Origin of the sequence: Curtobacterium oceanosedimentum (genome assembly GCF_040545555.1) — a bacterium.
In the GTDB taxonomy this organism is placed as follows: Bacteria; Actinomycetota; Actinomycetes; order Actinomycetales; family Microbacteriaceae; genus Curtobacterium.
In genome coordinates, this window is record NZ_JBEPMD010000005.1 from 172,053 (window position 1) to 268,828 (window position 96,776).

Genomic DNA, 96,776 nt, shown 5'->3' on the forward strand with positions numbered 1-96,776 from the left:
GTGCCGCGTCGTACGCGAGCACGATCCCGCCGAACCCGCACCCCGCCACCCCGGCCGTGACGACCCCGACGGCGGTCACCCGCGCACCCGAGGTGTCCCGCACCGCCGCGACCAGCACGACCGCGACCACCGCGACCACGAGCGCGATCGACGCAGCGAGCGACAGCACCGTCCCACCCACGAGCGCGACCGCGACCGGGGTGACCGCGGCGAACACCGCCGTCAGCGGGGACAGCACGCTCATCGGGCCGACGGCCAGTGCCCGGTAGAGCAGCAGCACCGCCACCGACCCCGAGACCCCCGCTCCGATCCCGGCCGCGACCGCGGGACCGGAGAAGGTCGCCCCGACGGCCGCCGCCCCGAGCGCCAGCGGGACCAGGCCCACCGCCGCGGCGACGGCTGCGACGGTCACCGCACGCTCGCGCCGCGCGGCGAGGCCGCCGAGGAAGTCGGCAGCCCCGTAGACGACCGCGCCGGTCAGGCCGAGCAGGACGGAGAGCACGGCTCCCATCCTGCCCGTGCCGGTAGCCTGCGCGGGTGAGCGTTCCGTACCACCGCCTGCCCCGTGTCGATGCCCGTTGGCGCTGGTGGCGCCCGCTCGTCGCGCTCGCGTTCCTGGTCGGGTACTACATCGCCACCCAGATCGTCCTGGCGGTGGCCTACTTCGTCCCGATCGGTGCGACGCAGGGCGCCGAGGGGCTGATGAGCTTCCAGGACGACCTGACGAGCGGTGCCCTCGACCCCACGGACCCGCTCATCCTGTCGCTGACCCTGCTGTCGCTCGTGGTGCTGCTGCCCGGTGTCCTGCTCGCGGTGAAGATCGCCCGGATCGGCCCGGCGGGCATCCTGTCGTCGACGCGCTTCCGGGTGCGCTGGCGCTGGACGCTGTGGTGCCTGCTGCCGACGATCGTCATCGCGATCCCGATGTTCCTGCTGCAGACGTGGGGGATGTTCTCGTTCGACGGCGGCTTCGGCTGGGACCACGACGCCATCGGGCAGTCGACCGTCTCGCCCGCCACGCTGACCTTCACGATCGTGATGGTCCTGGTGCTCGTGCCCTTCCAGGGCGCAGCGGAGGAGTACGTCTTCCGCGGCTTCCTGATCCAGACGATCGCGTCGTGGATCCCGGTCCGGATCGTCGGTGTCGTCATCGCCGTCGCGGTCTCGACCGTGGTGTTCGCCGCCGGGCACATCCCCAACGGCTACAACGTCTGGGGCATCCTCGACGTCGGCTCGTTCGGGCTGATCGCCGCGATCATCGTGCTGCGGACCGGGGGCATGGAGGCCACCGTCCTCCAGCACGCCTTCAACAACATCATGATCTTCGTGCTGCAGGCCCCGGGCTGGTCGAAGATCGACCTCGACGCCTCGGACGGCACCGCCGGTGGCTTCCTGGTCACGCTCGCGACCTCGCTCGCCTTCTGGGGCATGATCGAGCTCCTCGCGTGGTGGCGGGGGCTCGACCGTCGCTTCCCGGGACACGAGGCGCCCCGCTTCCGCGGTCCGGCGCCGGTCTGGGCGGGCGGTCGGCAGTGGACCCGGCCGGGAGGCACGGGCTGGGCAGTCGCACCGGCCCGCGGTCCCGAGACGGACCGGGACGCACCGGTGGCCGATCCGTCCGCCGCTGCGCCTGTGGACGAGACGGTGGGTGTCGCCCCGCGCTCGTAGGCTGGGGGCATGAGCACGACGACCACGACCTCACCGTCGCGGGCTGCCGCGCTCGACGTCCTGCACCGCGTGTGGGGGTACGACGCGTTCCGTGGCGAGCAGGCCGCGATCATCGACCAGGTCGTCTCCGGCGGCGACGCGCTCGTGCTCATGCCGACCGGTGGCGGCAAGTCGCTCTGCTACCAGGTACCCGCGCTCGTCCGCGACGGCGTCGGGGTGGTCGTCTCACCGCTGATCGCCCTCATGCAGGACCAGGTCGACGCCCTCGCCGCGAACGGTGTCAAGGCGGCGTTCCTCAACTCCACGCAGGGTCCCGACGAGCGCGCACGGGTCGAGCGGGCGGTCGTGTCCGGCGAGGTCGACATGCTCTACCTCGCCCCGGAGCGGCTCCGGCTCGAGAGCACCCGGTCGCTGCTCGACCGCGCCCGCATCGCCCTGTTCGCCATCGACGAGGCACACTGCGTCGCCCAGTGGGGGCACGACTTCCGGCCGGACTACCTCGAGCTGAGCGTGCTCCACGAGCGCTGGCCGACCGTGCCGCGCATCGCCCTCACGGCCACCGCGACGCCGCAGACCCACCGCGAGATCTCCGGCCGGCTCGGCCTCGACGACGCCGCGCACTTCGTGGCCGACTTCGACCGCCCGAACATCCAGTACCGCATCGAGCCGAAGACCGGCGCGATGCAGCAGCTCCTCACCTTCATCAAGACCGAGCACAGCGGCGACGCCGGCATCGTCTACTGCCTGTCCCGGAACTCGGTCGAGCGCACCGCAGCCGCGCTCGCCGACCAGGGGATCCCGGCGCTGCCGTACCACGCCGGCCTCGACGCGAAGGTCCGCGAGCGCAACCAGTCGAGGTTCCTGCGCGAGGACGGCATCGTCATGGTCGCGACGATCGCGTTCGGCATGGGCATCGACAAGCCCGACGTGCGGTTCGTGGCGCACCTCGACCTGCCGAAGTCGGTCGAGGGCTACTACCAGGAGACCGGGCGTGCCGGGCGCGACGGACTGCCCTCGACGGCGTGGCTCGCCTACGGGCTGAACGACGTCGTGCAGCAGCGCCGGATGATCGACCAGTCCGAGGGCGACGCGGCACACCGCCGGCAGCTCAGCGCGCACCTCGACGCCATGCTCGCGCTCTGCGAGACGATCGAGTGCCGCCGGGTCCGGTTGCTCGCCTACTTCGGGCAGGAGTCCACGGCCTGCGGCAACTGCGACACGTGCATCGCGCCGCCGGAGCCGTGGGACGGCACCGTGCCCGCGCAGAAGTTCCTGTCGACCGTGGTCCGGTTGGAGCGCGAGCGCGGGCAGCGGTACGGCGTCGCGCACCTCGTGGACATCCTCGTCGGCAAGCAGTCGCCGCGCGTGCAGGAGCTCCGGCACGACTCGCTCGCCACCTTCGGCATCGGCAACGACCTGGGCGAGGGGGAGTGGCGTGCGGTCGCTCGGCAGCTGCTGGCGCAGGGCTACGCGGCGGTGTCGGGCGACGGGTTCGGCACGGTCGTCCTCAGTCCGACGAGCGCCGAGGTCCTGAGCGGTCGCACGCGCGTGCTGATGCGCCGCGACCCGGTGAAGGCCCCGCGCACGTCGCGAGCCCGACGTCAGGCGGTGACCGACGTGCCGCAGGAGGCGCTCGGCCTGTTCGAGGCGCTGCGTGCGTGGCGAGCGGCCCAGGCCCGCGAGCAAGGGGTGCCCGCCTACGTGGTGTTCAACGACGCGACACTGCGCGGGATCGCCGCGGTGAAGCCCGCCGACGAGGACACCCTGAGCGAGATCTCCGGCATCGGTGGGGCAAAGCTCGAGCGCTACGGTCGCGCGGTCCTCGACGTCGTCGCCGCGCACGCCTGAACGCCTCTGCAGCAGCCGCGGCACTCGCATTCCGCAGACGGAATGTGGGGCTCGCGCCGCTCACTACACTCGGAACCTCCCACGACGAGGAGGCCCGGTGCCCGGTACGACGAAGTTCGCCACCACGATGAGCCGTGCGGTGGTGACCCCGCTCGCGCGTCTCCTCTGGCGCCCGCGCATCGTCGGACGGAAGAACGTGCCCAGGCAGGGACCGGTCATCCTCGCGAGCAACCACCGGTCGTTCATCGACTCGCCGGCCATCACGCTGATGGCACCGCGCAAGGTCTCGTTCCTCGCGAAGCAGGAGTACTTCACCGGGACCGGTCTCCGCGGTGCTGTGTCGCGGGCGTTCTTCGGCGGCATCGGCGCGATCGGTGTCGAACGCGGCGCCGGAGCAGCAGCGCAGCACGCGCTCGACCTGGGGCTCGAGCGGCTCGAGGCCGGTGAGGCGTTCGCCATCTACCCCGAAGGCACCCGTTCCCTCGACGGACGGCTGTACAAGGGGCGCACCGGCGTCGCGTGGTTGGCGCTGACGAGTGGTGCCCCCGTCGTCCCCGTGGCCCTCACCGGGACCGAGGACGTCCAGCCCGTCGGCTCCCGTGTGCCGAAGCTCGCGCGGGTCACGATCGAGTTCGGTGAGCCGATGGACCTCTCCCACTTCGGCGAGGCCTCGTCGGGCAGGGCTCGGCGACACGCGACGGACGCCGTGATGGAAGCCATCCAGGCGCTCAGCGGTCAGGAGCCGGCGAACGCGTACAACAACCCGCCGTCGACGATCGTCGAGCGGGTCAAGCAGGTGCTCCGGCGTGACGACCCGACGAACGCCGTCGAACCGGACTGAACTCGCACGCACTATTGCACATTCGGAATATCAGTGGTTGAATCGTCCTTGTGCCCGAGGCACGAGCCCACTCGGACCGACCAGGACGGCCCGATCCACCACTGACCGGAAGGCAAGCAGCATGTCCTCCACGCCCCTCTTCGACTCGATCGCACGTCGGGCCTCCCGTGCCGTCCCCACGGCGACGGAGCAGGCCACGACCCGGACCACTGCGCCCGCCCCGGCACCGACCCCTGCTCCGGCGGCAGCGGTGTCCGTCACCGCAGCACGCACCCGGGTCGTCGCCGCGCCCACGTCGCCGCTGACGGCCCCGGTCTCCCCGATGCGGTCCGCCCTCGTACCGGCCGCGCTCGTCGCCGCGATCGACGAGATCCCCCAGCGGGTCGGGACCGCCCTCCCGGGCGAGGTCGCCGTGACGCCCGACCAGCTCGCCCTGGTCGAAGCGGTGACCGATGCGATCACCCGCGCGGTCGTCGATGCCGTCGTCGCGGAGCTCGAGCGCATCACCCGCGACGGCGTGGTCCGCGGCTGAGCCGATCGTCGCTGCCTCCGACGACGGACGACGTCCGAGCACCCGAAGCCACGCGATCCGATCACATCCGACCTGACCTCCCGACACGATGACGAAGACCACTCCCGACAGCGCTGGCGTCTCGACGCCCACGGCGCCGATCCGTCCCCGCGGAGCGGCCCGCCGAGCGGCCAACGACGCTGCTGCCCGGTCCGTCCGTGTCGGCCACCAGACCGCCGGGGCGGCGGTCCCCCCTCCCGCCGCCCCGGTGTCCACCACCGCCGCAACCACCGACGGCACTCGGTCGGAAGCGTCCCTGCCGACTCGCCGTGATCTCCGCGATCGTCACCGGATGACCACCCGCCGCGACAGATCGCGCACGCCCGACCGGCGCGTCCCCGCCGTCCACCGGCTCACCGCCGTCGGCCGCTGTCGGCGTCCCGCATCGGGCCCGGCGGCTCGAGGGGGATCGTCCACACGACTCGTGGCCGTGACCGCGTCTGCCCTCGCCGCCTGCCTGGTCGTCTCCGTGTCCACCCCGGCCGCCGCGCTCGACGACCCCATGGGGCTCGGCCTCGGCGCTGCGAACACGCCGACGCCCGCGCACCAGGGAGCACCCGCGCCGGACCAGCACTACCGCGTCGCGTCGGGTGTCACCGTCACCGTGACCCGCGACGGCTTCGACGTGCAGGCCGCCCGCGCCGGCAGCGCTCGGCACGACGGTGTCCGGATCACGACCGGCTCGGGCACCGTCCGTCCGGTCGCGGGGACCATCCCGACCGCCGGAGGCTTCGGCGGGCGCCAGGTCGCCGGGTGCGGTGCATGCTCGACGAACCACCACGGCCTCGACTTCGCCGCGGCAGCCGGGACGCCCGTCGTCGCCGTGATGTCCGGACGGGTCGTGTCCGCCGGACCTCTCGGCGGGTACGGCAACCAGGTGCTCCTCGCGCACCCGGACGGGACGCAGACGCGCTACGGGCACCTGTCCCGCATCGACGTCCTGCCCGGACAGACGCTGTCGGCCGGCGAGCAGCTCGGCGCCGTGGGCAGCACCGGCATCTCCACCGGCCCACACCTGCACTTCGAGGTCCTCATCGGCGGGACCCCCGTCGACCCCGCCCCGTGGCTCGCGGCGCGCGGTCTGCTCTGACCCATCGCGCGATTGCCCCGCCCGTCCTCGGACCGGGCCGACACGGTCCGTCGTGATCGCTCGGGCGTAGCGTCGAGCACGACGTCGGCAGGATGCCGGACGCAGGACGGAGACAGTGGTGCATGTGACGGTGCTGGGCACGGGGACGATGGGTGCAGGGGTCGCGGGGTCACTGCTGCGCGAGGGCCACCAGGTGACCGTGTGGAATCGCAGCACCGACAAGGCCCGTCCGCTCGGCGATGCGGGCGCCACCGTGGGGACGGACGCCGCAGCGGCGGTCGGTGACGCCGAGGTCGTCCTGCTGACGCTCTTCGACACCGACGCGGTCGTCGACGTCCTCGACGCCGCGGCCGGTGACGCTCCCACGGACGCGATCTGGGTGCAGGCCTCGACCATCGGGGTCGCGGGCACCGAGATCGTGGTGCAGTTGGCCGAGAAGTACGGCATCACCCTCGTCGAGGCGATGATGCTCGGAACGAAGGCCCCGGCGGAGCAGGGGAAGCTCACGATGCTGGCCGCCGGGCCGTCCGACGTGCTCGACCACATCGATCCCGTTCTCGACGCCATCGGCGCGAAGACCGTCCGCGCGGGGGAGCGGGTCGGCGACGGCACGGCCCTGAAGCTCGCGGCCAACGCCTGGGTCGCGTCGATCACCGCGGCCACCGGGCAGTCCCTCGCGCTCGCCCGCGCCCTCGGGCTCGACCCGCAGCTGTTCCTCGACGCGATCGACGGCACCGCGAGTGACTCGCCCTACGCGCACACGAAGGGCGCGGCGATGATCGGTGGCGACCTCGCACCGCAGTTCGCCCTCGACGGTCTGCGGAAGGACATCGGCTTGATCGGTGACGCTGCGCGGTCCGCGGGTGTGTCCACGACCCTGCTCGACGCACTCGACCGGGTCTACGCCGATGCGAGTGCGGCCGGCCACGGGGCCGACGACATCGCGGCCGTCGGCACTGCCTTCACCGACGAGCGGTAGGGGACCGACCGACACGGGGCCGTGCCGGCGGGCACGGGGTCAGCCGCGGCGGAACCACCGCAGCACGGCGCCGCGGAGGCGCCCGACGGCTTCGTCGTTCATCGTGTTCGCCAGGTCGAAGGCCTCCCGCGCGGGGTCGGCCCCGTTCCGGATGCGCCGCAGTGCAGCGTCGGCCCGAGCACGCGCGTCGAGCTCCGCGAGCGGCATGTCGTCCTCCGGATCACGCGGAGGCACCCGGGCGGGGTCCTGCGGAGCGCTGTGCATGCGACGAGGCTACGCGGAGCGCTCCGTCGCGGTCTCGTCCTCGTCGCGGTCGACGACCCGGGCCATCTCCTCGAGGAACGCGACGACGACCGTCATGTCCGTCTGCGGGAGGTGCTCGGCCACCTCGATCGCGCGGGTGTCGAGCTGGTCGATCACCCGCAGCACCTGGCGCATCGACCCACCCGACGCGGTCAGGATGACACCGCGTCGGTCGTGGGGGTCGGCGTGACGCTCGACGTGGCCGCTGCGGACGAGTCGGTCGACGAGCGCCGAGGTCGACGCCGGGGTGATCTCGAGACGGTCGGCGAGCTCCTTCGCGTTCACGGAACGTCCTTCGGACTCGGCGTCGAGCAGGATCCGAAGCGCGAGCAGGGCGTTCTCGCCGATGCCCAGTGCCTCGCGCGCACGGCGCTGCGCGGCACTCTCTGCGCTCCGGTACTTGCGGAGCGCGTTCAGCACGTCCACCGCGTCGACCCTGGAACCGGTCCCGTACCAGAAGCCCGTGGTGGTGTTCGTCACCTCGGTCGTCATACGGACAATGCTAGACGCTCTAGTTAGGTTGTCTAGCGAGTGTTGTCCGAGAGCGCGCGCGGTGGATGGCTCGCAACACCGGTGACGCGGCTCCGAAACACTGTCGCAACGCCCGCTCGGTAGCTTCGCCGCATGCAGGAGCCGACGTGCTGAGCCGACTCGCGGGGAGCGTGTTCCACGTCGGGAGCGCGGTCGAACGGGCCGACGTCGTCGCGAGGATGCTCGACGTCTACGTCGTCCGGCCCGATGCGGGCGTGGTCGACGACGAGGACGTGGTCGGCCCCACGCTGCACCGCGTCGTTGGCGCGCGCTCGCCCGGGCGTCGTCGCCTTCGGGCGGCCGTCGTCGAGTCGCTCGCGCTCGACCGGCACGAACCCGCATCCGTCGCCCACGCGGTCGGCGTCGCCCGCGACCACGCCCGCCGAGCGCGCGAGGTCGTGTCCACCGAACTCTGGGACTGCCTCGACGTCACCCGGTCACGCATGCCCCGCAAGGTCGCCGTCGACCGGGCGCACGAGTTCCTCGCCTGGGTGCGGGAACGCAGTGCGCTGGCGGTCGGCGTCGTCGAGGGTGACGTCAGTCGTGACGAGGTGTGGGAGTTCTTCACCCTCGGCCGGTCCCTGCTGCGGTGCGGTCTGACCGCCCGGCTCCTCGCCTCCCCGCTCGTGGACACCGGGTCGGCGGCGTCGTGGACCACCGCCCTGCGGGCCTGCGGAGCCGGCGAGGCCTTCCGGCGCGGGCGTGACCACCACGGCGTCGCTCCGCGGGACGCCGCCGGGTTCCTGCTCCACGAATCGCACAGTCCGCGGTCGCTCGCGTTCCTCGCGGCACGTGCGGACGACTGCCTGGCCGACGTCGCCCCGGCATGCGTGGACGACCAGGTCGCCGCGTTCCGGGTGGCCCGCTCGGCGCTCCGACGGGTGGACGTCGGCGCGCCGGACGGGATCCGCGTCGCCGCCGAGGGGCTCGCCGTCGCCGTGGGTGCGGTCGTCGAGGCGCTCGAGGAACGCGTCTTCGCGGTCGCGGTCCCCGCGCGCTGACGCGGCGCCTCGGCGCGACGGCGCGACGGCGCGACGCGGCACTCGGCGCGGCGACGCGGCGGATCCGCCAAAGCGACAGTCCTCTCGGAACCGTCGGCGGCGCACTGTCGCGCTGCCGGAGCCCTCGCGCCGCTGCGGGCCGGCCGTGCGTCGGAGGGGAGGCGCGTGGCGGGGCGGCCCCGTGCCTCCCGTCCGGCGCATGCGGACCGAGTGCTGTGCGGAAGCGACAGCCTGCTGCGGACCGTCCGCGGCAGACTGTCGCTCCGCAGGACCCGTCGCGCTGCACGGCGCTCGCGACCCGTCAGACCGAGCTGGACCGGTCCGCGACCGCCTCGTCGCGCTCCAGGTCGCGCCGCAGCGCCGCGCGCGACGCCCGCGTGCCGACCACCGGCACCGCGTGCGTGACCGCGAGGTGGAGTCTGGCGTCGGCGTCGTACCGCAGCCGCAGGTGCTCCCAGCGGACGAGCCAGACCAGCGCGATCGCGAGGGCGACGAACCCCGACGCGGCACCGACGACGATCGCCCAGCGCGGCCCCCACGCGTCGGCGACGGCGCCGACGATCGGGGCGCCGATCGGTGTGCCGCCCGCGAAGATCGCCATGTAGAGCGCCATCACCCGACCCCGCATCGCGGGCTTCGTCGTGGTCTGCACGAGGGCGTTGGCCGTCGTCATGAAGGTCAGGGACGCCAGGCCGACGAAGACCAGCACGACCGCGAAGGTCCAGTAGGTCGGGGCGATCGCGGCTGCCGTGCACGCCAGCCCGAAGCCCGCCGAGGCGACGACGAGGGTGCGCATCCGCGGGCGGTCCCGTCGGGCGGAGAGGAGTGCACCCGCGACCGAGCCGATCGCCATGACGGAGTTCAGCAGGCCGAACTCGCCGGCACCCTTGCCGAACTCGACCCGCGCCATCGTGGAGGTGAAGATCGGGAAGTTCACGCCGAACGTCCCCACGACGAAGATCATGCAGAGCACCACGATGATGTCCGGTCGGGTCCGCACGTAGGTGAAGCCGGCGATGATCTGCCCCTTCCCGCGCTTCGGACGCACCCGTTCGGCGAGCTGTGTCGGGTCGACGAAGCGGAGCGCCACGAGGACGGCCAGGAACGAGCCGGCGTTGATGACGAACACCCATCCGGACCCGATCGCGGCGATGAGCACGCCCGCGACCGCCGGGCCGATGAGCCGAGCCGCGTTGAACGACGCGGAGTTCAGGGCGACGGCGTTCGACACGTGCTCGCCCTGCACGACGTCGGAGACGAAGGCCTGTCGGATCGGGGTGTCGAACGCGGCGACGATGCCGAGTGCCAGGGCGAAGCCGTACAGGGACCACAGGGTCGCCGTGTCGGTGAGGACCATGATCCCCAGCCCGAGTCCGAGCGCACCCATCAACGCCTGCGTCAGCATGAGCATGCGGCGCCGGTCGAAGCGGTCTGCCGCCAGGCCCGTCAGGGGGAGCAGGAGCAGCTGCGGGCCGAACTGCAGCGCCATGGTGATGCCGACCGCGATCCCGTCGTTGTCGGACAGCTTCGTCAGGACGATCCAGTCCTGGGCGGTGCGCTGCATCCAGGTGCCGACGTTGGAGACCAGGGCCCCGGCGAACCAGATGCGGTAGTTGCGGGCGGACAGGGAGCGGAACACGGCGGTCACTGCTGGGCCAGCCTCCTCATGATCTCGGTGGCCTCGGCCAGGGTGCGGCGCTCGGTGGCGGTCAGGGCTGTGAGGCGCGGCGAGAGCCAGTCGTCGCGGCGCCGTCGGGTCTCCTCGACGAAGGTGGAGCCGGCCGGGGTCGCGGCGAGCAGGACCTTGCGGCGGTCGTCGCCGTGGTCGACCTTCGACACGAGGCCCCGGTCGACGAGCACCGCGATCGACTTCGTCATGCTCGGCGGTGTCACACCGTCCTGACGACTGAGCTCGGCGAGGGTCATGGCGCCCTCGCGGTGCAGTCGTGCGAGGGCCGAGAACTGGCCGTCGGTCATGCTCGCGTCGACCTTCTGTGCGCGGAGCGTCCGCGACAGCCGGGCCACCGCGACGCGGAGGTCGGTGGCGAGGGAGGTGTCGGGCACGACCGTTAGCCTACCTCATTAGTTCAGCGAACGAACTGGATTCGACGAGGTGTACGCTGAGTGCGCAACACGTGTTGCTTTGTGTACATCGACGGAACGTCGAGGAAGAAGGAGAACATGTCCGAGTTCGAGGGCAGGGTCGCCGTCGTCATCGGTGGCGGCAGCGGCATCGGAGCAGCGATCGCGAAGGAGCTCGCCGCCGCGGGAGCACGGGTCGTCGTCACCGACATCAAGGGCGAGGCCGCGCAGCGCGTCGTCGCCGAGATCGAGGGTGCCGGTGGCGCGGCGAGCGCGTTCGAGGCGAACTCCGCCGTCGCGGGCGACAACGAGCGGATGGTCCAGCACGCGGTCGACACCTACGGCGCGCTCCACCTCGCCGTGAACAACGCCGGCATCGGCGCCGCTCCGCAGCCGATCGGCGAGTACGACGTCGAGGCGTGGGACCGGGTCCGCGCGGTCGACCTCGACGGCGTCTTCTACGGGCTCCGGTACGAGATCCCCGCGATCCTGGCGGCCGGAGGTGGCGCGATCGTGAACATGGCGTCGGTGCTCGGCTCGGTCGGCATCGCGCAGAACGCCGCCTACGTCGCGTCGAAGCACGCCCTGGTCGGGCTGACCAAGGTCGCCGCGCTCGAGTACACGGCGCAGGGCGTCCGCACGAACGCGGTCGGCCCCGGCTTCATCGACACCCCGCTCGTCCGGTCGTCGCTCTCCGCCGAGGAGCTCGCGGCGCTCGAGGGCGAGCACGCGGCGAAGCGGCTCGGCACCGACGCCGAGGTCGCGGCGCTCGTGCTGTTCCTGCTGAGCGACAAGGCGTCGTTCATCAGCGGCAGCTACCACCTGGTCGACGGCGGGTACTCCGCGCACTGACCGGGCCCACTCGGGCGTACCGGGTCTGACCGCGCGGACCGGGTCGGAACGGGCGTACTCGACGGAAGCGGGCGTACCTGGTCGGAACTTCCGGTCAGGTACGCCCGTTCTCGCGTCGTATCGCGGGTGTCATGGGAAGGAACGGGCGGACGGGAGGCGTGACTTGCGTCCCCGACGTCGGGAACGTGGGTCGCGCCTCCCGTCAGCGCCCGCGCCCGTCAGCGCGCGGCGGCGCCCGTCAGCGCGCGGCGGGTGCGAGGACCGCGTCGTGGGGGAGCAGCGCGTGCACACCCCAGGTGCGGTTCGCGACCTGGGTCACGCGCATGCTCACCGCGACGCTCGCCATCGCCAGCGCCTGCCCGCGGGTGATGCCGTACAGCCCGGCGAGCCAGTCGACCATCCGGTCGAGCGCCGTCGTCGTCGCCGTGTTGAGGTCTGCGTCGAACCCGAACGTGATGCGGCCCGCGGGGGTGTCCGCGTGGATGCCCGCGACCGGGGCGTCGTCGAGCAGGGAGAGGGTCATCGTCGTCGTCATGCCGCACTCGACCGCGGTGCCGGAGACCTCGCCGTCGCCCTGCGCCGCGTGGCCGTCACCGACGGAGACCAGCGCGTCCGGCACGGTGACGGGCAGGTACAGCGTCGACCCGGCGACCAGCTCGCGGCAGTCGATGTTGCCCCCACCGAGCGGCCGCGGCGGGATCGTCGAGTGCTCCCCGGTGGGCTCCGGCGGGAGCCCGACCACCCCGAGGAACGGCGCCGTCCGGACACCGAGCCCGAGCTGGTTGCGCGCCACGCCCCCCTGAGCGTCGACGTCCCAGAGCAGCGGTCCGCGGGACGCCGGGTCGGCGAGCCCGAGCGCCCGGTTGACCGGGGTGTCGACCCCGCCGGACCCGGTGTAGCCCCAGTCGTCCGGCACCAGGTCGTCGAAGCGCACGGCGAGCACCTGGCCCGGCCGAGCGCCGGTCACCGCGATCGGTCCGACCAGGCAGTGCCCGCGGCGCCCGTCGAGGAGCGTCGGTGCGTCGGCCCCGGGGGAGGCCAGCGGCTCGGTGTACCCGGCGGCGCTCAGCGTCCGGACCGTCACGGTGTCGCCGTCCTCGACGCGGAGCACGGGGTCGCGCTCCGCGGTGAGCACGTCGACGGCGGTGTGGAGCGACGGGTCGAGGTGGTGGGAGGTCACCGGTCGATCCTCCCAGCCGCCCCGCCTCAGTGGAACTGCGGGATCGTCAGCCAGATGCCGTACAGGACCGCCGCGGCACACACCGCGAAGCACACCACGGCACCGGCGAGGGCGGCCGGCGGCGTGTGCCCGGACCGCGGGGTCTCCTCCCGGTACTCGGTGCGCTCGCCGCCGGCGTCGACGGGCTGGCCGGTCCCGAGCAGCCGCAGGCCGAGCGTGTAGACGAGCACGATGCCGACCGCGGCGACGAAGCCGACGCCGGCGACGATGCCGATGCTGCTCAGGTCGATGTCCATCCGGGCCTCCTCAGGCCGACACCGGCTCGCCGGCCGGCTGCTCGTCGTTGACGGTGTCCTTCGTGATCGGCTTCCGCCGCGCGAGGAAGAAGAAGCAGAGGCCCCCGCCCAGGGCGAGCACCGCGACGACCACCAGGCCGATCGTGCTCGTCGAGGCGACCAGGGTGGCGAGCGCGCCGACGACCGCGGCCGCGGGCAACGTGATCACCCACGCGACGACGATCCGACCGACCACGGACCAGTGCACGTCGGCGAGCTTCTTGCCGAGTCCCGACCCGATCACCGACCCGCTCGTCACGTGGGTCGTGGAGAGCGCGAACCCGAGGTGCGAGGACACGAGGATGGTCGCCGCCGAGCTCGTCTCCGCCGCGAAGCCCTGCGGGGACTGCACGTCCGAGATCTTCTTGCCGACGGTGCGCATGATCCGCCAGCCGCCCGTGTAGGTACCGAGGCCGATCGCGAGGCCGCAGGCCAGGACCACCCAGAGCTGCGGTCCCGTCCCGGAGGGCTGGAGGTTCGCCGCGATGAGCGTCAGGGTGATGACGCCCATCGTCTTCTGCGCGTCGTTCGTGCCGTGGGCGAGCGAGACCAGCGACGCCGAGATCGTCTGCCCGTGCCGGAAGCCCGTCGCGGCACCGTGCGTCGTCGCGTTCCGCGTGAGCGTGTAGGCGAGGTAGGTCGCGACGAGCGCGATGACGCCGGCGATCACGGGCGAGAGCAGTGCCGGCAGGACGACCTTCGACACGACCGTGGCCCAGTCGACCGAGTCCAGGCCGGCACCGATGATCGACGCGCCGATGAGTCCGCCGAACAGCGCGTGCGTGGACGACGACGGCAGGCCGAAGTACCAGGTGGCGAGGTTCCACAGCACCGCGCCGACGAGTCCCGCGAAGATCATGGTCGGACTGATCTGGATTCCGTCCTGGCCCTCGCGGACGATGCCCTGCGAGACCGTCTTCGCGACCTCGGTGGACAGGAACGCGCCGACCACGTTGAGGACGGCGGAGATGAGCACGGCGGTCCGGGGCTTCAGGGCTCCGGTGGCGACCGAGGTGGCCATGGCGTTCGCGGTGTCGTGGAAGCCGTTCGTGAAGTCGAACACGAGGGCCACCACGATCACCAGCACGACGGTGACGAGGACGTCCATGGGCGTGACGCTAGGCCTGCTCCGAACCGCCTGCGTGAACGCCGGATGAACACGCCGCGGACCACCTGCACCGCCTGTGCGTCTGCGAGGATCGACCCGTGCCGACCTTCTCCGCCGCCCGAGGGGACTCCTCGTTCACCGACGCGCACGGCGTCGAGATCGTCTACTCGACCTGGCGCGCCGGCAGGCCGAAGGGCATCGTGCAGATCGCGCACGGCGTCGGGGAGCACGGGCTCCGGTACGAGCCGCTCGCGCAGGACCTCGTCCGCGCCGGGTACACCGTGCACGCGAACGACCACCGCGGGCACGGCCGAACCGGGCTCGCGCAGTGGCACGGCGACCACGCGCAGCTCGGGCGACTCGGCCCCGGCGGCCTGCGTGCGGCGATCGCGGCCGTCGAACAGATGAGCGTCGTCGCCCGCGAGCAGGACCCGGGGGTCCCACTCGTGCTCCTCGGACACTCCTGGGGGTCGCTGATGGCGCAGCGGATCGTGAACACCTCGTCGGAGCGGTACGACGGGGTCGCGCTCTCCGCGACGGCCTACCGGCTGCCCGGCTGGATGAACAGTGGCGACCTGAACGCCCGGCACGCGGGCTCCGGACCGACGAAGCACGAGTGGATCTCGCGCGACCGGGCGGTCATCGAGGCGATCACGGCCGACCCGCTCGCGGTCGAGGCCGACGTCCTGAAGCTGTTCGGCGTCGCGGACGCGCTCCGGCTGCTCGGGGTGCCGCGTCGGCGCATCCCGCACGACCTGCCGGTGCTGCTGCAGGTCGGGTCCGACGACACCCTCGGCGGTCCCCGCTCGGTGGAGCGGCTCGCCGAGGCGTACCGCCGTCGCGGCCGGCTGTCGGACGTGCAGGTGCACGTCTACGAGGGCGCGCGGCACGAGGTCTACAACGAGACGAACCGCGACGAGGTGATCGCCGACCTGGTCGCGTGGCTCGACCGGCACGTGGGTCGCTGACGCGACGTCAGGGCGGACGGGAGGCGCGGGGCGGCGCCGCCCCGCGCCTCCCGTCCGACAGGTGGCGGGCGTAGGCTCCTCCTGTGCACGGTGAGTACAAGGTCCCCGGAGGCAAGCTGGTCGTCGTCGACCTCGAGGTCGTCGACGGGAGCATCCAGGAGTTCCGGCTGGCAGGTGACTTCTTCCTCGAGCCGGACGACGCGCTGCCGCTGATCGACCAGGCCGTGGACGGCCTGCCCGCCACGACCGACGCGGCGGGCATCGCGGCCGCGGTCCGCTCGGCACTGCCCGAGGGGGCGGTGCTGCTCGGCTTCACGCCCGAGTCCGTCGGGGTCGCCGTCCGTCGCGCGCTCTCGCGGGCGTCGACGTGGCAGGAGTACGACTGGGAGATCGTCCACGAGGGGCCGATCAGCCCGAACGAGCACCTGGCGCTCGACCAGGTCCTGACCGAGGAGGTCGGCGCCGGTCGCCGCGGTCCGACCCTGCGCATCTGGGAGTGGGACCAGCCCGCCGTCGTGATCGGGTCGTTCCAGTCGCTGAAGAACGAGGTCGACCCGGCCGGTGCCGCCAAGTACGGCGTCGAGGTCGTCCGCCGCATCTCCGGCGGCGGCGCGATGTTCATGGACGCCGGTGCGATCATCTCGTACTCGCTGTACGTGCCGACCGACCTCGTGCAGGGCATGACGTTCGCCGACTCGTACGCCTACCTGGACGAGTGGGTGATCGAGGCACTGAAGTCCCTCGGCATCGAGGCCTACTACCAGCCGCTCAACGACATCTCGTCGACGAAGGGCAAGATCGGCGGCGCCGCGCAGAAGCGCCTCGGCACCGGCGCCCTGCTGCACCACGCGACGATGAGCTACGACATGGACGGCCAGAAGATGGTCGAGGTGCTCCGCATCGGGCGCGAGAAGATGAGCGACAAGGGGACGACCTCGGCCGCCAAGCGGGTCGACCCGCTGCGCTCGCAGACCGGTCTCACGCGCGCGGAGATCATCGACCGACTGATCGGGACGTTCACGAAGCTCTACGGGGCGCACGAGGGCCACGTGACCGAGGCCGAGCGGGCCCGGGCGCGAGAGCTCGTCGAGACGAAGTTCGCGACGCGGGAGTGGCTCGAGCGGGTCCCGTGATCCGCCCTCGGATCGACAGGATCATCCGCGCGGCGGAGGTCCTGGCCGGTCGACTGACGTAGCGTCGGGACCGTGAACTGGTTGATCCTCCTGGGGGCGGTGGCCGTGGCGGCCGTCGTGATGTGGGTCGCCGATCGCGTGGGGTGGATCGACCTGTCGAACAAGGCCACGCGCAGCGGCGGATCCGGCGGTGTCGGCGCGATGATGGACGAGGTGTTCGCCCCGACCCGTCACGAGACGCAGGCCGAGTACGAGCGGCAGTCGCGCCTCCCGAAGGAGGCCCCGACGCCCGCCGACGACGACCACGACCTGCTCAGCGGGAACGTGCTCATCAAGGTGCCGTCGGTGCGTGGCGGAGGCCGCCACGACGCCCGGCCGGGAACGCTCGACCGGACCTACTGAACGGGCAGGCCCGGCCGGCGCCCGCGTCAGCGGGAGGTGAGCTCCTGGTAGTCCGGGTGCCGCTCGATCCAGGCCTTGACGTAGGTGCAGAGCGGGACGACGCGCAGGGAGCCCTCGCGGACGTCGTCGAGCGCGTGCTGGACCAGGATCGATGCGTGTCCGCCACCGCGGTGTGCGGGGTCGACCTCGGTGTGGGTGAAGCGGATCTCGTCGCCGTCGACCTCGTACGCCGCGAAGCCGATGACCTCACCGTCCTCGACCAGGGAGTACTGCTGCGCGTCGGTGTCGTTGCGGACCTCGGGTGATGCCATGGCGCCGACGCTACGCCGCAGCCCTGACCGGCGTCCGTGGCCGCCCCGAAGGTGGGGGCGTGCGAGGTCGCGCCGGACACTACGCTCACTGGCGTGCCCGACGCGACGCCCTCCCTCCGCTTCCGTACTCCGCCGGGGTGGCCGACGCCGTCCGCTGCGTGGGTGGACCAGTACGAGGGTGCCGAGCCCGCCGCCGGGTGGACCCCGGCCGACGGGCTCCCGCCGGCGCCCGCTGGGTGGACGTTCTGGGCGCCGACGCGCGCGCTGCACCGCTCGGTGGCCCGTGGCGCGACCGTGGCGCTCGTCGTCGGCGCCGCCGTGACGCTCGCCTCCTTCCTCGTCGTCGGCGTCCTCTGGGCCGTCGACGGACCGGCGGTCCTGGCGCTGGCACCGCTGATCGCCGGTGTCGCCCTCTGGGTGGTCGGTGCCTCCCGGCATGCCGACGGTGTGGTGGCGGAGCTCGGTCGGATCCGCGACCGGTCCGCCGCCCGTCGCGCCTCCGGACCGCCCGCAGAGGCGGACGCGGCGGACGCGTGGTCCGTGCCGGCCGCCCGACCCTTCGTCGAGGGACCGCCCTCGCGGTTCGTGGCCCGGGTCCAGCGGGTCCTGGTGTCCGTCACCGCCGGGGTCGCGGCCGCCGTGCTCGTGGCGGGGACCTCGATGTCGCTCCTGCCTCTCGTCCCCGCCGTGGAGGACGTCGCTGCGGCGGCGTTCGGCTCCGCGGACCCGGGGTTCGGCGGGCCCGACGACGCGCAGGTGCCGGAGTGGTCCTCGGACGACGGTCACACGGACGTGACGTGGCTGGCCGGCGACGACGAGTGGGAGGGCACCTGCGACTCCACGCCGGGTGACGCGAACTGCGACGCGTACGAGATCGACACCGACGAGAGCTGCACCGCGGTCGTCACGGTCGGGTTCTTCGCGGGCGAGGACGACGAGGAACCGAGCCGGGTCGAGGAGCGCACGGTCGCGCTCACCGCGGACGTGCCGCTCGTCCTGGTCGAGAACTACGACGAAGCGTTCTCCGACGTCGGCGACGTGTCCTGTGTCACCGACGGTGGGGCGGACACCGACCGCGTGTCCGCGACGCAGCAAGCCGAGGACCACCTCGACGCCGACGCGCCGGCCGGGTGCGACGAGGAGGACTGCGTCGCCTTCGCCGTGACGGTACCCGCCGACTGTGCCGCTGCGGCCGTGCAGTTCCGGGTGTCGGCGTCGATCGGGACGGTGGACTCGCCGCACGACCTCGCGGTGGTCACCGCCCTGCGGGCCGGGAAGGCGTCCGACGTGTTCGTCGGCGGCACCCACCGTGCGTCGGACGTCGTCGCGAACGGGGTCACCTGCCGGTCGACGGACGACACCGGGTCGACGCAGGCGTCCTGAGCCCCGCGGTCCGACGACGCCCGGCACCGGGGGAGGATGGTGCGGTGCGCAGCCTCGACGCCCGGAGTCCCGACCTCGTCGTCCTCGGCGACAACCTCGACGTCCTGCCGACCCTGCCCGACGGCGCGTTCACGGTCGTCTACCTCGACCCGCCGTTCAACACCGGCCGGAAGCAGCGGCGCCACGCGGTGACCGCCAAACGCCGGACCGCCGGTGACGCCGGGACGATCACGGGCTTCCGGGGTCGGACCTACGAACGGATCCGCGGCGACCTGATGCGGTTCGACGACCGGTTCGAGGACTACTGGGCGTTCCTCGAGCCACGGCTGCTCGAGGCGTGGCGACTGCTGACCGACGACGGCACGCTCTACCTGCACCTCGACTACCGCGAGGCGCACTACGCGAAGGTGCTGCTCGACGCGCTCTTCGGCCGTGACGCGTTCCTCAACGAGATCATCTGGGCGTACGACTTCGGTGCCAAGTCACGATCGCGGTGGCCCACGAAGCACGACACGATCCTCGTCTACGTGAAGGACCCGGAGCGGTACTGGTTCGACTCCGAGTCGGTCGACCGCGAGCCGTACATGGCGCCGGGGCTCGTCACGCCGGAGAAGCGGGAGCGCGGGAAGCTGCCGACCGACGTCTGGTGGCACACGATCGTGTCGCCGACCGGCAGCGAGAAGACCGGCTACCCGACGCAGAAGCCCGAGGGGGTGCTCCGCCGCATGGTGCAGGCGTCGTCGCGCGAGGGGGACTGGGTGCTCGACTTCTTCGCGGGGAGCGGCACCCTCGGTGCGGTCGCGCGCGACCTGGGCCGGCGGTTCGTCCTCGTGGACGACAACCCGGTGGCGGTCGACGTGATGCGACGGCGGTTGCCGCACGCAGCGGTCGAGTCGGCGGTCGGTTCGGCGGTCGTGTCCCCGGTCGCGCAGGAGGACTGAGCGCCTGCCGCCCGGAGCGGCCAGGATGGATCGGGGCGGACGCGTTGCGCCCGGAGCTTCGCCGACGGGGATGGCAGCTACTCCGGTCTCGACGCCAGGGGCGCCGCGATCGCGAACGTCGCGTTCACCTCGTCGGACCTCGGTGGCGGGGACACGATCAGCGCGACCTCGGCGTGTGCGGCCGGTGACTCCGTGGAGCTCCGGGAGCAGGAGCGCGGACAGCACTGAGCGGCGCCGGGCTCGTCAGGGCCGGGACGACGGAGGCGACATCGTCGACGTCGTACGACGTCGACGATGTCGCCTCACAGCGACTTCGGTGGACTACTCCGCGGAGTGTCGCCCGTGGTGCGCGGCTGTCGTGTCCGGTTGCGCGGCCCCGTCCGACGCGGCGTGCGCCGGGTGCGTGCGGATGGTCGCGGTCGTCGCCGGAGGCTCGTCCACCGGTGCCGCCGCGGCGTGCGCGCCGTGCGTGGTCGCGTCGGCGAGCGGCGCCCGCGTGCCGTCCTCGGGGTCGTGACCGGCGCGGTCGGCGGCACCCGTGTCGGAGGCGTGGTGCGTGGCGGGGGAGGTGGAGCCTCCAGGCCGGTCCTGCGGCTGCTGCACCGTGACGTCCGGTGAGGTCGGGACCGCGCGCATCGACCCCGTGTCGGGGGCGACCAGCGAGCCGGTGTTCGCCGCCGCCTGCTGCGCGTCCGCCGCCAGGCGGTCGGAGTCACCCTTCGCCGCGTTCGCCTGCTCCTGCAGCGCCGACACCTTGCGGAGCGGCGGGACCCGGAAGAACCAGGTCAGGACGAACGCGAGCAGGATCACGGCGAGGCCGACGGAGTAGACGACGACGGCCGACTGGCTGAACCCGACCAGGAACGGACGGGTGAGTCGCTGGTCTGCACCGTTGAGGAACGACGTGTCGCTCGTGGCGGAGCCGGCGGACGAACTCGCCGCCGTGTTGCCGTTCTTCAGCTGGTCGACCAGCTTCGGCGCGACCTCGTCGACCACGGCCTTCCGCTGGTCGGCGTTGCTGTAGTCGATCTGCAGCGTGCCGTCGACGACCTCGGCGTTCGCCTTCGACGCGGCGGTCTCGAGGGCCTGCTGCTCGGCAGCGGACTTGTTCGCGGCGACCTGCTGGGCGATGACCGAGTCGACCGACGCGGCGGGGATCGCACCGGCAGCGACCTGCTGCTGCACCTGCGCGGTGACCTGCTGCGTCACGGCCTGGTCGGCGGCCTGCTTCGCGGCGGCGGCGCCCTTGTCGAGCCCCTGCTGCACGTTCTGCTGCACCGGGTCGACGATCTTCGACCAGATCTGGTCCATCACGCCCTTGTTCTCGGACGCGCTGGCGACCGAGGGGGTGAGTGCGGCGGTGAGGGCCGGCTTGAGCGTCGACTCGTTCTGCATCGCGCCGGTGATGTTCGTCGGCATGAGCGTGAACAGGACCGACAGGAGCACCGCGGTGCCCATGGTGCCGCCGATCTGGCGGAAGAACGTCGCCGCACTCGTGGCCACGCCGATGTCCCGCGGCGAGACCGAGTTCTGCGCCGCGAGGGTCAGCGTCTGCATGAGCTGCCCGAGCCCGAGCCCGATGCCGAACATGCCGAGCATGAGGAACCAGAGCGGGCTGTCCGCGGTGAGGAAGGTGAGGAGCGTGAAGCCGATCGCCGTGAACGCGGTGCCCGTGATCGGGAAGGCGCCGTAGCGGCCGGTGCGCGAGATGATCTGGCCGGACGCGATCGAGGAGATCATCAGGCCGAGCACCATCGGCAGCATGGCGAAGCCGGACTCGGTGGGCGTGACGCCCTTCACGATCTGCAGGTAGAGCGGGATGGTCAGCATCGCGCCGAACATGCCGAAGCCGACGAGCACGGACAGGACGGCCGCCATCGAGAAGACCCGCGAGCCGAAGAGCTTGAGCGGCAGGATCGCGTCGTCACCCATGGAGCGCTCGACGATCACGAAGGCCAGCAGGCCCAGAGCGCCGATCGCGTAGCAGGCGATGGCGCCGGGGGAGTCCCAGCCCCACTCGCGGCCCTGCTCGGCGATGAGGAGCAGCGGCACGAGGGTGACGATGACCAGCGAGGCGCCCCACCAGTCGATGCGGGGCTTGCCGCGGTCGCCGAACTTCGGCAGGTGCAGGAACGTCGTCACCATGATCAGCGCGACGATGCCGACCGGCACGTTGACCAGGAAGACCCAGCGCCATCCGCTGACGAACAGGATCTGGGACGCGCCGGCGAACAGGCCACCGACGAGCGGGCCGATCACCGAGGAGATGCCGAACACGGCCAGGAAGTAGCCCTGGTACTTGGCGCGCTCGCGCGGGGCGAGCATGTCGCCCATGATCGCGAGCGGCAGCGACATCAGACCGCCGGCGCCGAGGCCCTGCAGCGCGCGGAACCCGGCGAGCATGAGCATCGAGGTCGAGAACGACGCGGCGAGCGATCCGAGGATGAAGATGCCGATCGCGGTGAGGAACAGCGGGCGGCGGCCGAAGATGTCGGAGAGCTTGCCGTAGATCGGCGTCGTGATCGTGGACGCGATCAGGTAGGCCGTGGTCACCCAGGCCTGCTGGTCGAGCCCGTGCAGGTCGTCGCCGATCGTGCGGATGGCGGTGCCGACGATGGTCTGGTCGAGCGCGCCGAGGAACATGCCGGCCATCAGCCCGTAGATGACGAGCAGGATCTGCCGGTGGTTCATCACCGCGTTCGAGGACGTGGTGGGGGCCGCGGGTGCGGTAGCCGTCTGGGTCATTCGGTCTCCCGTGCGTACTGGTGCTCGCGCGTCGCTCACACCCGGGCGCGGGGGAGCGTTGTTGCGCGCACTGCAAAAATACAACCAGCGCAAACGGATTGTTCCCATCCGCCTCGTTCCTGTGGACATCGGCAGGGTGCTCGGGGCGTGTGCAGGAGTGGCCCGACCGGCAGGACGAGACGGTCGTGGAACGCCGAGGGCGTCACCGGACGGATCCGGTGACGCCCTCGGTCGGTCGTCGGGGACTACGCGCCGAGGGCGGCGTCCACGATCTCCTTCGCCTCACGCTGCACCTGCTCGAGGTGCTCCTGGCCCACGAAGCTCTCCGCGTAGATCTTGTAGACGTCCTCGGTGCCCGAGGGGCGGGCGGCGAACCAGGCCTTGTCCGTGACGACCTTGACGCCTCCGACGGCCGCGTCGTTGCCCGGGGCCTTCGAGAGCTTCGCCGTGATCGGGTCGCCGGCCAGGGTGTCGGCGGTGATCGCGTCGCCGTCGAGCTTCGACAGGCGGGCCTTCTGCTCCTTGCTCGCCGCGGCGTCCACGCGCTGGTAGACCGGGTCGCCGAAGCGCTCGGTGAGCTCGGTGTACAGCTGCGACGGGGTCTTGCCGGTGACGGCGGTGATCTCCGACGCCAGGAGCGCCAGGATGATGCCGTCCTTGTCGGTCGTCCACGCCGTGCCGTCCTTGCGGAGGAACGAGGCGCCCGCGGACTCCTCGCCACCGAAGGCCACGGAGCCGTCGATCAGGCCCGGGACGAACCACTTGAAGCCGACCGGGACCTCCCAGAGCCGGCGTCCGAGCGACTCCGCGACGCGGTCGATGATGCTCGACGACACGAGCGTCTTGCCGATCGCGGCGTCGTCGCGCCAGTCGGGGCGGTGCGCGTACAGGTACTCGATCGCGACCGCGAGGTAGTGGTTCGGGTTCATCAGGCCTCCGTCCGGCGTGACGATGCCGTGGCGGTCCGAGTCGGCGTCGTTCCCGGTCAGGACGTCGAAGTCGTCCTTGTGGGCGAGCACCGAGGCCATCGCCGAGGGGCTCGACGGGTCCATGCGGATCTTGCCGTCCCAGTCGAGGGTCATGAACGCCCACGTCGGGTCGACCTCGGGGTTCACGACGGTCAGGTCGAGACCGTAGTGGTCGCGGATGCGCTCCCAGTACGGCAGCGATGCGCCACCCAGCGGGTCGGCGCCGATCTTGACCCCGGCGCGCTTGATGACCTCGATGTCGATGATGTGCTCGAGGTCCGCGACGTACGAGCCGAGGAAGTCGTAGCCCTCGGCAGCGGTCTCGTCCTGGCGGCGGACGGCGGCGTTCCCGTCGGCGATGATCGCGTTCGCGCGGTCGGCGATCCACGACGTGGCGTCGCTGTCGGCCGGGCCGCCGTGCGGGGGGTTGTACTTGAAGCCGCCGTCACGCGGGGGGTTGTGGCTCGGCGTGATGACGATGCCGTCCGCGGTGTCGCCGTGCTCCTCGCGGTTGTACTTGATGATGGCGTGGCTGAGCGCCGGGGTCGGGACGAAGCCGTCCTCGGCGTCGGCGAGCACCCGGACGCCGTTCGCGGCGAGGACCTGCAGTGCGGTCTGCTCGGCGGGGGCGGAGAGCGCGTGGGTGTCGCGGCCGATGAACAGCGGACCCGTCGTGCCCTGCTCGGTGCGGTACTCGACGATCGCCTGCGTGATCGCGGCGATGTGCGTGTCGTTGAACGCGGTGTCGAGCGAGGAGCCGCGGTGGCCGGAGGTGCCGAAGACCACCTTCTGCTCGGGGATCGACACGTCGGGGACGCGCTCGTGGTACGCGGCCAGGAGGGCGTCGAGGTCGACGAGGTCGTCTGCGGTCGCGGGGGTGCCGGCGCGGTCGTTCATGGGCCCATCCTGGCATCGCGGGGCTCGGGGCGCTCACGGTCGCGTCGGGATGCGCACTCGTCGTTGCGGGGAGCAGTTGCGGGTCGTTCGGAGGACATGCGGCATGTCACCGGCCGGCGGTAGGGTCGAGCGCAGGGGGGACGCGATCCGCGCGGACGCAGCGCTGCTCGCCGAGGTGCAGGCCGGCGACGGCGCCACGCTGCACACGGCGAGCGGTGCGGTCGTGTCCTGGGCGGCGCTGCACGTGTTGGCCGCCCACGGGTTCCGTTGCACGGGATCGCGCGCACTCGGCGGGGTGCAGATCGTCCAGCGCGGTCCCCGGTCCGCCTTCGAGACGCTCAGATGCATGGTGGGTCGTCGGAGGCGATGGACGATCTCCACGTGGTCCGAAACGGTCTGGAGGCGCGCCTCCGGTCCGTCGTGCTCGGTCGCCATCCGCGGTCGGCGCGGTTCTCGACCAGCCGCGGGCGCGTCGACGGCGTCGTCGACTCGGGCATCTCGGGCCGCCGGCCCCACTCGGGGTGTTCTCTGGAGCACGCGCGATGCGCGGTCTGGAATTCCGAGATCCGCGCGCTCCGCGTGGTCATCGTTCGCATGCCAGGCGACTCGACTGGCTTCCGCATCGTCAGTGCCGATCCCGATGGGACGGTGAAGTAGTGGACAGGCAGACTCTGTCTCGCAGCGCTCCGCTGATGGTCAACGTCATCGGAGGCCTCTTCTACCAAGGTTGGTACGAGGACCGTTCGGCGGACGAGACGTTGGAACTCGCCGTCGCATACCGCCCGCTGGCCGAGCGAGAAGCGCTCGTGCACGAGATCGATGGACTCCTTGCGGCTCTTCCGACGACGGAGGATGTCGAAGACTTCTTCCTCTCCTTCAATGTCGACATCGACTTCCGACGCGACTTCGGTGGGGATGTCCGCGCCTGGCTCGAATCTGCCCGCGAAGTCGTGCGGGGGTTCGCCTCCTGAGTCCTGCTCCCACGCTCGATCGAACTCGACTGCAACTCCGGCCCAAGGGATCCACATGGAAGCGTCACCCCAGTACCCCGCCTTCGACGCACTCATGGGCGGCGCCTTCAACCAAGACTGGAAAGACGAGTGGTCGTCGGTTGACGAACTGTTGACCGAGGCTCTTGACGAGTTCCCGGCAACTCGACGCGCGCTCCTGACCGAGCTCCTGCAGATCCGGGACAGTTGTTCGGAAGCCGACGTGGTGGGCATGTTGGAATCGATGGGGAGTGGCTTCCGACCGGAGGTGGATGCGCAGGTGAGCGCTCTCGGTTGGGTTGACCGTCTCGTCCGACGCATCAACGCACACGACGCTGATGCATGAAGAGCAGACCCAGCGGCGAGACGCCGAGTTCCCGATGGACCCGGGGCGAGAGGCATGCATGAAGATGGAGAAGTTCGCGGCGAGAGTGCCGTCTTTCGCGGACTTGATGGGCGGGGCGTTCAACCAGGATTGGCGCGATGAGTGGGACTCAGCAGAGGAGATCGTTACATCGGTCCTCGGGGAACGCACCGATCAGCTACGGAGCATGCTGAAGGACCTTCGCCGGATCGACCAGGTCTGTTCGGATGACGACATCGATTTGCTGCTCTTCTCGCTCGGTTCTGGATTCTCGCCTGAGACGGACTGGGGCATGAGCCCGAAAGGTTGGGTGCAGGATTTCGAGGTCCGGCTGGAGCGAGAGCTGGTTGCGCGAGGCGACGCCTCCGGCTGAGCGACCTCCGCGACCGACACCGTCGGGCCGACCCCTTGAGGCGATGAAATCGAGCCGCAGGCTCGGGCGTCGCCGATGCGCGATGCATCCGTCGTGCGGGTCGAGTTGCAGTCCCTTTCGGACGGGCAGCCCCGTACTCGATCGTCACGATGTACACGCGAGAGGACCTGGATGGACAAGCACGAGTACTACCGGAGCGTCGCGGCGCGCGCTCCTGGCTTCAGATCGCTCTTGGCGGCTGAGTTCAACTACGACTGGGACCTCGACTGGCCGGATGTCGAGTCCGTGCTCGTCAACGACCTCGACGAGGTGTCGCGGGCCGAGAACGTCCAGTACCGCGACGAACTGGACTACCTGCTGCGGGAGTTGCCGACCGACAGCGACGTCGACGGTTTCTTCAGGTTCGTGGGTACGGGTCTCTTGCCGCGGGTCGACCTCGGGCAGTCAGCGCGGTCGTGGATGCTCGAACTCCGTGACCGCACAGCACGCAACGTCCAGTCGGAAGCGGAGTGATGAGGGAAACTGGGAAGCGCAGCCGCATCGCCGTCGGGGTGCGAGGGGAATTCGCCGGAGCCGGACCCCGCTGTGGCGAGCATCACGGCGCGGAAGTTCCAAGGCTTCGACACCTTCAGAGGGGGAGACCGTTGTCTGATCCCGCGACTGAGATCAGCTGGTCGGGGCGCTCGTGACCGCCGACTCCTGGCAGCGGCTTGCGGCATTGCGGAGGGAACTGTTCGCTCACCTCGACGAGGTTGCTCACGAGGACGCGCCAGCGGTTCCGACGTGCGAGGCGTTCGCGGACGCGCTCGACGACGCGGGGCTCGAGTGGGAGGACCACGATCGACAGGAGGACCCGTGCGGAGATCGGGTCATCCTCCGTCACGTCGACCTCGGCGAAGCGGTCACCCATCGGCTCCTCATGTGGGAGTTCCCGTACAACGACGAGCCGTCGGGATGGCTCTGGGGTCCCGCACCGTCCACCCAGGCTCGGTTCCTGCGCGCACTCGAGTGGGCGCAGCGTCATCCTGGCGAGTGGTCGCCGTAGCTCATCCAGTATCCGGTGACGGAGCGAGACGCACGGCAGCCACGACTCGACCGGTGAGCGCAGACCGGTGAGCACAGAGCGAGCGGCCGCCCACACCGGGAACGCGGGGGACGTCTCGGGGTGGGCGACCGCTCGCGGTCTGGAGGAGTGGCGGCTCAGGCGGTCCGGAACGACCCGGTCGCCGTCCGCAGCGACCCGGTCACGGTGCGCGTCGAGGACGTCGCGGTGCCGGGGCGGCGGAACTGGGTGTCCACGAACCGGCCGAGTGCACGGCCCGAACCGGTGCCGGTGTAGCTGCCGACCGGGCGCCATGCGGCCTCGACCGCGTAGGCGCCGATCTCGTCACGCTGCTCGAGGCCGGAGACGTACGCGCCGCCGAGGGGGTTCTGTCGGTTCTGCACGGGTGCTCCTCGTCGTCGTGCCGAGGGCCACAGCCGTCAGACCGACGACCAGGGCGCCGTCGGCTGTTGCCCACGACGCTACCTCGTTGTCTTGCATCATGCAAGACAACGAGGTGTGTTCAGGCGACGAGCTCGCAGAACGTCCGTCCGTCGGTCGTCCAGCTCTGCCGAGCGCTGAGCCCCGCGGTGGCCGCGTGCCGGAGCAGCGCGTCGACGCCGACCTCGGCCCACGGGAAGCCCTCGCTCCGGTTGCCGTCCACGTCGACCACGTGCGCGGTGAACGCACGGTCGGCCGAGCGGTCGGCGTGCGTCTCGACGACCACGCGACCACCGTCGCGGACGATCTCGCCGCAGCGGGCCAGGAGTGCGACCGGGTCGCCTCCGATGCCGATGTTGCCGTCGATCACGAGCGCGGTGTCCCAGCGGCCCTCGTCGGGGATGGTGTCGAAGACGGAGCCCTGCACCGCGGTGCCGCCGGAGCGTCGGGCGATCGCGACGGCCTCGGCGGAGACGTCCACACCGAGCGACGGGATACCCAGCGCCCGGGCTGCGACGAGCATGCGTCCGGGACCGCACCCGACGTCGATCACCGGGCCGTCGGCGCCCTCGAGCAGCGAACGGTCGACTCGGTCGGCGGCGGCGCTCCACCGGCCGACGTCCATCGTGACCTCGACGTCGGGTCGGTCCGGGTCGGTCAGGCGCAGGTGGCCGTCGGTCTGCAGGGCGCGGGCGTACGGCTCGCCGCCGCCGGCGCCGAACGTGACGGTGTCGTGCATCGTCATCGGGCACCTCCGGTCGTCGTGGTCATGGTGGTGTCGCGCTCGGCGGCGAAGGCCGTGGCGAAGCGCGAGGTCGGCGCGAGGGCGGCGACCTGCTCGGCGTCCGCCACGGTGTCGACGTCGAGCAGTGCAGGCAGCGTGCCGACCGACAGGCCGGCGTCGGTCAGGCGTGCGAGCTGCACGGCCCCGGTGTCGTCCTGGGACATCGGGACGCCACGGAGCAGCGCACCGTCGGGCTCGCGGAGGTACAGCGACCAGAAGCCGCCGTCGTCCGCTGGGCCGAACCACGCGTCGCGCTCCGGGTCCTCGAAGACCGGCACGAGGTGCTCCGGCGAGGCCTGCGGCGTGTCCATGCCGACGAGCAGCGTCGGACCGGTCATCGCGTCGAACATCGCCCCGAGGCGCTCGTCGAGTCCGCCGCCGACCTGGTGCAGGACCTCGAAGTCGTCGGTGCCCTCGGGCAGGACGACGCCGTCGTAGAGCAGCACGCGACGCGACGCGGGCAGGGCGCGCACCGTCTCGATCGTGTCGGCCAGCGCGGCCGAGGCGACGCGGGCAGCACCCTCCGGGGTCAGGGCCGGCGTCAGCCGGGTCTTGACCTTGCCGGGCAGGCACTCCTTGGCCACGACGACCACCGTGACGTCCGTCATGAGCGTGCTCCTTCCGTGGTGGACCCGGCCACGTCGCGGGCCGGACCGGGCGCGACCACGCGGGGTCGTGCCTCCCGTCCGTACTCGCGCAGCAGGCGGGACATGTCGCGGACGGCGTTGACCGTGCCGCGGAGCGTGCCGGTGACCTTGCTGTCACCGACGCGCTGGGCGTAGCCGATGTCGGACTCGTCGACCCGCCAGCCGGCCGCGTGTGCGGCCAGGACCATCTCGAGCGGGTAGCCGCTGCGGCGGTCCTGCAGGTCGAGGGCGACCAGGTCGGCACGGCGCATGACGCGCATCGGGCCGAGGTCGCGGAGGCGGTAGCCGGTGGCGCGACGCATCAGGACGGCGAGCACGCGGTTGGCGAAGCGTGCGTGCGGCGCCCAGGCGCCGCGGGTGGTCGGGACGCGGCGTCCGAGGGCGAGGTCGGTCCGCCCGTCGGCGACGCGTGCGACGAGGTCGGGCAGCTCGCCGGGGTCCATCGAGGCGTCGGCGTCGCAGAAGGCGACGTACTCGGCGGTCGCGGCGGCGACGCCGGCGGCACAGGCCGAGCCGAAGCCCTTGACCGGTTCGGTGACGACGGTCGCGCCGTGGGCGCGAGCGACGTCGGCGGATCCGTCGGTCGAGCCGTTGTCGACGACGATGGCGCGGTACCCCTCGGGCAGGCGGCCGATGACGCGCGGGAGCGCGTCGGCCTCGTCCAGGCAGGGCAGGATCACGTCGACGGTCATGTGGTCCATTCGGTGCGGGTCGCTCCCGCGACTGGGCCGATCTCCGGTCGCGCGCGTCGCGTCCTCGTCGGGCTGGTCGCCGGCGGATGGGGTTCGGTCCATGCTCACGACGTAACACGATGACACGCCGCGGGGTACAGGATCCTGTCCCCCGGGGCGTGTCGGATGCGGTCTCCGGACGGCGTGTCCCGCGATCGGGGGACGGCCGGGAGGCGTGGGTACGGTCGATGGTCCGCTCGCGCAGGTAGGCGGTGCGGTGTTCGCCCGCGCTTCCCCGTCCTCGCCCTGGTCCGGCGGGCGAGTCTCGGCCGGACCGACACGGCTCGCGCCCAGAGGCGCGAGCCGTGTCGGCTGAGACGAGTCTCAGGCAGCGTCGTCCGTCGCGCGCTGCGTCACCGCTGCACGGCGGCACGGAGCGGGGCGGTCGCGAAGTCGCGCATGCCCTGCTCGAAGTCGACCTGCGCCTGCCAACCGAGCTCCGACCGGATCCGGTCGGACGACGCCGTGACGTGTCGGACGTCGCCCAGCCGGTACTCACCGGTCACGACCGGCTGCGGGCCGTCGGGGCCGGCGATGGCCGCGGCCATGTCGCCGATGGTGTGCACGACGCCCGAACCGACGTTGTACGCCCGGAAGGTCTCGGCGGGCAGCTCGGCGGTCGCGGCGATCGACGCGGCGTTCGCGCCGGCGACGTCGTCCACGTGCACGAAGTCGCGACGCTGTCGGCCGTCCTCGAACACGCGCGGTGCCTCGCCGCGGGCGAGTGCCGAGCGGAAGAGCGACGCGACGCCGGCGTACGGGGTGTTCGACGGCATGCCCGGTCCGTAGACGTTGTGGTAGCGCAGGGCGATCGCGGTGCCGCCCGTCGCGCGGGCCCACGACGAGGCCAGGTGCTCCTGCGCGACCTTCGTCTGCGCGTACACGTTGCGGGGGTCCAGGGCGGCGGACTCGTCGATCAGCCCGGGCACGAGGGGACGGCCGTCGGGACCGATCGGGTCGAAGCGTCCGGCGTCGAGGTCCTCGCGTCGGCGCGCGGGCGGTCGCATCGGTTCGCCGTCGGCGGTCTCGTACGCGCCCTCGCCGTAGACCACCATCGAGCTCGCGACGACCAGGCGGCCGATGCCGTGCCGGTCCATGCCCGCGAGCACGTGCGCGGTGCCGGCGTCGTTCGACGAGACGTAGTCGGGGGCGTCCTGGAAGTCGACGCCGAGGCCGACCTTCGCCGCCTGGTGGCAGACGACGTCGACGCCCTCGAGTGCCGCTTCGAGGGCGGCGCGGTCGCGGACGTCACCGTGCACGAACGACAGGCCCTGCTGCTCGTGGGCGCGGACGACCTCGGCGGGGTCGCCGTGCACGTCGTCGCGCAGCGAGTCGAGGATGCGGACCTCGTAGCCCTCGGCGAGGGCGCGGCGGACGATCGCGGAGCCGATGAAGCCGGCGCCGCCGGTGACGAGCAGGCGGCTCATGCGTCCACCGTCTTCCGCAGCACGCTCTCGCTGGCCGTGGCGGGGACCAGCTCGCGCGGGGTGTAGTCGTCGGGCAGCGCGGCGACGACGTCACCGATGGCGCGGACGATGACCTCGTTCGCGCGGGCCAGGCGCTCCATCACGGCACCGTGGGTGACGGGGGCCTCGGTGGACCGAGCTGCCTCGTCCTCGGTGGGCGCCAGGCCGGCGTCCGCGTCCGTGACGTACGACAGGTTGACCGTGCCGATGCCGAGCTCGGCCGCGAGCGGCACCTCGGGGGTCATCGTCATGTTGATCGTGTGGCCGCCGGCCTCGCGCATCCAGATCGACTCCGCCCGGGTCGAGAAGCGCGGGCCCTGGATGACGACGCACGTGCCCGTGGGCCGGAACGGCACCTCGAGCGCGGCGACGGCGTCGACGGCAGCGCGACGGAGCACCGGGTCGAACGGGTCGGCGAAGGACAGGTGCTGCACCTGGTCCTCGAAGAAGGTGTCCTTCCGGCCCCAGGTGCGGTCGATGAGCTGGTCGGTCACGACGAACGTGCCGGGGGCGTAGTCCGGGTGCAGGCCGCCGACCGCGCTGGACGACACGATCGCCCGGACGCCGATGGACCGGAGCGCCCAGACGTTCGCGCGGTGGTTGATCAGGTGCGGCGCGACCGAGTGCTCGCGGCCGTGGCGGGTGAGGAACGCGACGCGCTTGCCGGCCATCGTGCCGACCGTGATCGGGCTCGACGTCGGGCCGTAGGGCGTGTCCACGGTGATCTCGTCGGCGGTGCCCTCCTCGAACAGGCGGTAGAGGCCGGAGCCCCCGATCACCCCGATGCGAGCCGTCGTTCCGTCCACAGGTTCGGTCGTGGTCACGTGGTCCTCCACAGGTCCTCCGGATGTCCTCGGCGCATGGTGCGCCCTGGATACGCTACTGACGCCCCTCCGGCGTCGACCGGGAACGGGGCGTCCCACGATGTTCGGAGGCCTGCGTGCGCACGATCGGTCAGCACCGCGACGAGGTCGCCGCGCTCCTCGCACCCGTGCTCGCTCCGCGCGCTCCGGAGGTGCTCACGCTCGACGCCCTGGCGGACGGTGCCGGCGCCGGTCGCGGGTACCGGACGCTCGCGCGTGCGGTGACCGCACCCGTCCCGCTGCCCGTGTTCGACAACAGTCAGATGGACGGGTTCGCCGTGCGCTCGGCCGAGGCCGGCCAGGGCGTCCGGGTGGTCGACCCGATCCCCGCCGGAGCCGTCCCGGCGCCGCTCGCGCCCGGGACCGCAGCGCCGATCATGACCGGGGCGCGGATCCCGGACGGCGCAGACGCCGTCGTGCCGGTCGAGGCGTCACCGCCGGGCGCGTTCCCCGCGGCGCTGGGACTCGACGTGCTCACCGTGCCGGACGGCACGACCGCCGGCACGTTCGTCCGTCGTGTCGGCAGCGACGTCGCGCTCGGTGCCGAGCTCGCGCCGGTCGGAGCCCCGGTGACCCCGGCGCTCCTCGGCGCCCTGGCGTCGGCGGGGGTCGGTGCGGTGTCCGTGCTGCGCCCGGTCCGGGTGCTCGTCGTGTCGACGGGCAGCGAGCTCGCCGACGGCGGCCCACAGGACGACGACGGCTCGGACGCTGCGGGCGCGGTCATCCGTGACGCGAACGGTGTCTCGCTGCGTGCGGCCCTGGCCGAGGTCGGCGCCGTGGTGCGCCGCGTGCAGCTGAGCGATGCTGCCGAGGCGTTCCTCCCGGGGCTCGAGTCGGCCGTCGGCGACTGGGCAGACCTCGTCCTGACGACCGGTGGGATCAGTGCCGGAGCGTACGAGGTCGTGCGCCAGGTCCTCGAGCCGCGCGGCCTCGCCGTCACCCCGGTCGCGATGCAGCCCGGCGGACCCCAGGCCCTCGGACTCGTCGAGCTCGCCGGTCGACGGGTCCCGGTCGTGGCGTTCCCCGGGAACCCCGTGTCCGCCCTCGTGTCCTTCGAGGTGTTCCTGCGCCCGGTGCTCGCCGCAGCCGTGGGCGCTCCGGACCGCCCGACCGCCGAGCTACCGGCCGCCGAGTCGGCGACCTCGCCAGTCGGCAAGCACCAGGTCCGACGCGGCCGCGTCGCCGACGGGCGGGTGCACTTCGTGGGCGGGCCGAGCTCGCACCTGCTCGGGCACCTCGCCGCAGCCACCCACCTCGTCCACGTCCCCCTCGGCACCGACTCCGTCGAACCGGGGGACCCGCTGACCGTCTGGAGCCTCCGATGACCGACGACCCCTCGACCGCCGGCGCGCGTGACGCCGAGCTCTCGCACGTCCGCTCCGACGGCACCGCGCACATGGTCGACGTCTCCGACAAGGACGTCACCGCCCGGTCCGCCACGGCCACCGCGACGCTCGTCACCCGCACCGACGTGGTCGAGCGCATCCTCGACGGCTCGCTGCCCAAGGGCGAGGCGATCGGCACCGCACGCATCGCGGCGATCATGGCCGTCAAGAAGACGTCGGACCTGGTGCCGCTCTGCCACCCGCTGCCGATCGCGGGCGTCGAGGTCGACATCGAGGGCGACGGCGACCGCGTGCGCATCGAGGTCTCGGTCCGCACCACCTCGCGCACGGGCGTCGAGATGGAGGCCCTGACCGGGGCGAGCGTGGCGGCACTGACCGTGTACGACATGGTGAAGGCCGTCGACCGCACGGCCGTGATCACCGACGTCCGGGTGCTCGAGAAGCACGGCGGGCGTTCGGGGGACTGGAGCAACCGATGACGTCCGAACCCACCAGGGGCCGAGCCGGTGTGGTGGTCGTCTCCACGCAGGCATCGACCGACCCGACGCTCGACCGCACCGGGCCCGTGATCGCCGCGTGGCTGCGCGAGCGGGGCTTCACCGTCGCCGAGCCGACGATCGTGCCCGACGGCGGCCCGATCGCCGAGACCGTCTCCGTCGAGCTGCTCGCCGACGCGAAGGTCGTCGTCACCACGGGCGGCACCGGCGTCACGCCGACCGACCGCACCCCCGAGGCCGTCGCTCCGCTGATCGACCTGGAGCTGCCCGGCATCACCGAGGAGATCCGTCGTCGCGGCCTCGCCGGTGCGGGGCCGACCGCGCTGCTGACCCGCGGGGTCGCGGGCATCGCCGGTGGTCGGACGGTCGTCGTGACCCTGCCGGGGTCCCGTGGTGGTGTCGCCGACGGCCTCGCGGTGCTGGACGGCGTGCTCGACCACGTGCTCGCCCAGCTGCACGGCGAGGGCCACGCGCCCCGGAGCGCCTCGTGAGCGGCGACCGCGGAACCGGCGTCCACGGGCCCGACGATCACGGGACAGCCGAGCGGGTCGTCGTCGCGGACGTCGTCGACCGTGTGGTCACCGTCGACGAGGTCTCCGCAGCCGTCACCACCGACCGCGACGGCGCCGTCGTCACGTTCGCCGGGGTCGTCCGCGACCACGACGAGGGCAAGGGCGTCACCGCACTCGACTACGAACGGCACCCGAGCGCGGGTGACGTCATCGCCGAGGTCGCCCGCTCGATCGCGGCCGCGCACCCCGAGGTCCGGGTCGCCGTGCTGCACCGTGTCGGCGCGCTCCGCATCGGGGACGTGGCGCTCGCCGCGGCCGTGTCCTCGCCGCACCGGGCCGAGGCCTTCGCCGCGTGCGCCGCGCTGATCGACCTCGTGAAGGAGCGGACGCCGGTCTGGAAGCGCCAGGAGTTCACCGACGGCACCGACGAGTGGGTCGCCGCCCTCTGACTCCGTGAGCGTGCGCGCCCACTCTGCGACACCGGCACTCCCGCAGTGAACTAAATAAAGTAAACAACGATCGGGCGCTGATGGGCGAGTCCGACCAGTACGTCCAGGTGTACAAGCGACGGCTGATCGACACGGGCTACGTCCAGCGGGCGGGGCACGGCTTCGTCTCCTTCACGCTCCCGTACCTCGACCAGTACATCCGGAGCCTCGTGTACGACGACCCGCGGGACGACCGCCGGCCCGCCGACAGCTGGGCGGACTTCCCGGCGCCGCAACTCTGACACCCATCGGTCCCCACGGTCAGCGCTGCGGTGATCGAACCGGCGAAGCGACCTCGGTCACGCATCGGTGAGCCCGCCGCGCTGCTGCCCGCTGCACAACCGGCAGCACGTCGCGCCGCGGAATCCCGTGGCGCGACGTGCTCCCGGTTGCGCCGGAGCACGTCGAGCCCCGCCGCGTCCCGCAACCGACGCCACCGAAGCGCCACCCCGCCCGCACCCCGCGGCGCCCGCACCCGCCCGCGCCGCCTACCCTTGACAGGTGGCTCATCTCCTCGGCGCCGAGAACCTGCATCTCGAGTTCCCCACCAAGGTCGTCTTCGACAGCGTCACCCTCGGCCTCGACGAGGGTGACCGCATCGGCGTCGTCGGCCGCAACGGCGACGGCAAGTCGACCCTGCTCGCCCTGCTCGCGCAGCGCCTCGAGCCGGACGCGGGGCGGGTCACCCACCGACGCGGCCTGACCGTCGGGTACCTCGACCAGCGTGACGTCCTGCCCGCGGGTGCGACCGTCGGCAGCATCGTCGTCGGCGACCTCGCCGAGCACGAGTGGGCCGGCGACCCGAAGATCCGCGACATCATCGGCGGGCTCGTGTCGGACATCCCGTGGGACGCCACGGTCGACGACCTCTCCGGCGGTCAGCGACGGCGCATCGCACTCGCGAAGCTGCTCGTGGGCGACTGGGACGTCCTGTTCCTCGACGAGCCGACCAACCACCTCGACGTCGAGGGCATCCAGTGGCTCGCCGACCACATCAACCGCCGCTGGTCGTCGAACCAGGGCGGCATGGTCGTCGTGACGCACGACCGGTGGTTCCTCGACGCCGTGTCGACCGCCACGTGGGAGGTCCACGACGGTGTCGTCGACCCCTTCGAGGGCGGCTACGCGGCGTACATCCTGCAGCGCGTCGAGCGTGACCGGCAGGCGGCCGCGAGCGAGCAGCGCCGCCAGAACCTGGCCCGCAAGGAGCTCGCCTGGCTCCGCCGTGGTGCCCCCGCGCGCACGAGCAAGCCGAAGTTCCGCATCGACGCGGCGAACGCCCTGATCGACGACGTGCCGCCGATCCGCGACACCGTCGCCCTGTCGCAGATGGCGACCGCCCGGCTCGGCAAGGACGTCGTCGACCTGCTCGACGTCGGTGTCTCGTTCGGCGACGACGTGATCCTGCGCGACGTCGAGTGGCGCATCGCACCGGGGGAGCGGACCGGCATCCTCGGGCCGAACGGTGCCGGCAAGTCGACCCTCCTCAACCTGGTGTCCGGCAAGCTGCAGCCCACCGAGGGCCGCGTGAAGACCGGCAAGACGGTGCAGGTCGCGGTGCTCGACCAGCAGCTCGCCGACCTGCAGCAGTTCGCCGACGACCGCGTCCGCGAGGTCGTCGCCCGCAAGAAGACGAGCTACGTCGCCGACGGCAAGGAGATGACGCCCTCGCAGCTGCTCGAACGGCTCGGCTTCACCTCGGAGCAGCTCTCGACGCCGGTCAAGGACCTGTCCGGTGGGCAGAAGCGCCGGCTGCAACTCATGCTGATCCTGCTCGACGAGCCCAACGTGCTGATCCTCGACGAGCCGACGAACGACCTCGACACCGACATGCTCGCCGCGATGGAGGACCTGCTCGACACCTGGCCGGGCACCCTGCTCGTCGTCTCCCACGACCGGTACCTGCTCGAGCGCGTCACCGACCAGCAGTACGCGGTCCTCAGTGGGCACCTGCGGCACCTGCCCGGCGGCGTCGACGAGTACATGCGACTGCGGGCGTCCGGGACCGTCCCACAGACGGCGGCTGCGGCTGCCGCCGCCTCGGCCGGGAGGCCCGACACGGCTCCGGCAGGCGCCTCCGGTGGCACTGCGGTCGGGTCCAGCGCCCCTGCCGCTCCCGGTCTGTCGGGCGCGGACCGTCGCGCCGCCGAGAAGGAGATGTCGGCCCTCGACCGGAAGATCGCGAAGGCAGGGCAGGACCGGCAGAAGCTGCTCGACGCGTTCGCCGCGCACGACCAGTCGGACTACGCGGGGCTCGGGGCGCTGCAGACGAAGCTCGGGGCGCTCGACGCCGAGGTCGAGCAGCTCGAGGAGCGGTGGCTCGAGGTGGCGGAGACCCTCGGGGTGTAGCCGGCGGCCCGCTGGTCCGGTACCCGCTACTCGACCGACTCCGGGGCACCGCCACCGGGGTTCGCCACGACCTCCCAGAGGTGGCCGTCCGGGTCCTGGAAGAAGCCGGACCACATGCCCCACGGCCGCGTGTACGGCGCCGCGAGCATCGTCGCTCCGGCCGCTGCGGCGCGGTCGAGGAACGCCTGCGCGGCCTCCCGTGACGGCTCGAAGTGCCCGATGGTCGTGCTCGGCGCGTCGGCGAGTGCGACACCGGAGTCCTTCCGCATGTCCTCGCGCCCGTACACGCTGACTATCAGTCCGTCGTCGAGCGTGAACATCGCGGTGGTGCCGCCGGCCTCGGTCTCGCTCGACGGATACTCGGTACCGATGACGCCGCTGCCGTCGCTGCCGAGGAGCGCGCGGTAGAACGATGCCGAGCGTCCGACGTCGGCCACGGCGAGGGTGATGGCGTGCATGCCCGGCAGGCTACGCCGCGGGCGGTTCCGCCGACCCGATCGACCCGGTCGGTCGCGTCGACCCGGTCGCTCGCTCGGTCGTCAGTCGCCGAGCCCGAGGATGAGCCGCCGGAGCAGCCCGGACAGCAGCGCCTGCTCGTCGTCGGACAGCTCGGACAGGATCGCCCGCTCGGCCCCCAGCAGGTCCGCGATCGCGGCGTCCACGGCTGCGCGGCCGCTCGCCGTGAGGGACACGAGGATGCCACGGCCGTCGCGCGGGTCGGTGCGACGGCTGACCAGCCCCCGTGCCGCGAGCCGGTCGACCCGGTTCGTCATCGTGCCGCTCGACACCAGTGTCTGCTGCAGCAGCGACTTCGGGCTGAGCTCGTAGGGTTTGCCCGCACGCCGCAGCGCCGACAGCACGTCGAACTCCCACGGCTCGACGTCGCTCGCGTCGAACGCAGCCCGTCGTGCGCGGTCGAGGTGCCGGGCGAGCCGGTCGACCCGGGACAGGACCTCGAGCGGTCCGAAGTCCAGGTCGCCCCGCTCCCGACCCCACGCCGCGACGATCCGGTCGACCTCGTCCTGCTGCGGCATCCCTCCATCTTGGCCGAAGCCGTCCGTCCCGTCACGCCCTCACGAGCGCGCGACGAAGAACGAACACGGCGTCGATGAGGAGGAGCTCAGCGTCTCGCTTCGTCAGGGTCGGCATCGCGCCGACCTTTCCACGCTCGTACTGGTCCGCGCTGAGGAGATCGAACGAGGCGATCGTTCCGAGGACGTGGGTCAATGGGGTCCGTATTGAATCTCCGACGACAGCTTGTCGAAACCAGTGTGGCTCGCTGATCCTTCTATGCAGTTCGAGACTTTTGCCGGCAGTCTCGTGCGACCCCCCGCGGAGCGACTCGAGCAACTCGTCGAGCGAGGTCACGAGACCATCGATGCGTGCTCGCCGCTGATCAGCGGCGGCGCGCAGCGATCGCCAGGTCGCTCCGACGACGAACACGCCTGCCGTCACCATCACGCCGAGCACCGGCGGTTCGACCTGACTCGACGCGCTCAACGTCGTCGCGATGGCGATCCCACTGAGGCCCGTTGCACTCACGAAGGGAAGGGCGGCGCCAGTTCCTCGCCGGGGTGAGGCAGCCGGACTGAGAAGGGACGGGCGGACGAGCAAGGCTAGGAGAAGGAGCAAGCCCGTCGACACGATGACGACGACCGCGTTGCTGACTCGTGTTTCGACCGAGGCAGAGCCGTTGTCGAAGAAGTCGGCGGTCGACTGATGATGCACAGCGATGATCAGAGCATCGGCTACGGCCGCCATCAGTGCGGCGAGGCACACGGCGCACCAGAAGACTGCGAGACGGATGCCGTCCAGGAGTCGCAGGAGACGGCCGCGCGTCCGATGCGTCATCAGCGCGAGACCGATAGCCACGGTGAACCCGCCGAGGACCTCAGCCACGAGAGGGGCTACGGCGCGGTCCGGGCCAGCTGGTCGACCGAGATCGACCAGCTGGACGCCGAGGAGCGCGAGCCAGATCATCGCGAGAACGATGTTGAGGATGACCATGATGGCTCTGCTTCCGGGAACCACCACCAGCGTGGGCGACCATTGAACGTAGTGTCGCAACAGATTCGGGAAGCTCCGGAGTGACTCTGCCCGTTCTCGCTGGACACGGTCAACGACAGATTCCCCCAACTGCAACACGCAGGACATCGTACTGAGGGCGGACCAGGACGCACACGCGTCATGGGAGGATGGTGCTGCACCTGATCTGGTGTGTTCCGCCTTGGTGTAACGGCAGCACGACGGCCTTTGGTGCCGTTAGGTCCGGGTTCGAATCCTGGAGGCGGAGCGGCCGGTGTCCGTGTGGGCTGCACGGGCCTCGATGCTCAGCGGCCCGGCAGCGATGCGAGTGCCCGCGACCGCTGCGCGAGCATCTCGTCGTACGTGCCGTCCCGCTCGGACCATCGGAGGGGGCGGGCTCGCTCGACGATGACCTCGTGCGGCGTCGGGTCCTGCGACAGCAGGCCGATCACCTCGTCGAGGAACGCGTCGAGGGGCAGCGCGTTCGGGTTGAGCTGCTCCTGACCCGCGGTCGCCACGGCCGGCGGGACGAGTTCGCTGACACCGACACCGGTGCCCGCGAGGTGCGCGCGGAGCGACTCGGTGTACGAGTGCACCGCCGCCTTCGTCGCGCCGTACGTCGGCATGAGCGGGAACGGGGTGAAGCCGATCCCGGACGTCACGGTCAGGACGTCGCCCTGCCCCCGTGCGAGCAGGTGCGGCGTGAAGGCGTCGACCACGCGGATGGTGCCGAGCAGGTTCACGGCGACGGACTGCTCGGCCTCCGCAACGTGCGCAGGGTCCCGCAGGTCCTCGGTGAGCATGACGCCGGACATCGTGACGACGAGGTCGAGGTCGGGGTGTGCGGCCAGGACCGCGTCGCGTGCCGCGAGCACGGACGCAGGGTCCGTCACGTCGATGGTGACCGCTTCGATCTCGTCGGCGTCGGCGTCGGCATCGGCGTCGGTGACACGACGCCCGCCGACGACGACGGTCGAACCGGCGGCGCGGAAGCGGCTCGCCAGACCGGCGCCGATCCCCGAGGTGCCTCCGGCGATGAAGACAGTGCGGTTGCTGACGTCCATGTGGATCGTCCTCCCTGTTCGGTGGTGGTGCACCGATGGTCGCTCCATGCCCGGCACGTCCGACAGGCCGCGGTCTTCCGGGGGAGTGACAGGGCCCCCGCTCCGCGGGCTGTGCCCGGATACCGTGTGCTCCGTGGAGGACAGCGCAGACGAGAACCGGCTCGGTTGGTACCTGGCGGCCAGACGCGCGGTCGTGACACCGGAACAGGTCGGGCTGCCGCCCGGTCCACGCCGCAGGGTCGCCGGGCTCCGGCGCGAGGAGGTCGCACTGCTGGCCGGCATCAGCGCCGACTACTACCTCCGTCTCGAGCGCGGCCGGGACCGCAACCCGTCGGACCAGGTCATCGACGCACTCGCCCGGGTGTTCGACCTCGACGACGTGGAGCGGGAGTACCTCGCCGACCTTGTGGCACCACGACCGCGGCGGCGGCGGACCCGTCGGACCGATCGTGTCCCGGACCGGCTGCACCACCTGCTCGCGGCGGTCGACGTACCCGCCTTCGTCGAGAGCCGCACCCTCGACATCCTCGCGGCCAACGCCCTGGCGACGGCGCTGTCGCCACGGATGGCCCCCGGCCACAACCGCCTGCGGTCGCTCCTGCTCGACCCCGAGGAGCGTGCGTTCCAGCAGGACTGGGAACGCGCCGTCGTCGACATGGTCGCGGCGTTCCGGCACACCCTGGGTACCGACGTCGACGACGTCCGGGCGATCGAGCTCGTCGGCGAACTGTCGCTGGCGAGTGCCCGGTTCCGCGAGGTCTGGGCGCGTCAGGACGTCCGACCGCTCGCCGGCAACACGACCGTGGTCCGGCACCCCGAGGTCGGGACCCTGCGCCTGCACCGCGACAAGCTCCCCACGGACGACGTCGTCCTGGTGCTCTACTACGCGGACGAGGGGTCGGCCGACGCCGAGAAGCTCCGCCTGCTCGGCGCCCTCGCGCAGCCGATCCGTGATCAGTCGGACCGGAGCGCCTCGACATGACCGGACGGTCCTGCCTGTCCCGACGGCAGCGTCCAACGGCTCAGTGAGCTGTTGCCACTGCACCGATCCCGCCCGCAGCCGCCCGCAACGCGGTCGCTTCCTCCCGTACGAGTTCCCCGAGCGCCTCGACCGGCGACCCCGCCGGTCCGGCCGCCCACCGCTCGAAGCCGTCCCAGTACGCCCGGACGCCGAGTTCCGCGAGCACCACGGCCCGGTGCCGGTCGACGCCTCGATCACGCAGCGCCGATGCGAGCACCTCGGTGACCACCGAGCGCTTGTAGACGTACCGCTCCCGCAGCGCCTCGTGCTCGAGCGTCAGCGCGGTGATCGCGGCGCCGATGGCTCGTTGCTCCGGCACGTGCGCAGCAACGAGCGCGTCGAGCGCATCGTCGACGACATCCTCGTCCGCGCTGTCGACGGGTGCATCGCGCACCACACGCCGGACGGTCTCGACGATCGCGCCCTGCCCCTGGAACAGGATCTCGCGTTTGTCGGGGAACTGCCGGAAGAGCGTGGCCTTGGTGAGCCCGGCACGCTCGGCGATCTGTGCCGCAGTCGTCGCGTCGTAGCCCTGCTCCGCGAAGAGCTCGAGCGCCGCTCGGAGGAGTCGACCCCGCGGGTCCGGTTGCCAGCGTGCCACGGACCGAGTCTAACCAATGCGACTCAGTCCCGTCAGGTGTACCTTGACGATACTCAGTCTCATCATTCAAGCGGTGTCCCAGCGGCACCGGACAGGAGTCACCATGCGCGTCTTCATCACCGGAGCCTCGGGCTGGATCGGCAGCGCCCTCACCCACGACCTCGTCGCACACGGACACGACGTCGTCGGGCTTGCCCGCTCCGCCTCCTCCGCCCAGCGCATCCGTTCCGCCGGGGGCGAGGCAGTGCTCGGCGACATGGCCGACCACGCGCTCATCGTCGAGCAGGCGACCCTGGCCGATGCGACGGCGCACCTCGCGTTCGCGCTCGACTTCGACGCGTTCGACGAGACGATCGACAACGAGGTCGCGCTGCTCGACATGCTCGGCAAGGCGCTCGCCGGCAGCGGGAAGGCCCTGTTCGCGGCCTCGGGCACCCCGACGACCCCGCGTGGCACCGCGACCGAGGACGACGCGCTCGCTCCAGGCGGTCCCGCCGGCGCCCGCGCGCGCACGGCTGCTGCGGTCCTCGCGCTCGCCGACCGGGGCATCCGCGCTGGGCTGGTGCGGATGCCCCGGACGGTGCACGGCGTGGGGGACCGGAACGGGCTCGTCGCCGCACTCGTGCAGTTCGACCGACAGCTCGGCGCGGCCGTGTACGTCGGCGACGGATCGAACCGGTGGCCGGCGGTGCACGTCGGCGACGCAGCTCGTCTGTTCCGGCGCGCGCTCGAGAGCGCTCCGGCGGGGTCGGTCCTGCACGCCGTCGCCGAGGAGGGGGTCCCGATGCGCGCGGTCGCCGAGTCGATCAGCAGGCAGACCGGCATGCCGGCACAGCCGGTCGACGCGACGACACTCGGCGTGTTCGGTGCGCTGCTCGGCGGCGACCAGCCCGCGTCGAGCGCTCGGACGCGCGCACTCCTCGGCTGGGAACCGACGGGCCCGACCCTGCTCGAGGACCTCGACGCCGGGCACTACACGCAGACCGGATGACGTCGGACCTCTGCCGTCCAGGCTGCCGCGCTGATCGGGTCCTTTCCCGTCGCCGTCCTCGCGCTCTGCATCGCGGCGAGCTCGCTCCGCGTCTGGCGCGAACAGCTGTCGGCGGTCATCGCGACCAGTCTCGCCAGCCTCGCCGCGCTGGCCGCCATCGGCCTCGCCTGGATCGGCGTCGGCACCGTCATCTTCTTCACCGAGCCGGTGCAGGAGTCGGCACCGACGTCGGGGGAGACAGCACCGACGTCGCGTCCCGAGCGGTCGACCTGGCACGGCGATCGTGCCGGTCGTCCGGTAGCCGGCTGACGGACCGGCACCGCGACGACGGTCTGGAGGCGCGGATCACCGCCGCCGGTCCGCGTCCGGTGGTCCGCGCCTCCCGTCCGCCCCGTCAGGACGGCAGGTGCACCGCCGCACCCACCGGCCGCGGCGCGTGGTCGGAGGGGGCCGTCCGCCGTCCGGTGGCCATCTCCTGCAGGACCCGGTGCACCTGGCGGCTGTAGCCGGACTCGTTGTCGTACCAGACGTACAGCACCACGTGCTCGGACCCGTCCGCGATGGTCGCGAGCCCGTCCACGATGCCCGCCCGCCGGCTGCCGAGCAGGTCCGTCGAGACGATCTCGGGCGACTCGACGTAGTCGATCTGCCGACGGAGCGGCGACGTGAGCGAGGCGTCCCGGAGCACCCCGTTCAGCTCGTCGCGACCGACGGGTCGACCGAGCGTCAGGTGCAGGACCGCGAGCGAGACGTTCGGCGTCGGGACGCGGACGGCGTTCCCGGTGAGCCGGCCCCGGAGTTCGGGCAGGGCCTTCTCGGCGGCCTTCGCAGCACCGGTCGCGGTGATCACCATGTTCAGGCCTGCCGCACGGCCGCGCCGGTCGGCGGGGTGGTAGTTGTCGACCAGGTTCTGGTCGTTCGTGGCGGAGTGCACGGTCTCGACGTGTCCGTGCACGATGCCGTACGCGTCGGACACGACCTTGAGCACGGGGACGATCGCGTTGGTGGTGCACGACGCCGCACTGACGACCGGGTCGTCGCCGATCGTGTCGTGGTTGATGCCGTGCACGACGTTGGGGACGTCGCCCCCGCCCGGTGCGGTGAGCAGGACGCGTGCAGCACCCGGTGCCCGCAGGTGCTGCGCGAGCCCCTCGGCGTCGCGCCAGCGACCGGTGGTGTCGACGACGATCGCGTCCTCGATGCCGTCTGCGCGGTAGTCGACGGCGTCCGGGGAGTCGGCCGAGACGAACTGCACGAGGGTGCCGTTCGCGGTGATCGTGTCCCGCTCGGTGTCGACGGTGACGGTGCCGGCGAAGGGACCGTGGATCGAGTCCCGCCGGAGCAGGCTCGCGCGCTTGACCAGGTCGTCGGGACCACGACGTCGGACGACGACGGCGCGCAGGGCGAGCGGGGCGTGCTCCCCGGCGCGCTCGAGCAGGATCCGGGCGAGCATCCGCCCGATGCGACCGAAGCCGTACAGGACGACGTCGCGTGGAGCGTCGTGGGTCGAGCTGTCCGCCGCGCCGCGCCGCAGGAAGAACTCGTCGGCGAGGAACTCGCGCAGGGTGCTGCCCAGCCGGTCGCGTCGGTGTCGGGACGCGAGGTCGCCGAGGTCGACGGACACCGACGACAGCGCCATCGTCTCGAGTTCGGTCAGGATCGCCAGGCTCGTCGCGACCGGCAGCTCGGTCTCGTCGACGCGACGGCTCGACCGGTGGGCCTTGACGATCGCGATCGGGGACTGCCCCACGAGGGGTCGGCCGTGGACCGAGGGCACGACGTCGTCCCGGCGGTACAGGCGACCGATGAGCGGCACCATCGCTTCGGCAGCGGCGAGCTTCTCGTCCCACTCGTGCTGCAACCGGGCACGCTCGGCGGCGGTGGACACCCCGGCTGCGGTCGGAGCGGCGGCCGCCATCAGGCGACCTGCCGGACGGGGACGACGGCGTGCAGGGCGGCGCGGCGTTCGTCGAGGATCGTCGTGAAGACCGGGGGCGTGCGGTCAGCGAACCCGGCGAGGAACTCCTCGGTCAGGTCGCACTCCTCGAGCCACGGCTCCGGGTCGACGGCGAAGAGCGCGTCGAGCTGCGCCTCGGGCAGGTCCAGGCCGCGCACGTCCAGGTCGTCCAGGTCGGGGAGCAGGCCGACCGGGCTCTCGACCGCCGGCACGCTGCCCTCGACCCGGCGCGCGATCCACTCGAGCACGCGGGCGTTCTCGCGGAAGCCCGGCCACAGGAAGCCGCCCTCCGCGTCCCTGCGGAACCAGTTCACCTGGAACACCGCCGGAGCGCCGGCGCCCAGCTGTCCGCCCAGGGTCAACCAGTGCGACCAGTGGTCGGCCATGTCGTAGCCGCAGAACGGCAGCATCGCGAAGGGGTCGCGGCGGAGCTCGCCGACGGTGCCCTCGGCCGCGGCGGTCCGCTCGGACGACACGGTGGCGCCCATGAACACGCCCTCGGCCCAGGTCGGTGCCTGTGCCACGAGCGGCACGTTCGTCGAGCGGCGGCCACCGAACACGACGGCGTCGACCGGGACGCTGTGCTCCCACCCGTCGGCGAGCGTCGGGACACGGTCGAGCGAGACGGTGAAGCGGGCGTTCGGGTGCGCTGCTGGCGTCGGGCTGTCGGGCGTCCAGTCGGCGCCGGTCCAGTCGACAAGGTGTGCGGGCGGTTCGGGGGTGAGCCCCTCCCACCAGACGTCGCCGTCGTCGGTCAGCGCGACGTTCGTGAAGATCGTGTCCGCGGCGATCGTCGCGACCGCGACGGGGTTCGTGTCGGGGCCGGTGCCGGGTGCGACGCCGAACAGCCCCGCCTCGGGGTTGATCGCGTGCAGCCGTCCGTCGGCACCCGGACGGAGCCAGGCGATGTCGTCGCCGATGGTCTCGACGGACCACCCGGGCAGGGCCGGCTGCAGCATCGCGAGGTTGGTCTTGCCGCAGGCGGACGGGAACGCGGCGGCGACGTGGAAGGCCCGACCCTCGGGTGAGGTGAGCCGGACGAGCAGCATGTGCTCGGCGAGCCACCCCTCGTCGCGACCCATGACCGAGGCGATCCGGAGCGCGAAGCACTTCTTCGCGAGCAGGGCGTTGCCGCCGTACCCGGAGCCGTACGACCAGACCTCGCGGGTCTCCGGGAACTGCACGATGTACTTCGTGTCGTTGCACGGCCAGGCGACGTCCGGCTGTGGGACGCCCCGGTCGTCGCGGAGCGGGTGCCCGACGCTGTGCACCGTCGCGACCCACGGCACGCCGGTGTCGATCGCGCGGAGCACCTCCGGGCCCAGTCGCGTCGTCATGCCCATGCTGAGGACGACGTACGCCGAGTCGGTGACCTCGACGCCGAGCTGCGAGATCGGGCCGCCCACCGGTCCCATCGAGAACGGGACGACGTACATGGTGCGTCCGCGCATGCTCCCGGCGAAGCGCTCGTCGAGCTCGGCGCGCATCGCGGTCGGTTCCCGCCAGTGGTTCGTGGGACCGGCGTCCTCGGGTGTGCGGGAGCAGGTGAAGGTGCGGCCCTCGACCCGGGCGACGTCGTCGGGTGCCGACCGGGCGAGGTAGCTGTTCGGCCGGAGCTCCGGGTCGAGGGCGATCAGCTTGCCCTCGTCGACGAGCTGCTGGGTCAGGCGGGCGGTCTCGTCGGCCGAGCCGTCGCACCAGACGACCGCATCGGGGCAGGTGAGGGACGCGATCCGGGCGACCCACGCCTCCAGGGCGACACGGGGTGAGCCGGGGACGGTGTGCGGGGCGGGACGCGTGTGGTTGGGGTTGGTGATCATCGTCGATCTCCTCGTGGAAGGGGGAGGGGGCTACCGGCGGCCGGTGGTCGAGCGCTCCGGCTCGACGATGGTGCGGACGGCCTCGGTCGAGATCCGCTCGGGCTGCTGGGCCGCGGGACCGCCGTGGTCGTCGGCGGACATCGTCCGCTCGTCGAACGGCGCCGCACCGGACAGCACCCGCTCCACCTGCTGCTTGTCGATCTGCTTCGTCCAGGTCCCCACCAGCACGGTGGCGACCGCGTTGCCCGTGAAGTTCGTCAGGGCGCGGGCCTCGGACATGAACCGGTCGATGCCGACGATCAGCCCGACGCCGTTCACGAGGTCCGGGCGGTGCGCCTGCAGACCGCCGGCCAGGGTGGCGAGTCCGGCACCGGTGACCCCGGCGGCGCCCTTCGAGGCGATGATCATGAAGACCAGGAGCGAGATCTGCTCGGGGATGTTCAGCGGCGTGCCGAGGGCGTTCGCGATGAAGAGCGAGGACATCGTCAGGTAGATCGCGGTGCCGTCGAGGTTGAACGAGTAGCCGGTCGGCACCGTGACGCCGACGACGGGCTTCGAGACGCCGAGGTGCTCCATCTTCGCGATGAGGCGGGGCAGGCTGACCTCGCTGGAGGACGTCGACACGATGAGCAGGTACTCGCGGCCGAGGTACTTCATGAGCCGGAAGATGTTGACGCCGGTCACGATGCGGAGCAGCAGACCGAGGACACCGACGACGAACACGATGCAGGTGGTGTAGAAGGCGATCATGAGCGTCCCGAGGGCGACGAGCGCCGCGACGCCGGTGGCACCGACGACCGCGGCGATGGCACCGAACGCGCCGATCGGGGCGGCCCACATGACCATCGCGAGGATGCGGAACACCAGGGCCTGCAGGTGCCGGATGCCGGTGAGGATCGGCGCGCCCTTCTCGCCCATCGCCTGCAGCGCGAAGCCGACGAGCAGCGCCACGAACAGGGTCTGCAGGATGCTGCCGCTGGTCAGGGACGACACGAGCGTCGCGGGGATGATCCCGAGCAGGAACCCGGACGTCGACGACGCGTTCTCCTCGGTGCCGGCCGGCAGTTCGTACGTGGCCTTCGACATGTCGAGGTGGTCGCCCGGGTGGATGAGGTTGCCGACCACGAGTCCGATCGCCAGGGCGAACGTGGACATCGCGATGAAGTAGCCGAGCGCCAGGCCGCCGACCTTGCCGACCGTCGCCGCCTTCGCGATGGAGCCGACACCGAGCACGATCGTGCAGAAGATGACCGGCGCGATCATCATCTTGATCAGCGCGATGAAGCCGTCGCCGACGGGCTTGAGCCCGACGGCGAAGTCGGGGGCCGTCAGGCCGACCACGATGCCGGCGATCACGGCCACGATGACCGCGATGTAGAGCCAGTGCGAGCGATCCAGACCGCGACGCCGGGGGCGGGCGGTGGTCGAGTGCGTCGATGCCATGAGACTTCCTTGTCGTCAGGACCGGGGCGGCGTCGCTCCGGTCGGCTCGTCCTCGGGGGAACGCCACACACCCTCGCGCGCACCGGCCCACCGGATCGACTTGTGTTCACAACGTTCACGGCGGGCTGCGCGGACGGGCACTCGTGCGCGAGGATGGTCGTCCCGCAACGGAGCGAGGAGGCAGCCCAGTGGTACCCCGTCGGTGGAGCATCGCCGCGCGACTCTTCGCGCTCCAGCTGCTGTTCGTCGTCGTCGGGGTCGCCGTCGGTGGCGCCTGGAGCTGGGCGTCGGCGCGCGGTGACCTCGAGGCGGACGCGGCGGAGAAGTCGACCGCGGTCGCGGTGTCCATCGCCCGCAACCCGTTCGTGCTCGAGCAGGTCGACACCGCCGACCCGTCCCGGCGGCTCGAGCCGTACGCCCTCGACCTGATGCGGCGCACCCACACGGACTTCATCACGATCATGGCGCCGGACCGCACCCGGTGGACCCACCCCGACCGGTCGGAGATCGGCAAGCCGTTCCGCGGCACGGTCCAGCCGGCGCTCGAGGGGCGGACCTTCACCGAGACGTTCGCGGGGACGCTCGGTCCCTCGGTGCGGGCCGTGACGCCGATCACCGACGCCGACGGGCGTGTGGTCGGACTCGTCGCCGCGGGGGTCACCGTGGCGAACATCTCGACCGCCCTCGTGCCCCGGCTCACGTCGGTCGTCCTGCTCGCGCTGGCGGTCGTCGCGGTGGCCGCGCTCTTCTCGTGGCTGCTGAGCCGCTACCTCGGCAGGGTCACCGCCGGGCGGGGGCCGGAGGAGCTCGCTCGCGTCTTCGCGTCCTACGAGGGCGTGCTCCACTCGGTGCACGAGGGACTCGTGGTGGTGGACCGGTCCGGCGCGGTGGTGCTCCACAACGACCGCGCCGCGGAGCTGCTGCACCTGCCCGCGCCGGGGGAGCGCCAGGAGTCGATCCCGCTCGCCGCGCTCGACGTGCCCGACGAGTTGCGCACCCTGCTCGCGTCGGGCGACCGGGCCGTGGACGAGACGTACGCGACGCGTGACCGGGTGCTCGTGGTGAACCAGGAGATGGCGTTCCCGCGCGGGTCGACCCGGCCGCTCGGCACCGTCGCGACGATCCGTGACCAGACCGACCTGCTGCACCTGTCCGGCGAACTCGCTGCCACCAGGACCCTCACCGACGCACTGCGGTCGCAGACGCACGAGTTCGCCAACCGGCTGCACGCGGTGGTCGCCCTGATGGAGCTCGGCCGGGTCGACGAGGCGATCCGGTTCGCATCCGACGAGATCGAGCGGCACAGCGAGATCGAACGGCACAGCGAGGTCGAGCGGCACAGCGAGGTCGAGCGGCTCGGAGCGGTCGCCGGCCCCGGCGACCCCGCCCGGACCGCACCCGAGGTGCTCGACGCCCTCCTCGCCGCCAAGCGGGCACAGGCAGCCGAACGCGGTGTCGACCTCGTCGCCGACACGAGCGGCCTGCTCGACCCCGTCCCGGCGGCCCCCGGCGACGTCATCACGGTGCTCGGCAACCTCGTGGACAACGCCGTCGACGCGGTCGCCGGCCGCTGGCCCGGAGCAGACCGGGGCCGTGTCGAGGTCACCGTCTCCGGGGTTGCAGGACCCGGGGTCGATGGTCACGTCCGGCTCGTCGTCCGCGACGACGGACCCGGCATCGCCGACGTCGACGCCGTGTACGAGCGCGGGTGGTCGACGAAGCAGGCGGGTCCGGAGGGGCGGGGCATCGGCCTCGACCTCGTCCGCTCGACCCTCGCCCGCATCGGCGGGGCCGTCGACGTCACGACCGGGCCGGACGGCAGCACGTTCACGGTCGACCTCGCCGCCGGGCGCGTGCCCTCGTGACCGCGCCGATCCGGGTCCTCGTCGTGGAGGACGAGCCCCTGACCGCCGAGGCGCACGCCGCCTACGTCGCCCGGCTCGACGGCTTCGCGGTGGTCGGCACCGTCGGGACCGGCCGGGAGATGCTCGCCGCGGTCGCCGCGGAGCGGCCGGACCTCGTGCTGCTCGACCTCAACCTGCCGGACGCCCACGGCCTGCAGCTGGTCCGCGCCCTGCGCAGTGCCGGGTCCGCCGTCGACGTCATCGCCGTCACCGCCGCGCACGACGTCCGTGCGGTGCGGAACGCGATCGCCCTCGGGGTCGTGCAGTACCTGGTCAAGCCGTTCAGCTTCCGGTCGTTCGCCGACCGGATGACGTCGTACCGCGAGTTCCGACGCGGGTTCGAGGACCGTCGCGCGCTGACGCAGGCCGACATCGACCAGCGGCTCGGGACCCTGCGCCCGGCGGCACCGGTCGACCACGAGAAGGGCATCGCACCCGAGACGCTCGGGGTCGTCCGCGACGCACTGCTCGAGCGGCCGGACGGCGGGTCGGCCTCGGAGGTCGCCGAGGCGACCGGGCTGTCGCGCGTGACCGTCCGTCGGTACCTCGAGCACCTGGCCGCCGCCGGGCAGGTCGGCAAGGACGTCCGCCACCGCGGGCAGGGCCGGCCGGAGTACGAGTACCGCTGGTTGCGCTGAGCGCTGAGCGCTCTGCCGCGGACGTCCGCCGCGGCCGACGGGAGGCACGTGCGGGCTGCCGGGGCACGCTGCGGACCGGCGTGGTGCCGGACGGGAGGCGCGGTGCGGGCCGGCACCGTGCCTCCCGTCCGGACCGGGTCGCTCAGGACCGCGTCAGCGCGCGCGTGCCGTGCCGGCGTCCGGACCGCCGCCGGTGCGGTCCTGCCGGAACCACTGCAGGAGCTCCCGCACCGCGGCCAGGTCCGGCGCCCCGCCGTGGTCGTCCGGCAGGAAGTCGAGGTCGTCGAAGGTGGTGCGGTGACCGGGTACGGCAGCGCGCTGCAGCGTGGCCTCGGCCGCGTACCCCATCGACCAGTCGGGGAACTGGCGCGACCGTACCTGCTCCTCGAGCAGCACGGTGACCTGGTCGTGACGCGGGTCCTCGGCGATGTACGCCATCTTCTCGCGGACCGCGGTGGCGGGACCCTCGAGCAGCTGCAGGAACCGGTGGTCACGGAACAGCAGCAGGCCGGTCACCCCGACGCTGGCGTTCGCGCTGCGGGCGTGGGTCAGCAGGTCGTCGAGGTCGTCGAGTCCGAAGCCGACGACGGCGCGGCTGGCGTAGACGAGGGACAGCAGGGTGCCGTCCGCCGGGGTCTGCGTCGGTTCCGATGATGGCTGCACCGGTCCACTCAACCCGGGCGAGCCGGGAGCCCACCCGGGGACCGGGCAGCGACGTCCCCCGGTTCCCTGGGACCGTCGCCGCGTCGCTCTCTACGGTGGACGGATGCGAGACGAGCTCGAGGCCGCCCTGCGCGCGCACCACACGGCCACGCTGCCCGACGGCGTCGACCGTGCGAGCGTCTGCGACCCCGACCTGCCGACCGCGGAGATCGTCGGGTGGGCGACCCTCGTCGTGGCCGGGGTGCCGCTCTCCCCGGCGGAGCAGGGGCGCATCGCGGCGGCCGCGGCCGACGCGTTCGCCCTCATCAGCGTGCTGCCGGTCGAGTCGCGACCGTACTTCGCCCGCCTCGGTCTGATCGCGACCCTGGCGTCGGCGCTCGCCGTGGGCGCGCCCGCTCCGCGGTAGTTCCTCGCCGCGCCCGCTCCGCGGTGGTCCGTCGCCGCGTCGGCGTCCGCCGACTGCGTGACTAGGCTCAGCACGTGCGGTCGGCGGGTGGTTCCCGCCAGGGCCGTCGAGCCGGACGGGCAGAGGCAGGAGACCACGTGGCGCGATCGACGAGCATCCGCGACGTGGCGGCCGAGGCCGGGGTGTCGATCACGACGGTCTCGCACGCCCTGAGCGGCAAGGGCACCGTGAGTGCCCGGACACGCCTGCGGGTCGAGGAGGCGGTCGAGCGTCTCGGGTACGCCCCGAACCCGATCGCCCGCGCCATGCGGACGGACCGACGAGCCGTGCTGGGCTTCGTCTCCGAGGAGATCGCGTCGACCCCCTACGCGGGGAAGATCATCGTCGGGGCGCAGGCCGAGGCCGCCGCGCACGACCACGTCCTGATGATCGTCGACATCGCGGCCGGGGAGTTCGACGACCCGCGCATCGACGCCCTGATCCAGCGCCAGGTCGACGCGGTGGTGTTCGCGTCGGCGTCGAACCGGGTCATCCGGCTGCCCAGGTCGCTCGACCCGGCGCGGACGGTGCTGCTCGACGCCTTCGACCCGGCGGCCCCGGTGCCGTCCGTGGTGCCCGACGAGCAGGACATCGCCGCGACGGCGGTCCGTGCCCTGCTCGACGCCGGCCACCGGCGCATCGCGCACCTGACGGTCGAGGGCGCCGGTCCCGCCGTGACGGGCCGGGTCGAGGGGTACGAGCGGACCATGCTCGAGGCCGGCCGTACCCCCGTGGTGGTGCGTGCGGCCGGCGAGGTCGCGGACGCTGCGGCCGGGCACCGGGCGGCGACGGAACTGTTCGGGCTCGCACCGTCGCAGGCGGCCGACGGGCATGCCGGTGAGCGCCCGACCGCGGTCTTCGCCTTCAACGACCAGATGGCGATGGGCGTGTACCAGGTCGCGGAGGAGCGCGGCATGCGGATCGGACGTGACCTGTCCGTCGTCGGCATCGACGACCTGCAGATCGTCGCCGCAGCCCTGCGACCGGGCCTGACCACCGTGGCGCTCCCGCACGAGCAGATGGGGCGCGCCGCCGTCCGCCGAGCGCTCGAGCAGACGGGGGCGCTGACCGCGCCCAAGGCGCCGCGTGCCGGGGTCGAGCGACTCCGCGGCGAGCTGGTCGTCCGGGGCTCGATCGGACCGGTAACCGTTACTCGTTCGTGACCTGCGCCCGTGGCGAGCGGTTGCGCCCTGTGTGATGCTCTTCCTCGACACAAAACGATTTGGATTTGTGCGAGTGAAAGGTCGAAGTAATGAGGCTTCGTAAGGGCATCGCCGTCGCCGCCGCGCTCGCGGTCGGGACCGGCTTGACGCTGACCGGCTGCAGCGCCGGCGGATCCGGGTCGTCGGACGGCACGGTCACGATCTCCGGTGGGTTCACCGGTGCACAGGCCACGGCGTTCCAGAAGGACCTGGACACGTGGGCCAAGAGCCAGGGCATCACGGTCAAGTACTCGGGCAGCGACAGCTTCCAGACGTCGATCGTCACGCAGGTGAAGGGCGGCCAGGCCCCCGACGTCGCGATCTTCCCGCAGCCCGGCGTGCTCAAGTCGCTCATCAGCCAGGGCATCCAGCCGCTCGACGACCTCGTCGACGTGAAGAGCGTCACCGCGGACGAGGCGAACGGTCTCGCCGACATCGCGAAGGTCAACGGCAAGACGTACGGCCTGCCCTACAACATCAACGTGAAGTCGCTCGTCTGGTACGACCCGGCGGCCTTCGCGGCGAAGGGCTACGAGGTCCCGAAGACGGACGCCGAGCTCACCGCGCTGCAGGACAAGATCATCCAGGACGGCTCCGGCTACCCGTGGTGCGTCGGCATCGCGTCGCAGGGCTCGAACGGGTGGCCGATGACGGACTGGCTCGAGGAGTACGTGCTCCGCTACGGCGGCCTCGACAAGTACGACGACTGGATCACCCACAAGGTGAAGTTCGACTCGCCGCTGGTCAAGCAGGCCGCCGGCAAGGTCGAGTCGATGATCTTCGCCGACGGCGCGGTCAACGGCGGCGGCAAGGCCATGGCGTCCACGGACTTCGGCGCGGCGGGCAACAACCTGTTCGTCGACGGCGGCAAGCCGGCCGGCCAGTGCTACATGATGCGCCAGGGCACGTTCATCACCGGCAACTTCCCGTCCGCGATCCAGGAGCAGATCGCGAAGGGCGACACGACGAACGTGAACGCCTTCCCGCTCCCGACCCCCGAGGGAGCCGCGACGTCGGGCACGCTCGGCGGTGGTGACCTGGTCGCCGCCTTCAAGAAGGACGAGAACACCAAGAAGGTCGTCGACTACCTGGTCGGCAAGGAGTTCGGCACGAACGGCTACGCCAAGAACTGGTCGGCCGCGCTCTCGCCGCACAACGACTTCCCGGCGTCGGAGTACACCAGCCCGTTCCAGAAGGTCGCGCAGCAGGCCGTGAAGGACTCGAAGGTCTTCGGCTTCGACGCCTCCGACCAGATGCCGGGCGCCGTCGGTGCCGGTACCGAGTGGACGAACCTGACGGCGTGGACCGCGGGTCAGCAGTCGCTCGACGAGACGCTCAAGGCGATCGACGCCTCCTGGCCGTCGCAGTAACACCCTCCACCTCCAGCCGTGGCGGTGTCCGACCGGGCACCGTCACGGCCCTCGGCGCCTGCACGCCGCAACAGCACACCCCGACAACGAAGTGAGGTGACCCCTCGTGCAGCAAGTCCTCAGCGTCCTCGTCTCCGTCATCGGCGGACTGGCCGTCTCGTTCCTGATCTACCTCGGTCTCAACTTCCTGGTCTCGAAGACGCACGGCAAGTGGCACGGTCGCCTCCTGCCCTACGTCTTCATCGGCCCGGTCCTGCTCCTCCTGCTCGTCTTCCTGGTCGTCCCGACGGTGCAGACCGTCATCCAGAGCCTGCAGAAGACCGACCAGTACGGCCTGACGTCCTTCGGCGGGCTCGACAACTACGTGTCGCTCTTCTCGACGCCGTCGTTCCTGTCGACCCTGCTCAACAACCTGCTCTGGATCATCGTCGTCCCGGCCGTCGTGGTCGTGATCGGCCTGCTCGTGGCGACCCTGGCGGACCGCCTCGGCCCGAAGCGCGAGAAGACCTTCAAGTCCCTGATCTTCCTGCCGATGTCGGTGAGCTTCATCGCCGCCGCGTCGATGTGGTCGTTCGTCTACGCGTACAACGCCCCGGGACAGCCGCAGGTCGGCCTGCTCAACGGCATCTGGACCGCGATCACGCACCAGAACCCGATCCCGTGGCTGCAGAACGACTTCCTGCGCATGAACAGCTTCCTGCTCATGGCGGTCGTGATCTGGCTCAACGCCGGCTACGCGATGGTCCTGCTCTCCGCGGCGATCAAGGCCGTGCCCGAGGAGACGATCGAGGCGGCACGCATCGACGGCGCCAGCGAACGACAGGCGTTCTTCCGGGTGATCGCACCCCAGATCCGCACGACGATCATCGCCGTCGGCATCACCGTGCTCATCACGGTGATGAAGATCTTCGACATCGTCTTCGCGATGACCAACGGGCAGTTCGACACGAACGTGCTCGGCGTCGAGTTCTACTCGCAGTTCTTCGCGTTCAACAACCCCGGGAAGGCGTCCGCCGTGGTCGTCATCCTCATCCTCGCCGTGGTCCCGGTCATCGTGTACCAGGTGCGGACCTACCGTGAACAGGAGGCCCTCCGATGACCGAGATCGTCCCGGTGGCCGGTGCCCCGAAGATCGTCGCGACGAAGCGCGAACGCGTCACGAAGACCAGCGCCGAGCAGCGTCCCCGCGTGCTGCTCAGCATCGTGATGGGCCTCATCGCCGTGCTCTGGATGGTGCCCGCGATCGGCCTGCTCGTCACGAGCTTCCGCACCACGACCGCCGCGCAGGGCACCGGCTGGTGGACCGTCTTCGGGAACCTGTTCGGCACCGAGTGGACCCTCGACAACTACTCGAACGCCCTGACGGGGGCGACGTCCGGCACCGGCCAGAGCTTGGCCGCCGAGTTCCTGAACAGCGTCGCGGTCGCGGTCCCGGCGACGATCCTGCCGCTCATGATCTCCGCGTTCGCGGCCTACGCGTTCACGTTCCTGCAGTTCCGGTTCAAGGAGTTCTACTTCGCGGTCATCGTCGGCCTGCTCGTGGTGCCGGTGCAGATCTCGCTGATCCCGGTCCTGCAGCTGTACAAGACGATCACCGAGGCGACCGGGCTGCAGATCACCGGGACCTTCCCGGCCGCCTGGATCGTGCACTCGGCCTTCGCGCTGCCGCTGTGCATCTACATCCTGCGGAACTACATGTCGACGCTGCCGGTCGCGCTGATCGAGGCCGCGCGCGTCGACGGCGCATCGCACTTCCAGATCTTCTGGCGGCTCGCGGTCCCGATGTCCGTGCCGGCGCTGGCGTCGTTCGCGATCTTCCAGTTCCTGTGGGTGTGGAACGACTACCTCGTCGCGTACATCTTCATCGGCAACACCAACCCGGTGCTGCAGCAGGGCCTGCTCGGCCTGCTCGGCCAGTACGGGTCCGGCTGGAACCTGGTCGCCGCCGGGTCGTTCATCGTGCTGATCGTGCCCCTCGTGGTGTTCCTGTCGCTCCAGCGCTTCTTCGTCCGCGGCCTGACCGCCGGGTCCGTGAAGTGAGCACGGTGACGGAGACCGCGCACACGGAGTCGGCAGCGGACGGTGCCACGATCCGCCGCCCCAGGGTGCACTTCGCCCCCGCGCGGAACTGGATGAACGACCCGAACGGCCTGGTCCGCCACGACGGGCGGTGGCACCTCTACTTCCAGCACAACCCGAACGGCATCGACCACGGCACGGTCGGCTGGGGGCACGCGTCGAGCACCGACCTGCTGACCTGGACCGCGCACGAGGTGGCGCTCGAGGCCGACGAGGACGGCCAGGTCTTCTCCGGCTCGGTGGTCTTCGACGCCGAGAACACGAGCGGACTGGGGACTGCCGAGCAGCCGCCACTGGTCGCGATCTGGACGCAGGCGGCCGAGACCGAGCAGTCGCAGGCACTCGCGTCCAGCACGGACGGCGGGTACCGGTGGCGGAAGCACCCGGGCAACCCGGTGCTCCGTCGCGGGTCCGCCGACTTCCGCGACCCGAAGGTGTTCCGGTACGAGGGCGCGGACGGTCCCTGCTGGATCATGGTCGCCGTCGAGGCGCAGGACCGCCAGGTGCTCGTGCACCGTTCGACCGACCTGCTCTCGTGGACGCTCGTGTCGACCTACGGCCCCGCCGGCCCGGTCGGCGGGGTGTGGGAGTGCCCGGACCTGTTCCCGCTGACCGTCGACGGCGACCCCGACCGTGTGGTCTGGGTGCTGCTGATCAGCCTCAACCCCGGCGGGGTGGCCGGCGGGTCCGGCACCCACGTCGTGCTCGGGCAGTTCGACGGCGAGCGGTTCGTCCCCTACGAGCCGCTGCCCGCCGAGACCCGGCTGCCGGACGGGTCGTGGCGCGAGCAGTCGGCCGAGGAGCTCTCGACGTACCGCTGGCTCGACCACGGCCCGGACTCGTACGCCGGCGTCACCTTCTCGGGCACCGAGGGTCAGGACCGGACCCTCGTCGCCTGGATGGACAACTGGGACTACGCGAAGGACCTGCCGACCCGGCCGTGGCGCGGCGCGATGACCGCCGCCCGGGTGCTCGGCCTGACCGAGCGGGACGGACGCCTCGAGCTGGTGCAGCGGATCGTCGGGCCCGACGGCGCTGCGGGGACGGTCCTCCGGCAGGATGACGACCCGGCCAGCGCACACGAGCTGCCCGGCCTGGTCCGCGTCGAGGTCGCGATCGCGCTGCGTGCGGCCGACGGCGTCGTGCGCCTGGACCTCGACGACGCCGACGGTCGCCGGCGGCTCGGGCTCCGCTACGACGCCGCCGACGCCTCGCTCCGGCTCGACCGACCTGCCGCCGTCGGTCTCCCGGCGGCGTTCGAGCGGCACGTCGCGGCCACGGTCCGACCCGAGGGTGATCGCGTCGCGCTCACCCTGTGGTTCGACGAGTCGTCGGTCGAGGTCTCGTCCGGCGGTGGTACCGGTTCGATGACGGCGCTGCTCGCCGGCTCGGCGACCGACGGTCGCCGTCGCCTGCTGGTGGACCCGGGCCCGCACGCGGTCGCGGTCACGGCATCGGTCCCGGGCGACGACGTGACGCCAGCAGACCCGCCGACCGCGCCACCGGTCGACTGACGCGACCCGTCGACGGACGGGAGGCCCGTGGCGACGCCGCCACGGGCCTCCCGTCCGGCAATCAGCGAGACCAGCTCATTGAGTGTTGGGCTGACACTGGACGATGTCGGTTCAATTAACTTCTGTCCGAATCGAGCCGTCTGACATGAGGCGTTGGTAGGCAACTCCGGCGTGTGTTGCCGCCGATCGGGAACGCAGTGGGACTTGATCACCGCCGGCGCTTCGTCATCGGACTGGAAAACTTTCAGGCGCGTGGTTCGTTCAAGGCCAGAACCGTGCAAGAATCGACCGCCCAGGTTGGGTGGTTGATGCGCAGTCCCTGAACCGCTTCGAGCGGTCGCTCCTGACCGACGAACAGGGACGCATCAGGGGAGCCTTCGACAATCTCCCCGGCACGTGTAGTTGGGGGAGCTGTTGATCAAGCGGGTTTGGGCCATTGCGAGTTGCGTTGGTGGGCTGGTTGTTATAGCCGCGGCCGGCCTGTTGTTCGGTTGGTGGAACACCGGTGCAAACGTTGTGGCGGAGGTTCTCGTCATTGCAGTCATCTCGGTCGCGTTGCCGGCTGTCCGAAAGCGATCGGCGAGAGCGGTGCGCCATCAGCGCGCCCAACACCTGCAAGGGCTGACCGTGGGGTGGCTCGACTTCCTGGAGCGAGATCTTGACCGCTTCAAGAAGCTGAGTCTCGTGGACGCAGGTTCGTTCGTTCCTGGAGGGTCCCTTGTGGACTATTCGGTGCACGCCTCGTGGACCACGGATTCGGCGGAACCCCTCCGTGAGCACGTCGATCAAATGAAGTATGAATTCGGCGCGAAGGATCTGTCAGACACATTGGCAGCGATAGCTCCCGAGGGCCCTTTGTTCCGAGCGGCAATCGAAAATGCCGAACTTGTGCGCGACGCGATGACGGGCGTCGAGAATGATGATCGAGACGATCTGCTGAAGCTCCTGTCCGAAGATGAAGTTACATTCGACCGCCAGGCGCTGAGGTATCGGATTCAAGGCCTTCGAGGAGCGGTGAAGGAGCTCGAGCAGGCTGTGGCAGCATGCCGAGATATTTTGCAAACTGATTTTGATGCTCAGCGGCTCGCGCTTGCGGCGGAACCTCCGAAATGGCCTCGTTGGCTGTTCTTCCTAAGTATGGGGGCTGGTCTCGTAGCGCTCCTCGTTCTCGTCTTGGCGTTCACGCGGCCCGAGAACTTTGCCGATGGATTCGGTGTGAATGTACTCGCTAACCTGGCGGCGACCGTTGGAATGATCGCCCTCGGGGCAGCCTTCGTCTTCTTTGCTCAGCGCTCGCGGTACAAGCGTGACCTCCCGAGGGGCATTGCGCTTGTGCAGGGCGTGTTCGCTCTGGTTCGGAAAGTGCTGGCAGTTGCTTCGTCGCCTGAGCCACAGTCGCCTTATTTTGAGGAATTGTCAGAGGAGCTGATAGCTCTCCACACGCAGATGCAGCATCTCAGTCCTGACGCGAGGATTGGCTCGTTCGCCGTCGCTCTGTCCGACGTGCTGCGGACGGCGCAGATTACCTCTGCGCGAGGCGACGTGATCTCTGACCGGAGCAGATGGTTGATGATCAAGTACGCCGGCGCGCTTCAAGAAGAATTCCTCCGCCTACACAGGAGCGGTTTCTTGTCGTTGCTTTAAGATTTCGGGGCGAGGGCATCGATCCTCCGATGCTCGAGCTCGGGCCGGCGCTGTGCCAGTCCGGTGGCTGTCGTGACACACGCACGTTTCGATCGCGTCAGTCGCAGTCGTGCTGCTCCTGCTCGCCCGTGCCGCGGTCCGGTGCGTCCGGCGCGTCGCGCCTTCGACCGCGCAGCAGGTCCGCCGACCGGATGATGCGCAGCGACGTCACGAGCACGACCCCGCCGAGCACGTTGAACAGGAGCACGTAGCCGAACCAGGCGGCCCACTGCCCGTAGGTGATGGACGCACCGGCCTGGATCGCCCCGAAGACCAGGAGCGAGTCCAGGATCGAGTGGAAGAGCTGCAACCCGGCGAGCAGGAAGCCGCCGGCGACCGCCGCGACGAGCTTCGCCGGGTCCGAGTCGGTGCCCTGCTGCATCCGCGTGACCAGGGTGATGGTGCTCCCGCCGAGCACCGCGAGCACGGCGGTCTGCAGTCCGAAGGGTGCGTCGACGTAGTGGCGGGCGGACTCCTCGAGCACCGTGTGCCACTGCGGGAACGCCTGCACGACGAGCCACATCACGACCCAGCCCCCGGCGAGGTTGCTGACCAGCGTGCCGAGCCAGAGCCGGACGAGCTGCGCCACGGTGCCCTCGCGGGCGACGAGCGCCACGATCGGCATGAGGAAGTTCTCGGTGAAGAGCTCGCTGTGCGCCAGGTACAGCGCGACGAGCCCGATGCTGAAGGCGAGCCCCGCGAGCAGGTGGCTGTCGGTCTCGTGCAGCACGGCGAGGTAGCCCATCACGCCGAGACCGATCTCCAGGCCGCCGGCGAACCCGGTCGCGAGCACCACCCGCAGGGTCCGCTGCAGGCGCTCGGCACCCTCGTCGACCACCGCGTCGAAGGACTCCTCGATCTCGTCCTCGACGGGGGCGTCGCTGTCGCCGACCTCGCGGCGTCGTTCGTCGGTCACCGGTCCGACCGTAGCCCCGGGCGCGCTGTGAGCCGAGGCGACGGTGCGCGTCCGGGCTCGGCCGACGCGCACCGCCAGACGTGCCGGCGCCGGAGCGCGGCACGGATCCTCACTTCTCCTGACGTCGGGTGCGGCGCTGCCGACAGGGGTCCCTGCGACCCGACGCACGCTCCGCCGCCGAACCTCCGCTCCCGGAAGGGGACCCTCCGTGCACCTGGTCCGCACCGTCGTCGTCACGCTCCTGCTCGGCGCGCTGACCCTGTCCCCTCTGGCCGCCGCGGACCTCGCGTCCGCGAGCACCCTCCCGACGGACCTCCCGGACCGGTCCGCAGGCACCGGGTCCGCCGACCCGGCACACCCGCCGGTCGGCCGGGCAGCGGCACCCGCTCCCGGTGCTGCCGGCCCGCAGGTCGACGGCGTGCGTGTCGGGGACGGCTCGTACGCGCCGACGCCGCCGGCGGAGATCGCGTCCGTCGCCGACGTGCGGAAGACCGTCGACCAGCACCTGTACGTCGACCCGTCCCAGGCGGGGAAGCCGGTCCCCACGAACCAGTGGTGGACCGACCTGCTCGTCAGCCGGTACTCCGGCGACCTCTGGGCGTACCCCTTCGTGTCGTCGAACAGCGCACAGGGGACGAAGCTCACCCACCCGACGTCCTGGAACGCCGACGGCACCGCGATGCGGCTCGACGCCCCCGTCACCGTCGGCGGCACGGTCGACCCGACGCCGGACGCCTCGGACCGGGTGCTCGCCGACTTCGAGGACGGCCTGCCCGACGGGTGGACCACGACCGGGGATGCCTTCAGCGGGACCTCGTCCGGGACCGCGTCGGGACAGAGCGCGGTGTCCGGTTGGCTCGGTCACGGGTTCGTCGACTCCTTCACCGATCGCGACGGCGACGGCGCGACCGGCACGCTCACCTCGCCGGGGTTCACCGTCGACCGGTCGACGCTCGCCTTCCTCGTCGGCGGGGGCCGGCACCCCGGGGCCGAGGCCGTGCAACTGCTCGTCGACGGCGAGGTCGTCGAGGAGGCCACCGGCGCGGACAGCGAGGAGCTGCGGTGGACGTCGTGGGACGTCAGCGCATACCGCGGGCAGACGGCACAGGTCCGGGTCGTCGACTCGCTCCGGGCCGGGTGGGCGCACGTCCTGGTCGACCAGGTCCTGCTCACCGACGCCCCGGACGGCATCGCGCAGCGGTTCACCACGGCGTTCTCGGCCGATCGGGCCGACGCCCTGCGCTGGGGCGACTGGAACGTCAGCTGGCGGATGCCGCAGGCCGGACCGGGCGGTCAGTACATGGACGTGACGAGCGTGCAGGGGTCGCCGTACGAGTGGTTCGAGTTCCACGGCATGACCCCGCGCATCAGCCTGCAGGACGGGGCCGCGCTCACCGACGCCGACGGCCGTGGACTGACCGGGACGATCACGACCGACCGCTTCGAGATCCGGCAGGACGGACATGTGTTCGGGGTGCACGCGCCGACCGGCACCACCTTCACCCGCACGGGGAACGTGCTCGAGGCATCCGCGGGCACGCCCTTCCTCGTGCTCAGCGCGGTGCCCGAGCAGGGGCTGACGCTCGACGACCTGCACCGCACGGCCTTCGCCGTACCGCGTGACACCCGGATGGACTACTCGTACGACCCCGCAGCGGGAGCGGTCGAGCAGCGGTGGTCGCTGCAGACCGACGTGCTGCAGGGCACCGACCACGACACCGTCCAGGGCTGGTTGCAGCACCAGTACGCCGAGGCCGAGCACGACCTCCACTTCACCGGCGCCACCTACGCCACCCCGCGCGGCACGATGCGGACGACCGTCGGGCACGACGGCTGGACGCTGCGGTACGCCTTCAGCGGCCTGACCCCGATCGGTGCCGAGCCGACGAGCACGGGCGACGACCCGTACCGCGAGGACGTCATGCGGCAGTACCTGTCGGACTACGCCGAGAAGACGACCTACGGCGGCGACACCTACTGGGGTGGCAAGGACCTGCAGCAGCTCGGCGCGTACATGAGCGTCGCGGACCAGATCGGCGACACCGAGGACGCCGACCGGATGCGGACCACCCTCGAACGCGCGCTCACGGACTGGTACACGTACAGCGAGGGCGAGCGGGAGCACTTCTTCGCGATGTACCCGACGTGGAAGGCCCTGATCGGCTTCGGCGACTCGTACGGGTCCGCGCAGTTCAACGACAACCACTTCCACTACGGCTACTTCACGCTCGCGACGGCGCTGCTCGGGCGGGCCGACCCCGACTGGGCACAGCGGTACGGCGAGATGGCCACCCTCGTCGCGAAGCAGTACGCCAACTGGGACCGCGACGACGAGCGCTTCCCGCACTTCCGCACCTTCGGCGTGTGGACCGGCCACTCGAACGCCGGCGGCGTGTCCTCGCCCGGCGGCAACAACCAGGAGTCGTCGTCCGAGGCGATCCAGTCCGAGGCCGGGCTGTTCCTGCTCGGCACGGTGCTGGGTGACGAGGACATGCAGGCGGCGGGTGCGGTGCAGTACGTCACCGAGCGCGCTGCCGTCCGCGACTACTACCAGAACGCGCACGGCAACCCGGCGTCGGCCGTGTACGACGGCGACGGCGCGTTCCCCGAGGCGTACGACGCGGCGCAGGCGGGGATCCTGTTCGACTCGGGGCAGGCCGAGGCCACGTACTTCTCGGGGGACCCCGCCTGGATCTACGGGATCCAGTGGATGCCGACTGCCCCGTGGTTCACGTACTTCGGGTGGGACCCGGACTTCTCGAAGGCGATCATGCGGCAGATGATGGCCGCCCGGGGCGAGGTCGTCGGGCAGGACGGCGTGGTGAACGGCAACGCCGGGCACGTGCAGATGCTCACCAAGAAGTGGTGGGGCGTCGGCACCTACGGAGACGTCGCGATCACGCGGGACCGGTCGGCGGCGATCGGTGAACTGCAGGACGCCGTCCGCGCCGTGGAGCGGAACCACCCGGGCTACGTGACGGCGAAGACCGCGACGAACCCCCTGTACGACCGGTCGACGGACACGCTGTACGTCTCGATCGACGACGACGGCTCCGTCGTGTTCCCGTCCCGGTGGTGGACGCCCGAGACCCTGCCGGCGGCGCTCGTGCCCGCGGAGATCGACGGCCCGACGGCGGACCGACAGCCGGGGGACTGGCCGGAGCCGTCGCCGCTGCTCCCGTTCCTCGTCACCGACTACCGAGCGGACGCCGACACGATCGACCGGCTGTACGGCGTCGACCTCACCGACCACCACCCGGGTGCCGACACGGCCCACGCGGCCGCGGTGTTCAGCGAGATGGGCGACGCGCTCGGCAACGTGGTCCTCGGGTTCCTCGCCCAGTACGACCCGGACACGTACGCCGACGTGCACGCCGCGCTCTGGGCCGACCACGACCCGGCCGTCACCGGTCGGTCGATGGCCGGGATGGTCTACCACCAGGCGATGTCGAACCGCACCGTCGGGCACGAGGTCACCGACCGTCACACGTCGAGCCCGCTGAGCCAGGTGTTCCGCGCTGCCGACGGCACGTACTCCTACGTGATCGACAACATCGACGACGTCCAGCACACCTACGACGTCTTCGAGGGTCAGCGGGTCATCGGGCAGATCGCGGTGCCCGCCCGGACGCAGGTCACGTCGCACCTCGACGCCCGGCTGGCGACGATCGTCGTCGGGACCGAGGGTGACCCGCGGACGCTCGCACCGGGGAGCACGACGGCGTTCACCGTGACCGGCTTCGACCAGTACGGCGCGACGATGCCGCTCGACGACGTCCGGTGGTCGACCAGCGCGGGGACGATCGACCAGGACGGCACCCTGCACGTCGGCGCCGCGGCGGACGCGGTGTCCGTCACCGCGACCGTCGGCGCGGTCTCCGACTCGTACGACCTCCGCGTCGCGCCGGCGCCGGTGCTCACGGGCATCACGGTGACGCCCGGAACGGCTCGTGCCGTGGTCGGGGAGCCGGTGACGTTCTCCGCCGAGGGGCACGACCAGTACGGCGACCCGGCTCCGCTGCCCGCCGACGTCGCCTGGAGCACCACCGCCCCCGGTACGGTCACCGGCGACGGGACCCTCACCACGACAGCCCCCGGCGCGGGCTACGTCGTGGCGACGGTGGGCGATGTCGAGGCCGACGGGGTCGAGGGCAGCGCCGTCGTCTCGTCGATCGCGTCGGTGCCGGTCGTCGACGTGACCTCCGCCGTGGCGAGCTCGACCGACGGGGGCAACACCGCGGCGAAGGCGGTCGACGGGGACGCCGCCACCCGATGGGAGAGCGCGCACGGCGTCGACACGGTGGACCTGACGCTCGACCTCGGGTCCGTGCGGGACGTCGAGGACCTCCGGGTCACGTGGGAGAACGCCGCGGCGGCACGGTACGTCGTGCAGGTGTCCGACACGGACGACGGCCCCTGGCGGGACGTCCGCACCGTCACGAACGGGGACGCGTCGGTCGACACCGTGCCGGTCGGCGCGACCGCCCGGTTCGTCCGGCTGCACATGACCGAGCGCCTCACCCAGTACGGCTACTCGGTGTGGGACGTGCAGGTGACCGGGACACCGGCCGCCGCCGACGTGGTCGTCCGCGACCTGCTGGTCGCTCCGCGCAGCGCCACGGTGCTGCCCGGCTCGTCCGTCCGGCTCGCCGCGTACGGGTTCGACGCCGACGGCTTCGGCGGCCTGCTGACCGGTGACGCCCAGCCCGTCTGGACCGCGGACGAGGGCGCGACGGTGAGCGCCTCGGGCACGGCGACCCTGCCGGACCGCGGCGGTGCCACCGCGACGGTCCGCGCGGTCCGTGGTGCGGCGACCGGGCAGGCCGTCCTCACGACCCTCGACCAGGGCGAGTCGCCCGCGGTCTCCCGCGACGTCGCCGTCGGCAAGGGGGCCACGACCTCGTCCGACGAGCGCGGGGACCTGTCGGGCGACGCAGCCGTGGACGACGACGACACCACCCGGTGGTCGAGCACGGCTCGCGACGGCGAGTGGCTCGCCGTCGACCTCGGCTCGGTGCTGCCGCTCGACCGCGTCGAGGTCCTCTGGGAGGCGGCTGCAGCGGCGTCGGACCACGTCGAGGTCCGCGACCGGGCGTCCGACCCGTGGCGCACGGTCTCGACGACGACCGACGGCAGGGGCGGGACCGAGACGCACGCACTCGACGGCGTCCGCGCCCGGTTCGTGCGCCTGGTCGCCGACACACGCACGACGCGGTACGGCGTCTCGGTCTGGTCGTTCCGGGTGTTCTCGACCGAGGGCTCGCCGACGCCGGACCTCGCTCGACGTGCCGCGGCGTCGTCGTCCGGCGACGAGTCGGCCGGGACCCCGGCACGCCACGCGGTGGACGGCGACCCGGGCACGCGGTGGGCGAGCGAGCACCGGGACGACGCCCGCCTCGACGTCGACCTCGGCGCGCGGCACGAGGTGCACGAGGCGACGATCCGGTGGGAGGACGCGTACGGCCGCGCCTACCGCATCGAGGGTCGGGACGGGACGACGGGCGCGTGGACGACCATCGCCACCGTCACCGACGGCGACGGCGGCACCGACCGGGTCCCGCTGTCCGGTACGTGGCGGCAGGTCCGGTTGCAGGGTGTCGACCGGGCGACACCGTACGGCTACTCGGTGTACGGGTTCGAGGTCCGGTAGACCGGGCGGCGGGCGGCACACCCCGCCGCCCGCCCGCCGGGTCATCCGAGCACCGCGGCGAGCAGCTCGTCGACGAGCTCGACGAAGCCGACGCCGACCGCCGCGTACATCCGTGGGACCTGCGACTGCTCGGTGAAGCCCGGCGCGGTGTTCACCTCGTTCAGCACGACCCCGTCGCCCGTCACGAAGAAGTCGAAGCGCGCCGCCCCGGCACACCCCAGGACGTCGTAGAGCACGGCGGCGGCGCCGGTGACCGCTCCGTGCTCGGCGACCGACAGGTCCGCCGGGACCCGGAAGGGGGCGGCGCCGCCGTACTTCTGCTCCCGGTCGAAGACCCCGCCGTCGCCGACGGCGACCTCCAGGGTCGCGCCGCTCCGCAGGACGCCGGACCGGTCGCGGAACACCGCGACGTCGACCTCCCGCCCCGCGACGAACGACTCGACGAGCACCGTGCTGCCGGCGGACCGCGCGTGGTCGATCGCCGCCGCCAGGTCGTCGCGCCGACGGACCAGGGTCACGCCGTTGCTCGACCCTGCTGACGTCGGCTTCACCACGAGCGGGGGCGCGAACGGGACGGCCGCCGCGGCCTCCTCCGCCGACACCGCGACGTCGACACGGACGGCAGGCGCGGAGGCGATGCCGACCGCACCGGCGATCGTCTTCGTCACCCACTTGTCCGCCGCCAGGGCGCCGGCACGGACCGGTGACCCGACGACCGGCACGCCGACGAGCTCGAGCAGACCGGCGACGGCTCCGTCCTCGCCGCGCTCGCCGTGGAGCAGCGGGAAGGCCGCGTCGCAGGACGTCAGCCGGGCGACGGCGTCGGCCGGGGACAGGAGCGACCCGTCCTCGTCGTGCCACGTGCCGTCGCGGCCGACCGTGAGCGGGACGGCGGTGTGGCCACCGGTGCGGAGCGCCGCGACGACGGCCGCCGCGGAGGCCAGTGACACGTCGTGCTCGTCGTTCGCGCCACCGCCGACGACGGCGATGCGGCGGTGTGGTCGGTCGGTCACGGGTGCTCCTCGGTGCGGGTGCGGGTGCGGGTGCTGGCGCTGCTGCTGGTGCTGCTGCTGCTGGTGCTGCTGCTGCTGGTGCTGGTGCTGGTGCTGGTGCGGTGCACGCGGGCGACACGGCTGCCGATCCGCGTGACGAGCTCGTGCGGGATCGTCTCCGCCCAGGTCGCCCACTCGGTGACGGTCGGTTCGCCGCCGTCGCCGGGGCCGAACACGGTGACGGGTTCCCCCGGGGCCGTGCGTTCGGGTCCGGTGTCGACGACGACGCTGTCCATCGAGAACCGCCCGACGACGGGACACCGGCGGCCGCGGACCAGGACCTCGGCCCGGCCCGAGGCAGCGCGGGGCAGGCCGTCGCCGTAGCCGAGCGGCAGCAGCGCCAGGTTGGTCGGGGCCACGGTCGTGCTCGTCCCGCCGTAGCCGATGCGGGTGCCCGCCCGCACCGAGCGCGAGGAGACGACCGCGGTGGTCAGCGACAGCGCCGGTCGGAGGCGGTCGGTGGTCCCCGAGGGATCGATGCCGAAGAGTCCGGCACCGATCCGGTGCAGGTCGAACCCCTCACCGACGCCGGTCAGGGTGGCGGCGGTGGCCGCGAGGTGCACCGTGGCCGGGGTCAGTCCGCGGCGACGGGCGGTCCGGACCGCGTTCTCGAACAACAGGCGCTCGCGGCGGTTCTGGTCGTCCTCGGGTCGGTCCGCCGAGGACATGTGCCCCATCACGCCGACGACCCGGACCGCACCGGTGCCCTCGGCTTCGCGCGCCAGCGAGCACAGCGCCGCCCAGTCGGCGGGCGCACCCCCTTCGCGGGCCATGCCGACGTCGACGTGCAGGTGCACCATCGCTGCGCGGCCGACGGTGCGCGCCGCCGCCAGGACGGCGACCAGGACCGCGGGGTCGGCGACCGCGAGCGCGACGTCGGCGCCCACCGCCGCAGCGAAGTCCGCGTCCGGCGGGTTGAGCCAGCTCAGCACCGGTGCGCGCACGCCCTCGGCGCGGACCGCGAGCGCCTCGTCGACGCTCGTCACACCGACGGACCCCGCCCCGGCCTCCAGGACGGACCGTGCGACCGCCCCGTGCCCGAAGCCGTCGGCCTTGAGCACCGCCATCAGCCGTCCGCCCGTCAGGGTGGCGAAGAAGGCCGTGTTGGCGCGGATGGCGTCGTCGTGGACCAGCAGTCGCGAGCCGGGCGCGGTCACCGCTGCATCCGCGGGTCGTGGGTCGGGTCCCAGTACTTGCGGGGGCACCCGTCGGAGGGGGCGTCCGGTCGGAGCTCGAAGTGCCACGCCTCGTTGTCGTACACCTGGCATAGCCCGTACCGAGCACCGTTGTCCTGCAGCCAGGTGGCCGCGTCCCAGTCGCCGATGTCGATCGCCTCGCCGCGGACGTGCAGGGACGTCTCGGGTGTCGAGACCCAACGCGCCGCCTCCTGTCGCGAGCCGTACTCGGCGACCGCGTCGTCGAGGAGTCGTTCCTGGAGCGCAGGGGAGCGCCAGCCGCTGTTCACGACGAAGCGCACGCCGTCGTCGTCGGCGTCCCGGGCGGCGCGGCGGACCGCGTCGAGCAGGTCCGGCTGCAGCCGTGCGACCGCGGGCAGGTCGTCGTCGAACACCGACGCACCGGACGGCACCTCGCCTGCGGCGGCTCCGTTCGCGGCGTCGGCCGTGCCGTCGCCCGCGGTCGCACCGGCGACCCGGTGCCACAGCGCGCGGCCGGACGTTCCCGGGCTGCCGGAGACGGCGGACAGCGCGACGAGGGCGACGGCGACCGCTGCGACGAGGGAGAGGACAACGACGACCAGGACGGCGCCGGTGCGTCGCGGACGCGCGGGGACGGGGACGGATGGAGGAGCGGAACGGTGCTGCATGTCGACCAGTGCAGCGCGCACCGTGTCGTCGGAGCGTATGCGGATCCGCATACGCTCCCGACACGTGCCGCCGCCTAGCATCGGTGCCGTGCGTGTGCTGATCCTCGAGGACGAACCCCTGCTCGCCGAGGCCGTCCGCGACGGCTTCCGCCTCGAGGCCATCGCGGCCGACGTCGCGCCTGACGGGGACGCAGCGCTCGAACTCCTCGCGCTGAACCGCTACGACGTCGCGGTGCTCGACCGGGACGTCCCCGGGCCGACCGGTGACGAGGTCGCCGCGCACCTGGTCGCGACCGGCGCCGGCGTCCCGGTGCTCATGCTGACCGCTGCCGACCGCCTCGACGACAAGGTCTCCGGCTTCGCCGTCGGCGCCGACGACTACCTGACGAAGCCGTTCGCACTGCGGGAGCTCGTGCTCCGCGTCCGCGCGCTGGCACGACGGAGCGGCGAGCACCGCCCACCCGTCCTCGAGGCGGCGGGGCTGCGTGTCGACCCGTTCCGGCGCGAGGTCTTCCGGGACGGGCACCACGTCGCCCTCACCCGCAAGCAGTTCGCCGTGCTCGAGGTCCTCGTCCGCGCCGGTGGCGGTGTGGTGAGCGCCGAACAGCTGCTCGAACGCGCCTGGGACGAGAACGCGGACCCCTTCACGAACGCCGTCCGGATCACGGTGTCGGCGCTCCGCAAGCGTCTGGGGGAGCCGTGGGTGATCGCCACCGTGCCGGGCGTGGGCTACCGCATCGACACCGACGGACCGCGTGCCGACCGCGTGACGGACGGCGGCTCGTGACCGACCGTCGCCGAGGCGCCAGCGTGCGGGTGCGACTCGCCCTCAGCTACGCGGGGGTGGTGGTGCTCACCGGAGCGCTGATCCTCGCCGTCGTCTGGGTGTTCCTCCTGCGGTACGTCCCGGTCGGGAACCTCGAGTCGACCGGCGGTCACGTCCCGGACCGTTCCGACCTGGTCCGTGCGTTCCTCCCCCCGGCCACGGCGGTGTCCGTCGGACTCGTGGTCGTGGGACTGGTCGGCGGGTGGTTCCTCGCGGGGAGGGTGCTCGCGCCGCTCGACCGGATCACCGCTGCGACGCGACACGTCGCCGCGGGGTCCCTCGCGCACCGCATCGCGCTCCCGGGGCGACGCGACGAGTTCCGCGACCTCGCCGACGCGTTCGACGGCATGGTCGGGCGGCTCGGAGCGTACGTGGCGGAGCAGCAGCGCTTCGCGGCGAACGCGTCGCACGAGCTGCGCACGCCGCTGGCCACGACGCGCGCGTTGCTCGAGGTCGCCGCCCGCGAGCCGGACCGTGACCCGGCGGGGGTCCTCGAACGGTTGCGGGTGGTGAACGAGCGGGCGGTCGACCTGACCGAGGCGCTGCTGGTGCTCGCACGGGCCGGTCGGGAGCTCCCGGACCGCGCGCGGGTGGACCTGTCGCTCCTCGCGGAGGAGGCCGTCGAGACCGTCCTGCCCCTCGCCGAGGCGCGGGGCATCGACGTCGAGCCCGCCACGGCGACGGCGTGGACCACCGGTTCGACGTCCCTGCTGCTCCAGCTCGTGACGAACCTCCTGCAGAACGCCGTCGTCCACAACGTCGGCCCGGGGCGCGACGGCTGGGTGCGCGTGACGACCGGCACCCGGCACGGCGCGTCCGTCGTCGTGGTCGAGAACCCCGGTGCCGTCGTCCCGGTCGAGGTCCTCCCGACCCTCACCGAGCCGTTCCAACGGGTGGCGTCGCGGCGGCGCGAGGACGACGCCGGCGCCGGCCTCGGTCTGGCGATCGTCGCGGCGATCGTGACCTCGCACGGCGGCACGCTCGACGTCTCCGCGCGGCCGGAGGGTGGCCTCGTCGTCGAGGTGTCCCTGCCCGCCTCCGGGTCAGCGGCCGGGCCGTCCTCCACCGCGTGACCGCACTCGTGCACGGGAGCCGAGCCGCTCCGTGCGAGGATCGGTCGGTGCACTCCCGAGCAACGCCCGTCGCCGTCGTCATCGCCGCGATGACCGAGGAACTCTCCGCCGTCGCCACCCTGCTGGGCGGCGTCGTCATCGACGACGGACCGGTGGGTGGACACGACGAGCACCACCTGCTCGACGTCGACGGCGCGGTGGTCGCCCTCCGACGCAGCGGCATCGGCTTCACGAACGCGACGGCCGCCACGGCGCACTGCTACCACGACTTCGGCGCCGTCCCGGTGCTCAGCGTCGGGACCGCCGGCGGGCTCATGCGCGGCATCGAGATCGGCGACGTCGTCGTCGGCGAGCACTACGTGAACATCAACGCGGACGCGACGGCGTTCGGCTACGCGCTCGGGCAGGTCCCGGGGATGCCGCCGCAGTACGCACCCGACCCGCGCATGCTCGGTCGCGCCGCCGCCGCGCGGACGCCGTACCGCATCCGGTCAGCCACGATCGGGTCGAGTGAGGTCTTCGTGACCGAGGGCCGCGCCCGCGCCCTGAGAGAGGTCTTCCCCGCGGTCGCGGCCGTGGACATGGAGTCCGCCGCGATCGCCCAGTTCGCCCACGTGCACGACATGCCGTTCCTGTCGATCCGGGGGATCAGCGACCTCTGCGCCCCCGACGGGGACGAGTTCCGCGAGCACCTCGACGACGCGTCGGCGCGCGCAGCGCGCGTGGCGCACGACGTGCTGCTCGACCTGGCGGCCTGAGACCGCACCCCGGTACCCACCGACGGACGGGAGGCGCGTCACCCGTCGGTCCCGCGCCTCCCGTCCGTCAGCCGCTCGCGGCGGCAGGTCGGTGACCGCTCAGCGGCGTCGTCGGCTGGCCAGCAGGCCACCGAAGACGAGCACCACCGCGATCACGAAGACGATCAGCTGGGCCGGCTCGAACCCGTCGAGGTCCATGGTGCACTCCTTCCGCGCGCGGGACGTCCGCGCTCGCGTCGCCCCGAACGGTAGGACGCGGTTCCTGTACGCGTCGAGGGGTCGGGGTACGAGTCCTGCACGACAGCCGGTCTCCGCACACTCGAGCTCGGATGGGTGTCCGCCGAGAACACCGGGGCGCGAGCGGTGCAAGGATGATCCGCGGCCGTCGCCCGGACGACCCCGACGGAAGTGACGAGCGTGACCGACACCCGCTCCCCGGCGCCGACGAGCGACACCGTCGACGACCCCTCGCACGGCCCCGCGAAGGGCGTCGCCGCCCTCGCCCTGGCCGCGCTCGGCGTCGTCTTCGGCGACATCGGCACCAGCCCGCTGTACGCCCTCCGGACGGTGTTCACCATCGACGGCGGCATCGTCAAGGCGAACCAGGAGGACGTCTACGGCGTCATCTCGATCATGTTCTGGAGCGTCACGATCGTCGTGTCGATCAAGTACGTGCTCGTGCTCATGCGCGCCGACAACGACGGCGAGGGTGGCGTGATGGCGCTCGCCGCACTGGCTCGGCGCCTGTACGCGAAGCGTCGTGGGGGCGCGACGGTCTTCCTGGTCATCGGCATCATCGGCGTCTCGCTGTTCTACGGCGACTCGGTCATCACACCGGCCGTCTCGGTCCTCTCCGCGGTCGAGGGCCTGTCGACCGCGGCGCCGTCGCTCGAGCACCTCATCGTGCCGATCGCGGCCGTCATCCTGGTGCTGCTGTTCCTGGTCCAGCGGTTCGGTACCGGCAAGGTCGGCAACCTGTTCGGACCGGTGATGCTGCTCTGGTTCGTCGTCATCGCCGTCGCCGGTGTGCCGCACATCGTCGCGCACCCCGGTGTCCTGCAGGGGCTGTCGCCGACGTGGGCGATCACCTTCCTCGTCGCCCACCCGTACATCACCTTCGTGGCGATGGGCGCCGTCGTCCTCGTCATCACCGGAGCCGAGGCGCTCTACGCGGACATGGGCCACTTCGGCCGTCCGCCGATCCTGCGCGCCTGGTTCTTCGTGGTGTTCCCGGCGCTCGTGCTGAACTACCTGGGCCAGGCGTCGCTCGTGCTCGAGGACCCCTCTGCGGCGAAGGACCCGTTCTTCCTGCTGTTCCCGGACGCGCTCCAGATCCCGGTCGTCGTGCTGGCGACGATGGCGACGGTGATCGCGAGCCAGGCGGTCATCTCCGGTGCCTTCTCGCTCACGCGCCAGGCGATCCAGCTCGGGCTGCTGCCGCCGCTCACGATCCGGCAGACCTCGCGCGAAGAGGGCGGCCAGATCTACCTGCCGGCCGTCAACCTGCTGCTCTTCATCGGCGTGCTCGCGATCATGCTCGCCTTCCGGTCGTCGGCCAGCCTGGCGACCGCCTACGGGGTGTCCGTGACCGGCGCGCTGGTCGTGGACACGCTGCTGCTGCTCCTGGTCGTCAAGCCGCTCTGGCACTGGGCGACGTGGAAGCTCGTGCTGGCTGCCGTCGTCTTCGGTGGACTCGAGCTGACCTTCCTGGCCGGCAACCTGTCGAAGATCGTGCACGGCGGCTGGGTCCCGCTGCTCATCGCCCTCGCGGTGATCACGCTGATGACGACCTGGCGTCGCGGACGGCAGCTCGTGCAGGAGGAACGCAAGGAACGCGAGGGGTCGCTGGCCGACTTCATCGAGCGCATCAACACGAAGCACATCCCGCGGGTCGAGGGGGTCGCGATATTCCCGCACCCGAACAAGGAGACGACCCCGCTGGCGCTCCGCGCGAACGTCGAGCACAACCACGTGGTGCACCGGACCGTGCTCATCGTCTCGGTGCTCACGGCGAACGTGCCGCACGTGCCGCACGCGAAGGCGTTCTTCCGCGACGACCTCGGCTACGAGGACGACGGCATCGACCACATCACGGTGAAGTTCGGGTTCTCGGACGACCAGGACCTGCCGCGGGCCCTGCACGCAGCCTGCCTGGCCGAGGTGCTCGACATCGACCCGGACGAGATCGCGAAGGCGTCGTACTTCATCTCCCGCGGTGCGCTCCGGCCGCAGCCGGGCAACCGTGGCATGGCGCGCTGGCGCAAGAAGCTCTTCGTCGGCCTGGCCCACAACGCCGCCGATCCTGCGGCACGGTTCGGCCTGCCGGCACAGCGCACGGTGACGATGGGCAGCGACGTCGAGCTCTGACGACCGTCCAGGCGGACGGCGTAGCGTCCGACGGGTCGTTCCGCCACCCGGGCTCCTGCGGCACCGAGCGGAAGCCGCACCCATGGCACACCGGAACGACCTCACCTGGCAGCAGGACGGCGACGACTCCTGGTCGGCCTGGGCCGACGGCCGCCCGGTCGCGCGGATCACCCACGGCCGACAGTACGAGCTCGTCTCGCAGGACGGCACGGTCCGCGGCTCCCACAGTGCGCTCGGCAGCGCGCAGGCGCAGCTCGAGGCCTGGCACCAGTGGGCGACCGCCACGGACGACGAGGACTGAGGCCGCCGCCGTCCCCACGACGCCCGCGGGCGGACCCGGCGGTCAGTGCGAGCGACCGCGCAGCCGGCCGATGCCGAGCACGACGCCGACGACGACCATGCCGAGCACGAGTCCGAACACGGCCGACACGGCGGTGTCGACGATCCACGTGACGACCGGACCGGTCGCCTCGACCGCGTGCTCGACCGCGTGCAGCAGCTCGTACGGTCCGGCCCAGAACGTCTCCGCCAGGTTCGCGATCACCAGGTGCCCACCGACCCAGAGCATCGCGACCGTCCCCACGATGCTGATGACGCGAAACACCGTCGGCATCGCGCGCACGATCCGCGCACCCGCACGGCGGGTCCGCCGCGAGTCGTTCTTCATCATCTGCAGCCCGATGTCGTCGACCTTGACCAGGAGTGCGACGGCGCCGTAGACCAGGGCCGTCATCCCGAGCCCGATCAGCGCGAGGGCACCGACCTTCGGCCAGAAGACGAGCCCGGTGTCGAGGCTCGACAGCGCGATGAGCATGATCTCGGTGCTCAGGATGAGGTCGGTGCGGACCGCGCCGAAGACGAGCTTGGGCTCCGTGGTGGGCTGCGCGTCGCCGGCGGTCTCGTGGTGCACGCCGAACCACTCGGTCACCTTCTCGGCGCCCTCGAAGCACAGGTACGTGCCGCCGATGACGAGCAGCCACGGCAGCACCCACGGGGCGAACGCCGACAGCAGCAGCGCGAGCGGGATGATGATGACGAACTTGTTGAACAGGCTGCCGAGCGCGATGCGTCCGACGACCGGGAGCTCACGGGCCGGTTGCAGTCCCTGCACGTACTGCGGTGTGACCGCGGCGTCGTCGATCACGACCCCCGCGGTCTTCGCGCTGGCCTTGAGGGCCGCGGAGAGGATGTCGTCCACCACGGCGAGCAACCCGACTGACATGTCGCTCACCCTACTGGAGCGGTCCCCGGCGCCCGACCGCCTCCTTGCTCAGTCCGCCGTGCGTCGGGCGGTCAGCCTGCCGGCGCCCATCGGCAGCGCCCCGCTGCGGTAGGCGAAGCCGTCGGCGTCGCCGACCGTGCTGCTGGCGGTGCCGAAGCGCCACAGGCGGTTGAAGCAGGAGACCCCGATCGTGGTGGAGCCGTCCTCGGCGACCGCCCACGTGCCCGTGCCCCACTGGGCGGGGTGACCGACGCCGTCGATCGTCACCGTCGGCCGAGCACCCCAGGTCAGCCGGGGACGCCCGAGGTCGAGGGTGATCCGGCGCTTCGTCGTGCCGGACGGCAGCGGGGTGTCCATGCGGTCAGGGTACGGCGTGCCGGACGGCTCCCACGACACGACGTGAGGCCCTACCGGAATCGGCAGGGCCTCACGTCGTGTCGTGTCCGGTCAGTCGTTGAGGTGCGCGATCGCCCAGTCGGCCTCGGCGGGCAGGAACTGCTCGCCGTACTCGCTCGTGAGCTGGTCGTGGATGGCGGCGGGGGACATCGCCATGTTCGCCTGGTAGTCCTTCGCCTTGGCGAGGGCGTTCGCGTTCCAGTCGGCGTCGATCGTGTCGACCGCGTACTGGGCTGCCTCGGCAGTGAACTGCTCGCCGTACTCGCTCGTGAGCTGGTCGTAGATGCCGGCCTTGCTCATGTGCATCATCTCGGAGTAGCTCTCGGCCTTGACCAGCGCTGAGGCGTACTCGACGGGGACGGCGGGCTGTTCGGGGGCAGCCTCGGACGCTGCCTCGCTCGGAGCGCTGCTCTCGTCTCCGGCGGCCTCGCTCGCGTCGTCGGCCGCGTCCGCGATCGGAGCAGGGCTCGATGTCACGACGGCGGCCGACCGGACCTCGTCCGAGTTGACGAGCGCGCCGATACCCGCCGCGGTGCCGATCGAGGACAGCGTCGCGAGCGCGCCGAGCACCAAGCCGGTCACGGCGAGTCCCTTCGACTGCTGCTTCCGGAGCGCGAGGATCGCGAGCACGACCGCAGTGATGCCCACGAGGGCGCCGAAGACCGGTACGAGACCGGTGAGGAACGCGACGATGCCCACGACGAGTGCGGCGATCGCCAGGCCGGCTGCACGGCGAGGAGCGGGTCCGCTTCCGTAGGGCGGCGGGACGGGCGGACCATTCGGGTCCTGGGTGGGGAACGGGGGAGGCGTCTGTGACATGCCGGCTCCCTGCGGCTCGGGTGTTGTCATTCGCTCATTCTCGCAAGAACCTGAGCGTGGATTCATTTCGAGAGCCGCCTGAGGATTCCCCCAGTTCGGGGACCCTGAGTGCGCCCTGGTGCTGGTCCGTAGGATCCGCTGCATGGCTGACTTCACCGCTGCACAGGCCGCCGTCGTCCGGATCGAACGCGCGGAGGAGGGCCGTTGGGACCTGACCGTGATCAGCGACTCCGGGGTCCGGATGGGCCACGGCGTGTACCTGTTCGACGCGGCGTCCGACGATGCCGAGGACGAGCAGGCCGCGGCGCTCGACTTCGTGCGGGGCTACGGGTTCCGCTTCGAGTCCGACGCCGTCGTCGCCGACGGGCCGGACGCGTTCTGGGCGCCGCTGCTCCCGCTCGGGTCCGACCAGCACGCGGAGGGCTGACCCGGCTCAGTCCGTGGTGTCGAGGGCGGAGCCTTCGAAGCCGATCAGCCACGAGACGCCGAAGGTGTCACGCACCGTGCCGTCCCAGTCGCCCCACGGCCGTTCCTGCAGGTCGTCGACGACCGTACCGTCCGTCGCCAGGTCGGTGAACCACCGGCGGAGGACGCCGGGGTCGGCGGTGCCGAGCAGTGCGAGCAGCAGGCCGGAGGCCGCGAAGGGGGCGTCGTCCCGACCGGCGTCGGCGGCGAAGAGCCGGACGGAGCCGACGAGTTCGCCGTGCGCCACGGCCTGCGGTGGCCCGTCGTCGCGCCCGGCGTCCTGGTACGAGGTGGTCCGGACCTCGCCGCCGAAGACCTGCTGCCAGCGGGCGAGCGCGGTGCGGGCGGTGCCGGGGAGGAAGAGGTACGGGGTCGGTGCGGTGCCGTCCATGAGCCGACGCTACCGCCGCAGCGTCCGGGCGGCCAGGGGTGCGCTCCCGATCCTGGAGCGCTCGCACAGTGCGCTGGTAGGATTTCACCGACATCGGTAGTTTTCTACCTGGAGGATCGATGCAGCTGCAGGAGACGATGCGAACGGTCACGCCGACCGTGGACGGCGATCTCCTGTCCGCCGTCGTCCGCGCTGGTCGACCCGTCACCCTGCGGGAGATCGTCGACGCGATCGGTGGCCGCTCCTACGCGGGTGTCCGGAACGCCGCGGATCGTCTGGTCGAGCAGGGGGTACTGCTCGGGAGCCGTGTGGGTCGGACCAAGACATTCGTGCTCAACACCGACCACCTCGCGGCAGACGCGATCGTGGCCCTGGCCCGTCAACGCGAGGAGTTGCTGCGGCGGTTGCGGGACGGCTGTGCCGAGATCCCGCTGCGGTTCGCTGCGCTCTTCGGTTCGGGCGCCCGCGGCGACATGCGCTCGGACAGCGACCTGGACCTCTGCTTCATCGTGGTCGACGGTCGTCGCGAAGTGGCCGAACCGCTCGTCCACGACCTGTGCGATCGGGTGCGGCGCTGGACGGGGAACGCGACCCATGCCGTGCTGTTCGACGAAGGAGATCTCGACCCGCAGGACGAGCTGTTGGCGTCGGTGGCGGCGGAGGGCGTTGTCATCGCAGGTGATGGTCGATGGCTGGCCAGGAGCCTCCGTACCCTGGCTGGATGACTCCGCGCACGGGCACCACCGCCGTCGGGGACGATGCCTTCCGGCGTGGTCGCCTGCGGAAGGCATCGTCGTTCCTCGAGGCGGCGGAGGTCCTGCGGGAGATCGGGGGAGACGCGGGGGTCCTGACTGCTGCGTCCACCTACGCCGACGCATTCGTCGTGCAGTGCGTGCTGAGCGGCATCGCCTCGGCCGATGCGATCTGCGTCGCGCGGACCGGACGGTACTCGCGATCCGGGGCGCACGACGAGGCCGTCCCCGTACTGCGATCAGCGGCGGGGAGCGCCGTCGCGCGACATCTCGAGGTGCTGCTCGCGGTCAAGAACAAGGCCGAGTACAACGCGCGCTCGGTGAGCGACACCGACGTCGCTCGTGCTCATGCCGCCGCTGCCGCGCTCGAGGCCTTCGCGAGGTCACTCTGAGCCCGGGTCCGCCCTGAGCAGGCGGGCCGGTCGACCTCGGTCAGCCCGCGGCGATCGCGCCCATCTCGGCGACGACGGCCCGGAGCTTCGCCGCGAGTTCGTCGCTGTCCCCGACGGTGTCGCGGTGCGCGACCTCGGACAGGGCCGACAGCACGAGTCCGACGGCAGTGCGGGCGGTCTGCTCGTCGGTGCGCGACGACACCGTGGCCAGGAGTGACTGCCGCGACTCGGCCATCCACTGCATCACCATCGGGGCCATCTCCGGCCGGAGCACCAGGAGCTCCTTCATCCGGCGGCGGTCCTGGGAGAGCGGGACGGTCGCAGCGATCAGGACGCAGAGGTCGTCCACGAGCCGGCCGTCCGCCTCGGCGAACCGCGTCGCCGCCCACTCCGGCACCTCGACGGTGTCGAGACCGAGTGCGGCGTGCGCCTTCGACGTGAAGTAGTTGAAGAACGTCCGCGGGGAGACGTCGGCGTCGCTGCAGATCTGCTCGACGGTGACGCCGTCGAGACCGTGCTCGGACACGAGCGTCAGGGCGGCGTCGTGGAGCGCCTGCCGGGTCTGCTGCTTCTTCCGCTCGCGCAACGTGCACGGCGCGGTCGTCGGCTCCGGTGCTGCTGTGGTGCTCACGTGCACTCCTGTGGTGCTGGTCGGCCACCGTGTCCAGCGGTGGCCCGGGTCGTGTGTGCCGGTCGTGCCCGGCACGGGGAGGCCGCCCGCGCCCCGGGTGGGGTGCGGGCGGCCGAGGGTCACCGGCGCTGGGTCGGCGTGGAGCCGGTCATCGGTCCGGTGAACGATCCGGCCTCGGCAGCGGCGAGCCCGGCGCGGGCCTCGAGCTCGGCCTCGGGGGATGCCTCGTCGGACGACGACCCGTTGGCGGCGTCGTGCTGCTCCTGCAGTGCCGAGCGCTGGCGCAGCGGCGGCACCCGGAAGAACCAGGTGAGCACGAAGGCGAGCAGGATCACGCCGAGTCCGACCCAGTAGATCGTGACGGACGAGGCGTTGAAGCCCGCCATAAACGGCCGCGTGAGGCGGCTGTCGGCACCGGTGAGGAACGAGGTGTCGTTCGTGCTGGTCGCCGCGGAGTCCGAGCTGGCGCCGTCGTCGATCTTCTTCGCGAGGGCCGGCGTGAGCTCGTCCACCCAGTACGACCGCTGCGAGGCGTTCGACCAGTCGACCGACACGGTGCCGTCCTGCACGCTGGCGTGTGCCTGGTCGGCCACGGCCTCGAGGGCTGCGGCCTCGGCTGCCGGGGTGGCCGCCGCGACCTGCTGGTCGATGACGCCCTGCGCCGCGGCTGCGGGGACGGCGCCGGCTGCGACCCGCTGCTGCACGGCTGCGGTGACCTGCTGCGTGACGGCCTGGTCGGCCGCCTGCTTCGCCTGGGTCGACGCGTCGTCGAGCTGCGACTGCACGGTCTGCTGGAGCGGGGTGGTGATCGGGGCCCAGATCTTCTCGATCGCGCCCTGGTTCGCCGGCTTGCCGGCGACGGCCGGGTCGAGTGCCGCGGACAGCGCCGGCTTCAGGTCGGCCTGGTTCGCGGTCGCCGTCAGGATGTTGTTCGGCATCACCGAGAACAGGATCGACAGGAGGACGGCGGTGCCGAGCGTGCCGCCGATCTGGCGGAAGAACGTGGCCGACGAGGTGGCGACGCCCATGTCCCGGGCCTCGACCGAGCCCTGGGACGCCAGGGTCAGCGACTGCATGACCGAACCGAGCCCGAGCCCGATGAGGAACATGCCGATCATGAGGAACCAGAGCGGCTTGTCGATCGTCATGAAGGTCAGGACGACGTAGCCGGCCGACACCAGGAAGGTGCCGATGACCGGGAAGATCCGGTAGCGGCCGACGCGAGCGACGATCTGACCGGAGGTGATCGAGGCGATCATCAGCCCACCGACGAGCGGCAGCGTGGCGAAGCCGGACTCGGTCGGGGTCAGGCCGACGACGATCTGCAGGTAGAGCGGGATGGTCAGCATGGCGCCGAACATCGCGAAGCCGACCAGGAAGCCGATGACGGTCGCCATCGAGAACGTGCCCGAGCGGAAGAGCTTGAGCGGGATGATCGCCGCGTCGCCCATCTTCGACTCGACGAGCAACAGCGCGACGAGCCCGAGGGCACCGATCACGTAGCTGGCGATCGCCGCGGGGGAGCCCCAGCCCCAGGTGCGGCCCTGCTCGGCGACGAGCAGCAGCGGGACGAGCGTGACGATGACCGCCGTGGCGCCCCACCAGTCGACCTTCGGCTTGTCGCCCGTGCCGTGCACCTTCGGCAGGTGCAGGAAGACGATCACCATGATGAGCGCGGCGACGCCGATCGGGACGTTGATGAGGAGCACCCAGCGCCACCCGGTGATCCAGAGGATCTCCGAGGAACCGGCGAGCAGACCACCGATGAGCGGGCCGATGACGGACGAGATGCCGAACACGGCGAGGAAGTACCCCTGGTACTTGGCGCGCTCGCGCGGGGCGAGGATGTCGCCCATGATCGCGAGCGGGAGCGACATGAGCGCGCCTGCACCGATGCCCTGCACGGCGCGGAAGGCCGCGAGCATGAGCATCGAGGTGGACATCGAGGACAGCACGGCGCCGAGGATGAACACGACGATGCCGAAGATGTAGAGCGGCCGGCGTCCGAAGATGTCGGAGAGCTTGCCGTAGATCGGCGTCGCGATCGTCGACGTGATCAGGTAGGCCGTGGTCACCCAGGCCTGCTGGTCGAGACCGTGCAGGTCGTCGCCGATGGTGCGGATCGCCGTGCCGAACACCGTCTGGCCGAGGGACGACAGGAACATGCCCGCCATCAGGCCGTAGATCACGAGGAGGATCTGGCGGTGCGTCATGAGCGGCTGCTGGCCGGGTGCGCCGGACACTCCGGGTGCCGCGTCGGGCCCGGCGCCGTGGCGGCCGGGCTGCACCGAGACGGGTGCGGTGGCGGTCATCGAACTCCTTTTTCGTACTGTGTAACTTTGCAGACCGCGCAACGATACATCCGATGGTTCCGCAATGCAACTAAATGCGGACGGACGGGAGGCCCGTGGCGGGCCCGCCACGGGCCTCCCGTCCGTCCACAGCGCACCTGGCGGCGTCAGCGGACGTCCGCCGTCCGAGGTACCGTTTCCCCATGAGCACGGACACCGAAACCGCCACCGAGACCACCGACGAGGGGCCCGTGGTGACCTTCGCCGACCTCGGCCTGAGCGACGCGGTGCTCAAGGCCGTCAAGGACATCGGCTACGAGACCCCCTCCGCCATCCAGGAGGCGACCATCCCGACGCTGCTCGAGGGGCGCGACGTCGTCGGCCTCGCGCAGACCGGTACCGGCAAGACCGCGGCGTTCGCGCTGCCGATCCTGTCCCGCATGGAGGCAGGCAGCAAGGTGCCCCAGGCCCTCGTGCTGTCGCCGACCCGTGAGCTCGCGCTGCAGGTGTGCGAGGCGTTCGAGCAGTTCGCGTCGCACATGAAGCACGTGCACGTCCTGCCCGTCTACGGCGGCCAGGCGTACGGCGTGCAGCTGTCGGCACTGCGCCGTGGCGTCGACGTCGTGGTCGGCACGCCCGGCCGCATCATGGACCACATCGCGAAGGGCACGCTCGACCTGTCCGCGCTGAAGTACCTCGTGCTCGACGAGGCCGACGAGATGCTCAAGATGGGCTTCGCCGAGGACGTCGAGACGATCCTGGCCGAGACGCCGGACGACAAGCAGGTCGCACTGTTCTCGGCGACGATGCCCGCGCAGATCCGCCGCATCTCGCAGCAGTACCTGACCGACCCGTCCGAGATCACGGTCAAGACCAAGACGAAGACCGCCGCGAACATCACGCAGCGCTACCTCATGGTGTCGTACCCCCAGAAGGTCGACGCGCTCACCCGCATCCTCGAGGTCGAGGACTTCGAGGGCATGATCATCTTCGTCCGCACGAAGAGCGAGACCGAGACCCTGGCCGAGAAGCTCCGCGCCCGCGGGTACGCCGCAGCCGCCATCAGCGGCGACGTCGCCCAGGCGCAGCGCGAGCGCACGGTCAACCAGCTGAAGTCCGGCAAGCTCGACATCCTCGTCGCCACCGACGTCGCCGCCCGTGGTCTCGACGTCGACCGCATCACCCACGTCGTGAACTTCGACATCCCCGTCGACATCGAGTCCTACGTCCACCGCATCGGCCGCACCGGTCGCGCGGGCCGCAAGGGCGACTCGATCAGCTTCGTCACCCCGCGCGAGCGTCGTCTGCTCTCGGCCATCGAGCGTCACACGAAGCAGCCGCTCACGCAGATGCAGCTGCCCACGGTCGACGACGTCAACGAGACGCGCCTGAGCCGGTTCGACGACGCGATCACGGCGGCGCTCGAGCAGCAGGACCGCATCGAGAAGTTCCGCGACGTCATCGCGCACTACGTCCGCAACCACGACGTCCCGGCAGAGGACGTCTCGGCCGCGCTCGCGGTCGTGGCGCAGGGTGACTCTCCGCTGCTGCTCGACCCGGCCGACGACCAGCTCCGCAACCAGGTCGACCGCGACGGCCGTCGCGGTGACCGCCGTGACCGGGACGACGACCGCGGCGGCCGTGAGGACCGCGGGCCGCGCCGGTCGCAGCCGATGACCGCCTACCGCATCGAGGTCGGGCGTCGCCACCGGGTCGAGCCGCGCCAGATCGTCGGCGCGCTCGCGAACGAGGGCGGCCTGCGCCGCGACGACTTCGGCGCGATCCAGATCCGGCCGGACTTCTCGATCGTTGAGCTGCCCGAGAGCATGGACCCCGGTGTGCTCGACCGCCTGTCGGACACCCGGATCAGCGGGAAGCTCATCGAGATCAAGCCGGACCGCCGCGGTGGTGCCCGTCGGTACGACCGTGACGACCGCGGTCCGCGCGGGCCCCGCCGCGACGACGACCGTCCGCGCCGGGACGACCGACGCGACGACCGTCCCCGCTACGACGACGACCGTCCGGCACGCAAGCCGCGCCACTGACGTCAGCCAGCACGGCGTCAGCCAGCACCGGCGTCAGCCAGCACCGGCGTCAGCCGGAGCTGACGTCAGCAATCACAGGAGTCGGGGCGGGCCCGGCCACGGGTCGGGAGCGCGCCGTCCCCGTGGGGTGGGTCGCGCCTCCAGGCCGGTCCGCTCAGGCGGTCAGCCCGTCCACCGTGCGGCGGCAGACCTCGTCCCACGGCGTCGGACCGAAGCCGAAGTGCGATCGCGTCGCCGTGTCGTCGACGACGTAGGGCGCCGACCACTGGTACCCGAGCTGCGCGACCTCCCGCATGAACGGGACCACCGCGCCGATGCTGCGGATCAGACCGATCGGCAGCGATCGGACGCGGACGGCAGGGCGGCCGGCCGTCCGGAGCATCTCGGTGAGGACCTGTTCCTGGGTCCGCGGCGCGTTGGTCGGGACGATCCAGGTCCGGCCGTGTGACCGCTCGTCGTCCACGGCGGCGACGAGGAGCCGCGCGACGTCGCCGACGTCGGTGTACGAGTGCGGCTGGTCGGACCGGCCGATCACGGTGACGGGCTTCCCGCGCAGCGCGGCCGGGAGCACGCGGGTGACGTGCCCGTTCATGCCGGTGCCGGGTCCCACGTAGTCAGCGCCGCGGACCTCGACCGTGCGGATGCGTCCGGCCTCGTGCGCGGCCAGGGCGTCCGCCCACATCCGCGCGCGCAGGATGCCCTTGTGGTCGGTCGCGGCATCGGGCAGGTCGGCGTGCATCGGGCCGTCGACCGGGCCGTACGGGTACAGGTTGCCGGTGATCGCGTACACGGCGCCGGTCCGCTCGGCGGTGGTGAGGAGCGAGGACGCCAGCGGCGGCCACACGCGCTCCCACTGCGTGTAGTCGCCCGGGTTGGCGCAGTTGACCAGCGCTGCCGCGCCCTCGGTGACGGCTGTCAGCGCGTCCGCGTCGGCGGCGTCGAGCCCGACGTGCCGGACGCCGGGCAGTCCGGTGTCGCGTCCGGAGCGGGTGACGACGACGACCTCGTCGCCGCGCTCGGACAGCAGGGCTGCGGTGTGGCGGCCGACGGGGCCGGCACCGACGACGACGTGGTGACCTGACATGGTTCCTCCTGAGTTCGGGAGAGCACCGCTCTCGAAAGTCATCATGCAGGGCCGCCGACCGGATCGCAAGAGCAGTGCTCTCGTTTGTGTGCGGTGCTCTCCCGTGGCACGCTGGAGGGATGGTGGAACAGGCGAGGACCGCGCGGTCCCGGGCTCGCGAGGCCGTGCACGCGAGCATCCTGGCGGCCGCGCGCGCCCGCCTCACCGAGGAGGGGCCGGCGCAGTTGAGCCTGCGCGCCGTCGCGCGCGACGTCGGCCTGGTGTCCTCCGCCGTCTACCGGTACTTCCCGAGCCGTGACGACCTGCTCACCGCGCTGCTCGTGCTCGACTACGACGAGCTCGGCGCCGAGGTCGAGGCGGCGGAGGCGCCCGTCGACCGCGCCGACCACGTCGGCCGGTGGGTCGCCGCGTGCCGCGCCGTCCGACGGTGGGCTATCGGACACCCCGGCGACTTCGCGCTCCTGTACGGCTCGCCCGTCCCCGGGTACGTCGCGCCCCAGGACACGGTGGAGCCCGCCTCGCGGACGACCCACGTGCTCGTCCGCGTGGTCACCGACGCGTGGGCGGACGTCGCCGGGTCGGAGCTGCCGCCGGACTGGAGGCTCGGTGCCGGTCCGTCGATCGGCTCACGTCCCGGGGCGCCCGGTGCCGTCGCCGACGCGGTCGCCTACACACGGGCGCGCGGCTTCCACGACGACCCGTCGGCCGAGGTCGTCCTGCGGACCCTGATGGCCTGGACGACCGTGTTCGGCGTCCTGTCGTTCGAGCTCTTCGGGCACGCGGTCGGTTCGGTGACCGACCCGGCGGCCTACTTCGACGAGGTGATCGTCCGCCTGGCGCACGACCTGGGGCTCACCGAGTCCCGTTGAGGCGATCTCACCACCCGAACGGGGCGGCGGGCTGACAGGCGTGCCCTGCCTGCGGTAGACAAGGCGGTACGGCGCACTCACCCCGCGTCGGCCGGCTGCAGCAGGAAGGACGCCGATGACCGCGCTCGACGTCAGCCGTCAGGACCGTCGCCGACTCACCAACGGCACCGCGACCAGGCGGCTCGTGACCGTGCGCACCGTCGCACTGCTGGCATCGATCGCCGGCGTGAACTACATCGTCTGGCGGTGGGCCGCGTCGGTGAACTGGCACTCGTGGTGGATCGCGGTGCCGCTGATCCTCGCCGAGACCTACAGCGTGATCGACTCGCTGCTGTTCGCCTTCGGGGCGTGGCGGCTCCGCGAGCGCGGGGAGCCGCCGACGAAGCCCGCCGGTGACGTCACCGTCGACGTCTTCATCACGACGTACAACGAACCGGTCGACCTGGTGGTCCGCACCGCCCGTGCGGCGAAGGCGATCACGCACCCGCACCAGACGTGGATCCTCGACGACGGGAACCGTCCGGAGATGCGCGCCGCTGCCGAGTCGCTCGGCATCGGTGTCATCACGCGTGGTGCCGACTGGGTCGACCGTCCGCGCCACGCCAAGGCCGGCAACCTCAACAACGCGCTGCTCGCCACCCAGGGCGAGTTCCTGCTCATCCTCGACGCCGACCAGGTGCCCGAGCCGTCGATCCTCGACCGGACCCTCGGCTACTTCAAGGACGAGCGGATGGCGCTCGTGCAGACGCCGCAGTGGTTCGAGAACGTGCCGGAGGCCGACCTGCTCGGGAGCCAGGCCCCGCTGTTCTACGGGCCGATCCAGCAGTCGAAGGACGGTTGGAACGCCGCGTTCTTCTGCGGCTCGAACGCGATCCTCCGGCGCGAGGCGCTCATGCAGCTCGGCGTCACCCGGTACGTGCGCGAGGTCGAGGAGTCCGTCGAGCGCACCGTCAAGACCGCGCGGAAGCTGCTCGCCCGGGCGCGGGAGACCGAGACCGACCCGCGCGTGCTCGAGGCGCTCGACAACGCGGAGGAGGTCGTCGAGCGGGCGCGGGAGCAGATCGACCGCGGCGAGCCGCTCGGTGACGTCACCTACGACTTCCAGCGCGGCATCGACGCGATCGCCTACCGCTTCGCCGCCGCCGACCTCGAGTCCGTCCGCCGTGACCTGCAGGAGCTCGCGGCGATGTCGACCGAGGCGGACACCTTCGCCGGTCTCGACGACGCAGCGCTCGACGTGCTCGGTCGTCGTGACGCCTCGCCCGTCGCCGCCATCGAGTCGATCGCGGTGCTCGCCCGCGCACTCGACGTCAACCGGGACGACGAGGCCCAGCCGATCATGCCGCTGGCCACGATCTCCGTGACCGAGGACATGGCCACCGCGATGCGCCTGCACGGCCTCGGCTGGAAGTCCGCGTACCACGACGAGATCCTCGCGAAGGGGCTCGCGCCGGAGGACCTGCCGACCATGCTCGTGCAGCGGCTGCGCTGGGCGCAGGGCACCATGCAGGTGTTCTTCCGCGAGAACCCCCTCGTGCAGAAGGGTCTGTCGTGGGGGCAGCGGCTCATGTACTTCTCGACGATGTGGAGCTACCTGTCGGGCTTCGCGGCGGTCGTGTACATCGCGGCCCCGGTGCTCTGCCTGTCGTTCGGCGTCGTGCCCGTGCAGGCCTACAGCGTCGACTTCTTCGTGCGGCTCATCCCGTTCCTCGTGCTCAACCAGCTGCTGTTCTGGGTGGTGGCCGCCGGGAGACCCACGTGGCGTGGGCAGCAGTACTCGCTCGCGCTGTTCCCCGTCTGGATCGAGTCGGTGACGAGCGCGTTCGAGAACGTGTTCCGCGGCAAGCCACTGGGCTTCCGCGTGACGCCGAAGGTCAAGGACGAGTCCGACCAGCGACCGCGGTGGGACCTTGTGAAGCCCCAGCTGTACGCGATGGGTGCGCTCGTCGCCGCCCTCGTGATGATCGCGATCCGGTACGCCACCGGCCAGGCGGACGGCATCGCGCCGCTCGTGAACACCGCGTGGGTGGTCTTCGACCTGTTCATCTTCAGCATCGTCGTCCGCGCCGTGCTCTACCGCGGACCGGACGCGGGGACACCGCAGTCCGAACACGTGTCCTCGACGGCAGGAGGCCCCCTGTGACCGACCACCAGTTGACCTTCGACGTCCCGGCGGTCACCGAGTCGCTCGACGTCGTGCAGGACCGGTTCGGTGCGTGGTGGGACACCCTGGGCATCGACGACGCGCGGCTCCGCTTCTCGCTCGAGACCGCCCTGGCCGAGATCGCCGCGAACATCGTCGAGCACACCCGTCGCACGGACGTCGAGGCCGGACGCGGGTACACGGTGCAGCTCTCCGCCACGGACGCCGAGCTCGTCGCGGTGCTCACCGACAACGGTCGCCCCGCGGACGTCGACCTGTCCGCCGTGACCATGGCCGACACCGACGAGGAGAGCGGTCGCGGCCTCGCCCTCGCGCTCGCCGCCCTCGATCGCCTGGAGCACGCGCACACCGGCGGCCACAACATCTGGACCTTGGCGTGCAACCGGTGAGGGGCGCCCTGGCCAAGACCGTCGCGTTCCTCGTCGTCGTGGGGACGCTGCTGCTCGGCGGAGCGCTCCCGGCGTCGGCGGCGGCGACGGTGACGTCGACCGGCGCGGCCACGTCGTCACCTGACCCGACGGCGTCACCGGACCCGACGTCCTCACCGGCGCCCACGTCCCCGGCGACCGCACCCGGTACGGCGACCAGCGCCTCCCGGACGGGTGCCGGCCTGCTGCCGGCCGACGGCCTGGCCTGGTACGGACCCGACCTCGACTGGGGGCCGGACGCCCCGGACGGCTACGCCGGACGGCTCGGTGCCGACCCGTCGATGTACGGCGTCGAGCTCGACTACCCCTTCGACCGTACGGCCCGCGAACAGTACGACCGCGCGACCCGCGCCGCCGCCGCACGGGGTGCCGTGCTGGTGGTGACGCTCACCCCGACGCAGCCGCTCGGGTCCCTGAGCCGTGACGACGCGCGCGCCGCGAACCGTCTGTTCGAGGAGGCGCACGCCCAGTACGACACCCAGGTGCTCGTCCGGTTCGCACCGCAGATGAACGGAACGTGGGTCCGCTGGGGGCAGCAGCCGACCGCCTACGTCAGCGCCTTCCGCGCCTTCGCCGGAGTCGTGCACCGGGGCGACTCCGATGCAGCGATGGTGTGGTCGCCGTCGTACGGCGCCGGCTACCCCTTCGGGGAGTCCGCGGGACGACTCGAGGACCTCTCCGCCGTCGACGTCGCCAAGGCCGACACGAACGGCGACGGGCGACTCGACGCAGCAGACGACCCGTACGGGCCGTACTGGCCCGGCGCGTCGAGCGTCGACTGGGTCGGCCTGTCGATGTTCTTCTTCGGCAAGGGGAAGTCGACCGAGGCCGCCGGCCGCGACGTCCCGCTGACGACGAACGAGGCTCCGAGCGCCGGTGAGGTCGAGGCGCGCTTCGACGAGACCTGGGGCTACCAGGAGCGGCAGTCCGAGGGCACGTTCACCGAGCGGTTCGCCCAGGGCGAGGACCGCCCGATGCTGCTCGACACCGGCGCGCTGTACGACCACTCGCTCGACGGCGACAGCCAACTCGAGGTCAAGCGCTCCTGGTGGCGGCAGGTGTTCGCCGCCGTGCAGGACCGACCGGAGGTGCGCGGCGTCACCTTCCTCGAGACGAACCGTCGTGAACCCGAGGCCGACAACCGCGTCGCCGACTGGCGCAACACCGCCGTCCCGGGCGTCGCCGGGTCGTTCCGCGTCGACCTGCAGGCGACGGACCGCTTCGAGGGTGGACCGGTCACCGACCGGGTCACCCCGCAGGACGGCGCCGGCGCGATCAGCCAGGAGTACGAGACCGGCGGCGACCAGATGGCGTGGATCGTCTGGTGCGCCTTCGGCCTCGCGGCGGCCTTCCTGCTGAGCGGACTGGTCGGGCGGCTGCTGCCGAGCTGGCGGTACCCGGACGACGGCAAGCCGGGCCGCGACCTGCGCCTCGACCTGTTCCGCGGGTTCATCATCCTCGCGGTGGTGATCACGCACATCGAGATCGGCGGCCCGTACTCGTACATCACGCTGCACGCGACGGGCGCCATCACCGGTGCCGAGATGTTCGTCTTCCTGTCCGGCATGGTGCTCGGGATGACGTACCCGTTCGCGATCAAGAAGTTCGGCGAGTGGGTGGCGGCGGTCGGCGCGTGGAAGCGGGCGCGCAAGCAGTACCTCGTGACGCTCGGGGTGATCCTGGTCGTCTTCGCGCTGAGCTTCGTGCCCTTCCTGAACACCGACGCGATCACGACGTTCACCGACCGGGGGACCGGCACCGGGGGTGTCGGGGCCGAAGGGCGCGTGTACGACCTCTACCCGAACGCGATGCAGCTGCTGTCCTACCCGCCGCCTTGGTACGCGATCCGACAGTTCCTGCTGCTCGAGATGGGGCCGTGGCCGTTCAACATCATGGGGCTGTTCGTCGTGCTCAGCCTGTTCATCCCGGTCTTCATGTGGGTGATCAAGCGGGGGTTCTGGTGGGCGCTGCTGCTCGTGAGTTGGGGCCTCTACGCGTTCCAGGTGCTCAACCCGGACTTCCGCCCCGTGAACGCGCAGTTCGAGGGGGTGTTCCCGCTCCTGATCTGGCAGGTCGTGTTCACGCACGGTCTCGTGCTCGGCTACTACCGGCGCCAGATCATCACCGCGCTGACCGGGCGGCTCGGCAAGGTGCTCGTCGGCGTGGGGATCACCGGGTACGCGCTGTTCTTGGTCTACGTCTGGGCGGCGCACCAGTACGGGTTCACGCCCGTGCCGTTCCCGGCGTCGATGTACGACGACCTCTACAACACGGCGTACCAGCGCGTCGACCTGCAGTGGGGGCGTCTGGTGGACATCGCGTTCTTCGCGATCGTGTCCTACGCGATCCTCACCGTGTTCTGGAAGCCGATCAACGCCGTCATCGGATGGCTGTGGATCCCGATCGGCCAGGCCAGCTTGTACGTGTTCGTCTGGCAGGTCTTCTTCGCGCTGGCCATCGCCTCGATCCCGGGCGTGAACTGGTTCAACGGCTGGATCGGCTTCGCGGCCCACACGGCCCTGATCCTGCTCGTCTGGTACATGATCCGGAAGCGGTTCATGTTCTCGGTCATCCCGCGCTGACCCGCTCGATGCTCCGCTGCAGCGGGCCCCGAGTCTCGTCCTCACCGACGGTTCTCGCGGTCGGCGGCGCGAGGACCGTCGCTGAGCCCGAGTCTCGTGGCGGTCCGCGCGCGCGGGACCGGGACGGACGGGAGGCGCGGTGCGGGTCGGACCCGCACCGCGCCTCCCGTCCGGTGCTGCGTCAGGCGCGGCGGCGGCGAGCCAGCGCGATCCCCAGTCCGGCTGCCAGCGCCAGGGCGCTGCCCGCCGCGAGCGGCAGGACGTCGGCGCCGGTGAACGCGAGCGCCCCCGACGGCTGGCCGGCTGGTGCTCCCGGTGCCGGGTCGACGACGAAGGCGAACGTGCCCCACGTGGCGACCGACCCGTCGGCGCGCTGGCCGACGAGGGTGTGCTCACCCGCCGCGAGGTCGACCGGCAGCTGCAGGGTCAGCACCCCGTCGTCGTCGGTCGGGTCGTCGCCGAGGTACTCGGCGTCGGAGTGCACGAACCAGTCGAGCGGGGCGCCGGCGAGCTCGCGGGGGACGGTGACGGTGACGGTGCCCGCCTCCTCGTCGACGGCGTCCACCCGCAGCGTGTGGGTCGCCTCGGTGAGCGTCGCGAGGTCCGCGGCGACGGGAGCCTCGTCGGACGGCGTGCCGGGGTCGGTCGGCTCGGTGCCGGGGTCGGTCGGCTCGGTCGGGTCGGTGCCGGGGTCGGTCGGCTCGGTCGGCTTCTGCAGCGTGACCCGGTCGACCACGGTCATGTCCGCCGACCGGTAGGTCGTCATCGCGATGGCGTCGCCCGAGACCTCGACGTTCGTGAAGTTCGGCGTGTACTCCTGGTTCTGCACGGCGGCGAAGTCGAACGGTCCGGGCGTGATGTCGTAGTACTTGCTGCCCGACGACGAGTTCGCCGTGACGTAGAGCACCTCGTCGCCCGTGGGCGTGACCGTCTCCGTGGGGGCGCCGGTACCGACCGGGGTCGTACCGCTCATCAGGTAGCTGCGGACGTACACGTGGTCGTGCCCCATGAGCACCAGGTCCACGTCGAGCGCGCTGAGCGCCGGCGGCAGGTCGGCGCGGCGGGTGACGATGTCCGAGTCGTCCGCGTGCGACGCCGTGCTGTACACCGAGTGGTGGAAGGTGACGACCTTCCAGCGCGCCTCGTCGCCGTGCTCCGCGAGCACCTCCTCCGCGAACTCGGCGTGCCCGGCGTCGTCCATGTCGTTCGAGTTGAACGAGATGTAGAGCGTGTCCCCGTAGGTGAACCAGTAGTCGCCGCCCGCGCGAACGGCATCGGGCTTGCCGTGCTCGGTGGAGACGTTCGGCAGGTTGAAGTGCTGCTCGTAGGCCAGGCTCGCCACGTCGTGGTTGCCGATGTTCGTCACGAGCGGGATGCGGCCGAGCTGGTCCGGCGAGAGGAAGCCCTCGTACTGCGCCTCGTTCGAGGCCGTGTTGACCTGGTCGCCGGCGGAGAACACCATCTCGGAGTCCGGGAAGGCACGCTCGGCCACGTTCATCGTGTCGACCCAGCCCGCCGTGTCCGACGCCGCGTTGCCGGAGGCGCCGATCTGCGCGTCGCCGATGAAGACGAACGAGTAGTCGCCGTCCCCGTCACCCGTGCGGAAGGTGGTGACCGGGCTCCAGCCGTCGGTGTCGCTCCCGACCCGGTAGGCGTACTCGCTCGAGGGTGCGAGACCCGCGAGCGTCGCGTGGTGGTACTGCTGCCCGTCGGTGGCGGTGCCGGAGGTGCTGGCGACCTCGGTGGCGCCGGTCGCCGGGAAGGCGCCGTCGACGAGGCGGGACGCCGGGACGACCTGCGCGCCCTCGGCAGCGGCGGAGTCGGAGTACCAGGCGAGGTTCCGCGACGAGGCGTCGGCTCCGATCGTCATCACCACGTCGGAGATCGTCGCGGGCTGCGCGGCGTCCACGGGGGTCAGCGACGGCATCTCGAAGTAGACGTCGGAGCTGTTCGAGCGTCCCTGGTACAGCGCGACCGCGATGTCGTTCTCGCCCTCGTGGAGCAGCGAGGCGTCGACGGAGAACGTGCTCGTGTCCGGGTCGGCGCCGTTGTCGCCCGCGTACTGCACGTTCTGCGTGACGCCGCCGTCCTCGAAGCCGGCGACCTTCGTGCCGTTCACGTACACGACGAGGGCGTCGTCGTACACGACCTCGGCGGTGAGGGACTTCCACGCCGCCAGGTCGGTCGCGTCGGCCTCGAACGAGGAGCGGAAGAAGTAGGTCGGGACGTCCTTGCCGTCCGCCAGGTACTGCTCGAGGAGGGTGTCGACGGTGTGCCCGCCGCCCATGCCCGTCGCCGCGCCGTTCTTCGCGCCGAACGAGCCCGTGCCGGTCTTCCAGTCGCCCGTGGGCAGGGCGCCCGTCGTCCAGGCGGTGCGGTCGGGCTGCCCGGCAGCGGGGTCGGACCCGTCCTCCAGGTACTGCCACTCGGTGGTCGAGGTGACGAGCGGTGCCTCCTCGGCCGAGGCGGCGGGGACGGAACCGATCATCGTCAGGGCGGCGATCGCGGCGAGGGCCGCGGTGGTGGCTCCGACCGTGCGTGCGGTGCGCCGCGGTCGTGCGGGGTGCTGCGGGGTCATGGTGTCCTTGTCGTCGTGACCCCCTCGTGGGGGCCTGGGACATCCGATCCTGCTGAGTTGTCCCACAGGTTTCCGGCGGTCGTACGGGCGTGGAACTGTCAGGACGCACAGCTGCGGTGGCCCGACGCGCCCGTTCCTTCCCATCGCGCGTGGAGTGGGAAGCGGAACCGCGCGTACCTGGTCAGAAGGAACGACCTGGTACGCGCGATCTCGCCTGGTACGCGCGATTCCACCTGCCAGGGCCGGCGCGACCAGCTGACGGACGGGAGGCGCGGTGCCAGCTGGCACCGTCCTCCCTCGCGGGCTCGGTCGGCGCGCCCCGCGCAACGCTTCGCGTTGCCGCTGAGCGGGGCGCGCCCGTCCGTCACGTGGTCGCGTCAGCGCGACGTGCTGCCCAACGGCTGCGGGTCCACCGGGTCCGGCGGCACGGGCAGCGACCCACGGACCTGGTTCTGCGCCTGGCAGTCGCTCGTGCAGTTCGTCGCGCCCTGCGAGAGCTCGACCGCGTCCTCGCCGAGCACGCCTCCCATGCGGCCGCCGGGCTGCACGGTCCACGTCGTCGTCGTGGCCGTCTGCGAGGTCTTCGTCGCGACCTGCGGGCTGTCCTTGCCGAGCAGCATCTGGTGCGCGTCGCTGCCCCCGGCCACCGCCGCGACCCCGTCGCCGAGGTTGATCTTCCCGGTGTACGGGTTCGTGAAGTAGAACAGGCCGGCACCGAGCGTGTGCGTGAACGTCACCGGCTGGGCGAACTCGGTCTCCATCTGGAAGATGCCGCCCTGGGCGCCGTCCTTCGCCTGGATCTTGAACTTGCCCGCACCGGTGCCGAAGATCGCGACGAGCGTGTCGTCGCGGACCTCGAGCGAGGACAGCTTCGTGCCGGACAGTTGCGCGGCGGTGAGCGATGGGACCTTCGACGCGAAGACCACGGTCGGCTTCGTCACCATCCGCTGCGTGTCCGGGGCTCCCGTCAGCGTGTAGTCGTAGACGCCCAGGTCGGCCACGCGGATGTCGAAGCCGTTGTGCTTGCCGCGGACCGCGATGGTGCCGGTGACGGCGACGTCCTTCAGCTTGAAGTCCTTGCCGACGGCGGGGTTCGTCGTGGTGCCGTTCACCGTGACGGCGTAGTCGCCTCCGGTCGACGTCTTGCCGGACGCGGTCGCGGGGGAGACCCCGGCGAGGGCCGCTGCGGCGACGGCGCCGAGCGCGATCACGGCGGCGAGGCCGGTGGTGCGGCGTCGCGTGCGCTGGGTGGTCATGGGGTGCCTCCTGGGCTGGTCCGACGCGCCTGCGGTGGTCGCGTCCCTCGGGACGATCGTCGCCGTGACGCGGTGACCGCACCATCGGACCTTGGTACTAGTACCCGGACCGCCCGCACGTGGACGGCCGGGTCGTCACCAGCCGTGGTCGCGGGCCCAGAGCGCCGCACTCGTCCGGTCGGCGACGCCGATGCGGCGGAAGAGTGACCCGACGTGCACCTTCACGGTCCGCTCGGCGATCCCGAGTTCGGTCGCGATCTGCCGGTTCGACAGCCCGCGTGCGATCCGGACGAGCACGTCCCGCTCGCGCGGCGGCAGGTCCGGGGCGCGGTCGCGTGCCGGCTCCGGGCCGCGGTCGCGTGCCGGGACCGGAGCGTCGGGCAGCAGGGCGCGGGCGACCCGGGGGTCGACGGGCGCCTCGTCCCGCGCGGTCGAGCGGACCGCGGCGACCACCTGTTCGGGCGTGGCGTCCTTGAGCAGGTAGCCGGTCGCCCCGGCTGCCAGGGCGGCGCGGACGCGGTCGTCGTCGGAGAACGTGGTGAGGACGAGCACCCGGACGGTCGGCAGCACGGTGCGGATCGTCCGCGTCGCCTCGACCCCGCCGGCACCGGGCATCGAGAGGTCCATCACGACGACGTCCGGGTGCAGGGCACCGGCACGCTCCACGGCTTCCTCCCCCGTGCCCGCCTCGCCGACCACGTCGCAGTCGGTCGTCGTCGCGAGCACGGCGCGGAGCCCCTGCCGGACCAGGGCGTGGTCGTCGACGAGCAGCACCCTCACCGCAGCGACTCCGTCCGCGCGGGCAGCGTCAGCTCCCAGGTGGTCCCCGCGCCCGGTGCGGTCCGGAGCAGCAGCGAGCCGCCGGTGTCCTCGGCGACCTCGCGCAGGAGCGTCGTACCGAGGTGCCCCGTCGGCGCCGGACGGTCGAGGAGCGCCGGGTCGAACCCCACCCCGTCGTCGGTCACGCGGACCAGCAGGTCCCCTCCGTCGGCGCGAGCCACGACGCCGATCCGGGATGCCCCGGCGTGCTTCGCGGCGTTCCACACGGCCTCACGCACGAAGCGCACGACCGCGGTCCGGGCGGCAGCCGACGCGTCGAGCGGCTCGGCGACGTCGACGTCGACGTCGGTGAGCACCCCGGCTGCTCGCGCCCGAGCACATGCGTCGTCGAGCGCCGCGCCGAGGCCGTCGCGCCCGGGATCGGCCGGGCGGATGGTCGCCATCGAGGTCCGGAGCGCGGACACCGCCTGCCGGAGTGTCTCGGCGGCCGCCCGCGTCTCGGGCACCGCACCGAGCGACAGCGCCAGTCCGGCGACGTCCTGCACCGGCCCGTCGTGCAGTTCGCCCGCGAGGCGACGTCGTTCGTCGGCCTCGGCGTCGAGCGCGCGCCCGAGCAGCCGCTCACGGAGGCGCTGGCCCGTGCGGATCCGCAGGAGCAGCCAGAGCAGGAGCGGGACGAGCAGCAGGAGGACGACCCCGACCGTGCCGAACGCCAGTGCGGCGAACGCCGTCCGCAGGTCGGCGGCGCGGGCGAGGACCTGGTCGTAGGGGCGGTACGCCTCGAACAGCAACGCCTCGCCGGACGGCGTGTGCACCGCCTGGTACGCCTCGAGCAGCGGTCCGTGTCCGCGTTCGTAGCGGTTCTCGGGCTCGTCCAGGTCGGACACCTCGGCGTCGGAGCGGTCGGTCCGGAGCGCCTCGAGGTCCTCGTCGGACAGCGGGAAGCGCTCGCCGACCAGTCGGGGCTCGTCGGACCAGAGCACGGTGCCGTCCGCGCCCCAGAGCTTCAGGCGCACGGTCGAACCGGCGCGGGACTCGCCGGCCAGGGCGTCGTCGAGTCGGGCGCGTGCGGCGGCACGGGTGCTCGGGTCGCGACCGGCGACGTCGTCGACGAGGGCGGGTTCCACCACGACGCGGGCGAGCGCGGCCGTGTCGGCGGTGGCGTCGCGGACGGCGAAGGACTCGGCGACGCGTTGCGCGACGAGAGTGCCGGCGGTCGCGACGACCGCACCGCCGAGCAGCGCGGCGACGACGACCCCGACGAGGACCCGTCGCCAGGGGGTCCGTGCGGCACGACGACGGGGATCCGCGGCGACGAGCACGACCGGGGTCGGCTGCCCGCTGGTCGACGCCCGTTGTCCACGCACGGAGCAACCGTAACCGGCCTGAGCTGTGCTCGGTTCCCGGTCGCGGCTGCTGGACGAGCGGGTCCGACCCGGGTGCTCGTTCCTTCCCATCACACGTGGAGTGGGAAGCGGAACCGCGCGTACCTGGTCAGGAGGAACGACCTGGTACGCGCGGATCCGTCTGGTACGCGCGGATCCGCCTGGCAGGGCGGCGTGACGAGGGGACGGACGGGAGGCGGGGGGGCCGCGGGGCCCCCCCCCCCCCCCCCGGGGGGGGGGGGGGCGCCCGCCCCCCCCCAAGCCAGCCGGGGACACCCCGGCACCAACCGCGGTCGCCCCCCCGAGACCACCAAGCGACCCCGCGGGCGC

The 96,776-nt window shown here is 71.7% G+C and carries 90 protein-coding genes, 1 tRNA gene and 1 pseudogene (1 of these 92 only partly in view); 51 read left to right on the forward strand and 41 right to left on the reverse strand.

What is annotated here, in order from left to right; all coding sequences use genetic code 11:
* Positions 1-502 carry the 5' portion of an EamA family transporter gene (locus ABIC52_RS07290; protein ID WP_354026993.1) on the reverse strand. The gene continues 503 nt to the left of window position 1, outside the view, so 502 of the gene's 1,005 nt are visible here — the first part of the coding sequence; it begins with the start codon at positions 500-502; its stop codon lies beyond the left edge, outside the window.
* A 35-nt stretch (positions 503-537) separates the two neighbouring features.
* On the opposite strand from ABIC52_RS07290, the gene ABIC52_RS07295 reads away from it, so the two are divergent.
* The 6 genes from ABIC52_RS07295 to ABIC52_RS07320 all read left to right on the forward strand — a co-directional run bounded on the left by ABIC52_RS07295 (position 538) and on the right by ABIC52_RS07320 (position 6,997).
* Complete coding sequence (locus ABIC52_RS07295) at positions 538-1,668, forward strand: CPBP family intramembrane glutamic endopeptidase (RefSeq protein ID WP_126892436.1); 1,131 nt, start codon at positions 538-540, stop codon at positions 1,666-1,668.
* A gap of 9 nt (positions 1,669-1,677) precedes the next feature.
* Positions 1,678-3,516: a DNA helicase RecQ gene (gene recQ / locus ABIC52_RS07300; RefSeq protein ID WP_354026994.1), complete on the forward strand. Its 1,839-nt coding sequence runs from the start codon at positions 1,678-1,680 to the stop codon at positions 3,514-3,516.
* Positions 3,517-3,643: 127 nt separating this feature from the next.
* Positions 3,644-4,357: a lysophospholipid acyltransferase family protein gene (locus ABIC52_RS07305; protein WP_354027050.1), complete on the forward strand. Its 714-nt coding sequence runs from the start codon at positions 3,644-3,646 to the stop codon at positions 4,355-4,357.
* 121 nt (positions 4,358-4,478) lie between these two features.
* On the forward strand, positions 4,479-4,889 hold the full coding sequence (locus tag ABIC52_RS07310; protein ID WP_126892438.1) for a hypothetical protein: 411 nt from the start codon (positions 4,479-4,481) through the stop codon (positions 4,887-4,889).
* Positions 4,890-5,358: 469 nt separating this feature from the next.
* Complete coding sequence (locus ABIC52_RS07315) at positions 5,359-6,018, forward strand: M23 family metallopeptidase (protein WP_354026995.1); 660 nt, start codon at positions 5,359-5,361, stop codon at positions 6,016-6,018.
* Between the two features lie 115 nt (positions 6,019-6,133).
* A complete protein-coding gene (locus ABIC52_RS07320) occupies positions 6,134-6,997 on the forward strand; it encodes an NAD(P)-dependent oxidoreductase (RefSeq protein WP_354026996.1) in 864 nt (287 codons plus the stop codon).
* A 39-nt stretch (positions 6,998-7,036) separates the two neighbouring features.
* Here ABIC52_RS07320 and ABIC52_RS07325 read toward each other — a convergent pair whose 3' ends face one another.
* A complete protein-coding gene (locus ABIC52_RS07325) occupies positions 7,037-7,261 on the reverse strand; it encodes a hypothetical protein (RefSeq protein WP_209823031.1) in 225 nt (74 codons plus the stop codon).
* 9 nt (positions 7,262-7,270) lie between these two features.
* Positions 7,271-7,792, reverse strand: a complete 522-nt coding sequence (locus tag ABIC52_RS07330) for a MarR family winged helix-turn-helix transcriptional regulator (RefSeq protein WP_354026997.1) — start codon at positions 7,790-7,792, stop codon at positions 7,271-7,273.
* 146 nt (positions 7,793-7,938) lie between these two features.
* On the opposite strand from ABIC52_RS07330, the gene ABIC52_RS07335 reads away from it, so the two are divergent.
* Positions 7,939-8,832, forward strand: a complete 894-nt coding sequence (locus ABIC52_RS07335; protein WP_354026998.1) for an alpha-E domain-containing protein — start codon at positions 7,939-7,941, stop codon at positions 8,830-8,832.
* A gap of 301 nt (positions 8,833-9,133) precedes the next feature.
* On the opposite strand, the gene ABIC52_RS07340 is transcribed toward ABIC52_RS07335, so the two are convergent.
* Complete coding sequence (locus tag ABIC52_RS07340) at positions 9,134-10,480, reverse strand: MFS transporter (RefSeq protein WP_354026999.1); 1,347 nt, start codon at positions 10,478-10,480, stop codon at positions 9,134-9,136.
* Positions 10,477-10,896 carry a MarR family winged helix-turn-helix transcriptional regulator gene (locus ABIC52_RS07345; protein WP_126892420.1) on the reverse strand — a complete coding sequence of 140 codons (420 nt, stop codon included), beginning with the start codon at positions 10,894-10,896 and terminating at the stop codon, positions 10,477-10,479. The genes ABIC52_RS07340 and ABIC52_RS07345 overlap by 4 nt, the downstream gene beginning before the upstream one ends.
* A 117-nt stretch (positions 10,897-11,013) precedes the next feature.
* Between ABIC52_RS07345 and ABIC52_RS07350 the strand changes: the two genes are divergently transcribed.
* On the forward strand, positions 11,014-11,766 hold the full coding sequence (locus ABIC52_RS07350) for an SDR family NAD(P)-dependent oxidoreductase (protein ID WP_354027000.1): 753 nt from the start codon (positions 11,014-11,016) through the stop codon (positions 11,764-11,766).
* Positions 11,767-12,004: 238 nt separating this feature from the next.
* On the opposite strand, the gene ABIC52_RS07355 is transcribed toward ABIC52_RS07350, so the two are convergent.
* The 3 genes from ABIC52_RS07355 to ABIC52_RS07365 are packed head-to-tail and all read right to left on the reverse strand — an operon-like array spanning position 12,005 to position 14,389.
* Positions 12,005-12,946 (reverse strand): acetamidase/formamidase family protein, encoded by a 942-nt coding sequence (locus ABIC52_RS07355; RefSeq protein WP_354027001.1) that lies wholly within the window; start codon positions 12,944-12,946, stop codon positions 12,005-12,007.
* 26 nt (positions 12,947-12,972) lie between these two features.
* On the reverse strand, positions 12,973-13,242 hold the full coding sequence (locus ABIC52_RS07360; protein WP_126892423.1) for a hypothetical protein: 270 nt from the start codon (positions 13,240-13,242) through the stop codon (positions 12,973-12,975).
* A gap of 10 nt (positions 13,243-13,252) precedes the next feature.
* Positions 13,253-14,389, reverse strand: coding sequence for an inorganic phosphate transporter (locus ABIC52_RS07365; protein WP_354027002.1), 1,137 nt, complete (start codon positions 14,387-14,389; stop codon positions 13,253-13,255).
* A 98-nt stretch (positions 14,390-14,487) separates the two neighbouring features.
* Here ABIC52_RS07365 and ABIC52_RS07370 point away from each other — a divergent pair, with 98 nt between their 5' ends.
* From ABIC52_RS07370 to ABIC52_RS07380, 3 genes are all read left to right on the forward strand, one after another.
* Positions 14,488-15,357: an alpha/beta hydrolase gene (locus ABIC52_RS07370; protein ID WP_354027003.1), complete on the forward strand. Its 870-nt coding sequence runs from the start codon at positions 14,488-14,490 to the stop codon at positions 15,355-15,357.
* Between the two features lie 83 nt (positions 15,358-15,440).
* Positions 15,441-16,490 (forward strand): lipoate-protein ligase LplAB, encoded by a 1,050-nt coding sequence (lplAB, locus tag ABIC52_RS07375; protein WP_250368369.1) that lies wholly within the window; start codon positions 15,441-15,443, stop codon positions 16,488-16,490.
* 72 nt (positions 16,491-16,562) lie between these two features.
* The gene (locus ABIC52_RS07380; RefSeq protein WP_354027004.1) at positions 16,563-16,892 is read left to right on the forward strand and encodes a hypothetical protein; all 330 of its coding nucleotides are present in this window, start codon (positions 16,563-16,565) and stop codon (positions 16,890-16,892) included.
* Between the two features lie 26 nt (positions 16,893-16,918).
* Here ABIC52_RS07380 and ABIC52_RS07385 read toward each other — a convergent pair whose 3' ends face one another.
* A complete protein-coding gene (locus ABIC52_RS07385) occupies positions 16,919-17,203 on the reverse strand; it encodes a GNAT family N-acetyltransferase (RefSeq protein ID WP_126892428.1) in 285 nt (94 codons plus the stop codon).
* 93 nt (positions 17,204-17,296) lie between these two features.
* Between ABIC52_RS07385 and ABIC52_RS07390 the strand changes: the two genes are divergently transcribed.
* Positions 17,297-18,586 carry a hypothetical protein gene (locus ABIC52_RS07390; RefSeq protein ID WP_354027005.1) on the forward strand — a complete coding sequence of 430 codons (1,290 nt, stop codon included), beginning with the start codon at positions 17,297-17,299 and terminating at the stop codon, positions 18,584-18,586.
* A gap of 44 nt (positions 18,587-18,630) precedes the next feature.
* Positions 18,631-19,527 (forward strand): DNA-methyltransferase, encoded by an 897-nt coding sequence (locus ABIC52_RS07395; protein ID WP_354027006.1) that lies wholly within the window; start codon positions 18,631-18,633, stop codon positions 19,525-19,527.
* Positions 19,528-19,848: 321 nt separating this feature from the next.
* On the opposite strand, the gene ABIC52_RS07400 is transcribed toward ABIC52_RS07395, so the two are convergent.
* The gene (locus ABIC52_RS07400; protein ID WP_354027007.1) at positions 19,849-22,272 is read right to left on the reverse strand and encodes an MDR family MFS transporter; all 2,424 of its coding nucleotides are present in this window, start codon (positions 22,270-22,272) and stop codon (positions 19,849-19,851) included.
* A 245-nt stretch (positions 22,273-22,517) separates the two neighbouring features.
* A complete protein-coding gene (pgm, locus tag ABIC52_RS07405) occupies positions 22,518-24,137 on the reverse strand; it encodes a phosphoglucomutase (alpha-D-glucose-1,6-bisphosphate-dependent) (RefSeq protein ID WP_126890255.1) in 1,620 nt (539 codons plus the stop codon).
* Between the two features lie 692 nt (positions 24,138-24,829).
* Here pgm and ABIC52_RS07410 point away from each other — a divergent pair.
* The 5 genes from ABIC52_RS07410 to ABIC52_RS07430 all read left to right on the forward strand — a co-directional run bounded on the left by ABIC52_RS07410 (position 24,830) and on the right by ABIC52_RS07430 (position 26,908).
* Positions 24,830-25,108, forward strand: a complete 279-nt coding sequence (locus ABIC52_RS07410) for a contact-dependent growth inhibition system immunity protein (protein WP_354027008.1) — start codon at positions 24,830-24,832, stop codon at positions 25,106-25,108.
* A 55-nt stretch (positions 25,109-25,163) separates the two neighbouring features.
* Positions 25,164-25,472: a contact-dependent growth inhibition system immunity protein gene (locus tag ABIC52_RS07415; RefSeq protein ID WP_126890253.1), complete on the forward strand. Its 309-nt coding sequence runs from the start codon at positions 25,164-25,166 to the stop codon at positions 25,470-25,472.
* A 58-nt stretch (positions 25,473-25,530) separates the two neighbouring features.
* Positions 25,531-25,863: a contact-dependent growth inhibition system immunity protein gene (locus ABIC52_RS07420; RefSeq protein ID WP_354027009.1), complete on the forward strand. Its 333-nt coding sequence runs from the start codon at positions 25,531-25,533 to the stop codon at positions 25,861-25,863.
* 171 nt (positions 25,864-26,034) lie between these two features.
* Positions 26,035-26,376, forward strand: coding sequence for a contact-dependent growth inhibition system immunity protein (locus ABIC52_RS07425; protein WP_126890251.1), 342 nt, complete (start codon positions 26,035-26,037; stop codon positions 26,374-26,376).
* A 172-nt stretch (positions 26,377-26,548) separates the two neighbouring features.
* Positions 26,549-26,908, forward strand: a complete 360-nt coding sequence (locus ABIC52_RS07430) for a hypothetical protein (RefSeq protein WP_354027010.1) — start codon at positions 26,549-26,551, stop codon at positions 26,906-26,908.
* A 155-nt stretch (positions 26,909-27,063) separates the two neighbouring features.
* Here the strand turns inward: ABIC52_RS07430 and ABIC52_RS07435 are convergent, their stop codons facing one another.
* The 6 genes from ABIC52_RS07435 to ABIC52_RS07460 form a co-directional block, all read right to left on the reverse strand.
* Positions 27,064-27,309 carry a hypothetical protein gene (locus tag ABIC52_RS07435; protein ID WP_126890249.1) on the reverse strand — a complete coding sequence of 82 codons (246 nt, stop codon included), beginning with the start codon at positions 27,307-27,309 and terminating at the stop codon, positions 27,064-27,066.
* Between the two features lie 119 nt (positions 27,310-27,428).
* Positions 27,429-28,091, reverse strand: a complete 663-nt coding sequence (locus tag ABIC52_RS07440; protein WP_126890248.1) for a methyltransferase domain-containing protein — start codon at positions 28,089-28,091, stop codon at positions 27,429-27,431.
* The gene (locus tag ABIC52_RS07445) at positions 28,088-28,738 is read right to left on the reverse strand and encodes a TIGR04282 family arsenosugar biosynthesis glycosyltransferase (protein WP_111226650.1); all 651 of its coding nucleotides are present in this window, start codon (positions 28,736-28,738) and stop codon (positions 28,088-28,090) included. The genes ABIC52_RS07440 and ABIC52_RS07445 overlap by 4 nt, the downstream gene beginning before the upstream one ends.
* A complete protein-coding gene (locus ABIC52_RS07450) occupies positions 28,735-29,478 on the reverse strand; it encodes a glycosyltransferase family 2 protein (RefSeq protein ID WP_354027011.1) in 744 nt (247 codons plus the stop codon). Before ABIC52_RS07450 ends, ABIC52_RS07445 begins: the two co-directional genes overlap by 4 nt.
* A gap of 383 nt (positions 29,479-29,861) precedes the next feature.
* On the reverse strand, positions 29,862-30,935 hold the full coding sequence (locus ABIC52_RS07455) for an NAD-dependent epimerase/dehydratase family protein (protein WP_354027012.1): 1,074 nt from the start codon (positions 30,933-30,935) through the stop codon (positions 29,862-29,864).
* Positions 30,932-31,798, reverse strand: coding sequence for an MTAP family purine nucleoside phosphorylase (locus ABIC52_RS07460; protein WP_354027013.1), 867 nt, complete (start codon positions 31,796-31,798; stop codon positions 30,932-30,934). Before ABIC52_RS07460 ends, ABIC52_RS07455 begins: the two co-directional genes overlap by 4 nt.
* Before the next feature lie 116 nt (positions 31,799-31,914).
* Here ABIC52_RS07460 and ABIC52_RS07465 point away from each other — a divergent pair, with 116 nt between their 5' ends.
* The 7 genes and pseudogenes from ABIC52_RS07465 to ABIC52_RS07490 all read left to right on the forward strand — a co-directional run bounded on the left by ABIC52_RS07465 (position 31,915) and on the right by ABIC52_RS07490 (position 37,029).
* The gene (locus ABIC52_RS07465) at positions 31,915-33,162 is read left to right on the forward strand and encodes a molybdopterin molybdotransferase MoeA (RefSeq protein WP_354027014.1); all 1,248 of its coding nucleotides are present in this window, start codon (positions 31,915-31,917) and stop codon (positions 33,160-33,162) included.
* On the forward strand, positions 33,159-33,662 hold the full coding sequence (gene moaC, locus ABIC52_RS07470) for a cyclic pyranopterin monophosphate synthase MoaC (protein ID WP_354027015.1): 504 nt from the start codon (positions 33,159-33,161) through the stop codon (positions 33,660-33,662). The genes ABIC52_RS07465 and moaC overlap by 4 nt, the downstream gene beginning before the upstream one ends.
* On the forward strand, positions 33,659-34,171 hold the full coding sequence (locus ABIC52_RS07475) for a MogA/MoaB family molybdenum cofactor biosynthesis protein (RefSeq protein WP_354027016.1): 513 nt from the start codon (positions 33,659-33,661) through the stop codon (positions 34,169-34,171). The genes moaC and ABIC52_RS07475 overlap by 4 nt, the downstream gene beginning before the upstream one ends.
* Positions 34,168-34,641: a molybdenum cofactor biosynthesis protein MoaE gene (locus ABIC52_RS07480; protein ID WP_354027017.1), complete on the forward strand. Its 474-nt coding sequence runs from the start codon at positions 34,168-34,170 to the stop codon at positions 34,639-34,641. The genes ABIC52_RS07475 and ABIC52_RS07480 overlap by 4 nt, the downstream gene beginning before the upstream one ends.
* An 80-nt stretch (positions 34,642-34,721) precedes the next feature.
* A complete protein-coding gene (locus ABIC52_RS07485; protein ID WP_354027018.1) occupies positions 34,722-34,922 on the forward strand; it encodes a DUF8462 domain-containing protein in 201 nt (66 codons plus the stop codon).
* 259 nt (positions 34,923-35,181) lie between these two features.
* Positions 35,182-35,650: pseudogene (locus ABIC52_RS16200) on the forward strand (ATP-binding cassette domain-containing protein); the annotation flags it as partial.
* Between the two features lie 56 nt (positions 35,651-35,706).
* Positions 35,707-37,029: an ABC-F family ATP-binding cassette domain-containing protein gene (locus ABIC52_RS07490; RefSeq protein WP_435526071.1), complete on the forward strand. Its 1,323-nt coding sequence runs from the start codon at positions 35,707-35,709 to the stop codon at positions 37,027-37,029.
* 26 nt (positions 37,030-37,055) lie between these two features.
* Here the strand turns inward: ABIC52_RS07490 and ABIC52_RS07495 are convergent, their stop codons facing one another.
* The 3 genes from ABIC52_RS07495 to ABIC52_RS07505 all read right to left on the reverse strand — a co-directional run bounded on the left by ABIC52_RS07495 (position 37,056) and on the right by ABIC52_RS07505 (position 39,036).
* Positions 37,056-37,487, reverse strand: a complete 432-nt coding sequence (locus ABIC52_RS07495; RefSeq protein ID WP_354027020.1) for a VOC family protein — start codon at positions 37,485-37,487, stop codon at positions 37,056-37,058.
* Positions 37,488-37,568: 81 nt separating this feature from the next.
* Complete coding sequence (locus ABIC52_RS07500; RefSeq protein ID WP_209679826.1) at positions 37,569-38,063, reverse strand: MarR family winged helix-turn-helix transcriptional regulator; 495 nt, start codon at positions 38,061-38,063, stop codon at positions 37,569-37,571.
* Positions 38,064-38,094: 31 nt separating this feature from the next.
* Complete coding sequence (locus ABIC52_RS07505; RefSeq protein WP_209823063.1) at positions 38,095-39,036, reverse strand: hypothetical protein; 942 nt, start codon at positions 39,034-39,036, stop codon at positions 38,095-38,097.
* A gap of 214 nt (positions 39,037-39,250) precedes the next feature.
* On the opposite strand from ABIC52_RS07505, the gene ABIC52_RS07510 reads away from it, so the two are divergent.
* A tRNA-Gln gene (locus ABIC52_RS07510) sits at positions 39,251-39,322 on the forward strand.
* 37 nt (positions 39,323-39,359) lie between these two features.
* Here ABIC52_RS07510 and ABIC52_RS07515 read toward each other — a convergent pair.
* Positions 39,360-40,118, reverse strand: a complete 759-nt coding sequence (locus tag ABIC52_RS07515) for an SDR family oxidoreductase (RefSeq protein ID WP_209823066.1) — start codon at positions 40,116-40,118, stop codon at positions 39,360-39,362.
* A 133-nt stretch (positions 40,119-40,251) separates the two neighbouring features.
* On the opposite strand from ABIC52_RS07515, the gene ABIC52_RS07520 reads away from it, so the two are divergent.
* Entirely contained in the window at positions 40,252-41,100 is an 849-nt protein-coding gene (locus tag ABIC52_RS07520; RefSeq protein ID WP_354027021.1) for a helix-turn-helix transcriptional regulator, read from the forward strand.
* 40 nt (positions 41,101-41,140) lie between these two features.
* Here ABIC52_RS07520 and ABIC52_RS07525 read toward each other — a convergent pair whose 3' ends face one another.
* Positions 41,141-41,740, reverse strand: coding sequence for a TetR/AcrR family transcriptional regulator (locus ABIC52_RS07525; protein ID WP_209679815.1), 600 nt, complete (start codon positions 41,738-41,740; stop codon positions 41,141-41,143).
* Between the two features lie 103 nt (positions 41,741-41,843).
* On the opposite strand from ABIC52_RS07525, the gene ABIC52_RS07530 reads away from it, so the two are divergent.
* Positions 41,844-42,731 (forward strand): NAD-dependent epimerase/dehydratase family protein, encoded by an 888-nt coding sequence (locus ABIC52_RS07530; RefSeq protein WP_354027022.1) that lies wholly within the window; start codon positions 41,844-41,846, stop codon positions 42,729-42,731.
* Between the two features lie 394 nt (positions 42,732-43,125).
* Here ABIC52_RS07530 and ABIC52_RS07535 read toward each other — a convergent pair whose 3' ends face one another.
* Genes ABIC52_RS07535 through ABIC52_RS07545 form a run of 3 tightly spaced genes read right to left on the reverse strand, consistent with a single transcriptional unit; the run spans position 43,126 to position 47,951 of the window.
* Positions 43,126-44,649 (reverse strand): glyceraldehyde-3-phosphate dehydrogenase, encoded by a 1,524-nt coding sequence (locus ABIC52_RS07535; protein WP_354027023.1) that lies wholly within the window; start codon positions 44,647-44,649, stop codon positions 43,126-43,128.
* A complete protein-coding gene (locus ABIC52_RS07540; RefSeq protein ID WP_209823073.1) occupies positions 44,649-46,508 on the reverse strand; it encodes a phosphoenolpyruvate carboxykinase (GTP) in 1,860 nt (619 codons plus the stop codon). The genes ABIC52_RS07535 and ABIC52_RS07540 overlap by 1 nt, the downstream gene beginning before the upstream one ends.
* A gap of 30 nt (positions 46,509-46,538) precedes the next feature.
* Complete coding sequence (locus ABIC52_RS07545) at positions 46,539-47,951, reverse strand: cation:dicarboxylate symporter family transporter (RefSeq protein ID WP_354027024.1); 1,413 nt, start codon at positions 47,949-47,951, stop codon at positions 46,539-46,541.
* 188 nt (positions 47,952-48,139) lie between these two features.
* Between ABIC52_RS07545 and ABIC52_RS07550 the strand changes: the two genes are divergently transcribed.
* Both ABIC52_RS07550 and ABIC52_RS07555 read left to right on the forward strand, forming a co-directional pair.
* Positions 48,140-49,816 (forward strand): sensor histidine kinase, encoded by a 1,677-nt coding sequence (locus tag ABIC52_RS07550; protein WP_209823075.1) that lies wholly within the window; start codon positions 48,140-48,142, stop codon positions 49,814-49,816.
* Positions 49,813-50,493 (forward strand): response regulator, encoded by a 681-nt coding sequence (locus tag ABIC52_RS07555; RefSeq protein ID WP_209823077.1) that lies wholly within the window; start codon positions 49,813-49,815, stop codon positions 50,491-50,493. Before ABIC52_RS07550 ends, ABIC52_RS07555 begins: the two co-directional genes overlap by 4 nt.
* Positions 50,494-50,646: 153 nt before the next feature.
* On the opposite strand, the gene ABIC52_RS07560 is transcribed toward ABIC52_RS07555, so the two are convergent.
* Positions 50,647-51,156, reverse strand: a complete 510-nt coding sequence (locus tag ABIC52_RS07560; RefSeq protein WP_209823079.1) for a BLUF domain-containing protein — start codon at positions 51,154-51,156, stop codon at positions 50,647-50,649.
* Between the two features lie 103 nt (positions 51,157-51,259).
* On the opposite strand from ABIC52_RS07560, the gene ABIC52_RS07565 reads away from it, so the two are divergent.
* From ABIC52_RS07565 to ABIC52_RS07595, 7 genes are all read left to right on the forward strand, one after another.
* Positions 51,260-51,562: a hypothetical protein gene (locus ABIC52_RS07565; protein ID WP_354027025.1), complete on the forward strand. Its 303-nt coding sequence runs from the start codon at positions 51,260-51,262 to the stop codon at positions 51,560-51,562.
* A 137-nt stretch (positions 51,563-51,699) separates the two neighbouring features.
* A complete protein-coding gene (locus ABIC52_RS07570) occupies positions 51,700-52,764 on the forward strand; it encodes a LacI family DNA-binding transcriptional regulator (protein ID WP_354027026.1) in 1,065 nt (354 codons plus the stop codon).
* A gap of 89 nt (positions 52,765-52,853) precedes the next feature.
* Positions 52,854-54,173, forward strand: a complete 1,320-nt coding sequence (locus ABIC52_RS07575; RefSeq protein ID WP_209679787.1) for an ABC transporter substrate-binding protein — start codon at positions 52,854-52,856, stop codon at positions 54,171-54,173.
* Between the two features lie 106 nt (positions 54,174-54,279).
* Positions 54,280-55,272: a carbohydrate ABC transporter permease gene (locus ABIC52_RS07580; RefSeq protein ID WP_058748928.1), complete on the forward strand. Its 993-nt coding sequence runs from the start codon at positions 54,280-54,282 to the stop codon at positions 55,270-55,272.
* Positions 55,269-56,213 (forward strand): carbohydrate ABC transporter permease, encoded by a 945-nt coding sequence (locus tag ABIC52_RS07585; protein WP_126890224.1) that lies wholly within the window; start codon positions 55,269-55,271, stop codon positions 56,211-56,213. The genes ABIC52_RS07580 and ABIC52_RS07585 overlap by 4 nt, the downstream gene beginning before the upstream one ends.
* Complete coding sequence (locus ABIC52_RS07590; RefSeq protein ID WP_354027027.1) at positions 56,210-57,766, forward strand: glycoside hydrolase family 32 protein; 1,557 nt, start codon at positions 56,210-56,212, stop codon at positions 57,764-57,766. The genes ABIC52_RS07585 and ABIC52_RS07590 overlap by 4 nt, the downstream gene beginning before the upstream one ends.
* Before the next feature lie 414 nt (positions 57,767-58,180).
* The gene (locus tag ABIC52_RS07595) at positions 58,181-59,410 is read left to right on the forward strand and encodes a hypothetical protein (protein WP_354027028.1); all 1,230 of its coding nucleotides are present in this window, start codon (positions 58,181-58,183) and stop codon (positions 59,408-59,410) included.
* Between the two features lie 97 nt (positions 59,411-59,507).
* On the opposite strand, the gene ABIC52_RS07600 is transcribed toward ABIC52_RS07595, so the two are convergent.
* The gene (locus tag ABIC52_RS07600; RefSeq protein ID WP_354027029.1) at positions 59,508-60,365 is read right to left on the reverse strand and encodes a formate/nitrite transporter family protein; all 858 of its coding nucleotides are present in this window, start codon (positions 60,363-60,365) and stop codon (positions 59,508-59,510) included.
* 208 nt (positions 60,366-60,573) lie between these two features.
* Here ABIC52_RS07600 and ABIC52_RS07605 point away from each other — a divergent pair, with 208 nt between their 5' ends.
* The gene (locus ABIC52_RS07605; protein WP_354027030.1) at positions 60,574-66,015 is read left to right on the forward strand and encodes a discoidin domain-containing protein; all 5,442 of its coding nucleotides are present in this window, start codon (positions 60,574-60,576) and stop codon (positions 66,013-66,015) included.
* Between the two features lie 41 nt (positions 66,016-66,056).
* Here the strand turns inward: ABIC52_RS07605 and ABIC52_RS07610 are convergent, their stop codons facing one another.
* From ABIC52_RS07610 to ABIC52_RS07620, 3 genes are read right to left on the reverse strand one after another with little or no spacing between them, the layout of a single operon-like run.
* Positions 66,057-67,028: a D-alanine--D-alanine ligase family protein gene (locus ABIC52_RS07610; protein WP_126890220.1), complete on the reverse strand. Its 972-nt coding sequence runs from the start codon at positions 67,026-67,028 to the stop codon at positions 66,057-66,059.
* The gene (gene alr, locus ABIC52_RS07615; RefSeq protein ID WP_354027031.1) at positions 67,025-68,224 is read right to left on the reverse strand and encodes an alanine racemase; all 1,200 of its coding nucleotides are present in this window, start codon (positions 68,222-68,224) and stop codon (positions 67,025-67,027) included. The genes ABIC52_RS07610 and alr overlap by 4 nt, the downstream gene beginning before the upstream one ends.
* On the reverse strand, positions 68,221-68,913 hold the full coding sequence (locus ABIC52_RS07620; RefSeq protein ID WP_354027032.1) for a M15 family metallopeptidase: 693 nt from the start codon (positions 68,911-68,913) through the stop codon (positions 68,221-68,223). The genes alr and ABIC52_RS07620 overlap by 4 nt, the downstream gene beginning before the upstream one ends.
* A gap of 67 nt (positions 68,914-68,980) precedes the next feature.
* Between ABIC52_RS07620 and ABIC52_RS07625 the strand changes: the two genes are divergently transcribed.
* From ABIC52_RS07625 to ABIC52_RS07645, 5 genes are all read left to right on the forward strand, one after another.
* Positions 68,981-69,679 (forward strand): response regulator transcription factor, encoded by a 699-nt coding sequence (locus ABIC52_RS07625; RefSeq protein WP_354027033.1) that lies wholly within the window; start codon positions 68,981-68,983, stop codon positions 69,677-69,679.
* Positions 69,676-70,791 (forward strand): sensor histidine kinase, encoded by a 1,116-nt coding sequence (locus ABIC52_RS07630; protein ID WP_354027034.1) that lies wholly within the window; start codon positions 69,676-69,678, stop codon positions 70,789-70,791. Before ABIC52_RS07625 ends, ABIC52_RS07630 begins: the two co-directional genes overlap by 4 nt.
* A 47-nt stretch (positions 70,792-70,838) precedes the next feature.
* Positions 70,839-71,549, forward strand: a complete 711-nt coding sequence (mtnN, locus tag ABIC52_RS07635) for a 5'-methylthioadenosine/S-adenosylhomocysteine nucleosidase (protein ID WP_354027035.1) — start codon at positions 70,839-70,841, stop codon at positions 71,547-71,549.
* Between the two features lie 417 nt (positions 71,550-71,966).
* Positions 71,967-73,916 (forward strand): potassium transporter Kup, encoded by a 1,950-nt coding sequence (locus tag ABIC52_RS07640; protein ID WP_354027036.1) that lies wholly within the window; start codon positions 71,967-71,969, stop codon positions 73,914-73,916.
* An 82-nt stretch (positions 73,917-73,998) separates the two neighbouring features.
* Positions 73,999-74,217: a hypothetical protein gene (locus ABIC52_RS07645; RefSeq protein ID WP_126890214.1), complete on the forward strand. Its 219-nt coding sequence runs from the start codon at positions 73,999-74,001 to the stop codon at positions 74,215-74,217.
* 42 nt (positions 74,218-74,259) lie between these two features.
* Here ABIC52_RS07645 and ABIC52_RS07650 read toward each other — a convergent pair whose 3' ends face one another.
* The 3 genes from ABIC52_RS07650 to ABIC52_RS07660 all read right to left on the reverse strand — a co-directional run bounded on the left by ABIC52_RS07650 (position 74,260) and on the right by ABIC52_RS07660 (position 76,353).
* Complete coding sequence (locus tag ABIC52_RS07650) at positions 74,260-75,138, reverse strand: DUF808 domain-containing protein (protein WP_354027037.1); 879 nt, start codon at positions 75,136-75,138, stop codon at positions 74,260-74,262.
* A 48-nt stretch (positions 75,139-75,186) separates the two neighbouring features.
* The gene (locus tag ABIC52_RS07655) at positions 75,187-75,495 is read right to left on the reverse strand and encodes a hypothetical protein (RefSeq protein ID WP_126890212.1); all 309 of its coding nucleotides are present in this window, start codon (positions 75,493-75,495) and stop codon (positions 75,187-75,189) included.
* Positions 75,496-75,585: 90 nt separating this feature from the next.
* Positions 75,586-76,353 (reverse strand): Ltp family lipoprotein, encoded by a 768-nt coding sequence (locus tag ABIC52_RS07660; protein WP_126890211.1) that lies wholly within the window; start codon positions 76,351-76,353, stop codon positions 75,586-75,588.
* Positions 76,354-76,495: 142 nt separating this feature from the next.
* Here ABIC52_RS07660 and ABIC52_RS07665 point away from each other — a divergent pair, with 142 nt between their 5' ends.
* Positions 76,496-76,780: a hypothetical protein gene (locus tag ABIC52_RS07665; protein WP_126890210.1), complete on the forward strand. Its 285-nt coding sequence runs from the start codon at positions 76,496-76,498 to the stop codon at positions 76,778-76,780.
* 6 nt (positions 76,781-76,786) lie between these two features.
* Here the strand turns inward: ABIC52_RS07665 and ABIC52_RS07670 are convergent, their stop codons facing one another.
* Entirely contained in the window at positions 76,787-77,209 is a 423-nt protein-coding gene (locus tag ABIC52_RS07670) for a VOC family protein (RefSeq protein WP_126890209.1), read from the reverse strand.
* Positions 77,210-77,328: 119 nt separating this feature from the next.
* Between ABIC52_RS07670 and ABIC52_RS07675 the strand changes: the two genes are divergently transcribed.
* On the forward strand, positions 77,329-77,934 hold the full coding sequence (locus tag ABIC52_RS07675; protein WP_126890208.1) for a nucleotidyltransferase domain-containing protein: 606 nt from the start codon (positions 77,329-77,331) through the stop codon (positions 77,932-77,934).
* On the forward strand, positions 77,931-78,353 hold the full coding sequence (locus tag ABIC52_RS07680; RefSeq protein ID WP_126890207.1) for a hypothetical protein: 423 nt from the start codon (positions 77,931-77,933) through the stop codon (positions 78,351-78,353). The genes ABIC52_RS07675 and ABIC52_RS07680 overlap by 4 nt, the downstream gene beginning before the upstream one ends.
* Positions 78,354-78,393: 40 nt before the next feature.
* Here ABIC52_RS07680 and ABIC52_RS07685 read toward each other — a convergent pair whose 3' ends face one another.
* Both ABIC52_RS07685 and ABIC52_RS07690 read right to left on the reverse strand, forming a co-directional pair.
* Entirely contained in the window at positions 78,394-78,984 is a 591-nt protein-coding gene (locus ABIC52_RS07685; protein ID WP_126890206.1) for a TetR/AcrR family transcriptional regulator, read from the reverse strand.
* 119 nt (positions 78,985-79,103) lie between these two features.
* Positions 79,104-81,296 (reverse strand): MDR family MFS transporter, encoded by a 2,193-nt coding sequence (locus tag ABIC52_RS07690; protein ID WP_354027038.1) that lies wholly within the window; start codon positions 81,294-81,296, stop codon positions 79,104-79,106.
* A gap of 182 nt (positions 81,297-81,478) precedes the next feature.
* Between ABIC52_RS07690 and ABIC52_RS07695 the strand changes: the two genes are divergently transcribed.
* On the forward strand, positions 81,479-83,320 hold the full coding sequence (locus ABIC52_RS07695) for a DEAD/DEAH box helicase (RefSeq protein ID WP_354027039.1): 1,842 nt from the start codon (positions 81,479-81,481) through the stop codon (positions 83,318-83,320).
* 154 nt (positions 83,321-83,474) lie between these two features.
* Here the strand turns inward: ABIC52_RS07695 and ABIC52_RS07700 are convergent, their stop codons facing one another.
* Complete coding sequence (locus ABIC52_RS07700; protein WP_354027040.1) at positions 83,475-84,404, reverse strand: NAD-dependent epimerase/dehydratase family protein; 930 nt, start codon at positions 84,402-84,404, stop codon at positions 83,475-83,477.
* Between the two features lie 119 nt (positions 84,405-84,523).
* On the opposite strand from ABIC52_RS07700, the gene ABIC52_RS07705 reads away from it, so the two are divergent.
* The 4 genes from ABIC52_RS07705 (at position 84,524) to opgC (ending at position 90,447) form a co-directional block, all read left to right on the forward strand.
* Positions 84,524-85,273 (forward strand): TetR/AcrR family transcriptional regulator, encoded by a 750-nt coding sequence (locus ABIC52_RS07705; RefSeq protein ID WP_354027041.1) that lies wholly within the window; start codon positions 84,524-84,526, stop codon positions 85,271-85,273.
* Positions 85,274-85,388: 115 nt separating this feature from the next.
* Positions 85,389-87,416 carry a glycosyltransferase gene (locus ABIC52_RS07710; RefSeq protein WP_354027042.1) on the forward strand — a complete coding sequence of 676 codons (2,028 nt, stop codon included), beginning with the start codon at positions 85,389-85,391 and terminating at the stop codon, positions 87,414-87,416.
* Complete coding sequence (locus tag ABIC52_RS07715) at positions 87,413-87,826, forward strand: ATP-binding protein (RefSeq protein WP_354027043.1); 414 nt, start codon at positions 87,413-87,415, stop codon at positions 87,824-87,826. The genes ABIC52_RS07710 and ABIC52_RS07715 overlap by 4 nt, the downstream gene beginning before the upstream one ends.
* On the forward strand, positions 87,814-90,447 hold the full coding sequence (gene opgC, locus ABIC52_RS07720) for an OpgC domain-containing protein (protein ID WP_354027044.1): 2,634 nt from the start codon (positions 87,814-87,816) through the stop codon (positions 90,445-90,447). Before ABIC52_RS07715 ends, opgC begins: the two co-directional genes overlap by 13 nt.
* Before the next feature lie 181 nt (positions 90,448-90,628).
* Here opgC and ABIC52_RS07725 read toward each other — a convergent pair whose 3' ends face one another.
* The 4 genes from ABIC52_RS07725 to ABIC52_RS07740 all read right to left on the reverse strand — a co-directional run bounded on the left by ABIC52_RS07725 (position 90,629) and on the right by ABIC52_RS07740 (position 96,428).
* A complete protein-coding gene (locus tag ABIC52_RS07725) occupies positions 90,629-93,025 on the reverse strand; it encodes a purple acid phosphatase family protein (RefSeq protein WP_354027045.1) in 2,397 nt (798 codons plus the stop codon).
* A 377-nt stretch (positions 93,026-93,402) separates the two neighbouring features.
* Entirely contained in the window at positions 93,403-94,281 is an 879-nt protein-coding gene (locus ABIC52_RS07730) for a hypothetical protein (protein WP_354027046.1), read from the reverse strand.
* A gap of 135 nt (positions 94,282-94,416) precedes the next feature.
* The gene (locus ABIC52_RS07735) at positions 94,417-95,061 is read right to left on the reverse strand and encodes a response regulator (RefSeq protein WP_354027047.1); all 645 of its coding nucleotides are present in this window, start codon (positions 95,059-95,061) and stop codon (positions 94,417-94,419) included.
* Positions 95,058-96,428: a sensor histidine kinase gene (locus ABIC52_RS07740; RefSeq protein ID WP_354027048.1), complete on the reverse strand. Its 1,371-nt coding sequence runs from the start codon at positions 96,426-96,428 to the stop codon at positions 95,058-95,060. Before ABIC52_RS07740 ends, ABIC52_RS07735 begins: the two co-directional genes overlap by 4 nt.
* Positions 96,429-96,776 lie beyond the last annotated feature (348 nt).

Bases quoted from the DNA above. Each gene is read 5' to 3' on its own strand.
- ABIC52_RS07655 (WP_126890212.1), bottom strand. From the start codon at position 75,495: ATGGACACCCCGCTGCCGTCCGGCACGACGAAGCGCCGGATCACCCTC.
- moaC (WP_354027015.1), top strand. From the start codon at position 33,159: ATGACCGACGACCCCTCGACCGCCGGCGCGCGTGACGCCGAGCTCTCG.
- ABIC52_RS07675 (WP_126890208.1), top strand. From the start codon at position 77,329: ATGCAGCTGCAGGAGACGATGCGAACGGTCACGCCGACCGTGGACGGC.
- ABIC52_RS07585 (WP_126890224.1), top strand. From the start codon at position 55,269: ATGACCGAGATCGTCCCGGTGGCCGGTGCCCCGAAGATCGTCGCGACG.
- pgm (WP_126890255.1), bottom strand. From the start codon at position 24,137: ATGAACGACCGCGCCGGCACCCCCGCGACCGCAGACGACCTCGTCGAC.
- ABIC52_RS07325 (WP_209823031.1), bottom strand. From the start codon at position 7,261: ATGCACAGCGCTCCGCAGGACCCCGCCCGGGTGCCTCCGCGTGATCCG.
- ABIC52_RS07360 (WP_126892423.1), bottom strand. From the start codon at position 13,242: ATGGACATCGACCTGAGCAGCATCGGCATCGTCGCCGGCGTCGGCTTC.
- ABIC52_RS07700 (WP_354027040.1), bottom strand. From the start codon at position 84,404: ATGTCAGGTCACCACGTCGTCGTCGGTGCCGGCCCCGTCGGCCGCCAC.
- ABIC52_RS07650 (WP_354027037.1), bottom strand. From the start codon at position 75,138: ATGTCAGTCGGGTTGCTCGCCGTGGTGGACGACATCCTCTCCGCGGCC.
- ABIC52_RS07695 (WP_354027039.1), top strand. From the start codon at position 81,479: ATGAGCACGGACACCGAAACCGCCACCGAGACCACCGACGAGGGGCCC.
- ABIC52_RS07665 (WP_126890210.1), top strand. From the start codon at position 76,496: ATGGCTGACTTCACCGCTGCACAGGCCGCCGTCGTCCGGATCGAACGC.
- ABIC52_RS07455 (WP_354027012.1), bottom strand. From the start codon at position 30,935: ATGAGCCGCCTGCTCGTCACCGGCGGCGCCGGCTTCATCGGCTCCGCG.
- ABIC52_RS07450 (WP_354027011.1), bottom strand. From the start codon at position 29,478: ATGGACCACATGACCGTCGACGTGATCCTGCCCTGCCTGGACGAGGCC.
- ABIC52_RS07365 (WP_354027002.1), bottom strand. From the start codon at position 14,389: ATGGACGTCCTCGTCACCGTCGTGCTGGTGATCGTGGTGGCCCTCGTG.
- ABIC52_RS07485 (WP_354027018.1), top strand. From the start codon at position 34,722: ATGGGCGAGTCCGACCAGTACGTCCAGGTGTACAAGCGACGGCTGATC.
- ABIC52_RS07690 (WP_354027038.1), bottom strand. From the start codon at position 81,296: ATGACCGCCACCGCACCCGTCTCGGTGCAGCCCGGCCGCCACGGCGCC.
- ABIC52_RS07645 (WP_126890214.1), top strand. From the start codon at position 73,999: ATGGCACACCGGAACGACCTCACCTGGCAGCAGGACGGCGACGACTCC.
- ABIC52_RS07420 (WP_354027009.1), top strand. From the start codon at position 25,531: ATGAAGATGGAGAAGTTCGCGGCGAGAGTGCCGTCTTTCGCGGACTTG.
- ABIC52_RS07305 (WP_354027050.1), top strand. From the start codon at position 3,644: ATGAGCCGTGCGGTGGTGACCCCGCTCGCGCGTCTCCTCTGGCGCCCG.
- ABIC52_RS07670 (WP_126890209.1), bottom strand. From the start codon at position 77,209: ATGGACGGCACCGCACCGACCCCGTACCTCTTCCTCCCCGGCACCGCC.
- ABIC52_RS07490 (WP_435526071.1), top strand. From the start codon at position 35,707: ATGGTCGTCGTGACGCACGACCGGTGGTTCCTCGACGCCGTGTCGACC.
- ABIC52_RS07530 (WP_354027022.1), top strand. From the start codon at position 41,844: ATGCGCGTCTTCATCACCGGAGCCTCGGGCTGGATCGGCAGCGCCCTC.
- ABIC52_RS07660 (WP_126890211.1), bottom strand. From the start codon at position 76,353: ATGTCACAGACGCCTCCCCCGTTCCCCACCCAGGACCCGAATGGTCCG.
- ABIC52_RS07545 (WP_354027024.1), bottom strand. From the start codon at position 47,951: ATGGCATCGACGCACTCGACCACCGCCCGCCCCCGGCGTCGCGGTCTG.
- ABIC52_RS07475 (WP_354027016.1), top strand. From the start codon at position 33,659: ATGACGTCCGAACCCACCAGGGGCCGAGCCGGTGTGGTGGTCGTCTCC.
- ABIC52_RS07710 (WP_354027042.1), top strand. From the start codon at position 85,389: ATGACCGCGCTCGACGTCAGCCGTCAGGACCGTCGCCGACTCACCAAC.
- ABIC52_RS07730 (WP_354027046.1), bottom strand. From the start codon at position 94,281: ATGACCACCCAGCGCACGCGACGCCGCACCACCGGCCTCGCCGCCGTG.
- ABIC52_RS07705 (WP_354027041.1), top strand. From the start codon at position 84,524: ATGGTGGAACAGGCGAGGACCGCGCGGTCCCGGGCTCGCGAGGCCGTG.
- ABIC52_RS07565 (WP_354027025.1), top strand. From the start codon at position 51,260: ATGCGAGACGAGCTCGAGGCCGCCCTGCGCGCGCACCACACGGCCACG.
- ABIC52_RS07725 (WP_354027045.1), bottom strand. From the start codon at position 93,025: ATGACCCCGCAGCACCCCGCACGACCGCGGCGCACCGCACGCACGGTC.
- ABIC52_RS07575 (WP_209679787.1), top strand. From the start codon at position 52,854: ATGAGGCTTCGTAAGGGCATCGCCGTCGCCGCCGCGCTCGCGGTCGGG.
- ABIC52_RS07330 (WP_354026997.1), bottom strand. From the start codon at position 7,792: ATGACGACCGAGGTGACGAACACCACCACGGGCTTCTGGTACGGGACC.
- recQ (WP_354026994.1), top strand. From the start codon at position 1,678: ATGAGCACGACGACCACGACCTCACCGTCGCGGGCTGCCGCGCTCGAC.
- ABIC52_RS07500 (WP_209679826.1), bottom strand. From the start codon at position 38,063: ATGCCGCAGCAGGACGAGGTCGACCGGATCGTCGCGGCGTGGGGTCGG.
- ABIC52_RS07425 (WP_126890251.1), top strand. From the start codon at position 26,035: ATGGACAAGCACGAGTACTACCGGAGCGTCGCGGCGCGCGCTCCTGGC.
- ABIC52_RS07505 (WP_209823063.1), bottom strand. From the start codon at position 39,036: ATGGTCATCCTCAACATCGTTCTCGCGATGATCTGGCTCGCGCTCCTC.
- ABIC52_RS07445 (WP_111226650.1), bottom strand. From the start codon at position 28,738: ATGACGGACGTCACGGTGGTCGTCGTGGCCAAGGAGTGCCTGCCCGGC.
- ABIC52_RS07515 (WP_209823066.1), bottom strand. From the start codon at position 40,118: ATGGACGTCAGCAACCGCACTGTCTTCATCGCCGGAGGCACCTCGGGG.
- ABIC52_RS07310 (WP_126892438.1), top strand. From the start codon at position 4,479: ATGTCCTCCACGCCCCTCTTCGACTCGATCGCACGTCGGGCCTCCCGT.
- ABIC52_RS07495 (WP_354027020.1), bottom strand. From the start codon at position 37,487: ATGCACGCCATCACCCTCGCCGTGGCCGACGTCGGACGCTCGGCATCG.
- ABIC52_RS07415 (WP_126890253.1), top strand. From the start codon at position 25,164: ATGGAAGCGTCACCCCAGTACCCCGCCTTCGACGCACTCATGGGCGGC.
- ABIC52_RS07540 (WP_209823073.1), bottom strand. From the start codon at position 46,508: ATGATCACCAACCCCAACCACACGCGTCCCGCCCCGCACACCGTCCCC.
- ABIC52_RS07400 (WP_354027007.1), bottom strand. From the start codon at position 22,272: ATGACCCAGACGGCTACCGCACCCGCGGCCCCCACCACGTCCTCGAAC.
- ABIC52_RS07410 (WP_354027008.1), top strand. From the start codon at position 24,830: ATGGTCAACGTCATCGGAGGCCTCTTCTACCAAGGTTGGTACGAGGAC.
- ABIC52_RS07440 (WP_126890248.1), bottom strand. From the start codon at position 28,091: ATGACGATGCACGACACCGTCACGTTCGGCGCCGGCGGCGGCGAGCCG.
- ABIC52_RS07680 (WP_126890207.1), top strand. From the start codon at position 77,931: ATGACTCCGCGCACGGGCACCACCGCCGTCGGGGACGATGCCTTCCGG.
- ABIC52_RS07350 (WP_354027000.1), top strand. From the start codon at position 11,014: ATGTCCGAGTTCGAGGGCAGGGTCGCCGTCGTCATCGGTGGCGGCAGC.
- ABIC52_RS07385 (WP_126892428.1), bottom strand. From the start codon at position 17,203: ATGGCATCACCCGAGGTCCGCAACGACACCGACGCGCAGCAGTACTCC.
- ABIC52_RS07535 (WP_354027023.1), bottom strand. From the start codon at position 44,649: ATGGCGGCCGCCGCTCCGACCGCAGCCGGGGTGTCCACCGCCGCCGAG.